Annotated in this window: 109 protein-coding genes and 1 tRNA gene (2 of these 110 only partly in view); 58 read left to right on the top strand and 52 right to left on the bottom strand. The window is 64.6% G+C overall.

All coding sequences use genetic code 11. The features are described 5' to 3' along the window. Together F600_RS29075 and F600_RS0119790 are read left to right on the top strand one after the other, a co-directional pair. On the top strand, window positions 1-1,147 hold the 3' portion of the coding sequence (locus F600_RS29075) for a SulP family inorganic anion transporter (protein WP_018162388.1). Its footprint begins 410 nt before the window's first position; only the last 1,147 of its 1,557 coding nucleotides appear in the window; the start codon falls outside the window, past its left edge; it ends in the stop codon at window positions 1,145-1,147. An 18-nt stretch (window positions 1,148-1,165) separates the two neighbouring features. Continuing rightward, complete coding sequence (locus F600_RS0119790; protein ID WP_018162387.1) at window positions 1,166-2,056, top strand: alpha/beta hydrolase; 891 nt, start codon at window positions 1,166-1,168, stop codon at window positions 2,054-2,056. On the opposite strand, the gene F600_RS0119785 is transcribed toward F600_RS0119790, so the two are convergent. Beyond that, window positions 2,046-3,347 (bottom strand): DUF2254 domain-containing protein, encoded by a 1,302-nt coding sequence (locus tag F600_RS0119785; protein ID WP_026306746.1) that lies wholly within the window; start codon window positions 3,345-3,347, stop codon window positions 2,046-2,048. The genes F600_RS0119790 and F600_RS0119785 overlap by 11 nt on opposite strands. Window positions 3,348-3,447: 100 nt before the next feature. Here F600_RS0119785 and F600_RS0119780 point away from each other — a divergent pair, with 100 nt between their 5' ends. The 3 genes from F600_RS0119780 to F600_RS0119770 are packed head-to-tail and all read left to right on the top strand — an operon-like array spanning window position 3,448 to window position 6,879. Next, entirely contained in the window at window positions 3,448-5,433 is a 1,986-nt protein-coding gene (locus tag F600_RS0119780; protein WP_018162385.1) for an NAD(+) synthase, read from the top strand. Further along, complete coding sequence (locus F600_RS30700; protein ID WP_018162384.1) at window positions 5,430-6,005, top strand: hypothetical protein; 576 nt, start codon at window positions 5,430-5,432, stop codon at window positions 6,003-6,005. The genes F600_RS0119780 and F600_RS30700 overlap by 4 nt, the downstream gene beginning before the upstream one ends. A gap of 19 nt (window positions 6,006-6,024) precedes the next feature. Continuing rightward, window positions 6,025-6,879 carry a serine hydrolase gene (locus F600_RS0119770; protein ID WP_018162383.1) on the top strand — a complete coding sequence of 285 codons (855 nt, stop codon included), beginning with the start codon at window positions 6,025-6,027 and terminating at the stop codon, window positions 6,877-6,879. Window positions 6,880-6,924: 45 nt separating this feature from the next. Here F600_RS0119770 and F600_RS29065 read toward each other — a convergent pair whose 3' ends face one another. Then, window positions 6,925-7,236: a hypothetical protein gene (locus F600_RS29065; RefSeq protein ID WP_051090880.1), complete on the bottom strand. Its 312-nt coding sequence runs from the start codon at window positions 7,234-7,236 to the stop codon at window positions 6,925-6,927. Between the two features lie 173 nt (window positions 7,237-7,409). Between F600_RS29065 and F600_RS0119760 the strand changes: the two genes are divergently transcribed. Genes F600_RS0119760 through F600_RS0119745 form a run of 4 tightly spaced genes read left to right on the top strand, consistent with a single transcriptional unit; the run spans window position 7,410 to window position 11,324 of the window. Further along, a complete protein-coding gene (locus F600_RS0119760; RefSeq protein WP_156024687.1) occupies window positions 7,410-8,582 on the top strand; it encodes a sensor histidine kinase in 1,173 nt (390 codons plus the stop codon). Further along, window positions 8,579-9,271 (top strand): response regulator transcription factor, encoded by a 693-nt coding sequence (locus tag F600_RS0119755; RefSeq protein ID WP_018162380.1) that lies wholly within the window; start codon window positions 8,579-8,581, stop codon window positions 9,269-9,271. The genes F600_RS0119760 and F600_RS0119755 overlap by 4 nt, the downstream gene beginning before the upstream one ends. Continuing rightward, window positions 9,268-10,452, top strand: a complete 1,185-nt coding sequence (locus tag F600_RS0119750) for an RNA polymerase sigma factor (RefSeq protein WP_018162379.1) — start codon at window positions 9,268-9,270, stop codon at window positions 10,450-10,452. Before F600_RS0119755 ends, F600_RS0119750 begins: the two co-directional genes overlap by 4 nt. Before the next feature lie 41 nt (window positions 10,453-10,493). Further along, complete coding sequence (locus tag F600_RS0119745; protein ID WP_156024686.1) at window positions 10,494-11,324, top strand: type IV toxin-antitoxin system AbiEi family antitoxin domain-containing protein; 831 nt, start codon at window positions 10,494-10,496, stop codon at window positions 11,322-11,324. A 22-nt stretch (window positions 11,325-11,346) separates the two neighbouring features. Here the strand turns inward: F600_RS0119745 and F600_RS0119740 are convergent, their stop codons facing one another. From F600_RS0119740 to F600_RS0119730, 3 genes are all read right to left on the bottom strand, one after another. Beyond that, window positions 11,347-12,717 (bottom strand): HNH endonuclease, encoded by a 1,371-nt coding sequence (locus F600_RS0119740; protein WP_018162377.1) that lies wholly within the window; start codon window positions 12,715-12,717, stop codon window positions 11,347-11,349. Window positions 12,718-12,785: 68 nt separating this feature from the next. Continuing rightward, window positions 12,786-13,115, bottom strand: coding sequence for an ArsR/SmtB family transcription factor (locus F600_RS0119735; protein WP_018162376.1), 330 nt, complete (start codon window positions 13,113-13,115; stop codon window positions 12,786-12,788). After that, window positions 13,115-13,741 carry an SRPBCC family protein gene (locus F600_RS0119730; RefSeq protein WP_018162375.1) on the bottom strand — a complete coding sequence of 209 codons (627 nt, stop codon included), beginning with the start codon at window positions 13,739-13,741 and terminating at the stop codon, window positions 13,115-13,117. The genes F600_RS0119735 and F600_RS0119730 overlap by 1 nt, the downstream gene beginning before the upstream one ends. A gap of 65 nt (window positions 13,742-13,806) precedes the next feature. Between F600_RS0119730 and F600_RS0119725 the strand changes: the two genes are divergently transcribed. Genes F600_RS0119725 through F600_RS0119700 form a run of 6 tightly spaced genes read left to right on the top strand, consistent with a single transcriptional unit; the run spans window position 13,807 to window position 17,402 of the window. Then, window positions 13,807-14,319: an O-acetyl-ADP-ribose deacetylase gene (locus F600_RS0119725; protein WP_018162374.1), complete on the top strand. Its 513-nt coding sequence runs from the start codon at window positions 13,807-13,809 to the stop codon at window positions 14,317-14,319. After that, window positions 14,316-15,125 (top strand): sulfurtransferase, encoded by an 810-nt coding sequence (locus tag F600_RS0119720; RefSeq protein WP_018162373.1) that lies wholly within the window; start codon window positions 14,316-14,318, stop codon window positions 15,123-15,125. Before F600_RS0119725 ends, F600_RS0119720 begins: the two co-directional genes overlap by 4 nt. Continuing rightward, window positions 15,122-15,865 carry a pirin family protein gene (locus tag F600_RS0119715; protein WP_018162372.1) on the top strand — a complete coding sequence of 248 codons (744 nt, stop codon included), beginning with the start codon at window positions 15,122-15,124 and terminating at the stop codon, window positions 15,863-15,865. Before F600_RS0119720 ends, F600_RS0119715 begins: the two co-directional genes overlap by 4 nt. Before the next feature lie 34 nt (window positions 15,866-15,899). Beyond that, window positions 15,900-16,112 carry a hypothetical protein gene (locus F600_RS0119710; RefSeq protein WP_018162371.1) on the top strand — a complete coding sequence of 71 codons (213 nt, stop codon included), beginning with the start codon at window positions 15,900-15,902 and terminating at the stop codon, window positions 16,110-16,112. Further along, window positions 16,109-17,185, top strand: coding sequence for a hypothetical protein (locus tag F600_RS30695; RefSeq protein WP_018162370.1), 1,077 nt, complete (start codon window positions 16,109-16,111; stop codon window positions 17,183-17,185). The genes F600_RS0119710 and F600_RS30695 overlap by 4 nt, the downstream gene beginning before the upstream one ends. Next, window positions 17,178-17,402 (top strand): FmdB family zinc ribbon protein, encoded by a 225-nt coding sequence (locus F600_RS0119700; RefSeq protein WP_026306741.1) that lies wholly within the window; start codon window positions 17,178-17,180, stop codon window positions 17,400-17,402. Before F600_RS30695 ends, F600_RS0119700 begins: the two co-directional genes overlap by 8 nt. Before the next feature lie 6 nt (window positions 17,403-17,408). Here the strand turns inward: F600_RS0119700 and F600_RS0119695 are convergent, their stop codons facing one another. After that, on the bottom strand, window positions 17,409-17,993 hold the full coding sequence (locus F600_RS0119695) for a thioredoxin family protein (protein WP_018162368.1): 585 nt from the start codon (window positions 17,991-17,993) through the stop codon (window positions 17,409-17,411). Window positions 17,994-18,055: 62 nt separating this feature from the next. On the opposite strand from F600_RS0119695, the gene F600_RS0119690 reads away from it, so the two are divergent. After that, window positions 18,056-18,517 carry a MarR family winged helix-turn-helix transcriptional regulator gene (locus F600_RS0119690; protein ID WP_018162367.1) on the top strand — a complete coding sequence of 154 codons (462 nt, stop codon included), beginning with the start codon at window positions 18,056-18,058 and terminating at the stop codon, window positions 18,515-18,517. A gap of 357 nt (window positions 18,518-18,874) precedes the next feature. Here the strand turns inward: F600_RS0119690 and nuoN are convergent, their stop codons facing one another. From nuoN to F600_RS0119610, 14 genes are all read right to left on the bottom strand, one after another. Next, complete coding sequence (gene nuoN / locus F600_RS29055; RefSeq protein WP_018162365.1) at window positions 18,875-20,341, bottom strand: NADH-quinone oxidoreductase subunit NuoN; 1,467 nt, start codon at window positions 20,339-20,341, stop codon at window positions 18,875-18,877. Further along, entirely contained in the window at window positions 20,338-21,762 is a 1,425-nt protein-coding gene (locus F600_RS0119675) for an NADH-quinone oxidoreductase subunit M (protein WP_018162364.1), read from the bottom strand. Before F600_RS0119675 ends, nuoN begins: the two co-directional genes overlap by 4 nt. Beyond that, the gene (gene nuoL / locus F600_RS0119670; RefSeq protein WP_018162363.1) at window positions 21,759-23,585 is read right to left on the bottom strand and encodes an NADH-quinone oxidoreductase subunit L; all 1,827 of its coding nucleotides are present in this window, start codon (window positions 23,583-23,585) and stop codon (window positions 21,759-21,761) included. The genes F600_RS0119675 and nuoL overlap by 4 nt, the downstream gene beginning before the upstream one ends. Next, window positions 23,586-23,876 (bottom strand): NADH-quinone oxidoreductase subunit NuoK, encoded by a 291-nt coding sequence (gene nuoK / locus F600_RS0119665; protein WP_018162362.1) that lies wholly within the window; start codon window positions 23,874-23,876, stop codon window positions 23,586-23,588. Beyond that, window positions 23,873-24,544 carry an NADH-quinone oxidoreductase subunit J gene (locus F600_RS0119660; protein WP_018162361.1) on the bottom strand — a complete coding sequence of 224 codons (672 nt, stop codon included), beginning with the start codon at window positions 24,542-24,544 and terminating at the stop codon, window positions 23,873-23,875. Before F600_RS0119660 ends, nuoK begins: the two co-directional genes overlap by 4 nt. Then, window positions 24,534-26,144: an NADH-quinone oxidoreductase subunit NuoH gene (gene nuoH / locus F600_RS29050; protein ID WP_018162360.1), complete on the bottom strand. Its 1,611-nt coding sequence runs from the start codon at window positions 26,142-26,144 to the stop codon at window positions 24,534-24,536. Before nuoH ends, F600_RS0119660 begins: the two co-directional genes overlap by 11 nt. Then, entirely contained in the window at window positions 26,144-28,357 is a 2,214-nt protein-coding gene (locus F600_RS0119650) for an NADH-quinone oxidoreductase subunit G (RefSeq protein WP_018162359.1), read from the bottom strand. The genes nuoH and F600_RS0119650 overlap by 1 nt, the downstream gene beginning before the upstream one ends. After that, window positions 28,350-29,615, bottom strand: coding sequence for an NADH-quinone oxidoreductase subunit NuoF (nuoF, locus tag F600_RS0119645; RefSeq protein ID WP_018162358.1), 1,266 nt, complete (start codon window positions 29,613-29,615; stop codon window positions 28,350-28,352). The genes F600_RS0119650 and nuoF overlap by 8 nt, the downstream gene beginning before the upstream one ends. 46 nt (window positions 29,616-29,661) lie before the next feature. Continuing rightward, entirely contained in the window at window positions 29,662-31,038 is a 1,377-nt protein-coding gene (locus F600_RS29045; RefSeq protein WP_018162357.1) for an FAD-dependent oxidoreductase, read from the bottom strand. A gap of 33 nt (window positions 31,039-31,071) precedes the next feature. Next, window positions 31,072-31,839, bottom strand: a complete 768-nt coding sequence (locus F600_RS0119635) for a potassium channel family protein (RefSeq protein WP_018162356.1) — start codon at window positions 31,837-31,839, stop codon at window positions 31,072-31,074. Window positions 31,840-31,861: 22 nt separating this feature from the next. Further along, complete coding sequence (locus F600_RS0119630) at window positions 31,862-32,644, bottom strand: sporulation protein (protein ID WP_018162355.1); 783 nt, start codon at window positions 32,642-32,644, stop codon at window positions 31,862-31,864. A gap of 498 nt (window positions 32,645-33,142) precedes the next feature. Further along, window positions 33,143-33,709 carry a DUF1697 domain-containing protein gene (locus F600_RS0119620; protein WP_018162353.1) on the bottom strand — a complete coding sequence of 189 codons (567 nt, stop codon included), beginning with the start codon at window positions 33,707-33,709 and terminating at the stop codon, window positions 33,143-33,145. A gap of 4 nt (window positions 33,710-33,713) precedes the next feature. Then, window positions 33,714-34,469, bottom strand: a complete 756-nt coding sequence (locus F600_RS0119615; protein ID WP_018162352.1) for an alpha/beta hydrolase family protein — start codon at window positions 34,467-34,469, stop codon at window positions 33,714-33,716. Beyond that, the gene (locus F600_RS0119610) at window positions 34,466-35,269 is read right to left on the bottom strand and encodes a L,D-transpeptidase (RefSeq protein WP_018162351.1); all 804 of its coding nucleotides are present in this window, start codon (window positions 35,267-35,269) and stop codon (window positions 34,466-34,468) included. Before F600_RS0119610 ends, F600_RS0119615 begins: the two co-directional genes overlap by 4 nt. Window positions 35,270-35,504: 235 nt before the next feature. Between F600_RS0119610 and F600_RS29040 the strand changes: the two genes are divergently transcribed. After that, window positions 35,505-36,167, top strand: coding sequence for a M50 family metallopeptidase (locus F600_RS29040; RefSeq protein WP_018162350.1), 663 nt, complete (start codon window positions 35,505-35,507; stop codon window positions 36,165-36,167). 68 nt (window positions 36,168-36,235) lie between these two features. Here F600_RS29040 and F600_RS29035 read toward each other — a convergent pair whose 3' ends face one another. The 6 genes from F600_RS29035 to urtA all read right to left on the bottom strand — a co-directional run bounded on the left by F600_RS29035 (window position 36,236) and on the right by urtA (window position 42,311). Beyond that, complete coding sequence (locus F600_RS29035) at window positions 36,236-37,282, bottom strand: endonuclease/exonuclease/phosphatase family protein (protein WP_156024681.1); 1,047 nt, start codon at window positions 37,280-37,282, stop codon at window positions 36,236-36,238. Between the two features lie 100 nt (window positions 37,283-37,382). Then, the gene (locus F600_RS0119595; protein ID WP_040631862.1) at window positions 37,383-38,075 is read right to left on the bottom strand and encodes an ATP-binding cassette domain-containing protein; all 693 of its coding nucleotides are present in this window, start codon (window positions 38,073-38,075) and stop codon (window positions 37,383-37,385) included. Continuing rightward, a complete protein-coding gene (urtD, locus tag F600_RS0119590) occupies window positions 38,068-38,835 on the bottom strand; it encodes an urea ABC transporter ATP-binding protein UrtD (protein WP_018162347.1) in 768 nt (255 codons plus the stop codon). The genes F600_RS0119595 and urtD overlap by 8 nt, the downstream gene beginning before the upstream one ends. Continuing rightward, entirely contained in the window at window positions 38,832-40,043 is a 1,212-nt protein-coding gene (gene urtC, locus F600_RS29030) for an urea ABC transporter permease subunit UrtC (RefSeq protein ID WP_018162346.1), read from the bottom strand. Before urtC ends, urtD begins: the two co-directional genes overlap by 4 nt. Beyond that, window positions 40,040-40,924 carry an urea ABC transporter permease subunit UrtB gene (urtB, locus tag F600_RS0119580; RefSeq protein ID WP_018162345.1) on the bottom strand — a complete coding sequence of 295 codons (885 nt, stop codon included), beginning with the start codon at window positions 40,922-40,924 and terminating at the stop codon, window positions 40,040-40,042. The genes urtC and urtB overlap by 4 nt, the downstream gene beginning before the upstream one ends. A 76-nt stretch (window positions 40,925-41,000) precedes the next feature. Continuing rightward, on the bottom strand, window positions 41,001-42,311 hold the full coding sequence (gene urtA / locus F600_RS29025) for an urea ABC transporter substrate-binding protein (RefSeq protein ID WP_245541575.1): 1,311 nt from the start codon (window positions 42,309-42,311) through the stop codon (window positions 41,001-41,003). Between the two features lie 220 nt (window positions 42,312-42,531). Between urtA and F600_RS0119570 the strand changes: the two genes are divergently transcribed. Genes F600_RS0119570 through F600_RS0119540 form a run of 7 tightly spaced genes read left to right on the top strand, consistent with a single transcriptional unit; the run spans window position 42,532 to window position 47,709 of the window. Further along, window positions 42,532-42,837, top strand: a complete 306-nt coding sequence (locus F600_RS0119570) for an urease subunit gamma (RefSeq protein ID WP_018162343.1) — start codon at window positions 42,532-42,534, stop codon at window positions 42,835-42,837. A 2-nt stretch (window positions 42,838-42,839) separates the two neighbouring features. Next, on the top strand, window positions 42,840-43,466 hold the full coding sequence (locus tag F600_RS29020; protein WP_018162342.1) for a sirohydrochlorin chelatase family protein: 627 nt from the start codon (window positions 42,840-42,842) through the stop codon (window positions 43,464-43,466). A gap of 9 nt (window positions 43,467-43,475) precedes the next feature. Further along, entirely contained in the window at window positions 43,476-43,775 is a 300-nt protein-coding gene (locus F600_RS29015) for an urease subunit beta (protein ID WP_018162341.1), read from the top strand. 2 nt (window positions 43,776-43,777) lie between these two features. Next, entirely contained in the window at window positions 43,778-45,502 is a 1,725-nt protein-coding gene (ureC, locus tag F600_RS0119555; protein WP_018162340.1) for an urease subunit alpha, read from the top strand. Next, window positions 45,499-46,161: an urease accessory protein UreF gene (locus F600_RS0119550; RefSeq protein ID WP_018162339.1), complete on the top strand. Its 663-nt coding sequence runs from the start codon at window positions 45,499-45,501 to the stop codon at window positions 46,159-46,161. Before ureC ends, F600_RS0119550 begins: the two co-directional genes overlap by 4 nt. Before the next feature lie 11 nt (window positions 46,162-46,172). Then, the gene (ureG, locus tag F600_RS0119545) at window positions 46,173-46,802 is read left to right on the top strand and encodes an urease accessory protein UreG (protein ID WP_018162338.1); all 630 of its coding nucleotides are present in this window, start codon (window positions 46,173-46,175) and stop codon (window positions 46,800-46,802) included. Continuing rightward, window positions 46,792-47,709: an urease accessory protein UreD gene (locus tag F600_RS0119540; protein ID WP_018162337.1), complete on the top strand. Its 918-nt coding sequence runs from the start codon at window positions 46,792-46,794 to the stop codon at window positions 47,707-47,709. Before ureG ends, F600_RS0119540 begins: the two co-directional genes overlap by 11 nt. 4 nt (window positions 47,710-47,713) lie before the next feature. Here the strand turns inward: F600_RS0119540 and F600_RS29010 are convergent, their stop codons facing one another. From F600_RS29010 to F600_RS0119515, 5 genes are all read right to left on the bottom strand, one after another. Next, window positions 47,714-48,436, bottom strand: a complete 723-nt coding sequence (locus F600_RS29010) for a prolipoprotein diacylglyceryl transferase (RefSeq protein ID WP_018162336.1) — start codon at window positions 48,434-48,436, stop codon at window positions 47,714-47,716. Next, window positions 48,420-48,812, bottom strand: a complete 393-nt coding sequence (locus tag F600_RS30690) for a signal peptidase II (protein WP_018162335.1) — start codon at window positions 48,810-48,812, stop codon at window positions 48,420-48,422. Before F600_RS30690 ends, F600_RS29010 begins: the two co-directional genes overlap by 17 nt. Further along, window positions 48,809-51,421, bottom strand: coding sequence for a peroxiredoxin family protein (locus F600_RS0119525; protein WP_018162334.1), 2,613 nt, complete (start codon window positions 51,419-51,421; stop codon window positions 48,809-48,811). The genes F600_RS30690 and F600_RS0119525 overlap by 4 nt, the downstream gene beginning before the upstream one ends. 34 nt (window positions 51,422-51,455) lie before the next feature. Next, window positions 51,456-52,493, bottom strand: a complete 1,038-nt coding sequence (locus F600_RS0119520; protein WP_018162333.1) for a fibronectin type III domain-containing protein — start codon at window positions 52,491-52,493, stop codon at window positions 51,456-51,458. A 222-nt stretch (window positions 52,494-52,715) separates the two neighbouring features. Further along, the gene (locus tag F600_RS0119515; protein ID WP_018162332.1) at window positions 52,716-52,961 is read right to left on the bottom strand and encodes a hypothetical protein; all 246 of its coding nucleotides are present in this window, start codon (window positions 52,959-52,961) and stop codon (window positions 52,716-52,718) included. Between the two features lie 242 nt (window positions 52,962-53,203). Between F600_RS0119515 and F600_RS0119510 the strand changes: the two genes are divergently transcribed. Further along, on the top strand, window positions 53,204-53,710 hold the full coding sequence (locus tag F600_RS0119510) for a hypothetical protein (RefSeq protein ID WP_018162331.1): 507 nt from the start codon (window positions 53,204-53,206) through the stop codon (window positions 53,708-53,710). Here F600_RS0119510 and nuoE read toward each other — a convergent pair. The 7 genes from nuoE to F600_RS0119475 all read right to left on the bottom strand — a co-directional run bounded on the left by nuoE (window position 53,707) and on the right by F600_RS0119475 (window position 58,524). After that, window positions 53,707-54,315, bottom strand: coding sequence for an NADH-quinone oxidoreductase subunit NuoE (gene nuoE / locus F600_RS0119505; protein WP_018162330.1), 609 nt, complete (start codon window positions 54,313-54,315; stop codon window positions 53,707-53,709). The genes F600_RS0119510 and nuoE overlap by 4 nt on opposite strands. After that, on the bottom strand, window positions 54,312-55,580 hold the full coding sequence (locus F600_RS0119500; RefSeq protein WP_018162329.1) for an NADH-quinone oxidoreductase subunit D: 1,269 nt from the start codon (window positions 55,578-55,580) through the stop codon (window positions 54,312-54,314). The genes nuoE and F600_RS0119500 overlap by 4 nt, the downstream gene beginning before the upstream one ends. Beyond that, window positions 55,580-56,227 carry an NADH-quinone oxidoreductase subunit C gene (locus F600_RS0119495; protein WP_018162328.1) on the bottom strand — a complete coding sequence of 216 codons (648 nt, stop codon included), beginning with the start codon at window positions 56,225-56,227 and terminating at the stop codon, window positions 55,580-55,582. Before F600_RS0119495 ends, F600_RS0119500 begins: the two co-directional genes overlap by 1 nt. Next, window positions 56,224-56,778 (bottom strand): NuoB/complex I 20 kDa subunit family protein, encoded by a 555-nt coding sequence (locus F600_RS0119490; protein WP_018162327.1) that lies wholly within the window; start codon window positions 56,776-56,778, stop codon window positions 56,224-56,226. Before F600_RS0119490 ends, F600_RS0119495 begins: the two co-directional genes overlap by 4 nt. 3 nt (window positions 56,779-56,781) lie before the next feature. Then, window positions 56,782-57,147, bottom strand: a complete 366-nt coding sequence (locus F600_RS0119485) for an NADH-quinone oxidoreductase subunit A (protein WP_018162326.1) — start codon at window positions 57,145-57,147, stop codon at window positions 56,782-56,784. A 203-nt stretch (window positions 57,148-57,350) separates the two neighbouring features. Then, window positions 57,351-57,701: a DNA-binding transcriptional response regulator gene (locus F600_RS0119480; RefSeq protein WP_018162325.1), complete on the bottom strand. Its 351-nt coding sequence runs from the start codon at window positions 57,699-57,701 to the stop codon at window positions 57,351-57,353. A gap of 10 nt (window positions 57,702-57,711) precedes the next feature. Beyond that, on the bottom strand, window positions 57,712-58,524 hold the full coding sequence (locus F600_RS0119475; RefSeq protein WP_018162324.1) for a F510_1955 family glycosylhydrolase: 813 nt from the start codon (window positions 58,522-58,524) through the stop codon (window positions 57,712-57,714). Between the two features lie 62 nt (window positions 58,525-58,586). Here F600_RS0119475 and nhaA point away from each other — a divergent pair, with 62 nt between their 5' ends. The 8 genes from nhaA (at window position 58,587) to F600_RS0119435 (ending at window position 68,234) form a co-directional block, all read left to right on the top strand. Further along, a complete protein-coding gene (nhaA, locus tag F600_RS0119470; protein WP_018162323.1) occupies window positions 58,587-59,936 on the top strand; it encodes a Na+/H+ antiporter NhaA in 1,350 nt (449 codons plus the stop codon). Between the two features lie 64 nt (window positions 59,937-60,000). Beyond that, window positions 60,001-62,685 (top strand): DUF5691 domain-containing protein, encoded by a 2,685-nt coding sequence (locus F600_RS0119465; protein WP_018162322.1) that lies wholly within the window; start codon window positions 60,001-60,003, stop codon window positions 62,683-62,685. Beyond that, entirely contained in the window at window positions 62,682-63,764 is a 1,083-nt protein-coding gene (locus F600_RS0119460; RefSeq protein ID WP_018162321.1) for an ATP-binding protein, read from the top strand. The genes F600_RS0119465 and F600_RS0119460 overlap by 4 nt, the downstream gene beginning before the upstream one ends. After that, a complete protein-coding gene (locus F600_RS0119455; RefSeq protein WP_018162320.1) occupies window positions 63,764-65,908 on the top strand; it encodes a DUF5682 family protein in 2,145 nt (714 codons plus the stop codon). The genes F600_RS0119460 and F600_RS0119455 overlap by 1 nt, the downstream gene beginning before the upstream one ends. Further along, window positions 65,905-67,062, top strand: a complete 1,158-nt coding sequence (locus F600_RS0119450) for a VWA domain-containing protein (protein ID WP_018162319.1) — start codon at window positions 65,905-65,907, stop codon at window positions 67,060-67,062. Before F600_RS0119455 ends, F600_RS0119450 begins: the two co-directional genes overlap by 4 nt. Window positions 67,063-67,121: 59 nt before the next feature. After that, window positions 67,122-67,192, top strand: a tRNA-Cys gene (locus F600_RS0119445). 70 nt (window positions 67,193-67,262) lie between these two features. Beyond that, a complete protein-coding gene (locus tag F600_RS0119440; protein ID WP_018162318.1) occupies window positions 67,263-67,721 on the top strand; it encodes a hypothetical protein in 459 nt (152 codons plus the stop codon). Window positions 67,722-67,763: 42 nt separating this feature from the next. Beyond that, window positions 67,764-68,234: an SRPBCC family protein gene (locus tag F600_RS0119435; protein ID WP_018162317.1), complete on the top strand. Its 471-nt coding sequence runs from the start codon at window positions 67,764-67,766 to the stop codon at window positions 68,232-68,234. Here F600_RS0119435 and F600_RS0119430 read toward each other — a convergent pair. After that, window positions 68,231-69,100: a LysR family transcriptional regulator gene (locus F600_RS0119430; RefSeq protein ID WP_018162316.1), complete on the bottom strand. Its 870-nt coding sequence runs from the start codon at window positions 69,098-69,100 to the stop codon at window positions 68,231-68,233. The genes F600_RS0119435 and F600_RS0119430 overlap by 4 nt on opposite strands. A gap of 118 nt (window positions 69,101-69,218) precedes the next feature. Between F600_RS0119430 and F600_RS0119425 the strand changes: the two genes are divergently transcribed. The 5 genes from F600_RS0119425 to F600_RS0119405 are packed head-to-tail and all read left to right on the top strand — an operon-like array spanning window position 69,219 to window position 74,055. Continuing rightward, window positions 69,219-70,664 carry a form I ribulose bisphosphate carboxylase large subunit gene (locus tag F600_RS0119425; protein ID WP_026306735.1) on the top strand — a complete coding sequence of 482 codons (1,446 nt, stop codon included), beginning with the start codon at window positions 69,219-69,221 and terminating at the stop codon, window positions 70,662-70,664. A 20-nt stretch (window positions 70,665-70,684) separates the two neighbouring features. Further along, window positions 70,685-71,104 (top strand): ribulose bisphosphate carboxylase small subunit, encoded by a 420-nt coding sequence (locus F600_RS0119420; protein ID WP_018162314.1) that lies wholly within the window; start codon window positions 70,685-70,687, stop codon window positions 71,102-71,104. Further along, a complete protein-coding gene (locus F600_RS0119415; RefSeq protein WP_026306734.1) occupies window positions 71,101-72,102 on the top strand; it encodes an AAA family ATPase in 1,002 nt (333 codons plus the stop codon). Before F600_RS0119420 ends, F600_RS0119415 begins: the two co-directional genes overlap by 4 nt. A gap of 7 nt (window positions 72,103-72,109) precedes the next feature. After that, a complete protein-coding gene (locus tag F600_RS0119410; protein ID WP_018162312.1) occupies window positions 72,110-73,153 on the top strand; it encodes a class 1 fructose-bisphosphatase in 1,044 nt (347 codons plus the stop codon). Between the two features lie 20 nt (window positions 73,154-73,173). Further along, a complete protein-coding gene (locus F600_RS0119405; RefSeq protein WP_018162311.1) occupies window positions 73,174-74,055 on the top strand; it encodes a phosphoribulokinase in 882 nt (293 codons plus the stop codon). Between the two features lie 15 nt (window positions 74,056-74,070). Here F600_RS0119405 and F600_RS0119400 read toward each other — a convergent pair whose 3' ends face one another. Continuing rightward, window positions 74,071-74,760, bottom strand: coding sequence for an anti-sigma factor (locus F600_RS0119400; RefSeq protein WP_018162310.1), 690 nt, complete (start codon window positions 74,758-74,760; stop codon window positions 74,071-74,073). After that, complete coding sequence (gene sigK, locus F600_RS0119395) at window positions 74,757-75,365, bottom strand: ECF RNA polymerase sigma factor SigK (RefSeq protein ID WP_081628956.1); 609 nt, start codon at window positions 75,363-75,365, stop codon at window positions 74,757-74,759. The genes F600_RS0119400 and sigK overlap by 4 nt, the downstream gene beginning before the upstream one ends. A 149-nt stretch (window positions 75,366-75,514) precedes the next feature. On the opposite strand from sigK, the gene F600_RS0119390 reads away from it, so the two are divergent. The 4 genes from F600_RS0119390 to F600_RS0119375 all read left to right on the top strand — a co-directional run bounded on the left by F600_RS0119390 (window position 75,515) and on the right by F600_RS0119375 (window position 78,856). Next, a complete protein-coding gene (locus F600_RS0119390) occupies window positions 75,515-77,029 on the top strand; it encodes a molybdopterin-dependent oxidoreductase (RefSeq protein ID WP_026306733.1) in 1,515 nt (504 codons plus the stop codon). 80 nt (window positions 77,030-77,109) lie between these two features. Continuing rightward, the gene (locus tag F600_RS0119385) at window positions 77,110-77,748 is read left to right on the top strand and encodes a fasciclin domain-containing protein (RefSeq protein ID WP_026306732.1); all 639 of its coding nucleotides are present in this window, start codon (window positions 77,110-77,112) and stop codon (window positions 77,746-77,748) included. A 49-nt stretch (window positions 77,749-77,797) separates the two neighbouring features. Then, window positions 77,798-78,481, top strand: coding sequence for a response regulator transcription factor (locus F600_RS0119380; protein WP_018162305.1), 684 nt, complete (start codon window positions 77,798-77,800; stop codon window positions 78,479-78,481). A 66-nt stretch (window positions 78,482-78,547) separates the two neighbouring features. After that, entirely contained in the window at window positions 78,548-78,856 is a 309-nt protein-coding gene (locus tag F600_RS0119375) for a GNAT family N-acetyltransferase (protein ID WP_018162304.1), read from the top strand. A 2-nt stretch (window positions 78,857-78,858) separates the two neighbouring features. On the opposite strand, the gene F600_RS0119370 is transcribed toward F600_RS0119375, so the two are convergent. Together F600_RS0119370 and F600_RS0119365 are read right to left on the bottom strand one after the other, a co-directional pair. Beyond that, the gene (locus F600_RS0119370) at window positions 78,859-80,427 is read right to left on the bottom strand and encodes an ABC transporter permease (protein WP_018162303.1); all 1,569 of its coding nucleotides are present in this window, start codon (window positions 80,425-80,427) and stop codon (window positions 78,859-78,861) included. After that, entirely contained in the window at window positions 80,424-81,314 is an 891-nt protein-coding gene (locus tag F600_RS0119365; protein ID WP_018162302.1) for an ABC transporter ATP-binding protein, read from the bottom strand. The genes F600_RS0119370 and F600_RS0119365 overlap by 4 nt, the downstream gene beginning before the upstream one ends. Window positions 81,315-81,377: 63 nt before the next feature. Between F600_RS0119365 and F600_RS0119360 the strand changes: the two genes are divergently transcribed. The 3 genes from F600_RS0119360 (at window position 81,378) to F600_RS0119350 (ending at window position 85,256) form a co-directional block, all read left to right on the top strand. Further along, window positions 81,378-82,145, top strand: coding sequence for an alpha/beta fold hydrolase (locus tag F600_RS0119360; protein WP_018162301.1), 768 nt, complete (start codon window positions 81,378-81,380; stop codon window positions 82,143-82,145). Between the two features lie 21 nt (window positions 82,146-82,166). Continuing rightward, on the top strand, window positions 82,167-84,170 hold the full coding sequence (locus F600_RS0119355) for an APC family permease (RefSeq protein WP_018162300.1): 2,004 nt from the start codon (window positions 82,167-82,169) through the stop codon (window positions 84,168-84,170). A gap of 165 nt (window positions 84,171-84,335) precedes the next feature. Further along, a complete protein-coding gene (locus F600_RS0119350; protein WP_370670696.1) occupies window positions 84,336-85,256 on the top strand; it encodes a M48 family metallopeptidase in 921 nt (306 codons plus the stop codon). Here the strand turns inward: F600_RS0119350 and F600_RS29000 are convergent. Next, window positions 85,253-87,592, bottom strand: coding sequence for an HAD-IC family P-type ATPase (locus F600_RS29000; protein ID WP_018162298.1), 2,340 nt, complete (start codon window positions 87,590-87,592; stop codon window positions 85,253-85,255). The two genes, F600_RS0119350 and F600_RS29000, sit on opposite strands and share 4 nt — an antisense overlap. A 24-nt stretch (window positions 87,593-87,616) precedes the next feature. Between F600_RS29000 and F600_RS0119340 the strand changes: the two genes are divergently transcribed. The 3 genes from F600_RS0119340 (at window position 87,617) to acpS (ending at window position 97,267) form a co-directional block, all read left to right on the top strand. Next, the gene (locus tag F600_RS0119340; protein WP_018162297.1) at window positions 87,617-87,985 is read left to right on the top strand and encodes an RNA-binding S4 domain-containing protein; all 369 of its coding nucleotides are present in this window, start codon (window positions 87,617-87,619) and stop codon (window positions 87,983-87,985) included. A 196-nt stretch (window positions 87,986-88,181) separates the two neighbouring features. Beyond that, window positions 88,182-96,893 carry a type I polyketide synthase gene (locus F600_RS0119335; protein ID WP_018162296.1) on the top strand — a complete coding sequence of 2,904 codons (8,712 nt, stop codon included), beginning with the start codon at window positions 88,182-88,184 and terminating at the stop codon, window positions 96,891-96,893. Next, window positions 96,884-97,267 carry a holo-ACP synthase AcpS gene (gene acpS, locus F600_RS0119330; protein WP_026306729.1) on the top strand — a complete coding sequence of 128 codons (384 nt, stop codon included), beginning with the start codon at window positions 96,884-96,886 and terminating at the stop codon, window positions 97,265-97,267. The genes F600_RS0119335 and acpS overlap by 10 nt, the downstream gene beginning before the upstream one ends. Before the next feature lie 112 nt (window positions 97,268-97,379). Here acpS and F600_RS0119325 read toward each other — a convergent pair whose 3' ends face one another. The 4 genes from F600_RS0119325 to F600_RS0119310 form a co-directional block, all read right to left on the bottom strand. Continuing rightward, on the bottom strand, window positions 97,380-98,393 hold the full coding sequence (locus F600_RS0119325) for a hypothetical protein (RefSeq protein ID WP_018162294.1): 1,014 nt from the start codon (window positions 98,391-98,393) through the stop codon (window positions 97,380-97,382). Then, window positions 98,390-99,088, bottom strand: a complete 699-nt coding sequence (locus tag F600_RS0119320) for a hypothetical protein (protein ID WP_018162293.1) — start codon at window positions 99,086-99,088, stop codon at window positions 98,390-98,392. Before F600_RS0119320 ends, F600_RS0119325 begins: the two co-directional genes overlap by 4 nt. A 281-nt stretch (window positions 99,089-99,369) precedes the next feature. After that, window positions 99,370-99,759, bottom strand: a complete 390-nt coding sequence (locus tag F600_RS0119315) for a hypothetical protein (protein WP_018162292.1) — start codon at window positions 99,757-99,759, stop codon at window positions 99,370-99,372. A gap of 126 nt (window positions 99,760-99,885) precedes the next feature. Continuing rightward, window positions 99,886-100,572, bottom strand: a complete 687-nt coding sequence (locus F600_RS0119310; RefSeq protein ID WP_018162291.1) for a TetR/AcrR family transcriptional regulator — start codon at window positions 100,570-100,572, stop codon at window positions 99,886-99,888. A 228-nt stretch (window positions 100,573-100,800) separates the two neighbouring features. Between F600_RS0119310 and F600_RS28995 the strand changes: the two genes are divergently transcribed. Beyond that, on the top strand, window positions 100,801-101,829 hold the full coding sequence (locus F600_RS28995) for an acyltransferase family protein (protein ID WP_018162290.1): 1,029 nt from the start codon (window positions 100,801-100,803) through the stop codon (window positions 101,827-101,829). Here the strand turns inward: F600_RS28995 and F600_RS0119300 are convergent. After that, complete coding sequence (locus tag F600_RS0119300) at window positions 101,826-102,473, bottom strand: SIMPL domain-containing protein (protein ID WP_018162289.1); 648 nt, start codon at window positions 102,471-102,473, stop codon at window positions 101,826-101,828. The genes F600_RS28995 and F600_RS0119300 overlap by 4 nt on opposite strands. 126 nt (window positions 102,474-102,599) lie before the next feature. On the opposite strand from F600_RS0119300, the gene F600_RS0119295 reads away from it, so the two are divergent. The 7 genes from F600_RS0119295 (at window position 102,600) to F600_RS0119265 (ending at window position 107,535) form a co-directional block, all read left to right on the top strand. Next, the gene (locus tag F600_RS0119295; protein ID WP_026306727.1) at window positions 102,600-103,172 is read left to right on the top strand and encodes a dihydrofolate reductase family protein; all 573 of its coding nucleotides are present in this window, start codon (window positions 102,600-102,602) and stop codon (window positions 103,170-103,172) included. Window positions 103,173-103,186: 14 nt separating this feature from the next. Next, on the top strand, window positions 103,187-103,540 hold the full coding sequence (locus tag F600_RS0119290; RefSeq protein ID WP_018162287.1) for a YciI family protein: 354 nt from the start codon (window positions 103,187-103,189) through the stop codon (window positions 103,538-103,540). A 41-nt stretch (window positions 103,541-103,581) separates the two neighbouring features. Further along, window positions 103,582-104,580: a zinc-binding alcohol dehydrogenase family protein gene (locus tag F600_RS0119285; protein ID WP_018162286.1), complete on the top strand. Its 999-nt coding sequence runs from the start codon at window positions 103,582-103,584 to the stop codon at window positions 104,578-104,580. A 146-nt stretch (window positions 104,581-104,726) separates the two neighbouring features. Next, complete coding sequence (locus tag F600_RS0119280; protein WP_051090853.1) at window positions 104,727-105,332, top strand: DUF4352 domain-containing protein; 606 nt, start codon at window positions 104,727-104,729, stop codon at window positions 105,330-105,332. A 147-nt stretch (window positions 105,333-105,479) separates the two neighbouring features. Then, complete coding sequence (locus F600_RS0119275; RefSeq protein WP_018162284.1) at window positions 105,480-106,082, top strand: HD domain-containing protein; 603 nt, start codon at window positions 105,480-105,482, stop codon at window positions 106,080-106,082. Window positions 106,083-106,105: 23 nt separating this feature from the next. Continuing rightward, window positions 106,106-106,684 carry a hypothetical protein gene (locus F600_RS0119270; RefSeq protein WP_018162283.1) on the top strand — a complete coding sequence of 193 codons (579 nt, stop codon included), beginning with the start codon at window positions 106,106-106,108 and terminating at the stop codon, window positions 106,682-106,684. Further along, entirely contained in the window at window positions 106,681-107,535 is an 855-nt protein-coding gene (locus tag F600_RS0119265; protein ID WP_018162282.1) for a hypothetical protein, read from the top strand. The genes F600_RS0119270 and F600_RS0119265 overlap by 4 nt, the downstream gene beginning before the upstream one ends. On the opposite strand, the gene F600_RS0119260 is transcribed toward F600_RS0119265, so the two are convergent. The 3 genes from F600_RS0119260 to F600_RS0119250 form a co-directional block, all read right to left on the bottom strand. Next, entirely contained in the window at window positions 107,532-107,777 is a 246-nt protein-coding gene (locus F600_RS0119260; RefSeq protein WP_018162281.1) for a hypothetical protein, read from the bottom strand. The genes F600_RS0119265 and F600_RS0119260 overlap by 4 nt on opposite strands. An 89-nt stretch (window positions 107,778-107,866) precedes the next feature. After that, window positions 107,867-108,739 carry a rhodanese-like domain-containing protein gene (locus F600_RS30685; RefSeq protein ID WP_018162280.1) on the bottom strand — a complete coding sequence of 291 codons (873 nt, stop codon included), beginning with the start codon at window positions 108,737-108,739 and terminating at the stop codon, window positions 107,867-107,869. Then, complete coding sequence (locus F600_RS0119250) at window positions 108,736-111,027, bottom strand: nitrite/sulfite reductase (protein WP_018162279.1); 2,292 nt, start codon at window positions 111,025-111,027, stop codon at window positions 108,736-108,738. Before F600_RS0119250 ends, F600_RS30685 begins: the two co-directional genes overlap by 4 nt. A 181-nt stretch (window positions 111,028-111,208) precedes the next feature. On the opposite strand from F600_RS0119250, the gene recC reads away from it, so the two are divergent. Both recC and F600_RS0119240 read left to right on the top strand, forming a co-directional pair. Beyond that, window positions 111,209-114,385 carry an exodeoxyribonuclease V subunit gamma gene (gene recC, locus F600_RS0119245; protein WP_018162278.1) on the top strand — a complete coding sequence of 1,059 codons (3,177 nt, stop codon included), beginning with the start codon at window positions 111,209-111,211 and terminating at the stop codon, window positions 114,383-114,385. Beyond that, window positions 114,382-114,779: the start of a UvrD-helicase domain-containing protein gene (locus tag F600_RS0119240; RefSeq protein WP_018162277.1), read on the top strand. Its footprint extends 2,833 nt past the window's final position; only the first 398 of its 3,231 coding nucleotides appear in the window; it begins with the start codon at window positions 114,382-114,384; its stop codon lies off the right edge, out of view. The genes recC and F600_RS0119240 overlap by 4 nt, the downstream gene beginning before the upstream one ends.

Here is a 114,779-nt window from a genome sequence, read left to right as displayed (position 1 = left end):
GCCGTACATCCGCAAACTGACACCTCGCGCCGCGATGCTCGGCACGCTCGCCGGTATTTCGATCACGTTCATCTCGATGCGTCCGGCCGCCCAGATGTGGGAAGCCGCGTGGATCGGGCTGCCGGTGCTGGCGATCATCCTCATCGGGTTCTTCACCGACGTGAAGCTGCCGGGCAACATCCCCGTCGGCCTGGCGGCGCTGTTGGTAGGTACCGCCATCGGCTGGGCGGGCGGTTTCATGTCCGCACCCGACGTCGGCGAGGCCGTCAAGCAGGTTGCGATCGGTCTGCCCGACCTGCGCCTGGACATGCTGTTCAACGGGCTCAAAGACCTTGCGCCGCTTCTGGGTACCGCGATTCCGTTGGGTGTCTACAACTTCACGGAAGCGATGAGCAACGTCGAGAGCGCGGCCGCGGCAGGGGACAGCTACAACCTGCGTAGCGTCCTGCTCGCGGACGGCGCGGGAGCGATCATCGGCTCGGCGTTCGGTTCGCCGTTCCCGCCCGCGGTCTACATCGGGCACCCGGGTTGGAAGGACGCGGGCGGTCGCGTCGGATACTCGCTCGCCGCTGGCGCCGCGATCGGCTTGTTGTGTTTCCTCGGGCTGTTCGGGGTGCTCGCAACCCTGCTTCCGATCCCCGCGATCGTGCCGATTCTGCTCTACATCGGTCTACTCATCGGCGCCCAGGCGTTCCAGGCAGTCCCGAAGGCGCACGCGATTGCCGTGGTTGCGGCGCTGCTGCCGAACCTGGCGCAGTGGGCGAGCGGACTCATCGACAACGCGCTCGCAGCGGCGGGGACCAGTGCCGACAAAGTCGGAGCCGCGGCGCTGGGTAATGCCGGCGTGGTGTACGACGGCCTGCTGACGCTCGGCCAAGGCGCGATTCTGGCGGGATTGATCTTGGGGTCGATGACGGTGTTCGTCATCGAGAAGAAGTTCATTCACGCGGCGATCGCGTCGGCAGTCGGTGCGGCGATGAGCTTCATCGGACTCATTCACGCCCCAGCGGTCGCCTGGGCCGCCGAGCCGAAGGTGGCGCTCGGTTACCTGCTGTTCGGGGTGGTTTGTCTGGTCTACGCGTTCTTGCCCAAGCCGAAGACAACGCCGGTGCCGGAACCGGAGGAACTCGAGTCGGTGAACGCATGATCCGGTGATAATCGGAGCATGCCGACCAGGACCGATGTCACGTTCGACTCGCACGGAACCACATGTGCCGCTTGGCTCTACCGCCCGGACGGGTTCGAGGGACCGCGACCGGTCATCGTGCTCGGCCACGGACTCGGCGCGGTCAAGGAAATGGGCCTCGACGCCTATGCGAGTCGATTCACCGCCGCTGGCTTCATCTGCCTTGTGTTCGATTACCGGCACTTCGGTGGCAGCGGCGGTGAGCCTCGGCAGTTGCTCGACATCGATCGTCAGCTCGAGGACTGGTCCGAGGCGATCGACTTTGCGAAGTCGATCGCCGGTGCCGATCCGACGCGCATCGGATTGTTCGGAACGTCGTTCGGCGGTGGCCACGTCATCGTCACCGCCGCCAACCATCCGGAAGTCGGCGCGGTCGTCTCGCAGTGCCCGTTCACGAGCGGAAGCGCGTCGAGTCGGACCCTCGGGATCCTCGGTCTCGCCAAGGTCAGTGCCTTGGCGACGGCCGACCTCGCGGCCGCGGCGGCGCATGCCGACCCGGTCATGGTTCCGCTGGCCGGCAAGCCGGGTTCGGCTGCGCTCATGAACGCAGCGGACGTCATCCCGGGATATCTCGGTCTGGTTCCCGACGGGCTCGACTTCACGAACGCCGTCGCCGCCCGGGTGGGTGCCGCGATCACGCTGCACCATCCGGGGCGTCGGGCGAAGGACGTGAAGTGCCCGATCATGTTCTCGGTGTGCGACAAGGACTCCGTCGCACCTCCGGGACCGACGATGAAGTACGCCGCGTTGGCGCCGAAGGGCGAGATCGTGCGATACCCGTTCGGGCACTTCGAGATCTACACCGGATCAGCGTTCGAGAAGGCGATCGTCGATCAGACGAACTTCTTCGTGCGGGTGCTCAAGCCGTAAAGCCGGAGTCCTCATGGTCGAAGAGCCGCTCGACCTGCTTCTTGTCCGACTTCTCGCTGACCGAGCGCTCGACGGTCGCGACCACGGCTTCGATGTTGGAACCGATCGTTGCCTTGCGTCCGGAGTCGGTCACCACTGCGCCGACCTGGTGCAGCATCGTCAGCACCGCTTTGAGCACGACCGGTTCGCCCGCGCCACGACGACGAATCTGCCCGCACGCGAGGTCGAGATAGTCGGCGAATCGGGGCGCCGGAACGATGAGGCGGGCGATGTTGTTGTCGTCCCGGAACACCTCCGGGCCCAGCGGCAGCTCACCGAGCTTCGACAACAGGATGCCGAGCTCGTTGGCGGCCTGGATCGACGTGTTGTAGTCGAAGTCGTGCATCGACCGAAGTGAGATGTCGACGATCTGAATGAGACCGACGGAAACGTCCTGATGCATCGTGCGCTCGAATCCGATGCGCACGTAGTTCTCCGGTGAGCGGGTCAGGAGGTTCGCCACGGCGCCGCCGGTCTGCTTCGAATCCCACACCCAGCCCAGCGTGGACCCCGAGATCACGTGGTCGCCGATTCCGGCGGCGAGTTCGACGGTCAGGCCGCGCGCCGCGGCAGCGGTGACAATCTGGTCGACATAGACGGCCTGCAGATAGCCGTAATGCGGCGACACCAGCCGCGTCGCGTCGTCCGGTCGCGGAATTGCGATCGTTTCCCGGCCGCTGTTTCGCCCGATCCCCGGCGGATGCCGTTCGATCGTCTTCGCGGTCGCGATGCCGATCTTCGCCAGGACCCGGTCCAATTGAATCGAGTGCATCATGTGGTCCACGTAGTAGACGAGGGCGGCAATGCAGACGAATAGCGAGCCGAGTCCGACGGTGACGGCGAGGCGTGGGTATTCGGCCGAGGTGTCGCCGCCGACGGTGAAAAGTCCGGCGGCGTTGTACGTGAAGGCTCCGACGAAGACCCCGAGCGTGAACTGAGCCGGCCGGTCTCGGAGATAGTTGCGCAGCAGTCGGGGCGAGTAGCGGTTCGCGGCCATCTGCAGGCCGACCATGCTCAAACCGATGACGAGTGCGAGAACCCCGACGATCGACGTGGCGAGCGTGAGCAGGAGACGGCGGGCTTCCTCTGCCGAGCCCTGGTAGATGAACGGCTTGATCCAGCCGGCCTTCGGTTCTTCGACGTACGACAGCGCCCAGCCGCTGATGAGCGCGACGATGGCGAACAGAACGGGGATGACCCAAAGCGCACCTGCGAGCTGCTCGCGCCGGTGGTCCCAGCCGGACCGTGCCATCGCCACCTCCGTGTTCGTTTCGTATTCACCTACTGTTCAGGTTAGGCCGCAGGTTAGTCACACCAGCATCTATGGCGCAGTTACTAGGTAAATTGCTCGTGTGACCTTGCCGTTCAATTCGCTGTACCGCCACGGTTTCGCGCGGGTCGCGGTCGCCGTGCCCCATGTCAAGGTCGCCGACCCCGCCTACAACGCCGAGCAGACGATCGCGCTCGCGCGGGAGGCTGCGGAGGCGGGTGCTGTGCTGACGGTGTTTCCGGAACTCGGCTTGTCGAGCTACACCGCCGACGATCTGTTCCATCAGGATGCGCTGGACGCCGCCGTCGAGCAGGCGGTTCAGGACGTCGTCGAGGCCAGCCGGCACATCGGGACGATGATGCTGGTCGGCGCCCCGATCCGCGTGCACAATCGGCTGTTCAACTGCGCCCTCGTGGTCAACGACGGCATGGTTCTGGGCGCGATTCCGAAGAGCTACCTGCCGAACTATCGCGAGTTCTATGAGAAGCGCCAGTTCGCGGCGGCTCGCGAAGCGATCGTCGACACGATCACGATCGGTGAGCAGACTGTCCCGTTTGGTACGGACATCCTGATCGAGGCGCGCAATCTGCCGGGATTCGTCGTCGGCGTCGAGATCTGCGAAGACGCCTGGGTGCCGTTTCCGCCGTCGGGCTACGCAGCGCTCGCCGGAGCCACTGTGCTGGTGAACCTGTCGGCGAGCAACGCGGTGATCGGCAAGCCGGACTACCGGCGCGAACTGTGCCAGTCGTTGTCGGCCCGGTATCTCGCCGCCTACCTGTATTCGGCTGCCGGACATGGCGAATCGACGACCGACATGGCCTGGGACGGGCAGAGCCTCATCGTCGAGAACGGGACGTTGCTCGCGGAGGGAGCTCGTTTCGAGGACAGCGGACGATTCGTGACCGCCGATCTCGACCTCCAGCGCCTTGCCGCCGACCGACTCGGAATGACGAGTTTCGGAGACAGCATTGCCGACCTTCGCGACCGGCTGACCTACCGGCGCGTGCCCGCCTACGTGCACATTCCGTCGGGTGAAGTGCCGCTGCAACGTCAGTTCGAGCGCTTTCCCTACGTCCCGGCCAACCCGGCGACGCGGCACGCGCGATGCGAGGAAGTGCACCACATCCAGGTTGAAGGGCTGTCGACCCGGTTACGCGTGACGGGGATGCAGCACCTGGTCATCGGCGTCTCGGGCGGGCTCGACTCGACCCAGGCGCTCATCGTCTGTGCCAAGACGATGGACCGGCTCGGGTTGCCGCGCGCGAATGTCCTGGCGTACACGATGCCCGGTTTTGCGACGAGCGACCGGACGCTCAACGATGCCCGTCGCCTCATGACCGAGCTAGGGGTCACTGCGCACGAGATCGACATTCGGCCGTCGTGCATGCAGATGTTGCGCGACCTCGGACATCCCGCCGGAAACGGTGAAGCGGTCTACGACATCACGTTCGAGAACGTCCAGGCTGGGGAGCGGACATCGCACCTTTTCCGGCTGGCGAACGCGCACAACGGACTCGTGGTCGGCACCGGCGACCTGAGCGAACTCGCGCTGGGATGGTGCACGTACGGCGTCGGCGACCACATGTCGCACTACAGCGTGAACGCGTCGGTGCCGAAGACTCTCATCCGTCATCTCATCGAATGGTCTGTCGAGACAGGCGAATTCGGGTCCGGTGCCGACGAGGTCCTGACGTCGATTCTGGGCACGGAGATCTCGCCCGAGTTGGTACCGGGCGCGGACATCCAGAGCTCCGAGGCGACCATCGGACCCTACGAGCTGCAGGACTTTCACCTGTACTACACGCTGCGCTTCGGCTATCGCCCGAGCCGAACGGCCTTCCTCGCGGCGCACGCATGGGGCGATAAATACGACCTGCCGACCATCAAGCGTTGGCTCGGTGTGTTCCTGCGCCGATTCTTCGGGACGAGTCAGTTCAAGCGCAGTGCGATTCCGAACGCGCCCAAGGTCGGAACCGGTGGATCGCTCTCGCCGCGCGGGGACTGGCGGGCGCCGAGCGATTCCAGTGCGAAGCCCTGGCTCGACGAACTGGAGGCCAACGTCCCATGACGAATGACGGGCCGCAATTCGCACCCGAGGGCTGGGAGCAGCAGAGCTTCCAGCCGGACCGGACAAGTGAGATGACGGGTGACTATCTGCTCCCGCCGATGCCCCCGCCGCCGCCACCCAACAACAGTCGGACGCCGCTGATCATCGCCATCGTGGCGGTCATCGTGCTGCTCGCGGTCGCCGGTGCCGGGTGGATCGTCTGGAGTCGCATCTCGGGAGTCGAGGGAAGTCCGACCGCCGGATCGCTGGCAAGCGACATGCCCACGCTGTCGCCGACGAGCGGGGCGCGACCGGTCGATCTGCCCGCCGACGCCGTGCAGTGCGAGGCGGTCACCGGGCCGCAGGGCGAATTCACCAGGTCAGCGCGTGGAAACGAGGCCACCTCGTGCCCGTTCGCCGAGGAAGCCCGCATCGCGTACGCACGCAGCGGCGCCGCCTCCGAGAGTTCTCGAACGGTCACTGTCTACAGTCCGGTCACAAAGAAGCTGTACGACATGTCGTGTCGCCAGACGGCGCCGGGACCGCTGGTAACGTGCACAGGCGGCAATGACGCGGTGGTTTATCTTTACTGACTTCAAGCGGCGGCGGGTGATGGCACCTGCGGTCGCTCTTTTGGCTGCGGCGGCGTCGGCTGGGTGCACGATCGGTCCGACCTCGCCAGACCCCACGCCGCCCCAGGCCGTCGCACCGTTCACGGCGACGCGTAAGGCGCCCGAGAACACCAAGCCCGCGGTGACCGTTGGGCTGGCGGCGAGCTTTGCGGACCTGAAGAAGCAGCTTCCCGGCACCGTCGGAGTCGCGGTCGTGCCCATCGGCGGCGCGGGCGGGCAGGTCTTCGGCGACTGGAACACCGGCGTCTCGTGGTCCACGGCGAAGGTGCCGCTTGCGATCGCCTACGTGCGCGAAACGGGGCAGGTCACCGACCAGGTCCGGGCCTCGATCATCGAATCGGATAATGCTGCGGCCGAACACATCTGGAGCGAGCTGGGGGAGCCGGCGACCGCGGCGGTCAAGGTCGTCGCGGTGCTGCGAGACGGCGGTGACAACGAGACCGTCGTTCAAGATCAGCGCACGCGGTCGGAGTACTCAGCGTTCGGGCAAACCGTGTGGAGTCTGCGCAACCAGGCACTGTTCACCGCGAACCTGCCGTGCATCGCGCGTGGACCAGAGGTTCTCGACCTCATGTCGGACATTCAGCCAGCCCAACGGTGGGGTTTGTCGAACGTCGACGGCGCGCAGTTCAAGGGTGGTTGGGGACCCGGCGTCGACGGCAAGTACCTCGTTCGTCAGCTGGGGATCGTGTCGGTTCCCGGCGGCGGGAAGGTCGCTGTCGCCATGGCGGCGACGCCCAACTCGGGGACCTTCGACGACGGGGTCCAGATGCTGGATCAGGTCGGCGCGTGGATCAAAGACCACATCGCCGACCTGTCCGGAGGAGCCTGCTAGTGGGGCGTGGCTCCTCAGCCCCGACAACCCCTGCCTGCCAGTTCGCTACGCCGCGACCAGTTCGCGAATGACAGTCCGGTCGAGCACGGCCCGCAGATGCGGCTGCTCGGCCTTCAACTGCTGCCAGGCCCACATCGGCTCGATGCCCTTCTCGATCGCATAGTCGAGCTTGGCATTGAGGTGGTTGGTCCACCGTGCCTGCAGCGCCTGCAGGATGCCTTCGGCGCTGCCGAAGAGTCGAGCCGCGTCCGGGTGTCCGGCGAACGCGTCGGCGACCGCCCCTGCCGGATCGATGTCGGCGTGTTCGAGAACGTTGTCAAGGATGTCGTAGCGAGCGTGAACGTCGGCCCAAGTCATCGGGCTCACCTCCAGTGGTGGGGTTCTTCCTTGAGTCCAAAGCTACGAGCCGTTGGTCAGCGAGGAACCGTGCGACGGTAGGGATTTCGCTTCATACCGTGGTAGGAGACGGGTCCCGCCCACAGAACGATCCTCAGGTCTTCCAAACGCTCTAAGTTGGAAATGTGCAACTGGTGGAGCATGTCAAGCACCGGATGGCGGAGCAGGGCTACGACTACCCGGTGTGGATCGCGCTGTTCTGCAACTTCGCGTTGTTCGTCGGCATGGGGGCATCGCTTGCGCAACGCTGGCCGGGTACCGCGGGGACGTGGGCCGGCTTGGCCATCATGCTCGCGACCGAGATCTATTTCTTGGCTGTCGGATGGATTCCGCGCTGGTCCTTCGGGCTCGTGTACATCGTGGGCACCGGACTTCTCCTCACCCAGCCCGAAACGCCGGATTTCGCGCCGTTCACGCTCATCCTCGCGGTGGCGATTTCGGCGGCGACGTCGAACCTGATCGAAAGCCTCATCATCTGGGCGGGGGCAATGGCGCTGGTCGCCGTGCCGACCTTCCAGGGCAATCTCGACAACGGCTTCATGTACCTGCTCGGTATCGAATTCGGTTGGTCGGCGGGCTTCATGCTGCTGTTCCAGCAACGTCAACTGCAGCAGGAGCGCAAGCAGCAGCAGGCTCGGGCGATCGAGGTCGCTACCGACGAGCGTCGCCGGATCGCCCGCGAAGTCCATGATGTGGTCGCACATTCGCTGTCGGTGACGATGCTGCACGTGACCGGCGCGCGCCGGGCGCTCGAAGTCGATCGAGACGTCGACGACGCGGTCGAATCACTGCGCGAGGCCGAGCGCCTAGGTCGTCAAGCGATGTCGGATATTCGGAAAACCGTTGGACTGCTGGACAAGTCCGAGGGTGTCGCACCTCCGGAACCGGGCATCGAGGATGTGCCGACCTTGATGAAGGACTTCGAGCGGGCCGGATTCCCCGTGCGATTCGAGTTGGACGGTTCGACCGAAGGTGTCTCGCCCGCGACCGGGCTGGGCCTGTACCGCATCGCCCAGGAGTCGATGACGAACGTCGCCAAGCACGCCCCCGGCGCGGTGGTCGATGCGCGGGTGCAGGTGTCCGAGGCGGGCGTCGCCCTGTTGGTGCGAAACACGCTGCCGAATGGTTCGCACGTCGCTCCCGACCGCGATGGCGGCACCGGGTTGGCCGGCATGCGCCGCCGCACGCAGGCGCTCGGCGGCGAGTTCGAGGCCGGGCCCGCCGACGAGGGCTGGGTCGTGCGCGCGATCTTCCCGAGTAATGCCGATGAACAGGCGTTGTGCCGTTTGCGCAGGTGGATGCAATGAGCCTTGGCGCCGTCCCCGGGAATGTTGCGGTTCGAGTGCTGCTCGTCGACGACCAGGAACTGGTCCGGTCCGGGCTCAAGCGAATCCTGCGACGCAAGGACGGCTTCGACATCGTGGGGGAGTGCGCCGACGGTTCTGAGGTCGGCGCGGCCGTCGCGGCAGTCGAGCCGGACGTCGTGGTGATGGACCTCCGCATGCGCAACGTCAGCGGCGTGGAAGCGACGCGACAGCTCCAGGCCAATCCGCATCATCCGCCCGTCCTCGTGCTGACGACGTTCGATGACGACGAGACGTTGTCCGCGGCGCTGCGGGCTGGAGCTGCGGGTTTCGTCCTCAAGGACTCACCGGCCGAGGACCTCATTCGCGCGGTGAAGACCATCGCCGACGGCGGCGCGTACGTCGATCCCGGGGTGACAGGCCGGGTGTTGGCCGCCTACCGCGAGTTCGTCGCGGCGCCGAACCGAAACGGTTCTGCGGTTGACGTGCTGACCGCGCGCGAGCAGGAAGTCCTCCGGCTCATCGCGCGGGGCCGCACGAATGCCGAAATCAGCGATGAGTTGTACATTTCCGAGGTGACGGTCAAGAGCCACATCGGTCGGATCTTCCTCAAGTTGGAGCTGCGCGATCGAGCCGCAGCGATCATCTACGCCTTCAACCATGGCCTCGTGCGCCCCGGGGAAAGCCGGTGAGGTTCGACGACATCTACCGCGCCGAATTCGGCCGGGTGGTCGCCGCGCTGACCGGGCGCTTCGGAGACATCACGCTCGCCGAAGAAATGGCACAGGAGGCGTTCACCGAGGCTCTGCAGCGGTGGGCCAAGGACGGCATTCCGCCGAATCCGGGCGCCTGGATCATGACGACGGCCCGCAACCGGGCGATCGATCGGCTTCGCCGCGAATCGCTCCGCGACGACAAGTACCGCGCGGCGGAGATCTTGCACGATCCCGAGCCCGTCGAAATCTCCGTCGTTCCGGACGACCGCCTGCGACTTCTGTTCACGTGTTGTCACCCGGCACTCGCGCCGGAAGTTCAGGTCGCGCTGACTTTGCGACTGCTCGGCGGTCTCACGGTCGCGGAGGTTGCGGAGGCCTTCCTCGTTCCGGAACGGACGATGGCGCAACGCATCACGCGGGCCAAGAAGAAGATCACCGTGGCGCGGATTCCGTATCGCGTGCCCCAGTCCGAGGACCTTCCGGTTCGACTCCGGGGCGTGCTCACGACGGTCTACCTCATTTTCAACGAGGGGTATTTGCCGTCGTCTGGCGCACACGAACTCCGCACCGACCTGTGCGCCGAGGCCATCCGGTTGGGGCGCGTCCTGCGCAGCCTCATGCCAGACGAGCCCGAGGTGATCGGGTTGCTCGCGTTGATGCTGCTCATCGACGCGCGGGCGAAGGCGCGCTTCGCGGACGGCATGCTCGTGCCGTTGGGAGAGCAGGACCGTTTGCAGTGGGATACCGCGATGATCGCCGAGGGACATGACCTCGTGCGCTGGTGTCTTCGGGTCAACCGGCCGGGCATGTATCAGCTGCTCGCGGCGATCAACGCCGTGCACTCCGACGCTGCCCGGGTAGCCGACACCGATTGGCATCAGGTCGTGGCGCTGTACGACCGGTTGCTGGTCGTCACCCCAACGCCGATCGTCGCACTGAACCGCGCGATCGCGGTCGCTGAGGTCGACGGACCTGAGATTGCTCTCGCGATCGTCGATTCGCTCGACCTGGACAGCTACCACCCATTCCACGCGACGCGCGCGGATCTGCTCCGACGGCTCGGTCGCGGCGATGAGGCGCGCGCGGCTTATGACCGTGCAATCGAGCTCGCGGGAAACCCGGCGGAGACGGCCTATTTGAAATCGCGCCGCGATTAGGGAACCAGCGGGGCACCGCGTGCGTCGGCATGGGTGTGGACGTGAATGGGATCTTCGCCGCGCAGGACGGGATCATCACCCGCAGCCAAGCGTTCGCCGCGGGCATGAGCCGGTCGGCGATCAGCCGACGGGTGACCTCGGAGGAGTGGACGCGGGAAGCGCCGTGCATCTATCGACGTGCCGATCGTCGGATGACGCCGCCCGCCGAGCTCCGCGTCGCGGTGTACAGCGCCGGCGATGACGCGGTCGCGTTCGGCCCCAGCGCGGCGTGGTGGCACGGCCTGAGCCCGGCGCCGGAGCAATCGTGGGTCAACATCCCGGTGCGCTGCGCCTTGGAGTATCGGCTGCATCGACGCGTGCGACGTCGCGACCTCCGTCCCGACGATGTCGTCGTGATCAACGGACTGCAGGTCACGAGCCTGCCGCTGACCGTGCTCGATTCCGCCGATCCCTCACTGATCGACCACGCGTTGCGATCGAAGCGGGTGTCGATGCGATCGCTGGTCGACTGCCATCGCCGGAATGCGAGTCGGTCCGGCACCCCGTTGGCGGGCCGATTGCTCGCCGAAGCGGGCGAGCGCTCGCGGGCGGCCGCCCGGCAACGGCTCATCACGATCCTCCGCCGGGCGGGCATCGACGGCTGGGCCGCTCACGTTCGTGTGCTCGGCCATCGGCTCGATGTGGCGTTCGCCGATCAGCGCACCGCGGTCCTCGTCGACGGCTGGGCAGGCTGCCTGCAGTCCCACAGTTCGTTGGTCACCGCCTCGTTGGATACCGCCGGGTGGCAGGTCCTCCAATTCTCGTGGCAGGAGTTGTACGAATCGCCCGCGAAGGTCGTGGCCGAAGTCCGCGCAAGCCTGACTCGACCCTGACCGAACGTTCCGCGGAACGCGGTCAGGCTGCTGCGGGTCGGGTTTGGTGCTCCTCTCGGTAGGTCCAGGTGCGGTAGAGGACTTCGATGGCGTAGTGGAGGCTGAGTTTGCCGCCGTGGACGGGGACGGTGGCGTCGGGCCGGACGCGACGGTTCGGTGACCAGTCGTTGCTGGCGTTCAGCGGGGGTGCGGGTTCCAGTAGCGCGCCGTGGGGATCGTGGAAGGTGAACCGTTCGTTTCCGTGGGCGGTGATGGCGAAGACGCCGCGGTGTAGGGCGCGGTGGTGGGTGGAGCACAGCAGGATGAGGTTGTCGGGGTCGGTTTCTCCGTCTTGTGACCAGGGCTTGACGTGGTGAATGTGCAGGTGGCGGGTCCTGCCGCAGCCGGGGTGCTGGCAGGTGCGGTCGCGTTGGGTGATGTATTGGACGAGGCGCCGGTTGGGGGTGCGGCGTTCGCGGCCCCACCGCAGTCGGATGCCGCCTTTGTCGACTGTTTTGCTGACGGTGGCGCAGCATTCGGCTTCGGCCACCTCGGCGTCGGTGAGCGCGGGACCGTTGTCCAGGTGCGGGTCCGGTACTGGCGCTGATTCAGCGGAGTCCTCGCACGCGACGTGCGTGTGGATGATGACCTCGGCGCCGGGGGCGATGTGGGGCATGTGGATTGTGGTGCGGACGGTGTCGGCCATGGTGAGTACGGCGGGGGCGATGTTGGCGGGGACGTGCCGCCAGAGGTCGCGGTGGGGTTTGGGTGAATCTGGTTCGGGTGAAACGTTCTGCGGAACGTCGGGATCGCCCTCGGTGCGGGTGCGTTCGTATTCGGCGCGGACGGCGCCGGCGAGGAACCGGGCGCCGTCGAGTGTGGACAGGCGCAGGGTGACGGACAGGCTGCCGTCGTCGTGCCATTTCCATCGCCCGGAGGATTCGATCGGGGGTGCTGGGTCGGGCTTGTGGCGTTCGACCTGGCGGATCGCGCGGACGACGCGTTCGACTTGTTCGGCGGTGGCGGAGGTGGCGATGGTGAGGAGTTCGGGTTCACGTTCGGGGGTGGCGACGCGGGTGATGGCGCGGACTTTGGAGTAGGTGAGTTCGCCTTTGGTGAATGCCTTTTGGATGAGGGGGAGTGCGGTGAGCGCGTGGGCGACGCGGACGTGGTCTTGGGCGGTGCGCAGGGTCATGCCGGTGCGCCAGGTCAGCCAGTGTGCGCAGGAGAGGATGCCGACGCCGGACCAGGCGTTGCGGGTGTCGAATTCGGCGAGGAGTTCGAGGAACCGTGCGGTGAGTGCGGCGAGTTGTCCTGCGTATCCGACGAGGCGGTTGCCGAGGTCGTCATCGGAGAGCGCTTTGGCTGGCTGGTCGTCGAACAGGTTGGTGGGGTGGAGAACGGTCACGGTCACGGCGACCTCCTGATTCGAATCGGTGTTCGAATCGAAGCTACTGCGACCCTCTGACAAGTAGCCCGGCCTCAGCGTTCCGCGGAACGCTTCCCCCGCCGCAGCTCCGTCTCCAGCGCGTCCAAACGCTGCTCCCAGAAGATTCGGAACTGCCCGAGCCAGGCGTCGACCTGCGCCAACGGGCCTGCGTCGAGCGCATAGATCCGGCGCGTCCCTTCCGGTCGCACGCTAGCAAACCCGCTGTCGCGCAGGACCTTCAGCTGCATCGACACCGCGGGCTGCGAGATCCCGAACTCGTTCGCGATGACCGCGACAACCTCGCCCGAGGCATGTTCCCCGGACGCGAGGAGCTCGAGGATCCGGCGGCGAACCGGATCCCCGAGAACGTCGAAGGCGTGCATCAGCCGACGTACGCCTTGAGGCAGCGATCCGCTGCCGCGGTGGCCACGGCGGCGTCTTCACCGGCGGTGATCGCGGCGTCCCGCCAGGCGTCGCTGCTGTCGCGCATGTAGCCGGACAGGTCCATCGATGCCACGTCACCCTCGCGAACGACGATGTCGGGGTTGGCGAGATGCTCGCCGAGGCCCATGAGTGACATCTCCCAGCCGATGCCGACGGCGCCGGGGCCGAACTGCTGGTAGTGCGGCGACGTCAGGTCCTCGATGGGCGCGCTGTGTTCGAGACGGAACAGGGTTCCGCCGTCGACGGTCTCGAGGAACACGTCGACCCAGGTGAGTGAGTCGCCGAATTCCCACGTGATGGCCAGATGGCTGGGGGCATCGCACGCGAGTACCTCGCCACCGGCATTTCCGTCGAATTGGAATCGGCCGCCGACGTGCAGATCGCCGTGGATTGTCAGCATCCAGCGGTGGATGCGTTCCTTCGAGGTGAGGGCGTCCCAGACGTCGTCGATCGTGGCGTTGAAAGTGCGGTTCGCGTGCAGTATCCGAACCTGCTTGCCGTCTCGGATTGCGGTGGTCAGGGAGCGGTCAGTGGCACCGAAGTGATCGGCCAACGAGAACTTCATGAGTCAATTATATAAGTAACAACTGATAGATAGGCAAGTGTCGATCTAGTCGGCATGATGGAGATATGACGAGCCTCGAAGTGATCAAGGGAGACATCACGACCGTCTCCGTTGATGCGATCGTCAACGCCGCGAACTCGAGCCTGCTGGGCGGCGGTGGAGTCGATGGAGCGATACATCGGGCCGGCGGGCCATCGATTCTCGCTGCGTGCCGCAAGCTTCGGGCGACGACCCTGCCAGACGGACTGCCCACCGGCCGCGCTGTCGCAACGACCGCCGGCAACCTCGACGCGCGTTGGGTCATCCACACGGTGGGCCCGGTTTACAGCCAATCGCACGATCGGTCGGCTCAGCTTCGCTCGGCGTACACGAGTAGCCTCGCTGTTGCAGACGAGGTCGGTGCGACGAGTGTTGCGTTCCCGTTGATCTCGGCGGGCATCTATGGCTGGCCACTCGAGAATGCGGTCTGGCATGCAATCGATTCCGTACGCACGGCGACCACTGACGTGCGTACCGTTCTATTTGTGGCGTTCAGTGAACCGATCGCCGCGCTGCTACGAGCGGAGCTAGACCGATGACCACCCTCATCACCGCTGCTGAACTCGCCGATCGGCCCGCGCAGGTTGTTCTTGATGTGCGCTGGGCTCTGGGCGATCCCTACGGCCGCAACCACTACGAGAACGGCCACATCCCGGGCGCGATCTTCGTAGACCTCGAATCGGAATTGGCGGCATTGCCGTCGAAGGCAAAGGGCCGGCATCCGCTTCCGCGGATTGCCGATCTGCAGGCAAACGCGCGGAAGTGGGGCATCAGCGACGATTCGTTGGTTGTCGTCTACGACGCCGTTGGCGGAACGTCAGCCGCACGTGCCTGGTGGCTGCTGACCTGGGCGGGCGTCAAGGACGTCCGTATTCTGGACGGCGGTTGGCACGCCTGGCACAACGCGGATCTGCCGGTCGAACGAGGCGCGGGTCAGCCGCATGCTCCAGGCGACGTCACGCTGAGCGAGGGCCACCTCCCGACCATTGACATCGACGACGCCGCGAACTGGTCCGGCACTCTGATCGATTCCCGCGCACACCCACGCTTCCGCGGGGACGTCGAACCGGTTGATCCCAAGGCCGGCCACATCCCGGGTGCGATCAACGCACCGGCGACCGACAACCTCTCCGCCGATGGCCGGTTCCTCACGCCCGAGCAACTGCGCGCGAAGTTCGGCGACCTCACCAAGCCGGTTGCCGTGTACTGCGGCTCCGGGGTCACGGCTTCGCACACCGTCGCGGCGCTGTCGATCATCGGCGTCGACGCGGCGCTGTTCCCGGGGTCCTGGTCACAGTGGTCGAACGACCGCCGACGGCCAGTGGCAACCGGTGATGCTTCGTGACGGATCTCGACGTCCGCCGAGCAGATGATCGACTCCACACCGAGATCGATTGGCTCGATTCGAGGCACTCGTTCTCCTTCGGCCATCACTACGACCCCCACAACACCCATCACGGCGTCCTTCTCGTCAATAACGACGACGTCGTCACGGCAGGTCAGGGCTTTGATACCCACCCACACAGCAATATGGAGATCGTCACGTGGGTGGTGCGCGGGTCGCTCGTCCACCAGGACTCGATGGGGCATTCGGGGGTCATCTACCCGGGGCTCGCACAGCGGATGAGCGCCGGGACAGGCATTCTGCACTCCGAACGAAATGACTCATGGCGACTCGGGGCGGCGACGCACGAGGACCCCGTGCGGTTCATCCAGATGTGGGTCATCCCGGACGAGGCTGACGTCGATCCCGGCTATCAGCAGTTGGAAATCGACTCCCCGTTGAACGCCGGTGACCTCATTCCCGTCGCGACCGGAATGCCGACCTACGACTCCGCCATTCGAATCCGCAACACCAACGCCGCGATGCTCGTGGCCCGCATGCAGCCGGGCCGCCAGGTCGTCCTGCCGGACGCGCCCTATCTGCACGTTTTCGTCGTGCAGGGCGAGGTGTCGATGGAAGGCGTGGGACTGCTTTCCGAGGGAGACGCGGTCCGCGTTTCCGGTGGCGGTGGGCAGGCTCTACTGTCGGAGCAAGGCGCCGAAGTCATCGTCTGGGAGATGCACCAACGACTCGGCGGCTAGCCATGACGGGGCAAGCCCAACGAAGGAGCACACCTTGAGCGGTCATTCCGCGCTCGCGGTCGAACTGCGTACCCAGCCGCCGGCTGAACTGAAGTCGCTTTCGGACGCTGATGCTCAGCACCTGGCGTCCGCGCTGAAGAAGGCCCGCGAGACGCAGTCTGCCGAACTTGACCAGTCGATCACTGAGGCGCTCAAGCACATTCCGTGGCCGCTGCGTGGTGCGGTCAAGAAGGTGGTTGGTCTGTGACGAGCCTTCCCGTGCGCGCGGAGTTGACCAAGCTCGGCGCGCTGCTTTTGCTGGACCCCAAGGACCTCGCTTACCTGTCGCACCTGGACGCGTCAGTCATCCGGAAGTTCCGGGAAGACGCCATGGACATGATGTTCGCGGCGGACCGCAAGCGACTCGAGGGATCGGCTGCGGCTACGCGGATGGTGCCGGCGGCGATCAGCGCAAAAATCGCGACCCTCGTGATCCCGCCGCGTCTCGCCGCCCGAGTCGCCGGGTTGACCGAGTCGGGTAAGGCCGTGGACCTCGCGAGTCGGCTTCCGGTCAAGTACCTCGCGGATGTCGCGCCGTTCCTCGACCCGCGGCGCGTCAGCGCGATTCTCGGCGAGGTCCCGAACGAGCTGGTCTCGGAGGTCGCGAAGATTCTCGGCCGCACCGGCGACTACATCACGATGGGCCGCATGGTCGCCCACATCAAGCACGAGGCGATCTTCCAGACGCTCGCGCACCTTGACGACTACACCCTGCTGCAGGCGGGATTCGTCATCGAGGACACGAGCCGGATGCCGGAGATCATCCACATGCTGCCGGAGCATCGGCTCATCTCGATCACGGAGGTCGCAGACGAGCGCGGTCACTGGCTCGAAGCGATGGGACTGCTCGACAACCTCGATGACAGCCTTCGCCGCCATCTCGTGAACCTCGTCGCGCGCCAGCCTCATTTGATGAACGGGCTGGTCAAGTGTGCGTACGACGAGGACTTGTGGGACGTCGCGCTGCCATTGGCCCCGCTCATGACCGAGGAGTCGTTGCAGACGTTCGTCCATGTCGATGTCCTGCATCAGCGCGAAGTGGTCGAGTCACTCGTCGATGCGGCCGCGCGCCTGGATCTGTGGGAGCACGTGAACCCACTGCTGCCGCTCGTCGACTCCAACCTCGGCGCGCACCTGGCGCACGCCCTGGCCGGCATCAGCGATGAGCATCTCGACCGTCTGGTCGGCGAAGTCACCCGCGCGGGACTAAAAGACGCCCTCGATGCCGTTGCACTGCACGACGAGAAGCTGGCCGAAAGGATCGCCCACCGCAATGCCTAGATACGACTACCGCTGCCGCTCATGCGGAACGCAGTTCGAGGTCGATCGCCCGATGGCGCAGGCCAGCGAGCCGGCGATCTGCCCGGAGGGCCACTCGAACACGGTCAAGCTGATCTCGATGTTCGCGGTGGGAGGCGGTTCTGCTGCGTCGTCGCTGCCGGTGCAGGCGCCACCGTCCGCCGGCGGAGGTTGTTGCGGCGGCGGTGGCTGCTGCTAGTCCGCGTTACTTCAGCAGGCTGAACCAGCCAGGTGCGTTGCCTGGCTTCCACTTGATGTTGCACCCGATGCTCGGGTGCTGCTCACCGCTGATCGGCTCACCCGAGAGGAGTGCTGTGACGGCTGCGGTGAGCTCGTCGCCCGTCGCCGTGAGGCCGTTCCGCGGCGTCGATTCGTCGAAGCGGCCGCGGTAGACAAGTTCCAAATCGCGGTCGAAGAGGTAGAACTCGGGCGTGCACGCGGCCTGATAAGCGATTGCGGCGCTCTGGTCCTCGTCGATCAGATACGGGAAGCGCCAGCCCCACTCGGCCGCCGCGGCCGGCATGTTGATCGGCGCGTCGTCCGGGTAAGCATCGGCGTTGTTGCTGTTGATCGCGACGACGCCGATTCCAGCGGAATGCCACTCGGAGGCGAGACGCCCGAAGTCGTTGCCGATGTGCTTGACGTAGGGGCAGTGATTGCACACGAACGCGACGAGCGTTCCGTTCTCGCCTTGAATGTCCGTCAGTGACCAGGTGTGTCCGGTCGGGTCGGGGAGTGCGAATCCCGGTGCAGTGGTGCCGAGCGGGAGCATCGTGGAGGTGACTGCCATGCGTTCAATATATGTTTGGGGCGTTACGCTGCGGCAATCACGCCACGCCCTATCCTTGACGCATGGTCCGCTGGCTGAGTGAAGAGGAGTTCGAAACCTGGATGGCGTACATCCGGCTTCGGCAGCGCATTGATGCGCAACTGGCGAGTGGTTTCGCCAAGGATGGGTTGTCAGCGGCGGATTACGAGCTGATGGTCGCGTTGTCTGCGGCACCCGACGACAAGCTTCGCGCCCGGGATCTGGGCCGTTCCGTGTGCTGGGACAAGACCCGGTTGTCGAAGCAGTTGTCGCGAATGGACGCTCGCGGTCTGGTCACCAGAGAACCGGCGCCGGAAGATGCGCGGGGCATCGTGGTGACGCTGTCGCCGGAAGGGCGTCGGCTGTTGGAGAAGGCGGCACCGAATCATGTGGACTTGGTTCGGCGATTGTTCGTCGACCGGATCTCCGAAAGTGAAGCCGTCAATCTGCGGAGCCTGTGCGCGAAGGTCGTCGCGATTACCGACGCCGAACCGGAGCCGTGCTGAAATACTTTTGTGCTGGAATTAGGACGGGCCGGAACGTATTCGTTCCGGCCCGTTCCAATTATTGGTTCAGTTAATTGAACGCTGCAATGAAGTCCCCGAGGCCCGAGAAAAGGGCTCCGGTTCCTGCATTGAGGGCTCCAATACCGCCACCCAGGAAGTGCGTCCAGGTCTCCATCATCGCCATCCACATAGGAAAAGGCATTACAACCCCTCACCAGCCGTCGATCAGTCTCCACCGATCGAATTATCAAGAGCACGAATTAGTTTCGTGCATCGGTCGCCGGTCACTACCACTGTCGGCTTGTGACTGCTGGTAACAGTAGAGGGCGCAGTTATACATGGTAAACCGCTGTTTGCTTACAAAATGGACAAGAAAGCATTCTCGGCGAGTTGGAATAGCGGTTGGGGAACGACTCCGAGAAGAATTGTTGCGGCTATTGCAATTGCCGCCGCAGCAATGCTAGGTCGATGCCCCTCAAATACCGTCACCGAATCATCGGATTGCGGCGTGAAGAACATCATCACGACGACCCGCAAATAGAAGAATGCGGCGATCGCGCTGCTGATGACGCCGACCACCACGAGCGGCCATTCGCCCGCGTTGAACGCGGCGACGAACACCCCCAGCTTTCCGATGAAGCCACTTGTCAAGGGCAAGCCGGCAAGGGCGAGCATGACGATCGTGAAGACGCCCGCGAAGAGCGGGTGACGGCGGCCGAGCCCCGCCCACTCGCGGAGTTGGCCGGTTTCGCCATCGCGATCGTGGACCATTCCCGTGAGTGTGAAGGCGGCAACCGTGGCGAGTCCGTAGACGGCCGCGTAGAACAGCGTCGCCGCCGGGCTGAACGCCACGACACCGACCAGGATGTAGCCGGCGTGGGCGATCGACGAATACGCGAGCATGCGTTTCACGTCGGTCTGGGTGACCGCCATCAGAACGCCGATGATCATGGTCGCGGCGGCCACGCCGTAGAGGATCGGCTTCCAGTCGTCGAAGGCGGTCATCGACACCCGAAGTAGTGCACCGAATGCGGCGACCTTCGTCGCCGAGGCCATGAAGGCCGTCACCGGCGTTGGTGCCCCTTGATAGACGTCCGGGACCCAGGAGTGGAACGGGACGAGTCCGACCTTGAACAGCAAACCGACCGCGACGAGCGCGATCCCGATGAGAAGCAGTCCGCGCGGGCCGTGCGCATTCGCGATGTCGTACAGCCGCACCCCGCCCGCATAGCCGTACAACATCGCCACACCGAACAGGAAGAACGCGGACGAGAACGCGCCCATGAGGAAGTACTTGAGTGCGGATTCTTGGCTGAGGAGTCGGCGATACCGCGCGAGTCCGCACAGTAGGTACAGCGGCAGCGAGAAGACCTCGAGCGCGATGAACATCGTCAACAGGTCGCCGGCGGCCGGGAACAGAAGCATGCCACCGGTCGCGAACAGCATCAGCGGATAGATCTCGGTGTGCTGGACACCGGCGGCCTCAGCCTCGGCCTCTGATGTCCCGCCGGGAACGGCGGCGGCCTGGGCGGTGAATACGGAACTGTCCGATATGAGAAGCAGCGCCAACAGGGCGAGAACGAGGATCGTGCCCTGTAGGAACAGTGCCGCGCCGTCGATGATGACCGCTCCCGCCATGGCGGTGGCCGTCGTCCGCCACAGGTGCGCGACCGCGACGAATGCGGTGACCAGGCCGAATGCGGCGATGACGATCTGGGCATGCCGACGCCAGGTGCGCGGTGCGAAGGCCTCCACGAGCACGCCGACGACGGCTGAGCCGAAGACAAGCAGGATCGGCGCAATCAGGTGGTATTCGATGCTCATCGCGGCGTGCTCGCTTCCGCCGAATGCTGCGGCACTGCGGGCGTGATGACGTCGAGGGCGGGCTTCGGGTAGACGCCGAGCACGACCAATGCGGCGATGAGCGGGGCGAGGAAGGCCACCTCGCGCAGGTGCAGATCCTTCACCTCGGGTCCGGTCGGCGGTCCGCCGAAAACCCGCTGGTAGAGCCAGAGAATGTAGATCGCCGACAAGACGAGCGCGGCGGTGGCGGCGATCGCCGGCAGCGGATGTGTGCGGTACGTGCCCACCAGGACGAGGAACTCACTGATGAAGGGCGCGAGGCCAGGGAGTGCCAACGTCGCGAGGCCGGCGATCAGGAAGACACCAGCAAGTTTCGGTGCAACTTTCGCGACGCCGCCGAAGTCGGGGATCGTGCGTCGCCCCGTGCGGCGGACCAGGACCGCCGCGACAAGGAACAATGCGGCGGTCGAGACCCCGTGGTTGACCATGTAGAGCGTCGCGCCGGCCTGCGACTGGGGGCTCATCGCGAAGATGCCCAACACGATGAACCCGAAGTGCGAGATCGAGGTGTACGCGATGAGCCGCAGGATGTCGGTTTGGCCGATCGCCACGAGAGCGCCGTAGACGATGCTGATAACCGCAAGCGTCATGATGAGCGGCGCGAACGTGTTCGCGGCGTCGCCAAAAAGCGTGAGGCAGTACCGGATCATGCCGAAGGTGCCGACCTTGTCGACGATTGCCATCATGAGGACCGCGGCCGGTGGTGGTGCGGCCACCGCCGCATCGGGCAGCCACGTGTGGACCGGCCACAGGGGTGCCTTGACCGCGAACGCAAACATGAAGCCGGCGAACAGTGCCCGCAACAGGTCGGGACTGGTGCCGGCGAGGTCGATCGCGCGAACGTCGAACGTGCCAGCCTGGGAGTAGACGCCAACCAGTGCCGCCAACATGATGAGGCCGCCGAACAGGTTGTAGAGCAGGAATTTCATCGCGGCGTACGACCGCTGGGCGCCGGGTCCGCCGATGAGGAAATAGAGCGGGATCAGCATCGCTTCGAACAGGACGTAGAACAGCAGCACGTCGAGCGCGATGAAGCTGAGGATGACCATCGCTTCGGTGAGCACGATGAGCGCCGGATAGATCTTGCAATCCCACTCGTTGTACGTCGCCAGCAGCAGGACTGGCACCAGAGCCGCTGTGAGCAGCACGAGCGTCAGTGCGATTCCATCGATACCGACGATGTATTGGGCATTGATCGCCGATATCCACGAATGTTCGGTGACCAGCTGGAACTTCGCGCCGCCGGAATCGAACTGGAACGCAACGAGAATGGCGATGACCAGGGTGCCGAGCGCGGCGGCCAGCGCGACGTACCGGTGAAGCACGGTCGCGAGCGCGCCGATCAGCGGAAGCAGCCAGAGTGCGGTGAGAAGCCAGTTCATTTCGAACCCACCCACAACATCGCCGCCGCGACAATCAACGCGCCCGTCACCATCTGCAGGGCGTACGAGCGCACGAATCCGGTCTGGACTCGGCGCATACGTGCAGACAATCCGCCCAGCGTCGCGCCGATCGTATTGACGATCCCGTCGATGGCCCGATTGTCGAGAAAGACGAGAATGCGAGTCACGTGCTGACCGGGTCGCATGAACACGGCTTCATTGACTGCGTCGCCGTAGAGGTCACGACGTGCGGCGACCGTCACGAACGACCCTTGCGGAGCGTTCCGCGGAACGCTCGCGGCTTGCCGGACCGCGAACAGGATGCCGGTGGCGACGAAGGCGAGCGTCAGGGCGGTTGTCACCCAGACCGGCATCGAATGGGCCGCCTCGGCGTGCCCGACGACCGGTGCGAGGTAGTCCGGCAGGACCCAGACGAGGGCACCGGCGCCGACCGATCCGATCGCGAGGATAGCCATGGGCAAGGTCATGACCTTGGGGGACTCGTGAGGGTGGACGTCTGGATCCCACCGCTTCTCGCCGAAGAACGTCATGATCATGACGCGGGTCATGTAGAACGCCGTCAGTCCCGCGCCGAGCAAGGCCGCGAACCCGAACACCGGATTCTCGGCGAACGCGATCTCAATGATCTTGTCCTTCGAGAAGAACCCGGCGAACGGTGGAACGCCGATGATCGCGAGGTAGCCGAGCCCGAAGGTCGCGAATGTGACGGGCAGGACTTTGCGGAGCCCGCCGTAGTGCCGCATGTTCACTTCGTCGTCCATCGCGTGCATGACCGAACCTGCACCGAGGAACAGTCCGGCTTTGAAGAAGCCGTGCGTGAGCAGATGCAGGATCGCGAACGCATACCCGACGGGACCGAGTCCCGCGGCGAGCATCATGTAGCCGATCTGGCTCATGGTCGACGCGGCGAGAGCCTTCTTGATGTCGTCCTTGGCGCAACCGATGATCGCACCGAACAGCAGCGTGACCGTTCCGACGACGGCAACCGCGGTCTGTGCGATGGGTGAGGCGTTGAAAATGGGGCCGGACCTGGTCACGAGGTAGACGCCCGCGGTCACCATCGTCGCGGCGTGAATGAGTGCCGAAACGGGTGTCGGACCTTCCATAGCGTCGCCCAGCCACGACTGCAGCGGGACCTGCGCAGACTTGCCGCAGGCGGCGAGAAGAAGCATCAATCCCAGCCAGGTCTGCTCACCCGGTGCCTTGAGGACGTCCGCGAAGCTCAACGACCCGAAGGTGGCGAACATGATCATCATCGCGATCGCCAGGCCGATGTCACCGACGCGGTTCACGACGAAGGCCTTTTTCGCCGCGGTTGCCGCGCTGGGCTTGTGCTGCCAGAACCCGATGAGCAGGTACGACGCGAGCCCGACGCCCTCCCAGCCGACGTACAGACCGAGGAAATTGTCGGCGAGAACGAGCAGCAGCATCGCCGCGACGAACAGGTTCAGGTAGGCGAAGAACTTTCGACGCGCTGGGTCGTGGGCCATGTAGCCGACCGAATAAATGTGGATCAGCAAGCCGACGAACGTGATGAGCAGGATGAAGCATGCGGTGAGACGGTCGAGTTGCAGCCCGAAATCGACCTCCAGGTCGGCGACGGGGACCCAACTGAACAACCGGGCGTGCGCATTTTCCGAGCCCACCACGAAGACCGCGACGATGCTCAGTGCGCATGACAAGAAAACGGTCACGCACCCGAGCACGTGACCGAGTCGATCAGTCCGCTTACCGCCGAGCAGCAGGATCACCGCGCCGGCGAGAGGGAGCGCGGGAATGAGCGTGAGCAGCAGGCGCGTCATCTACAGCCTCAGCTCACTGGCTTCGTCGACCGACGCTGATCGACGGCTGCGGAACAGCGTCATGATGATCGCGAGCCCGACCACGACCTCTGCTGCGGCGACCACCATCGTGAAGAACGCGTAGACCTGACCGTCGAAGTTGGCGTGCAGTCGGGAGAACGACACGAACGCCAGGTTCGTCGCGTTGAGCATGAGTTCGATGCACATGAACACGACGATCGCGTTGCGCCGCAACAGAACTCCGGTCGCGCCGATGGTGAAGAGTACCGCCGAGAGGTAGATGTAGTTCATCGCTTGTCCCGCAACGACGTGGCGACGGATTCCTCGGCGGGCGAACCGTCCGGCAGGCGAGCAGCTTGGTTGACGGCGTTGTGCCGGGCGTAGACACCGGGGTTCGGCCGCGGTGTGATGCGTGCACCGGTGCGAAGACGTTCCTCGGTCATCTCGCGTTGCGTCGGCCTCGGCGTGTACCGCTCACGATGGGCGAGAACCATGGCACCGATCGTCGCGATGATGAGCAGAGCGCCGGTGAGTTCGAACGCCCACAGGTACTTGATGAAGATGAGGTCGGCGAGGTCGGCGACGGTGCTGTCTCGCGGGTGCGGAGCGGCCTTCACGCCCGCCGCACCGAGTCCACCGATCGCGATGACGCCGAACCCGAGACCGGCGACGATCGCCCCGAATCGCTGGCCCCGGATCGTCTCGGTCAACGAGTCCGACGAGTCGACGCCGACGAGCATGAGAACGAACAGGAACAGCATCATGACCGCGCCGGTGTAGACGACGATCTGCACGACGCCGAGGAACAATGCGCCCTGCATGATGTACAGAATCGCGAGCACGATCATCGTCATCGCGAGCATGATCGCCGAGTGCACGGCCTTGCGCATGGTGACCGTGCCGAGAGCGCCGATCACCGCGACCGTGGCGAATATGTAGAACGGGATCTCACTGACCATGGATCCGCCCGAAGTAGTAGTCCTCATCCGTGCTTCCGGGCTGCATCGCATGCGGCGGCGCCTGCATGCCGGGGTCGAGCGGCGCCAGAAGGTTGATCTTCTCGTAGATGAGGCCGGTGCGGTTGTCGTCGGCCATTTCGTACTCGTTGGTCATCGTGAGCGCCCGTGTCGGGCACGCTTCGACGCACAATCCGCAACCGATGCACCGCAAGTAATTGATCTGGTACACCCGGCCATAACGTTCGCCGGGTGAGTAGCGCTCTTCTTCAGTGTTCTGTGCGCCCTCGACGTAGATCGCGTCGGCCGGGCACGCCCAGGCACACAACTCGCAGCCGATGCACTTCTCGAGGCCGTCTTCGTACCGATTGAGCTGGTGGCGGCCGTGGTAGCGGGGCGCGGTCGGGCGCTTGTCCTCGGGATAGAACTCGGTGACTCGCTTGCGGAACATGTTCCGGAAGGTGATCCAGAATCCCGCGATCGGGTCGAACAGGCCCTTCCGCTCCGGCCGGCCGATCAGCAAGAGGGACAGCATCGCCAGGCCGACCACGGTGCTCGCGATGACCAGCCCAGTCGTGCGGAACGATTCCGGTACGACGATGCGGATGGTCGCCACGATCATGACCCAGGCGAGCGAGATCGGAATGAGGACTTGCCAGCCGAGGCGCATGAACTGGTCGTAGCGGAGGCGGGGAAGCGTGCCGCGGAGCCAGATGAAGATGAACATGAAGACGCTCATCTTGGCCAGGAACCACAGCGGTCCGAACCATCCGTGGGTCAGCGGGTCCCACAGGCTGAAGGGCCACGGAGCGTGCCAGCCCCCGAGGAAGAGCGTCGTCGCCAGGCACGAAACGGTGCCCATGTTGACGTATTCGGCGAGGTAGAACATCGCGAACTTCAGCGACGAATACTCCGTATGGAAGCCGCCGACGAGCTCACCTTCGGCCTCGGGCAGGTCGAACGGGGCGCGGTTGGTCTCACCGACCATTGACGTCGCGTAGATGAGGAACGACGGCAACAGCAGGAACGCGTACCACGTGTTCGTCTGCGCCTCAACGATTCCCGACGTCGACATCGTGCCGGCCGTGAGGAATACCGCAGCGAACGACAACGCCATCGCGATTTCGTACGAAATCACCTGGGCGCTCGAGCGGAGACCGCCGAGCAGCGGATACGTCGAACCCGAGGCCCAGCCCGCGAGCACGATGCCATACACGCCGATCGACGTCGCAGCCAGGATGTACAGAACGCCGACGGGCAATTCGGCAAGTTGCAGGGTGGTGCGGTGGCCGAGGATCGAGACCTCACCGCCGAAGGGGATGACCGCGAACGACATCACCGCCGCAGTCACCGCGATGACCGGGGCCAGCAGGTAAACCGGCTTGTCGACGCCCTTCGGGATGATGCCTTCCTTGAGGAACAGCTTCAGACCGTCGGCGATGCTCTGCAGGGTGCCCCACGGGCCGACGCGGTTCGGCCCGACGCGCGTCTGCATCCACGCGACGGCCTTGCGCTCGATGAGGACGGTGATCATCGGGGTCAGGAGGGCGAAACCGAAGATGATGAGCGCTTTCGCACCAATCAACCAGATGGGATCGGACATCAGATCACCTCGATCCGGAGGTTCTCGATCGGGCCGAGCTGGTATCGGACCGCGCAGCCTGCGGAGTTCTCGGGTATCCACACGACGTCGTCGGGCATGTCGGTGACGGCGAGTTTCAGAGTGATCCGACCGCTGTCGGTGCCGATCGAAATCGGATCACCGTGCTCTGCGCCGATCGACGCGGCGGTGTGCGCGGAGAGCCGCGCCACGGCTTTGCGGGCCGTCTCGGCGAGATTCGGTTCGCCGTCCTGGAGCCGGCCCTTGTCGAGCAACAGGCGCCACGTCGACAGGCGTAGTCCGTCCGTGGACGCGATGGGAACAGTTGGCGGAGAAGCGAAGTCGCCGTCCCACAGACCGAGCTGGCCGAGTTCGGCGCGCGCGGAGTCGACCGAGGTGAGCCCGAGTTCCGGAGCGAGGGCGTTGAGAACGCGCAGGTCGGTCAGACCGGTGCTGTGCAGCACTGTCCCGAACTCGCGACGCCGACCCTCCCAATTGAGGAATGTGCCCGACTTCTCGGCGACCGGAACGATCGGGAAGACGACATCTGCGATCTCGGTGATCGCGCTATGCCGCATCTCGACGCTCACGACGAACGGAGCCGCTTGGAGTGCGCGATAGGTGCCCTTCGGGTCCGCGAGATCGCCGAGTTCGACGCCGGCGCACAGGACTGAGGTGGCCTTTCCGAGGTCGACGCTGCCGGGCTCCGCGGGAATGTCGACGCCCCAAAGGTCCTCGACCTGGCGACGAGCCCACGGATTGGCGAGCGGACGTCCGCCGGGCAGCAGGTTCGGGAGGCAGCCGGCCTCGAGGGCGCCACGTTCGCCCGCGCGCCGGGGTATCCAGGCGGTGCGCCGACCCACCAGCGCAGACAGCGCACCAGGCGACTGGGCGAGGCGCTCGCCAGCGAGAACGATCGAACCGTCCGTGCCGCGGACCGCACCGAGTTTGCGGGCGCCTTCAGACAGGAACGGTGCGTTCGTGACGACCTTCAGTCCATGCTGGCGAACCGCCTTCCGCAGGCGAAGGAACACGATCGGTGACTCTTCTTCCGGCTCGAAGTCGGCGAGGAAGGCGCTGTCGGCTCGCTCGAGGTCGGCGTACGTGAGATCGAATCGACCGGCCACCTGCGCGGCGAGGAAGTCGGCTTCCTCGTCCGAGGATGGCCGAGCGCGGAAGTCGATGTTGTTGGTGCCGAGCACAACTCGGGCGAACTTCGAGTACGCGTAGGAGTCTTCGAGGGTCAGGCGGCCGCCCGTGAGAACGGCCGGGTTCGATGTCTTGAGGCCCTCGGCCGCGACCCGCAATGCCTCCGCCCACGACGCGGGTTTGCCCTTGATGAGCGGTGTGGTGATGCGGTCACCGACGTCGGCGTACTGGAACGCCCAGCGACCCTTGTCGCAGTTCCATTCCTCATTGACCTCGGGGTCGTCACCAGCAAGCCGACGCATGAGCTTGCCACGGCGATGGTCGGTGCGCTGCGCACAGCCGCTCGCGCAGTGCTCGCACACGGTCGGCGTCGAGACCAGGTCGAACGGACGCGCGCGGAAGCGGTACTGGGCGCCGGTCAACGCTCCGACGGGACAGATCTGGACGGTGTTGCCGGAGAAGTAGGAATTGAACGGTTCTTCGCTGTAGATGCCGACCTGCTGCAGGGCCCCGCGTTCGAGCAGTTCGATGAACGGATCGCCGGCGATCTGGTTCGAGAACCGGGTGCAGCGGGCGCACAGGACGCACCGTTCACGGTCGAGCAGGATCTGCGACGAGATCGGGATCGGCTTCGGGAAGGTGCGCTTCGTGTCGGTGAAGCGGGTGTCTGCCTGACCGTTCGACATCGCCTGGTTCTGCAGCGGGCACTCGCCGCCTTTGTCGCAGACGGGGCAGTCGAGTGGGTGGTTGATGAGCAGGAGCTCCATCACGCCCTTTTGTGCCTTCTCCGCGGCGGCCGAGCTGAACTGCGTGTGGACGACCATCCCGGGAATGACCGGGATCGTGCAGGACGCGACGGGCTTTCGCTGGCCCTCGACCTCGACGAGGCACTGTCGGCAGGCACCCACCGGGTCGAGCAACGGGTGATCGCAGAACCTTGGGATCTGCGTGCCCATGAGTTCGGCCGCCCGGATCACCAAAGTGCCTTTGGGCACGCTGATCTCGTGACCGTCAATGGTGAGAGTGACGAGCTCGGTTTCAGTTTTCTCCCGTGCGGAACTAGTCACGCGTCACCACGCTCCGCGCGGGATCGAACGGGCAGCGGCCGTGGGTGAGGTGGGCGACGTATTCGTCGCGGAAGTACTTGATCGACGAGAAGATCGGGCTCGCGGCGCCGTCACCCAACGCACAGAACGACTTGCCGTTGATGTTGTCTGCGATGTCGAGCAGTTTGTCTAGGTCCTCTTCCGTCGCGCCACCCCGTTCGATACGGTGCAGGATCTGCTTGAGCCAGTACGTGCCTTCCCGGCATGGCGTGCACTTGCCGCACGACTCATGCGCGTAGAAGTCCGTCCACCTGCTGACCGCCCGCACGACACAGGTCGTGTCGTCGAAGATCTGCAGTGCCTTCGTCCCGAGCATCGATCCCGCGGCGCCGACGCTCTCGTAATCGAGCGGAACGTCGAGGTGTTCGGCGGTCAGGATCGGCGTCGACGACCCGCCCGGGGTCCAGAACTTCAGCGTGTGTCCATCGCGGACGCCGCCCGCGTATTCGAGCAGTTCGCGCAGCGTGATGCCGAGTCCGGCCTCGTACTGGCCGGGCCGCGTGACGTGCCCGGAGAGCGAGTAGAGCGTGAAGCCGGGCGACTTCTCGGTGCCCATCGTGCGGAACCAGTCGGCGCCGTTGCGCAGGATCGACGGGACCGAGGCGATCGATTCGACGTTGTTCACGACGGTCGGGCAGCCGTACAAGCCCGCGACCGCGGGGAACGGGGGACGAAGGCGAGGCTGTCCGCGGCGGCCTTCGAGCGAGTCCAGGAGTGCGGTCTCTTCACCGCAGATATACGCACCGGCGCCGGCATGGACGACGAGGTCGATGCCGGCGCGGGCGAGGTAGTCCGACGCTTCCGCGACGGCCCGTTGCAGTCGCCGGAGTACCGGCACGACCTCCCCACGGAGGTAGATGAACGCGACCTTCGCACCGATCGCATAGGCCGCGATGATCGTGCCCTCGACCAACACGTGTGGCGTCGCGAGCATGAGCGGCATGTCTTTGCACGTGCCCGGCTCGGACTCGTCCGCGTTGACGACGAGGTACTTCGGCTTCGGGTTGTCCTTCGGTATGAAACTCCACTTGGTCCCGGTCGGGAAGCCGGCGCCGCCGCGTCCGCGGAGGCCGGAATCCTTCACGATCGAGATGACCTCGGCGGGGGAGAGTTCGAGCGCTTTCTCCAGCCCGCGGTAGCCGTCATTGCGCAGGTAAGTGGCCAGCGACCAGGACTCTTGCACGTCCCAGTAGCTGGTCAATACGGGCGCCAGCGGCATGATCAGAACTGTACGCCGATGTGTCCTGTGTCACAGGGGAAGTCAGTTAGCTATTGGCACCGTTGTGTCGCGCGTTGCCGCGGCTCGCACGCTTCAGCGCGCCGGGCCGATTCGCCCAGATGACACGTGCGATCAGACCCGGACGCATGAGGCTCGGCGGCTCGGCGATGTAGTTCGCCACCTTCTGGAAAGCGCCGACGACCTTGCCGTCCGTAGCCATCGCAAGGGAGATTCGACGCACGACGGCCTCTTGCACAGACCCGCGCTTCTTGTCGTTCGGATCGGCGGTCAGGGCGAGATCGCGTGCCGCGGACGAGTTCCAGATCTTCCCGACGAACTTGTCCGCTCCGTTGAGGAAGCGCCGCTGCAGGTCGTCCTTCCCGTGCGCGAGACAGTCGGCGAGAATGACTGCTTCTTCGGCCGCGACCGTCATTCCCTGCGCGTAGATCGGGTTGAACGCGGCGATGGCGTCTCCGAACGGTAGGTAGTTCGCGGGCAGCTTCGCACCCTTGTAGTCGCGCCAGACGACGTGCGGCACCTTGAACTGGTGGCCCTCTCCAACGGTCTCCATCGACGAGATGGCGTCGGCCATGTCCGGCGCCGCGAACGAACGCGCGTAGGCGATGAATCCCTCTTCGTCGACCGCCGGAATATCTTTTCCGTAGCCGGACAACGTGACGATCCAGGTGTCGTCCTCCTGGGCGTGCATCACCCCGCCGCGGTTGATCTGCGGCGTCGCGCCGCAGCCCAGCATGACGGCACCATCGAAATGCCACGGGGCCCGCTTGTAGTGGCGGGTGCCATACGTCAGGTTGACGCGAATGCGCTTCTCCGCGGGGCGCTCGTAGCCGATGGCACCAAGCCAGGCGAGGCCTTGTGCACCGCGACCTGAACTGTCGATGACGAGGTCGGCGTCGATCGTGCGATGAGTGCCGTGCTCATCGACGGTGACGCCGACGACGGCGTCCTTCGCATCGTTCGTGACGAGTGCGAGTGCGGACGTTTCCTGCAGGATCGTGACGTTGGGCAGCTTCCGCGCACATTGCCGCAGCGCCCATTCGGTCAGTTCGCGGCTAGCGAAGAAGTTCTGCACGCCGACCTCGACCTGCTTGCGCAGGTACTTCCCGTCGATGACCGAACGGACGTCGAGCCCGATGTCGCCGGAGACGGCGCCGCGAGAGGACATGACCTTGCCCCACTCCGGGTAGATCTTTTCCATCGAATACTTCCCGCGCACGAGGATCGTGTGCAGGTGTTTGCTCTGTGGAATGTAGCGCCGGGACGCCGGCTCGTCGGGAAGCTTGTCTCGCTCGATGACGACGACTTCGTCGAAATGTGGACTCAAGGCGCCGGCGGCGAGCAGGCCGCCGATTCCGGCGCCGATCACCACGGCACGACTGTCACGGGGCACTGCATCTCCCATCGCCGCAGAATATCGCGAGCCAACTTCTCTCACTTACGGAACTGAACTAGATCGATTATCGCTGCTGGCACGCAGTTCGGCGATCTCGCTTCGCAGAGCCTCGATTTGGACCGTGAGCTCACCGACCTCGGCTTGAGTCGCAGCTTCGAAGCGCTCCTCGCGCGCGGTGACCTGTTCCAGGAGCCACGAGGCGACGGTCGCGGTGACCACACCGAGGAGGGCGATGCCGGCAACCATAAGGCCGACCGCGACCAGTCGTCCCTGCGCGGTGACGGGGGAGAAGTCGCCGTAGCCGACGGTCGTGACCGTCGCGGTCGCCCACCACAGCGCGTCCGCGAACGTCGTGATGTGTGCATCGGCCGAATGTCGTTCGGCGTCGAGAACCGCGACTGCCGAGACGAAGACCAGGAACGCGGTCCCGCCCGCGGCGTACCAGACGACGCGTCCACGCATGGCGGAGCCGAGCGTCCGCTGTACCGCGACGACGATCGCGGCGATTCGGAGCAGTTTCAGCGGTCGCAGCAGCGGCAGCGCGACGATGAGGAAGTCGATGATGTGGACGAAGAACCAGTGCACTCGGTTCTTTGCCGTCGCGAGGCGCATCAGATAGTCGATCGCGAAATAAGCCCAGGTCGTCCACATCACGAGATCCGCGGCGAGCTGCCAGAACGGTCCCGGCCGCGCCAGCACCGACCACGCGTAGGCGATGAGGAACATCGTCGAGCTGACCGTCAACGGCCAATCCATGCGCTGATGCCACCGCTCGGTGGCGGCTGCCGCTCGGGGTTCGGTGCTGGTCACGCCAGCTATTGTCGCAGCCGGGTCAGAAGAAGCTGCGACGCTGCCCGACGCTGCTGAGCCAGTTGTGCAAGACACCCGCCCAATCGGTGCTCGACGCGGACGCGTAGTCGACCGTGAAGCCGTGGAAGGTGTCGTGTCCTTCGGTGAACATTCCGCCGCGCTTGTCCGCTTCGAGGACCACGTACATCGAGGTCGGACCCGCGACGAAGGTGACTTCGAGTTCGTTGATACCCGGGTAGTTCCGTCCCGGGGCGAACTCGATCTCCTGATAGAACGGCAGTTCCTGCCGAACTCCGCGGATGTGGCCCTTTTCGACGTCAGCGCGCCGGAATCCGAACCCGAGGCGCACCAGCGCGTCCAGGATCAGGTTCTGGGCCGGCAACGGGTGAACCGCGATGGGGTCGAGGTCGCCCTTGTCGATCGACCGCGCGATCTCCAGTTCGGTTCGCACTCCGACGCTCGAGCCTGCCACTGCGCGGCCACCGAGCACCGTGATCGGAGTTTCCCAGGGCAGCACGAGCTCGAACGGGATGGCGAAGCGCTGGCCCGGCTGAACCTGGAAAGAACCCCATACCACCTGGCGACTGAACTCCACGTTCGACAGGTATTCGTTGTCGCCCGACTCGACCTCCACCCGGGTCGCCAGCGAAACCGCGACGCGTTCGATGACCTGGTCGACCGTTCCGCCGATCACGTGAATGTCACCCGCGATCGTTCCGCCCGGAGCGACATGTGCGCTGCGCAGAATCGTCTCCACGGACGCTCCACCTGCGCCGACACCCGCCAACAGCCGCTTGAAACCCATCGGACCTCCACATTCGTGTCATCGCAGGCACGCGGTAGGGCGGCCCGTCGTTTCACCCAAAACTAGCCACCACGATGCCGAGCGGCCGTTTTGTGTGACGTTCGTCGTATCCGGCCAGAAATGGACTTAAGTCTCTTTTCGGGTCGTTTCTGGCGCTGGCATCGTGAATTAAACGACCGGAGCAGTCGACGAGGACGCTCCGGATGACGAGGAGGAATCCGATGGCACGAAGTGCCAATCGATTGCCTGCGGTGTCGGTCGATCCCCGAACGGCGCCGAAAGGCATTTACCGTGCGGGTTATGCCGGACGGGTCATCACGGCCGCTGGGCCTGAGCGGGTGTACCCATCGGGTGTTTTGTACTACCGAACCGAAGGCGAATATGTGCCGGCCGGAAGCCTTGACTGGGTCAAGCCGGCGACTGCCCGGCGATTCAGGTGTCTTCAGCGCGTCGCAGGATTTGCGCGCAACCACTAGGTGGGGGCGGTGCCGTTGCGTACTAGTCCAGGCCGTTCTTCTTTAGCCCGTCCACCAACTCGACCAGCTTGGTTGCGGTATTCCAGTTCCGGATCGTCATGTTCGCGTAGATCGGCGTTCCGACGACGCGGCCCAACCGGCTCTTCGTCGCGAGCGCGGAGAGACGCCGGTAGTAGAGCGCGCCCGGGCCGGCCCACGCGGTGTCGACCTCGGGGTTGGTCGGCGTCTTCTCGAGTGCCTCTTCGGAGCTGATGTCGAGCAGGTAGACGACGTCGAAGCGATACTTCTCGCGGTCCTTCCCGAACCCCGTCGGTGCCTGGTCGACGACCGCGCGCACCTGATCGGCGGTGAGAACCAGCACGCGAATGAGAGAACTGTCGAGAGCGAACTTCGCCGGCAGGGTCGCCTCGATCCGCTCGGCGATGTCCAAAGCGTCGTCATCGGATTCGAAAACCGCATTGCCGCTCGCGATGTACGTCCCGACGGACTCGAGTCCGAGATCGGTGAGGACGTCACGCAGCTCAGCCATCGGAAGTTTGTTGCGCCCACCGACATTGATGCCGCGGAACAACGCTACGTAAACCGTCACCACCTCAACTTAGATACTGGTCGGCCCACGCGCTGATGATGTGTGCGGCGCGCGCCGCCTGACCGGGGCGGGTGAGCAGGTGATCCGACCCTTCGAGCGATATGAAGTTCCGCGGGTGCCGGGTCGCGTTGAACAGGTCGGCAGCGTTGTCGATCGAGACGGTGTCGTCCGTGGGCGAGTGCATGACGAGGAACGGAAGCCGAAGACTGGCAAGTTGTTCGGTGATCGCCGCCCGCCGGACGTCCTCGATGAATGCCTTCTTGATCGTCAGCGCCCGACCACCGACGAGCCATTGCGCGTGGCCCTTCTCGAGCGCCCGCTCGACGACGGCGTCGTACTGGTGCTCGACGTGGCGGGGGTCGCTGGGTGCGCCGATCGTGACGAGCGCCTTTAACCCGGACACCTTGCACGCCGCAGCGATCGCGGCGGCGCCGCCCCAGGAGTGGCCCACCAACAAATCGACCGGCGTACCCCGCGCAGTCATGAACTCGCAGGCACGGGCAATGTCATCGACCTTGACCGTGAACGATCCGTCGCCCCAAGCGCCTTCCGAGTCCTTCAGACCCAAGGCGTCGAAGCGGAGCATTCCGATGCCTTCTTTGGACAGTTGCTTGCAGATCCGAGCCGCTGCGGGGGAGTCCTTCCCCAGCGTGAAACCGTGCGCGAACACACCCCAACCGCGCACATAGCCCTGCGGTTCGTCGATGAGTCCTGCGAGGTCCGGTCCGGTTGAACTAGGAAATGCGACCTTCTGCGTCACTGCAAAGTGACGGAGTCGCCGACCCGCACGATGTCGTAGAACCAGGCGGCGTTGTCAGGCGACAGGTTGACACAGCCATGGCTGACGTTCGAGTTGCCCTGGCTGTCGACCGACCACGGTGCCGAGTGCACGTAGATGCCGCTCCAGGTCAGCCGGACGGCGTCGTCGACCGTGAGCTTGTAGCCCTCGGGGGAATCGACCGGAACCCCGTAGGTCGAGGAATCCATCACGACGGAACTCTGCTTCTCGAGCACCTTGAACGTGCCGCGCGGGGTTTCGTGGCCCGGCTTGCCGAACGATGCCGGCATCGAGCGCACGACGTCGCCGCCGATCGAGACCGTGAACGTGTAGTTGTCGATGTCGCCGACGGCCTGGATCTGGTCGCTGACCTTGAACCGCGAGGTCGTGCCCTTGACGTTGACCGTGACGGTCTCACCGCGTGCCCAGTGGTCGTCCGGGACCCACTGCGCGTTTTGGCTGTCGACCCACTCGACGTGTCCCGTCGTTCCGGCGCTGGAAGACACGTTGATCGAGGCGGCCGCGGAGTCCTGGTCGACGACCGGCAGGCCGAAGTGGACATCGATCGCGCGCTTGCCGCCGACGACTTGTCCGGAGCCGGGGGAGATGGAGGCCGACGCGGGATTGGTGAAAATGGCCTGTCCGCCGGGAGGGCTGAAGGGTGCCTCAGGCCCGCCTGGCCACAGCGGTGCCGCAACCGCGGGTGCAGCGATCATGAGACCGGTGGCGGCGCAGCTCAGGGCGGCGAGCGTGGCACGGATGGCGAGACGCTGAACGCGCATGGTCGATCCCCTCGACTGTGGCGGGTGGTCACAGAAACATAACAAGTGAAGGATGTGACTGGTGGGGAATCTGTGAAGGTCGGGGGAGGCTTCCCGGATCCCTAGTTCCAGGATCCTCTGTTGGCGTCTTAAATCCAGTGCTAGCGGGAATGTTGCGGCAGTCCGGCACACCGTGTGATGTGACCTCGGTCGCCACCCGGACGTTCCCCGCCGCTGCACCCGGATACTCGATGGCGTGGATCAGATTCTCGACACGTTGGGTGACTACACGGCGCTCGTCGCCGCGCTCGCTCTTGTCGTCCTGTTGTGGACGGTTGTCCGGCACGTTGTGACGATCGTCCACGAAGGCGGTCACGCGCTCGCCGCCCTCGCCACGGGACGTCAACTCGTCGGCATTCGGCTCCACTCGGACACCTCAGGACTGACGTTGTCGCGCGGCAAACCGTATGGCGCAGGCATGGTCGTCACTGCCGCGGCGGGCTACCTCGCGCCGCCGTTGGCCGCGATGTTCGTGGCATTCCTCATGTCCGAGGGGCACCTTCGGTTCCTCGGTTTGGTGACTTTGGCAGCCGTCGCGATCATGCTCATCTTCATCCGGAACGTGTTTGGCGCCTTGCTTCTCGTCGGCGCGATCGTCGGCCTGATCTGGCTCGATGGACACAGCACAGTCGATCTTCAAGGCCAACTGTTCTTCGTGCTGGCCTGGCTCCTGGTTCTGGGCAATCTCCGCACCATCTCCGAGACGACTCGAAACCGAACGGGTCGCACCGACGTCGACGGGCTCTGGCGGCTGACCCACATTCCGCGTGGGCTGTGGATCGCAGTGCTGTACACCGTGACCGTCGGCGCCGGCGCTGTCGTCTGGAATCTTCAGGGCCTGCAGATCCCGGTTATCTAGACTCGTTCGCCCGAGCGCTCGGGCTCGGTCCACGACCTCGGCCGACGGGGCAATCCGCCCAGCGGCTGCTACAGACGGAATGTCGCGACGACTCCGGCGTGATCGGACGGCCACTCACCCGCTGGGGTCCGCTCGCTGGGATCGATTCCCGTTCGATACGTGTTGGTGGCCGGCAGCGCGGGTCGGCTCAACACGTGATCGATCCGTTGGGTGAAGGTGTTCGGACCCATCAGATCGCTCGCGTTGCAGCAGGTGAAGCCCGGTTCGGTGCCGTGCGTCGCAGTCCACGCGTCGCGGAACCCGGCACCGATGAGCACCTTGTACGCCGGGAAGAGGATTTCGTTCGGAGTGGCGTTCAGATCTCCGACCAGGACAACGCGTTGCCAGGTGGCCGCAGGTCCGGTCGTGAGTTCGGTCGCCTGACTGACCCGGATCGGGCCGAGCGTCGAGTCGAGGTGCGTGTTGATGAACCGGAACATGCGGCCGTTCTTGGTGGCGTCGACCGCGGTCCAGCCCCGGCGGTCGAGCATGGGTCCGCTCACCGTGGGAATCGTGAGGAAGGTTTTGAACAGTCCCTTTGATCGCTTGTTGATCGTGACGCTGCCCCGCTTCACGAGGATTGCGTCACCGGTGGTGAAGCGAACGTCGTAGCCGAGCGCCGTCGAGACCTCCGCGTCGAAACCCTGTTCGGTGACGGCGACCTCGTAGTTCTGACTCAGCGCCGCGAGTTCGGTTTGTAAGAGGCCGAGGAAGTCGTAGGCGACATGGGTGGCCGGAGTGCGGGTGCCATCGAGAACTCCGACATCACCGGTGCGCCACAGCGCGACTTCCTGCAGACCAACCAGGTCCGGTCCGGCCGCGGCGATCTCCGCGGCCAGCAGTTTCGCGCGTGCACCGAAGTCGGTTGCCTGAACCTGCCGGAATACGTCCGCCGCCCGTTGGGCCTGATCGGCGGTGGTGAGTGCGGTGGCCAGGGGCGTGAGGTCGGCGCCGAGGTACAGATTTCGAGTCATCACGGTGATGCTCGGTGGCGTCGGCGCCGCCTGTGCCGTAACGGTCGCGCAGACCGCCGCCGTCATCCCCGCCACGACCGCGCAGTGAAGTACCCGATGCACCGCCCACTCCTGACACCTAGGTGACTGATGTGACCAGTGTGAAGCTAGTGACTAATGCGAGGCAAGCGACGATTCGGCGACGAAATGGTGAGCGCTATTCCTACACGGCCATCGCGGCGCGGACATCCCCGAGGGCGCCCTCGCCACCTGTGCCAGACGACGTGACCCGGCCGGACTCGAGCACGTAATAGGAGCCCGTCGAGCGCAGTGCGAATCCCACATGTTGTTCGACGAGCAGGACCGAGAGGTCGCCGCGCTGGGTCAGCTCGACGATCACCCGCTCGATCTCGGCCACTACGTTGGGTTGGATGCCCTCCGTCGGCTCGTCGAGGATCAACATCTTTGGCTTGGTCAGGAGCGTGCGGGCAATCGAGAGTTGCTGTCGTTGTCCACCGGAGAGCAGGCCTGCGCGCCGCGAGAGCAGACCGGTCAGGGCCGGGAAGAGATCCAGCATCTCGTCGATCTCGGACTGCCGCGTCGTGACCAGCTGCAGGTTCTCCAACGTGGTCATCTGCGGGAAGCTCAGCTGGCCCTGCGGGACATAGCCGAGTCCTCGTTTCACCCGTGCGTTGGGGCGCTGCTTGGTGACGTCCTCGCCGTTGAGCAGGACCTGCCCCGACCGGACACCGAGCAGCCCGACGGCGACGCGCAAGAGGGTGGTCTTGCCCGCTCCGTTGTGCCCCATCAGGGAGACCGCACCGCCGCCTGGCACGGTCAGGCTGACGTCGTGCAGCACCATGCTGCGGCCGTAGCCGGCGGTCACTCCGACGAGTTCCAAAGCGCTCTCAGTCATTCAGTGCTCCTTCTACGCTCCGGCCCAGGTAAACCTCTTGGACCTGGGGGTTGGCCTGGATCTCGGCTACGCTGCCTTCGGTCAGTACCTTCCCGGCGTGCATGACGGTGACGATGTCGGCGAAGTTCCGGACGAACTCCATGTCGTGCTCGATCACGACGATGGTGCGCGACGGCGCGAGGCGCTTGAGCAGTTCGCCGGTCTCGTCACGCTCTTCGGCGCTCATCCCCGCGACGGTCTCGTCGAGGAACATCACCTTGGCGTCCTGCACCAGCAGCATGCCGATCTCCAGCCACTGCTTCTGGCCGTGCGCGAGTATCCCGGCGGGGCGGTCCTTGTGCCGGGTCAGCCCGATCGTTTCCAGGGCCTCCTCGACATACGTTGGTATGCCTCGACGCGTCCTTAGCATTTGCCGCGACTTGCGGTGAATACCCCCGGCGATGTCGAGGTTCTGCACGACGGTGAGTTCTTCAAAGACGGTCGCGGTCTGGAACGTCCGTCCCACGCCGGCCCGCACAATCTGGTGTGACTTCATCGAGAGCAGGTCATAGTTTCCGTACGCCGCGTAGCCGGTGCCTTTCACCAGACCGGTGAGCGCGTCGACCAGGGTGGTTTTGCCCGCACCGTTCGGCCCGATCAGGAAGTGCAGACGGCCCTGGAGGAAAGTGACGTCAACCCCGTTGATTGCTTTGAAGCCGTCGAAGTCGACCGTCAGGCCCCGCGTCTCGAGATAGTCGAGCTCGTCATCGTTCATGCTCATTTGGTGTCCGTACTCATGTTGGTCGATTCCTTCGTCCGGATGAGGCCGCTCAGCTGCTTGGGGATCGAGGCGATACCGCCCGGGATCAGCAGGATGACGACGATGAACACCAATCCGAGCAGGTAGATCCAGAAGTTGGGCCATTGCTCGGAGAGCGTGGACTGGCCGTATCCGATCGCCAATGCACCGAGCACCGGCCCGAAGAGCGCCGCCCGCCCGCCGAGCGCCACACCGGCGATCATGAAGATCGAGGCGGCCGCGCCGATGTCCTTGGGGGAGATGATGCCGACGATCGGCACGAACATGGCTCCACCCATACTCGCCATCACCGCCGCGACGACGAAGGCCACCAATTTGATGTTGGCCGGATCGTGGCCGAGGAAGCGGACGCGCTCCTCGGCGTCGCGGGTGGCAATCAGGAGCTCCCCGAAGCGACTGCGATACAACTGCCAGGCCACCACCATGCAGACGACGAGCAGGGCTGCGGTGATGAAGTAGATCATCCGTTTGTTGATCGGGTCGTTGAGGTCGTAGCCGAAGAACGACCGGAAGCCGGAGAGTCCGGTGTCGCCGCCGGTCCACTTGATTGTGGAGGTGATCAGCGTAGCCAGGGCGACGGCCAGGGCCTGAGTGAGGATCGCGAAGTATGCGCCTTTCACCCGGCGCTTGAAGATCGCAAAGCCCAGGATCGAGGACACGATGATCGGGGCGACCACGATCGCGATGATCGTGAAGGTTCCGCTGCGGAACGGCTCCCACCACGAGGGCAGCGGTGCCAGCGGGTCGTAGAGAATCATGAAGGTCGGGATCCCGCCGTCCCCGACGGTTTCGAGCTGCATATGCATGCCCATCGCGTAGGCGCCGAGGCCGAAAAAGACGCCCTGACCCAGCACGAGCATGCCGCCGCGCCCCCAGGTCAGTCCGATGCCGACGGCGACCATCGCCCAGGCGCAGTACTTCGCGAGGTTGTTGAGTCGGAAGTCGGTGAGCAGAGCCGGCGCCACCGCGAGCAGCAGCAGGGCCAGGAGCCCGATGCCGAGCAGTGAGCCCCACGGCCCGCGCAGGAAGGACAGCATCTTGGTGCCGTTGATTGATGCAGCGCCGTTGATCGGCGCAGTGCCGTTGGTCGGCGCACTCATGTCAGCTTCGACTGAGTGCGCGACCGGTGTCTCGGGAGGCATCGTGGTGTCGCTGATCGGCGTACTCATGCCAGTCCTCTCGTTCGGACGGTGAAGAGTCCCTGCGGCTTGATCTGGAGGAAGACCACGATCAAGACGAAGGCGATGACTTGCGCCATGCTGCCCGTCGTCCAGTCGGCGAGGTAGGCCATGGAGATACCGACGGCGAAGGCCGCGATGATGGTGCCTTTGAGCTGGCCGAGGCCGCCGACGACAACAACGAGGAACGCGGGGATGATGTACTTCGCGCCCATCGAGGCGTTTGTCCCGCCCGCGAGCGAGACGGCGACACCGCCGACACCCGCGAGCCCGGAGCCGATGAAGAAGGTGAGCCGGTCCACGGACCGGGTGGAAACTCCCAGGGTTTCGGCGAGCGCCCGGTTCTGTACGGTGGCCCGGATTTGGCGGCCGAATGCGCTGTACTTCAGCAGCGCGGCCAGTCCGCCGAGACAGATCAGTGCGAGCACGATGGTGAAGACCTGGCGAAGCGGCCATTCGTAGCCGAGAACGGGAAGCTGGCCGTCGAGCCAGTGCGGCTTCACCACCGGAACGCCCTGCGCAGGGAAGATCTGCAGCGCGGCCTGCTTGAGAATGAGGCTGACACCGACGGTCACCAGGAGGGTGTCGAGTGGGCGGTCATACATCCACTGGATGATCCCCATCTCGAGGATCAGGCCGAGTAGACCGGCGACCACAAAGGCGACGGGGATGGCGATCACGATGGAGATTTTGGTGCTGGAAACGACCTGCTGGGTGAGGTAGGCGCAGAACGCCCCGGCCATCACGAATTCGCCGTGCGCCATGTTGATGACGCCCATCTGCCCGAAGGTCAATGCGAGCCCCATAGCCACCAACAGAAGGAGCGCGCCATCCGCACTGCCGTTCAGAAGCGGGGCGATGAATGAAGACAAAGGATGGCCCTCTCGTCGGTGGAGTGGTGGGGTCTCGTACTTCGGAGCACAAGACCCCACCACAGGGTTGGCTAGATCAGCCGGCGGCCTTCACGAGCCGCACGCGCACGTCCGCGGGGAACCAGTCGTAACCCTCGAGGTACGGGTCCGGCTCGATGGGTCCGGGCGACGCCCAAACGATGTCGAACTGGTTGTCGGCGTTGATTCGTCCGATGTGCGCCGCCTTGCTGATGTGGTGGTTGTTGCCGTTGAGCGTGACCAGGCCCTCCGGGGCTTCGAAGGTGATCTTCTTTTCCTTCGAAACCTTGTTGATGGCGTCCACGTCGAACGAGCCGGCGGCCTCGACCTGTGCCTTGTAGAGATACAGCGAAATGTAGGCCGCCTCCATCGGGTCGGAGGTGACGCCGGAGCTGCCCGGGTAGGCCTTCCAGCTTTCAATGAACTTCGGGTTGTTCGGTGTCTGGAGAGACTCGAAGTAGTTCCATGACGCGTAGTTGCCGGTGACTGGGTGGCCCATGGCTGGGGCTTCTTCCTCGGCAATGGAGACCGAAATGATCGGCGTGGTCTCCGGCTTCAGCCCGGCGTCGTAGTAGGCCTTGACGAAGCCCACATTGGAGGAGCCGTTGATCGTGTTGAAGACGTAGTCCGGCTTGGCTGCGACGATCTTGGCGACCTGAGTGGTCCAGTCGTCCTTGTCGAGCGGGACGTACTCCTCGCCGACGATCTGGATGCCGAGCTTGGCAGCGTAGAGCTTGATGATCGCGTTGGCGGTACGCGGGAAGACGTAGTCCGATCCGGCCAGGAAGAGCGTCTTGACGCCTTGGGACTTGAGGTAGTCCAGAGCCGGGATGATCTGCTGATTGGTCGTTGCGCCGGTGTAGTAGATGTTCTTTGAGGACTCCAGGCCCTCGTACTGCACCGGGTAGTAGAACAGTCCGTTGAGCCGCTCGACGACCGGCTTCACGGCCTTGCGCGACGACGACGTCCAACCGCCGAAGACCGCGGCGACGCAGTCCTTGGTGATGAGCTTCTCGGTCTTCTCCGCGAAGGTCGGCCAGTCGGTGGCGCCGTCTTCCTGGATGTAGTCGATCTTCTTGCCCAGGATGCCGCCGGATGCGTTGATCTCATCGGCCGCCATGTGCAGCACGTTCGAGACGGTCTTTTCCGAAATAGCCATACCACCGGTAAGCGAGTTCAGGAAGCCGAGCTTGATGGTGTCACCCGAGGTGTTGACGCAGCTCGGGGGAGCGGCAGCAGTCTCGGAGCCGGAGTCGCCTGCCTTGGAGCCACAAGACGCGAGAGTGGCGGCGAGAGCGAGGACCGTCGGAGCGGCGAACATTCGCTTCCAATTGCGGGCCCAGAAGGAATTACTGGTGGTATCAGCCATGTGTTTCGCCTTTCGGAAATGTGGGTAGGCCCCATGGGTAAAACACCGAACACGTGCTCACAGAGATCGAAAAGTGCTCGTGAACCCGGACGCTATGGACCAGATGTTTCCACCGCATTACGGGCGCATTGTGTGGTGTGTGTCACTGTGTTAAGGACGTGTTAAGCCTTTTCTCAGGTCGCCGCGCCGTCCGTTGTGAGGCCCGCTAGGGTCTGACGATATGAATCTCACGCCGCGCGAAATCGACAAGCTGTATGTCTACGTCGTGGCCGATTTGGCGCGGAAACGCCAGGCCAGGGGCTTGAAGCTCAACTACAGCGAGGCGGTGGCGCTCATCAGCGAGGCCGTGCTCGAAGGCGCTCGCGACGGCCGGACCGTCGCCGAGTGCATGGAATTGAGCAAGGGCGTTCTCTCCGAAGACGACGTCATGGCCGGTGTTCGGGACATGGCGGGCTTGATTCAGGTGGAGGCGACGTTCACCGACGGCACGAAACTCGTGTCGTGCCATGACCCGATCGGCGGCTGACCTTGAAGGTTGTTCTGGTCTGCGGCTACGAATCACGCGGATTCGATGATCCGCGCGCGGTTTCGGTCGGCCGCGCACTGGCCGCGGAGATCGGCGAGGGGTTGACCTGCATCGTGCCCATGACTCTCGGCCGCGATCCGAAGTTGGTCGCCGAATGTGGTCGGGCCGCGCGATCGTCGGGATCGGACACGGTGATCGTGAGCGAGCCGTTCGGGACGGCGACACATCTCATCGCCTGGCTGCGCGCGGCGGCGCCGGAGTCCGATCTGCTCATCACGTCACCGGCTGACGATCCGTACAACGACGCCGAACTGTTCCGCATCGCACGACTGGTGAAGCAATTCAGCGGACGTCAGTTCGTCGAGGTGGCGTTCGATGGCGGCGACCCGTCGGTCGAACAAGGCAAGGACCGTTGCCATCGACTTGGCGTCAGTCATGTCGAGCATGTGCCGGCCACGTTCGAGCTGCTGTCCCGCGCTGCGATCGACGCGGTCATCAGCCAGCGGGTGCATGCCGCGAAGCATCGTTTCGAGCACGGCGACAACGGAATTCATGCCGCACTGCACGCGGAGGACCAGCACGGCCATGCCCATTCGCATGGGCCGGGCGAGCACCATCACCACCACTAGGAGGCTTTGATGCAATCGGGCGGGCACTACCTCTACGCGGACGATCCCATCGAGATCAACGCGGGCCGTCGCACGGTGACGATGCGAGTGAGCAACACCGGTGACCGCGCGGTCCAGGTGGGGTCGCACTATCACTTTGCCGAGGTCAATCCGGCTTTGTCGTTCGACCGGGACGCCGCGAAGGGGATGCATCTCGACATCCCGTCCGGGACCGCGGTTCGCTTCGAACCGGGTGACACCCGTGAGGTGACGCTGTGCGAATACGGCGGGACGAAGACGATCAGCGGCTTCCGCACGAAGGGGGCTTAACGGTGGCGATCATTTCGCGACGTCAGTACGTCGACCTCTACGGACCGACGGTCGGTGACAAGGTGCGTCTCGCGGACACGAACCTGGTCATCGAGATCGAGACGGACCACAACGCCGGCAGTTACGGCGACGAGTCGGTCATCGGCGGCGGTAAGTCGATCCGCGACGGCATGGCGCAGGACCCGAACACCACGCGTGCCATGGGCGCGCTTGATCTCGTCATCACGAACGCGATTATTCTCGACGCGAAGGTCGGAGTCGTGAAGGGCGACATCGGGATTCGTGACGGTCGCATCGTCGGCATCGGCAAGTCGGGCAACCCGAACACCCAGGATGGCGTGCACCCGGATCTGGTGATTGGCCCGAGTACCGAGGTCATCGCGGGCGAACACAAGATCGTGACGGCCGGCGGGGTGGACACCCACATCCACTACATCGCGCCTCAGCAGGTTCCGGACGCGCTGTCGAACGGCGTCACCACGTTGATCGGTGGCGGTACCGGACCGACCGAAGGCACAAAGGGCACGACCTGTACGCCCGGTGCATGGAACATCGGACGGATGCTGCAGGCATGCGATGAACTCCCCGTAAATATCGGCGTCCTCGGCAAAGGCAACGGTTCTCAATTCGAGGCGCTCGCCGAGCAGATCGAAGCCGGCGCGTGTGGTCTCAAGGTTCACGAGGACTGGGGTTCGACGCCCGCCGCGATCGACGCCGCGCTGCGGATCGCGGACCAGTACGACATTCAGATGGCGATCCACACGGACACGCTGAACGAGTCCGGGTTCTACGAAGACACGCGCGATGCCATCGCCGGTCGCACAATCCACACGTTCCACACCGAGGGTGCGGGCGGTGGGCACGCGCCGGACATCATGCGGATCGCGGGAGAGCCGTACGTGCTGCCGTCGTCGACGAACCCGACACTGCCGTACACGATCAACTCGGTCGACGAACTGCTCGACATGGTGATGGTGTGCCACCACCTCCGGCACGACATCCCGGAGGACGTGTCCTTCGCGGACTCCCGGGTTCGTGCGGAAACGATTGCAGCGGAGACGGTTCTGCATGACGAGGGGGTCATCTCGATCTTCTCGTCCGACTCGCAGGCGATGGGCCGGATTGGGGAGTCGTGGCTGCGGGCGATCCAGACCGCTCACCATTGCAAGGACAAGCGCGGGCCGCTTGCGGAAGACAAGCCGGGCAACGACAACTTCCGCGTCCTGCGCTACGTCGCGAAGATGACGATCAATCCGGCGATCGCTGCCGGAATCGCCGATCACGTCGGTTCGATCGAGGCGGGCAAGCTCGCGGACCTCGTGCTGTGGCCGATCAACGCGTTCGCGGCGAAGCCGTCGGTCGTGGTCAAGGGCGGCATGATCGCCTGGGCGCAGATGGGTGACACGAACTCGTCGCTGCCGACGCCGCAGCCCGTCATCTACCGGCCGATGTTCGGGGCATTCGGGAAGGCGGCGTCCGCGACGCGGCTGACGTTCCTGTCGCAGGCCGCGCTCGACAACGGCGTTGCCGCGCAGTTGGGTCTCGCGAGTCCCGTTGTAGCCGTTCGGAACTGCCGGAACATCGGCAAGAAGGACATGGTCCTCAACGATGCGCTGCCGGTGATCGAGGTGGACCCGGAGACGTTCAAGGTGACGCTCGACGGTCAGCCCGCGACCATCGAACCGGCGACCCATCTGCCGTTGACGCAGCTGTACTTCCTCGCATGAACTCTCTGCTGACCGCGATGCAGCTCGCGGACTCGGCGTTTCCGAGCGGCATGTACACGTTGTCGCACGGACTCGAGGGGTTCACACAAGCGAAGGCTGTCGACGCTCGGACGTTGCCCCGACTGCTCGATGACCTGCTGGTTCACTCGGTCGGACCGGGTGATCTGACGGCGTTCGCGCTCGCGCATCGTGGCGAAGATCTCATCGAAATCGAAAGTGCTTTGCATGCAACAGTTCTGGTAGCCGAAGTGCGGGCTGCATCGATCCGGACGGGGCGCCAACTGCTCGATACTGCGGTGCACTCGTTTGGCGGACCGACGATCAAGGAACTCCAAGAGTTGGTTGTCGGAAAGCGGCTGCGCGGGATGCAACCGATCGTGTCGGGGGTCGTGCATCGCGCGCTCGGTGTCGATGTGCGGGAAGCGGCGACGGGTGCGGCCTTCGGATTCGCGTCCTCGTTCGTGGGCGCGGCGCTGCGTCTCCGGGTGGTCGATCATCGGGTCGCCCAGACTGTGCTCAACGGCGCGTTTCCGACGATCGAACGGGTCGTCGACGAGGCGCTGGCCAGGCCGATCGAGGACATCGGCGGATGTGTGCCAATGGCGGAAATGATGTCGAGCAACCATGAACGCGCGCAGGCGCGGTTGTTCGCGACGTAGGGAGTGCACTGATGAATGACGTGTTGCGAATCGGGATCGGCGGGCCCGTCGGCTCAGGGAAGACCGCGCTCATCGAAGCGCTGGTCCCGGAGTTGATCGAGCGTGGCTACTCGCCCGCGGTGATCACCAACGACATCTACACGCAGGAAGATGCCGACCACGTACGGCGGACGCTGTCCGGGCTCCTCGACCCGGGCAAGGTTGTCGGCGTTGAGACGGGGTCATGCCCGCACACCGCGGTCCGCGATGACCCCACGATGAACCTCGCCGCGGCTGCGGAGATGCTCGAGAAGTACCCCGAGGTCGACACTCTGCTGTTCGAGTCCGGAGGAGACAACCTCACGCTGACCTTCAGTCCGGTTCTCGTCGACGTCTTCGTCTTCGTTCTCGACACCGCTGAGGGCGACAAGATGCCCCGCAAGCGCGGGCCGGGCGTCACGGAGTCGGACCTGCTGATCATCAACAAGGTCGACATCGCCAAGTACGTTCGCTGCGACATCACGGTCATGGAATCGGACGCTCACCGGGTTCGCGAGGGGCGCCCGGTCGTGCTGACGGACTGCCTCACCGGGTTGGGCATCGACTACTTCGCCGACTTCCTCGACGGATGCCGCAGTTCGGAAACGGCCAGTGCCAGCTGATCGGCTTGCGCCGGAGCACTACACGCCAGCGCGCATCCCGTCGTCGGTGAGTGCTCGGTCCGGCATTCCGGACACTCTCGCCGCGGGGAGTCCGGGCAAAGTCGGGTTGCTCGAGCTGACCTTCGAACGGGTTGGGGAGCGGACGGATCTGGTGTCGCACTACCAGCGGTCGCCGCTACAGGTGATGCGGCCGCTGTACGTCGATCCCGCGCGTCCTGGTCTCCCGATCGTCTATGTCATGTCGACGGGCGGCGGCGTGCTCCAGTCCGACCGGCTGCGAATGGATGTCGTCGCACGTGAGGGTGCTTCGGTGTTCGTCACGACGCAAGCCGCGACGAAGGTGCACCGCATGGACACCGACTACGCGACGCATATCGTCAATATCTCCGCTGGCGCGGATTCGGTTGTCGAGTACCTGCCCGAGCCGACGATCGTCTTCTCGGGTGCGGCGTTCTACCAGCGGATGGTCGTCACGGCGGACCCGTCCGCCACGGTCTTGGTGGCCGATAGTTTCGTCGCCGGCCGGCTCGCCCGCGATGAGCGCCACGCGTACGACGTCTACGCCACCGATTTCGAGGTGCGTCGGCCGGACGGGTCACTCGCGGTTGCCGATCGAATTCGGTTGGACCGGGATTCGGTGACCGGTCCCGGCCGGTTCGGCACCGAGACGCTCATGGCGTCGTTGTTCGTCGTGCATGCGGGCTTCGACGTGGCCGAACTCGTCGATGAGCTGAGTCAACACAGCGACGTGCGCTGGGGAGCGAGCACGCTGCCCGACGGCGTGGGTGCCTGGGTGCGGATTCTCGGGGACGACTCGCCGTCAGTGCGCGCTGCGTGGTTGGCGGTGTACGACCGCGCGCGGCGGGTGGCGATCGGTGCGCCCTTGCCGGATTTGCGGAAGGGGTAGGCGTCTACGTCTGGAGCGCGACCAGTCCGACGCCTGCGCTGATGGCGAGCAGTGCCGCGATCAATTGGTTGAGTCGTACGCGATCGAAGATGACATCGGAGTCTTCGCGCAGCGGCTCCAGAAAGAAGCGCCCGACGCCGTAGAAGCTCAGGACGGCGAGCGCGACACTGCCGGCAGGTTGTCCGTCGGGCCAGGCGACCGCATAGGCGACTAATCCAAGGAGCCACCAAGCCTGCTCAACGAACTGCACGGGAATTCGACGCCGCACGACCCCGCGTGTGTCGTGCAGTCGGAGGCCGAATCTCGTCGGACGGCCTACGCAGCAGCCGTTGAAAACGCACCCGAGACGAATCCAGAAGCCGCCGGCGAGCACGCCAACGGCCATCTGGTCCCACAGTGCGGCGACCGGAGTGCCGATCCACTGGGCACCAAGGATGGAAGCCGGGACAAACGTGAGCAGCGAGCCGAACAGGCTGAGTCCGCCCGTGGTGAATTGTTCACCGCGGTGCACCACGACGTGAAGGAGCCGGGAGCCAACGACACCGGCGAGTCCGCACACCATCGCGGTGACACCGGTGCGTAAGGGTGAGTAGCCGTCGACCTCGGCGACTCGGGCGGCAGTCATCGTGCCGATCCAGATTCCCAGGATGAGAAAGACCTGGTAGGTGCTGACCTGGTATCCGCGCAGGGTGAAGAACCGCGGCAAGATGTTAGAGCCTGCCGTCACCGATCGCCCTCACCAACTCGATCGCCATTCCGGCTGCACCAACGGTGAGCGCAACGTCGGCCAGGTTGAACGCCGGCCAGAACCCGAGTCGCACGAAGTCGGTGACGGATCCGCGCACCGACGCTTCCGCGGTGTTGCTCAGCGAGCCACCGAGCAACAAGCCGACGAAGACCTGCGCGCCGGAAAGCCACAGGCTTGCCGATAGCAGCAACCCAGCCGCCACTGTCCAGAGCCACAGTGTTGGTGCCCTGCTCGGTCGGATGCGATGAACCCACAACTGCCCCTCGGCGGGCTGCAGGGTTCCGACATTGCGCACGAGCACCTTCAATGCTTGGTCGGCGACGACTACTGAGGCGATCGTGAGAGGGAGAATCATGTCGCCTTCGGATCGGATCGCCCGTGGTCATGTGTCGAGCCCAGTTGGATGTGCTCGACGCGACCGTCGGACCCGATTCTGATCGTCGTGGGCCAGCACCGAATTCCGAACTGACGGGCCAGGCGCTGTTGGGGATCGTGCACAAGCGGAAACGACAGCCCGAGCCGCTTGCGGACCTCTTCGATCGGTTCGGCTGATGTGCCGCCATGGAACGCCGCGACGAACGGACCCGTCCGACCCTCGCACAGACTCTGCAGATGCTGGAGTTCCGCCAGACAGGGCGCGGACCACGACTGCCAGAAGGCGAGCACGACGTCCCGGCCACGCAGGTGGTGAAGGGCGTACTGGTCTTCCTGATCGGCGAAGGTGAAGTTCCGCGGCGAATCGCCGGTTGCCAGATTCGTCGTGAGCGGGCGGAACGACGGGGGTTCCTCGCCGACGGTGAGTTTGTCCAGGGCGGAGGCCAGTTCCTTGGGATCGAGTGCGCCATCGCTGTGCCAGACGAGTTCGCGACGGGTGTTCATGAGGAACGCCGATGGGGTCTTCGATACGTCGAAAGCCGTGGTCCAGGCCTTTTCATCGTCTTCGGTGATGACGACCCTCGGCCCATCCGTCAGGGCCAGCTGACTCTCGACGTCCGTGCGGGACTTGTCGAACGTTCCCGCCGGTACGACCACCGTCGTGGAGACAGAACCTGCGTGCTTGGACAGCCGAAGCGCCTGGAACAGCGACGTGAGGGGTTGGTCGCCGGCGAAGAACACGAGGGCGTTGCGCTGGGGCTTTCCGTCATGCGGGGCCGTGGCGGCGACGCTCAGGTGCCCGCTGATCGCCTGCCGTAGCGGACCTCGATCGCCCGCCACCGGACGCCACAGGGGGACGGTCAACGGTCCCCACCACGATGGCACATCGAGCGCCACGACCGGTTCTGGAACGAGGCACGTCGATCCGCCGACGACACTCGCAAGTGCGCCGGACGGGAGCACCTGGGTGCCTTCGAGCGACAGGCAGATCTGGCCGATATCGGTGATGCCCGCGGGTGTGGGAACGATGAAGCCATGCTCGTCGATCCGCGAGCGGGCGACTCCGTTCCAGATGCTCGCGGTCGGTGGGTACTCCACCCATGACCAGATGAAACGGTCGATTCGACCGCCGGGAACCCAGCTCTTCAGTGCGGTGAACGCCGTACCGCCGTGCGTCTCCGCGATATCGACGACAGGCGCATTGCGGGCACCGCCGGTCAGCTCACCGCGGATGACGATTCCGGACGATGTGACGTCCAAGGCGGCGAACGATGCGTCCAGGCCGGGAACCAACTCGTTCAGGGAGTTGACCAGCTTGGTTCGGTTACTCCTGATCATGGTGGTGATTGGTCCGCCGGCGCTGGGAAGCTGGGTGTCGAACTGTTGCCGGACTCTGGTCACAACCGGACCGTGAGGTAACCAGACTGACTCGTCGACTTCGGGGTCGCCCGCTCGTTCGACGGTGACTTTTACGGCGGCCGCGTCCAGCACGAGCCGGATCGACTGCGTGAAGGTGATCCAAGCGTCGGGTGCGCCCGAGGCGACGGCGTCGATCCGACCGGAGACTTTGAGGACGCCGTCGTGGAACGTGAGCTCGAAGTCCGAAACCTGAAAGTGGTACGTCGCCGAGTACGAGAACCAGCCGTATCCGATCTTTGCGGTTACCGTCTGCCGCTCGATCGCTTGGACAATGCTGTCGAGGTTGAAGAAGGACAGGATGTGCTCTTTGCTGACGGCAAGGGCAAATCCGTTCGAGCCTGCGAAGGATTGCGTGAGGCTCGAAATCCGGTTCGGGGGTGGGGCGCCTCCGGAAAGTTGCATCGGTAGCGCAATGACCTGGCTGGTGCCCGATCCGAGGCCTTTGAACTCGGTGAACGGGAAGCCGGCCGGGACATCGATCGGCTGTTGGACGATGGAATGCCGGACGAACGTGCGCACGTGTGTCGAAATTCGATTCTGGTCGAATGTGCTGATTCCGCTTCCCGGCGCCGCGACGAACTGGATCTTGCTGTCGTCGGCGGTTGGGCTGATGAGCAGGCGAAGTCCGCCCGGACGGGCTGTCGGCCGGACGTTGTAGGTGGCGGTCAGCTCGCCGTGAATCGGTTCGGGCAGGGTGTTGGTTTCGGGGTCCGGGTAGAACTTCGCCCGGATGTGTGCGTGGACTGTCACCTCTGATGATGAACCAGGGGAAACCGTGATCGTCACCGTCGACACCTGCACTTTCGCGATGCCGCGCACGACATCGGGAGGCGTCGGCGGCAGTTCGATGCCCCAGTCCCCGGTGAAGCGGTCGAGGGTTTCGGTGAACTTCTTGGCGATTCCCGGTGGCGCCGTCGCAGTGATGTGTGCGTGCAGATCTTCCAGCCCGCCGCCGGACAATTCCTTTTGGAAGCCGACGACCCAGTCGGCGAAGTCGACGAAGTCTGGTGGTCTCCTCCCGGGATCGCCGATACGCGTCACGACGTGCCGAACGAGTTGAATGCGGGCGTCGTGATCACTGTTGTTGTGAAGCGTCGCCAATAGTCCGTTGATCTGCCGAGTCGCGATCTGGACCACTGCTTCGTAATCACCAGTCAGTGGATTGGTCATAACTCTCCCTCAACCGGGTCGACTCGCGTGAAGGTCATGGTCCCGGGGTCAATCGGACCGCCAAGCCGGCAAACGCGGCGCCATCGATTCGGGTCGCGACGAACTGAACGGAATTTCCACCGTTGGCGTCGCCGATGACGAAGTTCCGGACTGTGCCTTGATGCCGAGACGTCTGGCTGTAACTCCCGACGGCACCGGGATTCGTTCCGAACATTTGAACCACGGTTGCGTTGTCCGCAGAGCTGATTCCTTGCATCAGAGACGTTCCCGGTCCGCCGCCGGCGATGGGAGTGACGGGGTCGAAAGCGGCGGCCTGTAAGTAGGAAATCGAACATCCCTCGATCGATATCGACGGATTGAGTCCATTGCGGTTGACGGTGATTCGCACCTGGCTGGGACCCGCAGGCACGCTGGGCAGGATGAACAGCTCCGCGTATTCGCCCGATGTGGCGTTGAGCGCGGCATCGTTGAGACCGATGACGCCGCTCGACGTCATGGCGGCACCACCGTAGGTCGCCGTGCGTGCGGCGGTCGCCGGCCCTGCTCCGCTGTGTTGCCACCGAAGAGCAACGACGACGGCGACCTGCCCAGTGCCGGCTGTGTGTATCCAACTGGTTGTGGCACTGGTGTTTCCGGTCGCCGGAGCCCCGACGCCGACGGAGTCGAACGTGGGCCGAACAACCAGGATGTCGGTCTTTACGGTGAGGCGGGTGGTCTGCGAGTATTCGCCGTCCTGGTTCTTGAATCGCGCCTTGTACTCGTACTCGGTATCGGGATCGAGCGGGCCAGGGTCGAGCAGGGAGGTGCCTGGCCGGGGCACGACAAAGGATTGTTGCTGCTGTGTGGGGTCTGACTTCAGCGAGCGATCCAACTCGACTTGAATTGCCCTCGTGTCGGGGTCCCAGTTCACGGTTATGGAGTTGGCCGTCACCGGGCCCTTGCTCAAGTTCGGGCCTGCAGGCGGAATGTAGTGGAGGCCGAAGACGACGTCGCACCCGGCAAAGCCGAACAGAAGCACAAATGTGGCGACGACCGCGAGTACGACGACCGCCAAGGCCAACCAATCGGTCATGGCCCCAATCGTTCGGCTGCACGCACCCAAAGTCGTTGAGAATTCACATTCTTCGCACTTTTGGGAAATATGTGGTGCGGAGGGCTCCGCTTACCTCCGGCGGTCAACCGTCCAGCGACGATTGAAGCCCTGGAGCTCGGCTGCTCCAGGGCTTCAAAGGCTGCGTACTCTTCGGGCTCTGCTATCTCGTAAGTGGATGTTGGGTTAGCTATTCGGGCCCAGCTACTGCGGCGTTTTGACCGGTGTTTTCGACATCGTGATCGGGAACGTAAATCGAGCGAGTAGTCCCTCGCCGTCGATAATCGGCGCCGATACGCGGCGTCCAAGTCGGTATCCGCGCGAGGTGGCGATCGCGGTTGCGTAAGAGCGAGCCTGGCGCGCAAGCTGGTCACCCACGGTATCTCCGTAATCGAAGATGTGAATGTGGAGCGCGCGGGGGCTGAATCGGGTCGCCATCATCGTGAGCACGTGAATAGATTGCTGTGTCCCGCGACACACTCCGCTCAAGGTGCGCGTGCCGTTTTCAATCGTTAACTGGGAGTGAGCATTCCGTGGTTATTCGGGCGTAAGGCGTCACGCTCACAACACGATTTGACCGCGGTCAGCGTGGCGATGGGCAAAGGTTCAATTCGTTACTGGTGTTGTCTAAGAAACCAGTGAGTCATTCGTGATTGGTGTGAGATCCGCCCAGAGCGGACATACCATGAGGCATGGCGACGCACGGTACTCATCGGCCGGAAGTCGGCGGGGAAGAATCCGCGCCGATTCGGCGGTTCGTCGTTCTCTTTGTCCTGCTGGCCGTCTTCGGCGTAGCGATCGTGATTCAAGCGTCTGGTCGCGACAACGTCTCGGCCGGGCCGAGTGCCGACAGCGCGGCCTTCATCACGACACCAGCCCTGACGACTCCCGCGCCGCCGACGCCGACCGTGACATCTGCCGTGCCGAAACCAGCCGCCCCGAAGTCAACCGAGCCGGCGCCGACGTTGCTCCCGGCCGCCGCCGCACCGACGGTCAATGCCGCGGTGGTGAAAGCGGCTCCTCCGGCGGTCACGGCGTCGACCACCGTCGCCCCGACGGCCGAGCCCACGTATTCCGTGCCGTCCGCAGAACCGCCGGTGAACCCCATGCCGAACCCGATGCCGAACGTGAACCCCATGCCGACGTTCGACCTGCTGCCGAACGTCAATCCGATGCCGAACGTGAACCCACTGCCCTAGCGATCTGGACGGGCCGCCTCGAGACCGGCGAGGGTCGGGGCTCCCGGGTCGCCGGAGGGCTTTCCATCCGGAAAGCCGGCCAGCAGTCGCGAGGTCTCCTGGAATGTCCCGATATCGGCACCACGCGTGGCGGTCACGCGCTTTCCCTTGCGCAGTGCGTCAACGACTCCGGTGATCGACTCGGGCGTTTGATTGTCGAAGAACTCCCAGTTGACCATCACGACGGGCGCGTAGTCGCACGCCGCGTTGCACTCGACGCGCTCCAGCGTGATCTTCTGGTCGCTCGTGGTCTCGCCGACGTCGATGCCGAGGTGGTTCGACAGATGTTCGACGATGGCATCACCGCCCAGCACGGCACACAACGTGTTCGTGCAGACGCCGACGAGGTAGTCGCCGCACGGCTTCCGCCGGTACATCGAGTAGAACGTGGCCACCGCGGTGACCTCGGCACCCGTCAGTTCGAGCATCGACGCGCAGAATTCGATCCCGGCCGGCGTGATGCACCCGTCGACCGACTGCACGAGATGAAGCAAGGGGAGTAGCGCAGACCGCGGTACCGGGTACCTGGAGATGATCTCCTTGGCATCGACCTCGCTATAGGTCATCTGTCTACCCCTCCCATCACCGGGTCGATGCTGGCGACCGCGGCGATGACGTCGGCGAGCATGCCCCCCTCACACATCACGGCCGTGGCTTGCAGGTTCGTGAACGAAGGATCCCGGAAGTGGACGCGATACGGGCGTGTTCCGCCGTCGCTCACCATGTGGACTCCGAGTTCTCCGCGGGGCGACTCGACGGCGATATACACCTGACCGGCCGGGACGCGAATGCCCTCGGTGACGATCTTGAAGTGGTGGATCAGCGCTTCCATCGACGAGCCCATGATCTTGCCGACGTGCTCCTTCGACTGGCCGAGCCCGTCCTTGCCGATGGTGAGGTCCGCGGGCCACGCCAGCTTCGGATCGTCGACGACCACGGGACCAGGACGCAGCCGATCGAGGCATTGCTCGACGATCTTCAGCGACTCCTTCATCTCCTCGACCCGGATGAGGTACCGGCCGTAGCAGTCTGCCGACTGGGTGATGGGAACGTCGAACTCGTAGTTCTCGTAGCCGCAGTACGGCTGGGCTTTGCGAAGGTCATGGGCGACTCCGGCGGACCGCAGGACCGGTCCGGTGATCCCCAGTGCGAGACAGCCCTCGCGATCGAGGTGACCGATGTCGACCGTTCGTGCGCGCCAGATGGCGTTGTCGCTCAACAGGAGTTCGAGTTCGTGCAGGCGCTTCGGCATGAGCTTGAGCAGCCGTTTGACGCGATCCTCGGCAAGCTGGGGGAAGTCCTGCGCGAGTCCGCCAGGCCGCACGTAGGCATGGTTCATCCGCAGACCCGTTGCGGCTTCGAACACGTCGAGGATTAGTTCGCGCTCGCGGAAACCGAACAGCATCGCCGTGACCGCGCCGAGTTCCATACCGCCGGTCGCCAGCGCGACGAGGTGGGAGGAGATCCGGTTGAGCTCCATCAACAGCACCCGGATGACGGTCGCACGCTCGGGAACTTCGATCCCCAGCAATTTCTCCACGCCGAGGCAGTAGGCCGTCTCGTTGAAGAACGGCGAGAGGTAATCCATCCGGGTCACGAAGGTGACCCCCTGGGTCCAGTTGCGGAACTCGAGGTTCTTCTCGATGCCGGTGTGCAGATAGCCGATGCCGCAGCGTGCTTCGGTGACCGTCTCACCCTCGATCTCGAGGATCAGCCGCAGGACACCGTGGGTCGACGGGTGCTGGGGACCCATGTTGACGACGATGCGCGAGGAATCGTCCGGCTTGATGTCGGCCCAGTCAGAGCCGGCGACGGTGAACTCGGCAGGCATCAGTTGTACGACCTCCGCTCGTCCGGTGGAGCGATCGTCGCGCCCTTGTACTGCACCGGGATCCCGCCGAGCGGATAGTCCTTCCGTTGCGGGTGTCCCTCCCAGTCGTCGGGCATTTCGATGCGTGTCAGTCCGGGATGTCCGTCGAAGACGATCCCAAAGAAGTCGTAGGTCTCTCGTTCGTGCCAATCGCATGTTGGGTAGACGCTCACGAGCGACGGAATGTGAGGTTCGGCGTCGGGGGCGGTGACTTCAATGCGCAATCTCTGACCCGACTCGACGCCGGTGAAGTGATATACCGCGTGCAGTTCCCGATCGCGATCATCGGGGTAGTGCACGCCGCTTACGCCGAGGCAGAGGTTGAATCCGAGTGTGTTCTTCAGGGTCAATGCGATCTGCGGCAGCCGCAAGCGGTGGATGAAAACGGTTAGTTCGCCGCGGTCGACAACCACCTTCTCCACGGCGTCATCGTCGAGCGCATCGACAATGTCGTCGAAGTAGCCGCCGTAGGGCCGCGGACTGCTGCCGGGCATCTTGACCGGCCGGACGAGCCGACCGTAGCCCGAGGTGTCACCGCTGCCGGAGATTCCGAACATGCCTCGGCGAGTGCCGATGGCCTCGTCCTTTGCGGAGCCCTCGCCACTCATCGCAGCAGCCCTCGCATCTGGAACGTCGGGGTCGATGCGAGTGCCGCTTCTTCGGCGGCTTTGATCGCCTCAACGCGGTTCACGCCGAGTGGAGATTCCTGAATCTTCTCGTGCAGCTTGATGATTGCGTTGAGCAGCATTTCCGGACGCGGGGGACAGCCGGGGAGGTAGATGTCGACCGGGACGACGTGGTCGACGCCCTGGACGATGGCGTAGTTGTTGAACATTCCGCCCGAGGATGCGCACACACCCATCGACAGCACCCATTTGGGCTCGACCATCTGGTCATAGATCTGTCGGAGAACAGGTGCCATCTTCTGGCTCACGCGACCAGCGACGATCATCAGGTCCGCCTGGCGGGGCGATGCGCGGAACGCCTCCATGCCGAACCGGGCGATGTCGAAGCGGCCACCGCCCGTCGCCATCATCTCGATGGCGCAGCACGCCAGGCCGAACGTCGCGGGCCACAGCGAACCTTTTCGCACATAACCTGCGAGTCCCTCGACCGTGCTCAGCAAGAAGCCGCTCGGGAGTTTCTCTTCGAGTCCCATTCGTCAGTCCCAGCTCAAGCCGCCGCGACGCCACTCATAGGCGTATGCGACCGACACGTTGAAGATGAACAAAGCCATTGCCGCGAGACCGAATCCGCCCAGGGCGTCGAAGTGAACCGCCCATGGGTAGAGGAAGACGATCTCGATGTCGAAGATGATGAAGAGCATCGCGGTGAGGTAGTACTTGACCGGAAAGCGTTGGCCGCCACCGTGTGCCGGCTTCTCCATCGGCTCGATGCCACATTCGTAGGCCTCGAGTTTCGCGCGGTTGTAGCGACGTGGACCGATGAGCGTCGCGAGGCAGACAGACACCACCGCGAAACCGGCTGCGATCGCGCCGAGTACCAAGATCGGCACGTAGACGTCCACTAAGCACCCCCAGGTGATTTAGGGTGTGGCTCCTAACTACAGACCTACTGCGCGGCGCCAAGCACACGGCCTGCTGCGTTGTCCTCGTCGCACATAGCTCCGCTATGGGCTCCTCGTCCGCCTTGCATACCGCGCACTTGATCACCGCTCGCTACGGCCTGGAGTTAGTACCCACACCCTCACCACAGGGTACGTCCAAGGTGCTAGTGATGCAGGAGCTTCGAAACTGCCGCGCCGAGGCCGATGGGATCGATCGGATGCGACACGCTCGCATCGGCATTCGACCATTTCGCGAGCCAACGATCGTCGGGCCGCCCGGTGATGATCAGCAGCGGCGGGCAAGCGCGGAGCTCGTCCTTCAGTTGCTTGGCCAAACCCATCCCGCCGGCGGGGGCCGCCTCCCCGTCGAGGATTGCGAGGTCGATCCCGCCCGCATCCATCAGGGTGATGACCATGTCCGGCGTGGCGACCTCGTCGTAGACATACTCCGGGCCGAGAGCGCTCACCACAGACTCCCGGGTGGAGGAGTTGTCGCTGTAGACCAGCACGCGCATAGGGCCGATGCTAGTAGAGCGTGTACATCTTCGACGGAGTGACGGCGTACGCGAGATCGAAACTGACACCGACGATTCCGTCGACCGAGCCGACCAGCGCGCTCTTTTCCCAGTTCTGTCCGTCTTGCGTGCGCCAGGCGTAGCCCTCGACGTCGACGCCCCACACCGATCCGTCGGTGGCCGCCGACAGAAGCCGCATCTTCGGTGCACCCTCGATTGCGTCGAAGGTCTTGCCGTTGTCGCTGCTGACTTTGACGCCGTCCCCGGTCGCCGCGAAGATCGACGGCTCGAACACCGCAAGTGACGTCACGTCGAGCTTCGCGCCGGTCGTCCACGTTGCCCCGCTGTCGTCTGAGACGAGGATGTTGGTGCCGTCGAAACCGAGGACCAGCGTTCCAGCTGCGCCGAGCGCGTGGAAATCGGATTGCCCCTCGCGAGACTTCGGCGCCCAGGTCTGCCCGCCATCAGTGCTCACGATGAGTCCGAGTGGGTCGGCCCCGGGATTCGCGCTGCCGGGATGCCCCGAAGCGTAGAGCGTCTTGGTCCCGGAGATCCCGGCCAGCCCCATGAGATCGTCGTTCGACCTGCCCACGTGCGACGACCGGCCCGTGGCATTGATGGCGAACAATCCCTCGTGGGTGCCGGCGAGCAGCTCACCGTCGGTGTTGATCGTGAGGGCATGAATGTGGGTCAGCGCTGGGTTAATCGCCACTCCGGCCAGCGCCGGGTCCGCGGCAATGGTCTGGCTTGGCGTGCCGGACGAACATGCCGAAACAAAGGCCAGCAGTGTCGCGGCGATGGCGAAGCGAGGGCTCAGACGCATGTCGCCATTGTGACAGCGCTCGGTCCGCCCATGTCGCAGCGTCGAGCGAATACGCTCGCAGCATGGCAGGACGCTTCCTCTCGGCGCCGAATTGGCGCGATCGCGGATTTCTGCTGTACCTCTTACGAACTGAGACTGTCGGTGGCGCCTTGATGCTCGGCGCAGCGGTGGTTGCGCTGATCTTGGCGAACACGCCCATGGTCGACGTCTACAACGCGGTGCGCGATTTCCACCTCGGCCCCGAGTCGCTCCACCTGCATCTGAGCCTCGCCGACTGGGTGCAAGACGGATTGCTCGCGATCTTCTTCTTCGTGGCCGGGATGGAACTCAAGCGGGAGTTCGTGGTCGGCGACCTGCGAGATCCGCGTGCCGCAGCCTTGCCCATTGTTGCCGCGTTCTGCGGCATGGCTGTGCCGGCTTCGATCTACGTGATCACGTCCTCGGCGGGCGGCGGTTCGCTCGGCGGCTGGGCCATCCCGATGGCGACGGACATCGCGTTCGCGCTGGCCGTTCTGGCCGTGATCGGGACCGCGTTGCCGTCGGCGTTGCGTGCATTTCTGCTCACTCTTGCGATCGTCGACGACCTCGGCGCGATCGTTGTCATCGCGTTGTTCTACTCATCGACGCTGAACTTGTGGGCACTCGCGGGCGCGATCGCCGGGCTCGTGGTTTTCGCCGTCTTGCATCGACGCGGTGTTCATGGCTGGTACGTCTACATACCGCTCGCGGTGATCATCTGGGCGCTTACGCACGCCAGCGGAATCCACGCGACCGTGTCCGGTGTCGTGATGGGGCTGCTGCTGCGAACCCACAAACGCGACGACGAGCAATATTCGCCCGCCCAGCGGGTCGAGCATGCCGTGTCTCCCATATCTGCGGGATTCGTGGTCCCGGTGTTCGCGCTGTTCGCGGCGGGCGTGACGATCAATGGTGACGGAATCGCGTCGATCTTCCGACAACCGGAGACACTTGGCGTCGTCCTCGGACTGGTGCTCGGCAAGCCCATCGGCGTCTTCTGTGGGTCGTGGTTGGCCGCGCGCTTCACGCGCGCCGAACTCAATCCAGACCTAAAGTGGGCCGATGTCTTCGCGGTGTCGATTCTCGCGGGGATCGGGTTCACCGTCTCCCTTCTCATCGCTGAGTTGTCTTTCGTTGGAACGGCATTGGGTGAACCGGCGAAAGCGGCCGTGTTGATCGGCACCGCGCTGGCAACGGTCCTCGCGGCGGTCGCGTTGAAGGTTCGCAATCGCCACTACCGGCTCGCGGTTGAGGCCGAAGAGCGAGATGAAGACGACAACGGTGTTCCGGACATCTACGAAGACGCCACGCCCGAATTTCACGCGCGCCTCGCCGAGAGGTATCAACGCGAGGCGGATAAGCACCGGGATGCGGCACGGCATCTGGAGGAGTGAGTTACTCCGTGACAGGCGCGCGTGACGCCGAAAAATTGTCAGGGGGTCCGCGTACGGTCGTGGCATGACGGCGCCCTGGACCGAGGAGCAGGTCCGTGCTCTCGCGCCGGATTCGAGCTCGTTCAGCGCCGCGCGCCCGCTCGCCAGTCGATGGAGGGAGACGGGGTCGCACGACTTGGCGGTGTGGGGCTTCTGCCAGGGGAGCGGCGCAAAGCCGTATCAAACGATCGTCGACGTGTCCGGTAGGGCGTACAAGTGCTCGTGCCCGAGCCGGAAGTTTCCGTGTAAGCACGCGTTGTCCTTGCTGCTGCTGTGGAGCTCGGGGCAGGTGCCGCCGGCCAGTGCGATCCCGGCGTTCGCTGGGGAGTGGGTGGAAGGCCGCCGCGCGAAGGCAGACCGCGAGGCCGTGCCCAAGACGTCCAACCCGGCGACCGTGGATCAACGCAAGGCACGCGTCGCTGCTGGTCTTGCGGAACTCGACACCTGGCTGACGGACCAAGTCCGGGCCGGGCTCGCGCAGAGCGACCGTTCGTTTGCCGCGTTCGAGGCGATCGCGGCCCGCATGGTCGACGCCCAAGCGCCCGGCGTCGCCGCGACGTTGCGTTCGCTGTTCAACGCCGTGGTGACGAAATCGCATTGGCCCGAAATTCTGCTGCGCGAGTACGGACGCCTTCACCTGCTGGTTCGCGCTCATCGCCAGCTCGATGATCTGCCCGCGGCGACTCAATCGGCCGTGCGCGCGCATGTTGGATACCCGATGCAGGCGGAAACCGTGCGCACGGAGCCGAAGGTCCGCGATCGCTGGATGTCGCTCGGCCGCAAGACAACCGAAGAGAATCGGCTGCACACCCGGCGGACGTGGCTGTTCGGTCGCCACACCAAACGCTGGGCGATGCTCGTCGAGCACTCGTTCGGCACCGCGACCTTCTCTCCCGAGGTTCCACCGCCGGGCACCAGTGTCGATGCGGACGTCCACTTCTACCCGGGCTCGGCTGGCCTGCGGGTGCAGTGGGGCGAACGTCACTCGAGGCCGGAGCCGTTTACGACGATCCCCGCAGCCGGCACGATCGATGAAGCGCTCACCGCGCACGCGACGGCGCTCGGTGCAGACCCGTGGATCAGGTCATGGCCGGCCCTCATCGCGGACGTGGTGCCCGTCGTGCGAGATCCCGCTTGGCAGCTCGTCGCGCGAGACGGAAACGCGCTGTCCCTGACGTCGGGCGCGCAAGCTTGGCAGTTGCTCGCGATCTCCGCCGGCCACCCCGTGACGGTGATCGGGGACTGGACGGCGGACGGCTTCGAACCCGTGTCCGCGTTTTCATCCGGACAGGTTTTCAATGTGAATCCCGAGCGGATCGCCACCGAAGCCCCCGCACGATCACAGTTCGCCGAGCTCGTTTCCGTCGCATTGGTGGGGACAGCACGGCGTTCGCCCGAACATGCTCATCTGGACGCGCCGGTCCGCGAAGTTCTCCTCGGCGCTGGCGAACCCGCGACCCGTCTTCTCGAAGCGGCGGCCTTGCAGTATGTGTTCCTCCGTGGCGGCGACGTGCCGGGTGTCGGTTCGTGCCCGGTCCCGGCTCCGGATGACGAGCGGATACCGCTTCCCCAGACTCCCGCCCGGAGGCTGGCGTGGATGCTGGCCACGAAGTCGGCATTCCTGCCTGAATGGTTCTCTGCAGCTGCGCCTTTCGACTATCGGCTGCCGGCGGAGCTGTGCGTTCAGGCACTCTGGGTGGCGGCCTCGGACGGGAAGCTGCGCGAACCGCTGCTCCGCCTGGCCGGCCCCCTCGGTCGGTGGCTGGCGGCCCAGAATCCGGAATGGTCGAGCCTGACGGAGTCGGGCGCCACCGAGGATGTGTGGCTCTTCGGCAGTCCACCCGAGCGCCGCGGCTGGTTTGCGGCGTTGCGAGGCCGCGAACCCGAGTTGGCGCGCGAAACGCTCGTGGCAAGTTGGGCGAAAGAGTCGGGACCGCTGAAGGCTGAACTGCTCGACGTGCTGGCTGACGGACTGTCGCTCGCGGACGAGTCCCTTCTCGAATCGGCGCTTGACGACCGTCGCGCCGATGTTCGAGCCTCGGCGTCACGGCTACTTTCTCGACTGCCCGGCTCGGCATTCGCGGATCGGATGGCGATCCGGTTGCATCGGTGGGTTCACGTCGACACCGCGGGTGTTCTCACCGTCGACCTGCCTGCCATGGTCGACGACGCGGACCGCCGCGACGGGCTCGGTGACGACCGACTCCGGCAGGTCATCGCGGCGTCACCGCTGTCGGTGTGGCCGCAGGTCCGCGAACTGCCCGATCGCTATCGGCAGTCGATTCTCGACGGCTGGATCGATGCGACCATTGCACAACGTGACTCGCGATGGGGGACGGCATTGTTCGGCTCGCACCGGCCGAGTGAGTTGTTTGGGCTGTTACCGCCAGACGAACAGATCAGACGGGTACAGGCCGCGGACCCCAAGAACCTGCCCCTGCTGCTTCCGGCGCTGCCGCATCCGTGGCCGGACCCCGTCGCGGACCACGTCCTCGGCCTGTTCGCCCGCCGAGCCCGCTCGACGGTCAGATTCTTCGAAGCGCCCGAGCGAGGCCTCGTGTCCGCCACAAGCGTCCATGCTCCCGTGTCCTTCGCACCGCATTTTGCGGCGCTCGCCCAAACACTTTCCGAACCGATCTGGCGACAGAACATTCAACGCATCGCCGATAACCTCGCCGAACGCGCATCCATGCTCGAGGAGTTGAAGTGACCACAGCCCTGCTGCGCCCACACGCCGAACAGGCCTATGCCGACGAACTGGCGGCGCTCGCCCAGGCCGACACCCGGCTGCGGCCCCCGTCGTGGAATCTCTCACCGTGGGCGGTCGTGACGTACCTGCTCGGCGGCACGCTCGACGACGGAACGGTCATCACGCCGAAGTACGTCGGTCCGCGACGGCTCATCGAAGTCGCGGTGGCGACGTTGGCAACCGATCGTGCGTTGCTTCTGCTCGGCGTCCCGGGTACCGCCAAAACCTGGGTTTCTGAACATCTTTCGGCGGCGATCAGCGGACGCTCGACGCTTCTGGTGCAAGGCACGTCAGGCACGGCCGAAGAATCCATCCGGTATGGATGGAACTATGCGCGGCTTCTTGCGGAAGGCCCCACTGCGGGTGCGCTCGTCGCGTCTCCGGTCATGACCGCGATGGAACTCGGCGCTATCGCCCGGATCGAAGAACTCACTCGTATCCCGTCGGATGTTCAAGACGCGCTCATCACGATCCTGTCCGAGAAGACCCTGCCCATTCCGGAACTCGCGAGTGAAGTGCAGGCGGCGAAGGGCTTCAACGTCATTGCCACGGCGAACGATCGCGACCGAGGGGTCAACGACCTGTCCTCGGCATTGCGTCGTCGTTTCAACACCGTCGTGCTGCCGTTGCCCGCCGACGAGGACTCCGAAGTCGCGATCGTTTCTCGTCGAGTCGAGCAGTTGGGTGCCGCACTGGAACTGCCGCAGGTTCCGGCGACCGCTGAGGAAGTTCGGCGCGTGGTGCGGGTATTCCGGGAGTTGCGGTCGGGCCTCACCGCGGATGGCCGGACGAAACTCAAATCGCCGTCGGGCACGCTGTCGACGGCGGAGGCGATCTCGGTGATCACCAACGGACTCGCGCTGTCTGCGCATTTCGGCGACGGCGTACTTCGCGCTTCGGACATTGCGGGGGCGGTGCTCGGCTCGGTCATCAAAGACCCGGTCGCCGACGCGGTGGTCTGGACTGAGTACCTCGAGGCCGTCGTGCGGGAACGTCCCGACTGGGCAGACTTCTACCGCGCCTGCCGCGAGATCGGCTGATGGCCACCACCCGCGTCTTCGGGATTCGGCACCACGGCCCCGGCTCGGCGCGATCGTTGCGCCAGGGGATCGAGGAGTTCGAACCCGACACGATTCTCATCGAGGGGCCGGCCGATGCCGATCCGCTGACCGGTCTCGTCACGGCCGAGGGGATGCACCCGCCGGTGGCCTTGCTCGCCTACGTGCCGGACACTCCGGCGCGTGCCGCGTTCTGGCCGTTCGCGGTGTTCTCACCCGAATGGCAGGCGTTGACGTACGCCGCCGAACACGACGTTCCCGTTCGATTCTGCGATCTGCCGTCGACGAATGTGCTTGTTTCGCATAGCAAGTCGACGAGTGGTGACCCGCTGGCACAGCTCGCCGCCGCAGCGGGATACGACGATCCTGAGCGCTGGTGGGACGCGGTGATCGAGTCGGTTCCGGACCGCGAAGCGTTCGACGCGATCACCGAGGCGATGGCCGAACTCCGTGAGGACGTCGATGAGCACACGCTGATCCGTGAGGCCTACATGCGGCAGACAATGCGCAAGGCCTTGAAGGAGGGAGCGGAACGGCTCGCGGTCGTGTGCGGAGCCTGGCATGCGCCTGCTCTGTCGGGAACGCTCGGTCCGGCTGTCGCCGATGCCCGACTGTTGAAAGGCCTCCCGAAGACAAAGGCATCAGTCACCTGGGTGCCCTGGACGCACTCCCGGTTGGCGGCGGTGTCTGGTTATGGCGCCGGTGTCACCTCGCCCGGCTGGTACCACCACCTGTTCGTCGAGACCGAGAAGCCGATCGCACGCTGGCTGACCAAGGTCGCGGGCGTGCTACGCGGCCACGATCTGCCGGTATCGAGCGCGCACATCATCGAATCGGTCCGGCTCGCCAACACCCTCGCAGCGTTGCGGGACCGACCGCTTGCCGGACTGTCCGAGGTGACCGAATCCGTGCGATCGGTGATGTGTGGTGGTGACGAGACGCTGGTCCGCTTTGTCATCAACGAACTTGTTGTCGGTGAGACGCTGGGCCAGGTTCCCGAGGAGACTCCGACGGTTCCGCTCGAAGCCGACCTGCGGGCGCGCATCCGCAGTCTTCGGCTCAAACAGGAGCCGCTGTCGCGGCAGGTCGATCTCGACCTTCGTAAAGACAATGACGTGCAGAAATCGCACCTCTTGCACCGCTTGCGACTGCTCGGGATCGAGTGGGGAGTGCCGACCGTCGGCGACGTCCGCAACACCGGCACCTTCCGGGAGACGTGGACGCTCCGTTGGGAGCCCGAGTTCGCGGTGCGCATCATCGAAGCGTCGCTGTGGGGGACCACGGTCGAGGCGGCGGCCGAGGCCAAAATCCTTGACACCGAGAAGAGTTCGGTCGGGGAGTTGGCCGAACTGCTCGAAATCGCCCTTCTCGCCGATCTCGGTGGTGCGACCGACGGCTTGATCACGCGACTCGAATCTGCGGCCGCTCTGGACCACGACGTGACACACCTGCTCAGCGCACTACCCGGGCTGATTCGCACGTTGCGCTACGGCGATGTGCGCGGCACCGATGTCAACGCTTTGGTCCACGTCGTCGACGGAATTCTGCTCCGAATCTGTGCCGGTCTCCCGAGTGCGGTCACCGGTCTCGACAGCGATGCGGCCGAGTCTCTCCGTGCGCTGATTGACGCGGCGCACATCGCGATCGCCACCCGCGACGATCCGCATGCGACGGATGAATGGCTGTCGACGATGCGCAAGATCGCCGATCGCGAGGATGTGCACGGCGCGATCGTGGGGCGCGCGGTCCGTCTTCTTGCCGACGCCGAACGCATCGACGACGCCTCGACCAGGTTCTCCGCAGCGTTGTCGGTGGGTAGCGCGCCGGCGGTCAAGGCCGCGTGGATCGACGGATTCCTCGGTGGTCGCGGACTGCTTCTCGTCCATGACCGAGAGTTGCTGAGTCTCATCGACAACTGGATGGGGACTCTTCCGGAAGAGCAATTCGTCGAGACCCTGCCCCTGCTGCGGCGGACGTTCGGGACCTTCGAGTCCGGCGAACGGCGTGCGATCGGCGAGACCTTGCGGGAAGGTCCGACTACCAGCAAAGCGGTCGCGAGCATCGACGTCGAACGGGGGCGCATCGCGATGCGAACCGCCGTGCAGATCCTCGGAGCGACGGGATGAGCACCGAGGAACGGCGGTGGCGGCTCGTTCTCGGAGGCCCGGCCGAAGAGTCGCTGGGCGGACTGGGGTCGGGCGAGGACCGCGCGATGGACCAGGCGCTGTCCGCTCTCTACAACACCGGAGACAGTGCCGATTCGTCGAAACGCTCTGGAGGACTGGGTAGTTCGGCGCCGCGGGTCGCGCGATGGCTCGGTGACATCCGGACGTACTTCCCGTCGACGGTCGTCGAGGTGATGCAACGTGACGCGGTCGAACGACTGAACCTCACGCAGTTGCTACTCGAACCCGAGTTGCTCGAATCGATCGAGCCCGACGTCCACATGGTCGGCACGCTGCTTGTCCTGAATCGCGTCATGCCGGAGACGACGAAGGCGACCGCGCGGACCGTCGTGGAGAAGGTCGTGCGCCAGATCGAAGAACGCATCGCTGCCAAAACGAAGTCAGCGGTGCAGGGGGCGCTGAACAGGTCGGCCCGGACAAGTCGGCCGAAGCTGCGCGACCTCGACCTCGACCGCACGATTCGGAAGAATCTCGCCCACTACCTACCGGAATACAAAACGATCGTGCCGGAGCGACTCGTCGGCTATGGCCGGCGCGCGCAGATGGTTCAGCGCGATGTCGTGCTCGCCATCGACCAGTCGGGGTCGATGGCCGCGAGCGTCGTGTTCGCGTCGGTGTTCGGTGCGGTGCTGGCGTCGATGCGTTCGCTCAAGACGTCGCTCGTCGTTTTCGACACCGAGATCGTCGATCTCACCGATCATCTCGACGACCCGGTTGATGTTCTGTTCGGCACGCAACTCGGTGGCGGGACAGACATCAATCGCGCCATCGCGTACTGCCAAGGCCTCATCACGCGCCCGGCGGAGAGCCTCTTCGTGCTCGTTTCCGACCTTTACGAGGGTGGCATTCGGCAGGAGATGCTCCGACGGATGAACCAGATGAAGGAATCTGGTGTGCAGATCGTCGTGTTGCTCGCGCTCTCCGACGAGGGTGCGCCTGCATTCGACCACGAGAACGCGACTGCCCTTGCCGCACTGGGTATTCCGGCCTTTGCTTGCACGCCGGACAAGTTCCCGGAGCTGTTGGCCTGTGCCCTCGATCGCGGGGACGTCGCGCGGTGGGCCTCGACCGCGAATCCGGCCGCGGGAGTTTGAATCTCGCGGATTTCAATCCTCGTCACAACGTCCTGGTTCGGCCACTATAGGTACGGTCTGCGGGTGTGGCCGAGTGGTTAGGTACCGGCCTGCAAAGCCGTTTACATGGGTTCGACTCCCATCACTCGCTCTAGTCGGCGGCACCGTAGGGTGCCGCCGACTCGGGCTTACTTGTCAGACCCCCGTGCTTGTCTTTTCTCATGGTCGCCACTCCACGTACCGCACACGAAGTCATCAGCACACTCACCGATTCTGACTGGGTCGAACTGGACCGGATCGTCCACCGACTCAACGCTCATGCCTGGAACCTCGTCGACTGGGTTTCCCCCGAGGAATTCTTCGAAGACGAATGGCCGCAGGAGGTTCCCCTCTTCGATCCCATCGCTGAGGAGGCAATCGAGTTCATCTACCGATGCCTCACCTTCCGCGATGGCCGTCGCCTGGCGCTGAGCGAGCTTCGCGGCTATGCCGATGGTGTTGTCGCTTTGCTGCGCAAGCCGCTCGGTGAGCTGTCGATAGTCGAGGCCGTCACCCGGATCTCGGTCATCGCCGAGAACGACCACCGCGTCGGGGATGCGTTCGCCTACGCCTTCGACACGGGCGAGATCGTCGACCTCCTCGAGCGGCTACTCGATTTCCGTCAGCGTAAAGCGGCATAGCAGGCAGACTCATACTCACCGTGATCGGCGAGGAGAGTCCCGATGTTCAAACTGCAGCCGTGCGACGCATCGTTCTTCGAGACCGCGCCACAGAAGCACCGGTACACGCTCGACCTGCCGGTTCCCCCAGAGCAGGTCTGGTTTGACCTGACCAGCGACGATCCGCTGGGCTGGTGCCGCTTGCTGAGTGGTCGGTGGACGTCGAAGCGGCCGTATGGCGTGGGCACGACGCGAAACATGGCCGTCGGCAAACTTCTTCGCTTGGAGGAGGAGTTCATCGTCTGGGAGGAAGGCAAGCGGTATTCGTTCATGGTGAAGGAAGCGAATCTGCCGGTCTTCCGTCGGTTCGCCGAGGACTACCGGATCGAACCGACGATCCTCGGTTCGCAGTTTGTCTGGACGTTCGCCTACGAACCTGCCCCGCAGGTCCGGCCCGCGATCGCGATGCGGCTACCGAACGAGGCGCTGTTCCGGACCTTCATCTCGGACACCAAGCGGCACTTTCGCCGCTAGGCGAACGCCTCGGCACCGAACTGCTCGACGTCGGTGATGTGCTCGATGAACAGTTGGGCTGCGGGCATGAAGGTGTCCGTCGTGATGACGTGCCACGGTCGATCGAGAGGTGTGCCCTCGACCGGGAGAATCTCGAGCCGACCGGCGTCGATGTCTGATTGAACGGCGTCGGAGTGCACCAATGCGACGCCGAGTCCGGCGCGGGCGCCGGCGACGACCGCACCGTGTGTTCCGAGGGTCATCGTGGGTGGCGTGATGGACAGCTCTTCGAGAAGCCGGAGTGTCGAGGCGCGCGTACCCGACCGCTCGCTGCGCAACAGCCAGGTCGCGGTGTCCGGGTCCAATCGGTGCGCGGGGTCGCCCACGACGATGAGAGTGGCGGGTCGGCGGGCTCGGGTCACGAAGCCCATGCCGTGCGGGGGGCGGCCCGCGATGACGACATCTGACTCGTGGTGGGCGAGGTCGGCGAACAGGTCATCGCGGGAGCGGATCGACAGGTTGAGCTCGATGCTGGGGTATCGATCGCGGAAGGCAGCCAAGAGGGGGAGAAGTACGTACTCGCCCACGGTGGCGACGACTCCGATACGCAGGCGACCCTCCTCGGCGTTTCGGACCGCAGCGCGAGCCTCCTTCATGAGCCCCAGGATCGTGCGGCAATAGTCGGCGTAGACGGTGCCCGCGTGGGTGAGTTCGATACCCCGGCCCGACCTGGCGAGAAGCTTTGCACCCAGACCTTTTTCGGTTTGGGACACCGCGGTGGACACCGCGGCCTCCGTGACGTGCAGGTGTTCGGCGGCGGCGCGAATGCTTCCGTGGCGGGCGACCGCGAGGAAGGTGCTCATGCGGGCGGCGCTCACTTCGGTCACCGCAAAAGCTTAACTGATTGATTAAGTAAGAGTCAGAAAAGTTTGAATTGTGGTTAGAGGATGTGTGCGTAATCCTTGCTGTGAAGCAGTTCACAGTCACATGCACCAGGAGGCATTCATGGCGGACGAGACCGCGAAGGACCGGTGGGATCCGGGTGTTCAGTCGTACGCAGGTATGGGGTACTGGAACCCCGACTACCAGCCGAAGGACACTGACGTCCTCGCCGTCTTCCGTGTGACCCCGCAGGACGGCGTCGACCCGATCGAGGCTGCTGCTGCTGTCGCCGGTGAGTCCTCGACCGCGACGTGGACCGTTGTGTGGACCGACCGCCTGACCGCGAACGACCACTACCAGGCCAAGGCCTACCGCGTCGACGCTGTGCCGGGCCGCCCGGGCGAGTACTTCGCCTACATCGCTTACGACATCGACCTCTTCGAAGAGGGTTCGATCGCGAACCTGACCTCGTCGATCATCGGCAACGTCTTCGGCTTCAAGCCGCTCAAGGCGCTCCGCCTCGAGGATCTCCGCATCCCGGTCGCCTACGTCAAGACCTTCCAGGGTCCGGCGCACGGCATCGTCATGGAGCGCGAGATGCTCAACAAGTACGGCCGTCCGCTCCTCGGCGCGACGATCAAGCCGAAGCTCGGCCTCTCGGCCCGCAACTACGGCCGCGTTGTGTACGAGGCGAACCGTGGTGGTCTCGACTTCACCAAGGACGACGAGAACATCAACAGCCAGCCGTTCATGCGCTGGCGTGACCGCTTCCTCTACTGCATGGAGGGCGTCAACAAGGCCACGGCCGCGACCGGTGAGATCAAGGGTCACTACCTCAACATCACCGCCGCCACCATGGAAGACATGTACGAGCGCGCCGAATTCGCCAAGGAAATCGGCTCCGTCGTCGTCATGATCGACCTCACCATCGGTTACACCGCGATGCAGTCGATGGCGAACTGGGCGCGCAAGAACGGTGTGCTCCTGCACCTGCACCGCGCCGGCCACTCGACCTTCACGCGTCAGAAGACGCACGGTGTCAGCTTCCGTGTTCTCGCCAAGTGGGCTCGCCTCATCGGTGTCGACCACGTGCACGCCGGAACCGTCGTCGGCAAGCTCGAGGGCGACCCGGCCACGACCGCGGGTTACTACGACACCCTGCGTGACGACTTCATCCCGACCAACTTGGGCAACGGCATCTTCTTCGACCAGAACTGGGCGTCGATGCCAGGAGTCATGCCGGTCGCGTCCGGTGGTATCCACGCCGGCCAGATGCACCAGCTCGTCACGCTGTTCGGTGACGACGTCATCCTGCAGTTCGGTGGTGGAACGATCGGTCACCCGATGGGTATCGCCGCTGGTGCCGAGGCCAACCGCGTTGCGCTCGAAGCCACCATCAAGGCTCGCAACGAGGGTCGCGACCTGATGATCGAGGGCCCGGACATCCTCCGCAAGGCCGCGGAGAACAACCGTCCGCTGCAGGCTGCACTCCAGACCTGGGGTGACGTGACCTTCGACTACACCTCGACCGACGCGCCGGACGCCGTTCCGACGCCGACCAGCGTCTGATCCAGAAGGAGACCAGAACAATGACTCTCCGCCACGGAGCCTTCTCGTACCTGCCGGACCTCACCGACTCCGAGATCGCCGCACAGGTGCGCTACGCACTGCTCAACGGCTGGCCGGTGTCGATCGAGTACACCGACGACCCGCACCCGCGCAACGTCTACTGGGAGATGTGGGGCCTGCCCCTGTTCGACCTCGACGAGCCGGACGGCGTTGTCGCTGAGATCAACGAGTGCCGTAAGACGTTCCCGAACCACTACATTCGGGTCCTCGCTTACGACGCCAACCTCGGTCGCCAGACCACCGCGCTGAGCTTCCTGGTTCAGCGTCCGGCGCACGAGCCGGGCTTCCTGCTCACCCGTACCGAGGGTGCGGACCGCCGCCAGTCGTACTCGATCCAGTCGTACGCGACCACCAAGCCGGAAGGCGAGAGGTACGCGTGAGCAATCCCCACTCGGGGTTCACCATGTACCGGCCGGGCGCTGCGAACCAGCGCCCGGCCTCACCAATTAACAGCCAGCCTGCTCCGGAGCCCGAGCCGGTCGAAAAGGCAGTGCTGGCAGACGACGCGCAGCTCGACCTCGCCCATGATGAGGCGCGTGCCGCCGTCGACGAGACGCTGACCAAACTCGACGCGGAGCTTGTCGGCCTGGCGAACGTCAAGCGGCGCGTCCGCGAGATCGCCGCACTGCTGCTCGTCGATCGCGCTCGTGAGCAGTTCGGCCTCACGTCGAGCCGTCCGACAATGCACATGAGTTTCACGGGCGGTCCGGGCACCGGCAAGACGACCGTCGCCCTACGTATGGCCGAAATGCTGCATGCTCTCGGCTACATCCGGAAGCCCAAGGTCCACGTCGTGACCCGCGACGACCTGGTCGGCCAGTTCATCGGTCACACTGCACCGAAGACCAAGGAAGCCATCGCCAAAAGCGCTGGCGGCGTGCTGTTCATCGACGAGGCGTACTACCTGTACCGCCCGGAGAATGAGCGTGACTACGGTCAGGAAGCGATCGAGATCCTGCTCCAGGAGATGGAGAACGACCGCGGGAACCTCGTGGTCATCTTCGCCGGCTACCCGGACCGGATGAACACCTTCTTCACGTCGAACCCCGGCTTGTCCTCGCGCGTGGCACACCACATCGAGTTCGAGGACTACAAGCACGACGAACTGTTGCAAATCAGTGAAATCATGCTGGACCGAGAGAATTTCCAGTTCGACTCACAAGCCAGAGTTGCCTTCGGTGAGTACCTGACGCTTAGGATGACGCAACCGCGATTCTCCAATGCGCGAAGCGTGCGCAATGCGATCGACCGTTGTCGGCTCCGGCAGGCCAAACGCCTTGTTGAGCTACAGCGTCCCTTGACCAAAGACGACCTGATCACGCTCACCGAGAATGACATTCGGGGTAGCAGCGTCTTCAGTGTCGCCACGGCCGACTGAAGGTCACATGCCAAACCGACACAAGACGCTCACGCGCTACACGATCGAAGAACAACACCGATACCCGCGGGCGTCCGGTGAGTTCTCGGCGTTGTTGAACGTGATTGCCACGGCCGCGAAGATCATGACGAACCATGTGACGCGCGGGCCCATCATGGGATCGACCGGGCAGAGCGTCTACCGTCAGCTCGACGCGCTGTGTCACGACATCCTCGTCAACGAGACACAGTGGGCGGGACAGCTTTCCGGGATCTTGTCGGAGGGGTCCCGGGAAGTCATCAACATCCCGAGCGGTTATCGGCGCGGCAAATACCTTCTGGTGCTCGATCCGCTCGACGGTTCGAGCAACATCGACGTCAACATGCCGGTGGGCAGCATCTTCAGCGTGCTGCGCGCGCCGGTCGGGGTCGAGGACCCGCGGGATGTCGACTTCCTCCAGCCGGGAACCGAGCAGGTGGCGGCTGGATTCACGCTTTTCGGTCCGGCCACGATGCTGGTGCTGACAACCGGAAACGGGGTGGACGGTTTCACCCTCGACCGCGAGATCGGCGCGTTCGTCCTGACGCATCCGAAGATGCACATTCCGGGTGACTGCACCGGCTTCTCGATCAACGCCGCGAAGGGGCGGTTCTGGGAGCCGCCGGTTCGCCGGTATGTCGACGAGTGTCTGCAGGGTTCGGCCGGTCCGCGTGGGCGGGACTTCAACATGCGATGGGCAGCGTCGCTCGTCGCGGACACGTTCCAGATCCTGACGCGCGGCGGCATCTACCTGTTTCCGGCGGACACGCGTGACACTGAGCCCGGTCGGGTGGCGTTGCTCTACGGCGGCAACCCGATTGCCTTCCTCATCGAGCAGGCGGGCGGCCGGGCCAGCACGGGCCATGAACGGGTGCTCGAACTGCAGCCCACCAGGCTTCACCAACGGATTCCGCTCATCTTCGGCTCGCGCAATGAAGTCGAGCGGATCGAGACGTATCACCTGGCCCCCGAGGTGCACTCCGCCGGTTTCGACACCTCGCTGTTCGCAACCCGCTCCCTGTTCAAGTACTAGCCACCCGAGTAGGAGATCCAATGTCGGTCAAGCACCCAGTTGTTGCGATCACCGGTTCGTCGGGCGCCGGCACTACGTCCGTGACGAAGACTTTCCAGGAGATTTTCCGGCGTGAAGGCATCAAGCCAGCGCTGGTTGAAGGCGACTCGTTCCATCGGTACAACCGCGAAGAGATGAAGCTCGCGATGGCCGACCACGAGAAGGAGCACAACAACCACTTCTCGCACTTCGGCCCGGAGGCGAACCTCCTCAAGGAACTCGAGACGCTGTTCAAGGAGTATGGGCAGACCGGCGTCGGAACCGTCCGGAAGTACCTCCACAACGAAGATGAGGCGAAGCCGTACGGCCTGCCGCCGGGAACCTTCACCCCGTGGGAAGACATCAATCCCGGTACCGACCTGCTGTTCTACGAGGGCCTGCACGGAGCGGTGGTCACCGAGAACGTCAACATCGCGAAGTACGCTGACCTGCTCGTTGGCGTCGTGCCGATCATGAACCTGGAGTGGATTCAGAAGGTTCACCGGGACAAGCACTCTCGCGGATACTCCGACGAGGCGATCATCGACACGATCCTGCGCCGGATGCCGGACTACGTGAACTACATAACTCCGCAGTTCTCGCGTACCTACATCAACTTCCAGCGCGTGCCGACCGTCGACACGTCGAACCCGTTCACGGCCCGCACGATCCCGACCGCCGATGAAAGCTTCGTCATCATCCGGTTCTCGGACCCCAAGGGCATCGACTTCCCGTACCTGCTGTCGATGCTGCATGACTCGTTCATGTCGCGCGCGAACAGCATCGTCGTGCCGGGCGGCAAGATGGAACTGGCGATGCAGTTGATCTTCACGCCGCTCATCCTCCGTCTCATGGATAAGCGGCCCAGGCGCGCTCAGCAGTAGCGCACCTACTTCGGTCTACAGGTTCGCGACCGCGATCGGGGTCATGGTCGGCTGCTTTGAACCCGCTGCCGGCTCGATGGTCAGGGCCAATGCGGTCGACGTTCCGAGCTTGGCGACGGTGATCTCCTTGCCCGGGTCGCCGACGACTCCGGCCGACTTGGGGGAGCCGTCGATGTACCACAGCTGGTACGCCTTGCCGGACGCCACTGACACTGCGGACTTGAAACGCACGACTGCGGCATCGAGGTGGCGTGAGAACGTCACCTCGAGCACGCCGCCGCCGGTGATCGGCACTTCCCGGACCTGACGGTCGGGTGCGGACGTCACCGATTGAGCCAGCGTGATTTCGGTCGGTTGGTTCATCCGGTTGACGACCACGAGCGAACCGCCGAAGAGCGCCAGCGCGGCGGCGAGTCCGGCCACAGCGAGGGTCCATCGGTGGCGCAGCGGAACAACATTCGACCGCGCCGGCTTATCAATCGAGTCGAGAACCTTCCTCCGCAGCGACGCCGGGGGATCGACCGCAGTCGAGTCCGACAGATCCGCCATGGTCTCGCGAATCTCGGCGACCTTCCGGTCAAACGCCGCGCGAGTCGCGGGGGATGCATGCGCGAGTCGATCTTCGATTTCGGCGAATTCGTCGGGAGCGAGTGCCTCGAGAGCGTACGGATACGCGAGGTCGAGAAGTTCGTCGTTGTCGTTCATCGGGTCACCCCCAAACATTTTCCGAGGCTGATGAGGCCGTCTCTGATACGCGATTTCACTGTGGGCAATGCGGCCCCGACGTGCTCTGCGACCTCTGGATAGGTGAGGCCGCGGTAGTAGGCGAGGTCGATCGCCTCTCGCTGCTTGTCGGTGAGGGACTGCAGGCAGCCACGAACTTCCGCGGATTCCAGCCGAGCAGTCACGGTTTCCGACACCTCGTCGTGTGGCGTCGTCCCCGAGGACGCGAGGAAGGCAGTGTCCCGCACGCGGCCGGATTGTTCGGATCGCACGCGATCGATTGCCCGACGGTGCGCCATCGTGATGATCCACGAGAGGGCTGAACCTCGCGCCGCGTCGAAATCGCGTGCGGTTCGCCAAATCTGCAGGTAGACATCCTGTGCGGTTTCCTCGCTGTACGCCGGGTTGCGAAGCGTCCGCACGATCACGCCGTAAACGCGCGCACTCGTGGCGTCGTAGAGCGCCGCGAATGCTTGCCGATCAGCGCCCGCGACGCGGACGAGCAAGTCATCGAGGTGCTGGGACTCGAATGCGAGTCTGCCGCGATCGCTCATCGGCGGTGCCTGCAACAAGGCGATGCCGGACATGCGCACCGCCTCCTTCTGGTTGAAATGGAACAACCAGTATTCGACGCCGCGCCGACATCAGATGGGTGACCTGCACCACCAATCCGCGTCACCGTCCGCACCGAACTTCGCAGTAGATGCGCATTTTCACGCTCACCGGGGAGTTCGTCATGTCACAGAAATCTAGTCCACCATTCGCCCGTATGGCGGCAGGTGTCGTGGCGGGCGCGCTCGTTCTTGCCGTAGGGCATCTGTTCGCTGCCGTGATCAACCCAGCCGCCTCACCGTTCTTCGCGGTCGGTTCCACGATTATCGACCTCACGCCGAAGCCGGTGAAGGACGCGATCATCGAGCGGTTCGGAACGAACGACAAGCTCGTACTGTTCATTTCGCTCGCACTCGGCGTGGCTGCCATGGGCGCGCTTGCCGGTGTCTTGGAACGCCGAAAGTACTGGGGGAGTGCGGTATTCATCGTCGGTGGCGCCGTCGTCGCGAGTGCGGCGCTCACTCGGCCCAACGCGCAGTGGTGGTTCGCCATCCCCGCCATCGCAGGCGTTGCAGCGGGCATCGCTGCCTTGCGTGTGCTGACACGAACCCATGATCGAACGCCGGAGACGACGGATCGTCGACGATTTCTCGCTCTCCTCGGTGGATTGACTGCCGTCGCCGGCGGAATTTTCGTTGGTGCGCAGTATCTGGCGCAACGCCTGCGCGATGTCGCTGCCGACCGAGGCAAGTTCCTCCTGCCCGCTGTCGGATCGAAGGGCCGCCCGATCACGGCGGCGGTGTCGCTTCCCGAGTCGGGCATCACGCCCTTCGTCACGAAGAATGGCGACTTCTATCGCATCGACACCGCCCTTCAAATCCCGTCGATGCCGCAAGCAGAGTGGCAACTGCGTATCCACGGAATGGTCGAGCAGGAACTGGTTCTGACCTTCGACGATCTGCGCCGTCGCGCAGCCGTCGAACGAACGATCACGCTGACCTGCGTCTCCAACTTCGTCGGTGGAAATCTCGCCGGGAACGCCACGTGGACCGGCTACCTGCTCAAGGACCTGCTAGCCGAGGCTCGGCCATTGCGTGACGCCGACATGGTCTTGTCGCGCAGCGCCGACGGGTGGACCGCGGGAACTCCGATTGGCGCGCTGACCGATGGCCGGGACTCGCTGCTCGCCGTGGGGATGAACGGCGAACCGCTGCCGCTCGAGCACGGCTATCCGGCGCGGCTGATCGTGCCGGGACTCTATGGCTACGTCTCGGCCACCAAGTGGGTCGTCGATCTCGAGGTCACGCGATTCGATCGTGCGAGCGGTTACTGGACGGACCGAGGTTGGTCGGAGAACGGGCCGATCAAGACGGCCTCGCGCATTGACGTCCCGGCGCCATTCGCGGTTCTCGAGCCCGGCGAGGTGGTCGTCGCGGGTGTGGCCTGGGCGCAACACCGCGGGGTGGCGCGCGTTGAGGTTCAGGTCGACGACGGGCCGTGGCGCGACGCCGAACTCGCCGAGGCGTATTCGAACGACACGTGGCGGCAGTGGCGAACGGTCTGGGCCGCGACACCGGGAAACCACACGCTGCGCGTTCGTGCCGTTGATTCGGCCGGCGAGACCCAGACGGGTGACCGCGCTGAGCCCTTCCCAAACGGTGCGACCGGTTGGCATTCGAAGGTCGTCACGATCCGCTGAGAAGTTTTTCGATCCCTACCCATCCGGCCGCTGATCCGGTCCGAACCACCTATGACTCACCACTCATCAAGGAGCATTCAATGCGCATCCCCACCAAGACGGTCGCCCTCGCCGCCAGCTTCGCCGCAGTGGCAACCCTCGGGCTGTCGGCTTGTTCGAAATCGGACACGTCCAGCACCTCGGCCATGACCACCACCGCCTCGGCGTCGATGGACGACCCTGCCTCCGACCTCGTCGGCCCAGGTTGCGGCGACTACGCGAAGCTGGTGCCGTCGGGCGCTGGTTCGGTTGCCGGCATGGCCAAGGACCCGGTCACCGTCGCCGCGTCGAACAACCCGATGCTTTCGACGCTCGTCTCGGCGCTCTCGGGCAAGCTGAACCCGAACGTCAACCTCATCGACACCCTCAACAGCGGCGAGTTCACCGTCTTCGCTCCGACTAACGACGCCTTCGCCAAGCTGCCCGCGGAGACGATCGAGAAGCTCAAGACGGACTCGGACCTGCTCACCAAGATCCTCACCTACCACGTGGTTTCCGGCCAGAACAAGCCGGCCAACATCATCGGTGAGTTCAAGACCGTCGAGGGCGGCACGGTCAAGGTGACCGGACCGGTCGAGACGCTCAAGGTCAACACCTCGGGTCTCGTCTGTGGTGGAGTCAAGACCGCCAACGCGACGGTCTACATGATCGACACCGTTCTGACGCCTCCCGCTGCATAACCCCCGACCAGCGGGTTTGAGGCTCACCACGGGCGGGTAACACCGTCCCGTGGTGAGCCTTTTGATCGTTGAAGAGGACATCGGAGTTCGGAAGGCATTACGACAAGCCCTCGAAGGTGGGGGCTTCGACATCGAAGAAGCGCTGGATCCGGAAACGGCGCTGCGTGCCGTCAGCGGCGGCAGCGGACCGGACCTTTTGCTCATCGATCTGCCCCACGGTTCCGGGAGTTCGTACCTCCGCAGGATTCGACGCGAGTGCACGGTGCCGATCATCGTGACGAGCGACGGTGACAATACCGATGAAGTGGTCGATGTCTTCGAGGCCGGAGCCGACGATTTCGTCGCAAAGCCGTTCGAAGTCAAGGAAGTTGCCGCGCGAGTGCGGGCGCTGCGCAGGCGCGCCTACCCGCTCGAGCCACAGGCCCGTCTGCTGCTCGACCGCTCCGGCCCGTTGATCCTCGCCCCAAGGGCCGGGAAACTCGTGCGGGGAGAGCGCGACGTGCACCTCACGGTCACCGAATTTCGACTGCTGTGCGAACTGGCCGAGGCGCAAGGACAGGTTCTCAGCAGGCACGTCCTGCTGAACCGGGTCTGGGATCGCGGGTACTTCGGCGATGACCGGATCGTCGACGTTCACGTGCGACGGCTGCGGGTGAAGATTGAGCAGGACCCGTCGGATCCGCACATCGTGGTGACCGTGCGCGGGTTGGGTTACCGACTCGACGTCGCATAGCCAGCTGTAAACCAATCGCAAAGTTAAAGATGATTACTGTGAGGCACGATCGGGAATCCGTTACTCGTGGGAGCACTGGCAGTCTCGATCACACCGGCTACGCGAACCGATCACGAAGCCGTGTGGGAGCTTGCCCAGGAAACGGATACCGACTGGGCCTACCTGTTGTGGTGTGCCGACTATCGCCGGAACGCGGTGGTCGTCACGGTCAACGGGCATGCTGCCGGTTTCGCGATCGCCAACCCGACGAAGCGGGGAGCACCGGAACTCGTGGCGGTCGGCATTGCACCGAAGTACCGCCGGTTCGGCCTTCGTGAGTCGCTACTGAAAGCACTCGGGGCGCAGCCGGACGCGCGTCCCACCGGAGCCGCCTGAGCTCAACCGGTTGCGAGGTCTCGTCGGCGCAGGCCGGCGAGGCCGACAACCAGCAACACGAGCACGATCGCACTCAGCACCGGGACAGCGCTCGGGTGCTGGAACGGGGACACGTTCATGACCCACGCGGGGAGTTGGAGCAGCGGGCCCATCCACGCGATCACCGCACACCCGGCCAACACGCCCCAGCCGAGCATCACTGCCGACGGCAACCAGCCGAAGATCGCGAACGTCACGCCCCCGACGAGAAGGCTCGCGGGCAAATAGCGAATGGATTGTCGGAGCAGGTCAGCGATCCAATCGCGGTCTCCCGACGTGATCGACTGGGCGACACCCATCCCGAGTCCGTAGACAGTCAGCAAAAGCACCGACCCGGCGACCGTGACCGCCAACGACGTCAGGGCCCAGCGCAGCCGTGGAACTGAGGCGGCGAGCAATGGTTCGGCGCGGAGAGCAGTCTCGTCAGTGCGCAGGCGAAGCACCGACGACACCACGAATCCGGTGAGAATCAATGCACCGACCACGGTGACCGTGTTGAAGTAGGCGTCGGTGATGTTGCCGCCCTGGTTGGCGAAGAACTTTTCCATCTGCTCGTTGCCATCGACGAGTTTCTGGACCTCGCGTCCGAGGGAGCCATACGCGATGCCGAGCGCGAGCGCCGCGATCATCCAGCCGACCAGCACACCGCGTTGTAGTCGTGCGGCCAGTCCGAACGTGCCCGACAGGCGCGGCGAAGCGTAGGCCCGACCAGGCTTCGGTGCGATCAGGCCGGCCGCGAAATCGCGTCGAAACGCGAGGAAACGGGCGAGCCCCAGGCAGCCGAGTGTGAACGCGCCGGAAATGAGCAAGGGCCACGGTCGAGCGGGTCCGAACGCGCCGACCTGCTGTGACCACCCGATCGGGGACAGCCATGACAGCCAGTTTCCGAATGCGTCACCCATCGCGCGAAGCAGGAACGAAATCGCGAGGACCGCCAGCGCGATGCCGGTCGCCCCGCGGCCGTGCACGGTCAACTGCGCGCTGACCAGCGCGATCGCGGTGAACGCCAAGCCGTTCATCGCCACCGCCGCACCGAACAGGGCAGCGCGGCCGAGATCGAGACCGGCGGACGCCATCGCTACGGTGATGCCGATCCCGACGATGGCGCATGCCACACCGACCACGATTCCTGCCGCCACGACGGGCGATTTGCGGTTCACTACCGCGGCGAGGACCAATTCGGTGCGGCCGGACTCTTCGTCGGCACGGGTGTGACGGATCGTCAGGAAGATCGCCATGAGCGCGGTCCCGATGAAGGCCGTGGTTCCGACCTCGAATGCAGTGATCCCGCCGACGGTGTCGAGCCCAAGGGGCGGACCGTTCATCGCGATCGATGCCGTGCTCTTGCCGATCGTGTTCTTGTACAGCGCGATTTCCGCTGGGCTGCCATAGAAGTCCTGTACCGCGAACGCGGACGCCGACACGAGTCCGATGAGCGCCCCAAGCCAGATCGGCAGGCGGAACCGGTCGAGACGGAGGTTGAGCCGAATCAGGCTCGCGGTGCCGTGAGTGGGACGACGACGGTGTTTCACGACTGGACCTCATCGCCGTACTGCCGCAGGAACAGCTCTTCGAGCGTCGGCGGATGGCACGTCAGCCCACGGAGGCCGAGCGTGGTGAGGTAGGCGATCGCCGACTCGAGGTGATCGGAGTCGACGTCGAATCGGGTACGGCCATCGGTCATGTCGATGTTGGCGATGCCTGGCATCGACGCGAGTTTGGTTGCATGGTGGGCGGTCTCGGCGACCACGGTGGATCGAGTCAGGTGCCGCAGTTCGTTCAACGTTCCGCTTTGCACCGTTTTACCTGAGCGAATGATGCTGACGCGATCGCACAGTGCTTCGACCTCCGCGAGGATGTGGCTCGAGAGCAGAACGGTCCGTCCGTCGGCCCGGGCCTCCCGGATGCAGGACTGGAAGACCTCTTCCATGAGCGGGTCGAGGCCGGACGTCGGTTCGTCGAGAATGAGCAATTCGGTGCGTGCGGAGAGCGCCGCGACGAGCGCGACCTTCTGCCGGTTGCCCTTTGAATACGTTCGGGTGCGCTTGGTCGGATCGAGTTCGAATCGCTCGAGCAAATCGTCCCGGCGTTGCTTGTCGACGTCTCCGCGCAGCCGGCTGAGCAGGTCGATTACTTCGCCGCCGGTGAGTTGCGGCCACAGACTGACCTCGCCGGGAACGTAGGCGAGACGGCGGTGCAGTTGCGCGGCCTGCTTCCACGGGTTGCCACCGAACAGTTCCGCGGAGCCCGATGTTGGCCGCAACAGACCCAGCAGAATGCGGATCGTGGTGGATTTTCCCGCGCCGTTCGGCCCGAGGAATCCATGGACTTCGCCGGGGGAGACGTCGAGGTCGAGGCCGTCGAGAGCGCGAGTCGAGCCAAAGTTCTTCACGAGATTCGAGCAGCGGATGACCGACATCCCGCCTCCTGTTTCGGCGCCCCGACTCGACCATACGTCTGCCCCGAGATGCAGAATCGGTGAATGCATCTCAGCTACGACCGTTTTGGTTCGGGAGAGCCGCTTCTCCTCATTCAGGGCATGTCCGGCCATCGGCGGATGTGGGGGCCGGAGTTTCTCGGCGAGCTCGCCGAGGACTTCGATGTCGTCGCGTACGACCACCGCGGTGTCGGTGAGAGTGATCGGGCGGAGTCGTTCACCATCGCCGATCTGGCTGACGATGCGGCCGAACTGATGACGCGTCTCGGTTTGGACAGCGCGCACATCGTCGGGATTTCGATGGGCGGAATGGTCGCGCAAGAACTCGCTCTGAATCATCCGGAGCGCGTTCGCACGTTGACCCTCGGCTGTACGTCCGCGGGTGGATTCACTGCCGGGCACCTCGGTGCGGGTCTGATCCGGGTCATCGAAGCGGTCCAGGCCGGCGACCGGGACGAGATTCGACTCGCCGGCTACGAGGCGAACTTGTCGCCGGCATTCCGCGCCGACCCCGCGAACCTCGAGCCATACGCCGAGACCGCGTTGTCCGTGAAGGTACCCGGACCCGTGATCCAGCTACAGATCATGGCGGCCGGTGCGTTCGACGTGACGGACCGGGTCGCCGCCCTGACGATGCCGGTGTTGGTTGTCCACGGCACCGCGGACGACATGATCCCGGTGTCCAACGGCATCGCCCTCGGCGAACGGATTCCGGGCTCGAAGGTCGAACTCTTCGACGGCGTCGGCCACCTGTTCTGGTGGGAGGAGCCGGGCAAATCGGCCAATTTGATACGCGCTCACGCGCTCGGATGACGCTCAGCGTATTTTCAAACCGTGGCTGATCTTGACGGCGGTGCGGGTACTGACGACGACACCTACGCGATCCCGGCTGTCGTCAAAGGGCCTGGTAAGCCCGCGATTCTGCAGACGCCGCTCGTCAAGTGGCTCATGGAACTGCGCGTCGCACCGGTCGGGCCGGAGGCCGAGGAAGACCATGCCACGCCGAACGCGTGGTGGAAGGTCGTCTGTCTGACGGGCGTCGACTATTTCTCGACGCTGTCCTACCTGCCGGGCATCGCGGCGCTCGCCGCAGGTGCGTTGTCTCCGTTGGCAACGCTGCTGATCGTGGCCTTGACGCTGTTCGGCATGCTCCCGATGTACTGCCGGGTCGCCAAGGAGAGCCCGCACGGCCAGGGGTCGGTAGCGATGCTCGAGCGGTTGCTGCCGTTCTGGCGCGGAAAGTTCTTCGTGCTCGGTCTCCTCGGGTTCGTCGCGACGTCGTGGATCATCACGATCACCCTGTCCGCGGCTGACGCGTCGGTGCACATCAACGAGAACCCGGCCTTCCCGGGCTTCCTGCACGGCCATCAGATCCTCATGACGGTCGTTCTGCTGCTCGTGCTCGGAGGCGTCTTCCTCCTGGGATTCAGCGAAGCGGTCGGTGTGGCGGTGCCGCTGGTCGTGCTGTTCCTCGCGGTCAATGCCGTCGTCGTCGTGGCGGGCGTCCAGAAGATCCTCGCCAACCCGGATCTGCTGTCCAACTGGCAGCACGCGCTGACCCAGGGCCACACCCCCGGACTGATGGGTCTGCTCATTCCTGCGTTCATCGCGTTCCCGCTGCTCGTGCTGGGATTGTCCGGCTTCGAAACCGGGGTGAGCATGATGCCGCTCATCGCCGCGAAGGGGTCGACGCCGGAGGAACAACTCGCGTCCCGCATCCGCAATGCGCGGAAACTGCTGGTGACGGCAGCAGCCGTCATGTCGGTGTACCTGATCGCCACGAGCTTCATCACCACGATCGTGATTCCGGCCCAGGAATTCGAGGAGGGCGGAAAAGCAAACGGCCGCGCCCTCGCCTACCTCGCCCACGAACTTCTCGGAAATACGTTCGGCACGGTCTACGACATCAGCTCGGTGCTGATTCTGTGGTTCGCGGGCGCGTCGGCCATGGCGGGACTGATCAACATCGTTCCCCGGTACCTCCCGGGCTACGGCATGGCTCCCGAGTGGACGCGATGGGTGCGACCGGTCGTCTTCGTCTACACCGCGATCAGCATTCTCATCACGCTGATCTTCCAGGCGGATGTGAACGCGCAGGCCGGCGCTTACGCGACCGGTGTTCTCGCGATGATGGTGTCGGCGACGTTCGCGGTGAGTGCGTCGGCATATCGCATGAAACAGAAGTCAGTGGTGTTCTACGGCTTCCTGACGGTGATCATGGCGTACGCGCTCATCGAGAACATTCGGGAGAAGCCCGATGGCATCACGATCTCGGTGGCATTCATCGGGGGCATCATCGTGATCTCCCTGGTGTCGCGCATCAGCCGCACCACCGAACTACGGGCGGACGCCATCGAGTTCGACGATCAAGCGCGACAGTTCATCACCGACACCATCAAGTTCGACAACCGGATCACGATCATCGCGAACAAGCAGCAATCCGGCGACGAGAACGAGTACCTGGCCAAGGAGATGGAGCAACGCCTGGTCAACCCGGTCCCTGGGCAGGCGGACATCATGTTCCTCGAGATCGAGGTGACGGACCCGTCCGACTTCGGTGGCGTTCTGCAGGTACGGGGAGTGGAGGTCGGGGCGTTCCGCATCCTGCACGCGCAGAGTCCCGCGGTCCCGAACGCGATCGCCGCGATTCTCATGGCCCTGCGCAACGAGACCGGCATCCTCCCGCAGTGCCATTTGGCGTGGTCCGAAGGCAGTCCGCTCAAGCACATGCTGCGGGTCATCGTGCTCGGTCAAGGCGACACCGCGCCGGTCGTGCGCGAGATCATCCGCAAGGCCGAGGCGGACCCGGGCATGCGACCGGGTATTCACGTCGGGTAACGGGAACCTTTCGCGGTCGGGCAGCTTCTAACTGCCGTTCGAACCGCTTCCAAGGTGGGCTTTTCGCACCCCTCGGGGCGGTATTCGCTGCGCGGTTCGAAGCAAAAACTTGAAACAGAGCAGCTCACGCATCATCGAGCTGCCAAGTTTGACAGGAGTACTGCTTTGACCAGCGTAGACAACCCGGAACTTCGGCCGGAAGGCACATACCCGGGCCAGCCCCATATTCCCGGCGTTCCACCACAACTCCAGCGCGGGCTGTCGCCCTACGGTATGCCCGCTCGCCACCGTGCCGAGATTCCACTTCTCATCGTCGCGATCGTTTGCATGGCGGTTGCCTACCCGTATGCGATCTGGAAAGTCGTGACGGACGACAGTGCGAGCAGCAACCTGGCGCTGTTCGTTTTCGTCCCGCTGATCATCTTCGTCCTGCGTGGCCTCACCGCAGGTGCACCACGGGCAAACGGCGTCAAGCTGAGCCCGACGCAGTTTCCGGAGGCACATCAGATGGTCGTGCAAGCAGCGGCGAGATTCGGAATGTCCAAGGTTCCGGACGCCTATGTCGTACTCGGTAACGGCGTCATCAACGCGATGTCCGTCGGGCATGGCTTCCGCCGCTACGTCGTGATCAACAGCGACCTGTTCGAAATCGGCGGCGAAGCGCGTGATCCCGATGCGCTCGCTTTCGTGATCGGGCACGAAGTCGGTCACATCGCCGCTGGCCACACGTCGTATTGGCGAATGGTCGGCATGGCCGCCGTCACCTACGTTCCGTTCCTCGGGTCGGCATTGTCCCGGGCGCAGGAATACACCGCCGACAACCACGGATTCTGCTTCCGGCCCGAAGGTTCGGCCGGCGCGATCCGACTGCTGACGGCTGGAAAGTACCTGAACAGACTCGTCGACGCCGACGTTGTCGCGGACCGTGCCAGCACCGAGAACGGTTTCTTCGTGTGGCTCTTCAACGCGCTCGCCGACCATCCGGTCAACACGTTCCGCGGTGCTGCCCTGCGTAACCGCATGGAGCACGGACGGTTGATATTCCGGCCGCGGCCGGTATTCATCCAGTTGGCGCCCGCCGCCTAGGCCGACCTGCGGTTCACCCACCACACGCCCTCGACGAGGGCAATTCCAGCCACGCCGCAAGCGATCCCGATCGGTGCCTGTGCCAGATCGAGCATGAAGAACTTGCGCGTGGCTGGAAGCGCGAACAGAACGATATAGAAGGTCGCCGAGAAGGTGATGAGGCCGACCTTCCACCACTCGTACGGTCGCGCGACGAGGCCGAGGACCCACAGCGCCACCATGATGAGGGTGATGAGGGCGGCCGACCCGGACTCGACCCGGGAATCCGGGCCATCGAAGGCCAGCAGGTACGCGACGAACGTCAACGAACCGATGACCACGCCATACGGCAGCGCCTGCCGCATCACGCGCGAGACGAAGTGGGGCCGGGCCCGTTCGTTGTTGGGCGCGAGGGACAGCAGGAACGCCGGGATTCCGATCGTGAACCAACCCGCGATCGTGACGTGGCGGGGGAGGAACGGATACGGCAGCGGGTCGTGCCCGAACAGCGGGAGAACGGCCCCGCCGATTCCCACGCAAAGGGCGAGAAGAACCGAGTAGACGGTCTTGGTGAGGAACAGGTTCGAAACCCGTTCGATGTTGCCGATGACCCGGCGCCCCTCGGCAACGACGTGGGGGAGCGTCGCGAAACTGTTGTCCAGCAAGACAATCTGCGCGACCGCGCGGGTGGCGGAACTACCCGCGCCCATCGCGACACCGATATCGGCATCCTTGAGAGCCAGCACGTCGTTGACGCCGTCACCGGTCATCGCGACGGTGTGGCCCATGGATTGCAGAGCACCCACCATGTCGCGCTTCTGGTCAGGACGCACCCGCCCGAAGGTGGTTGCGGATTCGAGGGTCGCCGCGAGTTCGTCTCGACCAGACGGCAATGTGCGCGCGTCGACTGCGGTGCCGTCCAGACCCAGACTCGCCGCCACGGCGCCGACCGACTTCGCATTGTCACCCGAGATGACCTTGATCTCGACGTTCTGGCTGGCGAAGTAGTCGAGTGTGCTCTTCGCATCCGGGCGGACGCGCTGCTCGAGTACGACGAGGGCACACGGAGTCGCACAGGCCTGGGCGTCGGGGTGGTCGACGGGGACGGTCGTCGAGGCGAGAAGCAGAACGCGAAGTCCCTGCTCGCCGACTGTCTCGGCATGAATGGCGGCGACGTGTTCGGGGTCCAGCAGGACGTCCGGCGCGCCGATGAGCCAGTTGCCCTGGCCGTCGAACGAGACACCGCTCCACTTCCGAGCCGAGGAGAAGGGGAGAACCGCCGTTGTCGTCCAGCCGGGGTTCTCGCAGTAGGTTTCGGCGATGGCCAGGATGCTGGCATTCGGGCGCGGGTCGGCGGCGGCGAGTGCGGCGAGCGCATCCGCAGTCTCGATCCCCGCGAGGTCGTGCACTTGCGCGACGCGCATACCGTTTTCGGTGAGGGTTCCAGTCTTGTCCGCGCAGACGACGTCGACGCGAGCAAGTCCTTCGATCGCCGGGAGTTCTTGAACCAGGCACTGCCGCTTGCCCAGACGCACGACACCCACCGCGAACGCGATGGACGTCATCAGCACGAGTCCTTCGGGAACCATCGGGACGAGGGCGGCGACCATCCCGGCGATCGCCGGTCGAAGCGGCTCGCCACTGGACACGAGCTGGTTGTAGATGATGAGCAGCCCAGCCGGGATCAGCAGGTAGGTGATGAACTTCAGGATCTTGTTGATGCCGTTCCGCAGCTCGGAATGAACGAGCGTGAAACGGCTCGCCTCTTCGGCGATCTTCGCTGCGTAGGCGTCCTTGCCGACCTTCGTCGCCCGGTAGGCGCCGCTGCCGCTCACCACGAAACTGCCGGACAGAATCTGGTCGCCGAGCTTCTTGGCGACGGGATCGGCCTCACCGGTGAGCAGTGACTCGTCGACTTCGAGGCTGGCCGATTCGAGCGTCTCGCCGTCGACGACGATCTGATCGCCCGGGCCGAGTTCGACGATGTCGTCCAGCACGACCTCGCCACGCCCGACCTCGAACGCCCGCCCGTCCCGACGGACCGTCGGGCGAGCCTGCCCGACGATCGCGAGGCGGTCGAGCGTCTGCTTGGCCCGAATCTCCTGGATCATGCCGACCGCGCTGTTCGCGATGATGAGGAGCCCGAACATGCCGTCGATCGGCGATCCGGTCGCGAGGATGAGCACGAGCAGTACCCCGAGGATCGCGTTGATCCGGGTGAAGACGTTTGCGCGGATAATGTCCGAGACGCTGCGGCTCGCCCGATCCGGGACGTCGTTGGTCTCCCCGCGTGCGACTCGCTCGGCGACTTCGGCGGCGGTCAGGCCGGGATTCTGCACGGCAGCGGTGGAGCTCACGAGAACCGAGGATATTCTGCGGTCATGTCGGGCGACCCCTCGAATGCGCGTGTCGACAGCTGGATCTGGGCGGTCCGGCTGTTCAAGACACGCTCGCAGGCGGCTGCGGCCTGCCGTGCTGGGCACGTTCGGGTGAACGGAACCGTGGCCAAGCCGGCGACGACGGTCGGGCCGGGCGACGAGGTTGTCGTGCGCGGTGGGGATCGTCTGCGGATTGTCGAGGTGACACGCCCGATCTCGAAGCGCGTCGGCCCGCCCGTCGTGGCGCAGTGCCTCATCGACAAATCGCCGCCCCCTCCTCCGAAAGCAGAGGCCATCGCTGTTCGGGAGCGCGGTGCAGGGCGCCCGACGAAGCGCGATCGGCGCGAGATCGACCGGCTTCGCGGTGCGTGAAACCGGCGTTCTGTGACCGGCGTCTCCGACCTATAACCGCAGGCAGCTGACCGCAAATTCGTGTCGGTAACGAATTTATAACGAAAAAACGCGAGGTAGCCTCGTGTTCCTCCAGAATACTCGTGAGTAAATCAGACGGTCGTACCAAAATAATGTGAGCGTGTCTCATGTTTGGAAACAAACGTGAGCTAGCCTCATGTTCGTGACTCTCGACGAATCCCTCACCCGTTCTGCCTTCCGTGCGCCTATGCCGCGCGGTAAGGCTCTTATTGACCGCCTGCGCGACGGCGAGCCGTACGCCCTTGCCTTCGGTGGCCAGGGTGGCACGTGGCACGACGTACTCACTGACCTCGCCCGCGAGCACAGCCTGACGGCAGAGCTCAAGGCGCTCGTCGCCAAGGCCGCCGAGATGATCGCGCCGGTCGCCGACGAACTTCTGGTGATCCGCCCGGGCGGCTTCGAGCCGTTCGGCGAAACCCTCGGCGATGGCGTCGAGGTGGCGATCCCAGGTGTGTTCCTGACCCAGCTCGCGGCTGTCCGCGCGCTCAAGCACTACGGTCTCGACCCGAAGCGCGTCGCGCCGGTGGCGATGATCGGCCACAGCCAGGGCATCGTTGCCGTCGAGGCCATGCGCGGTGTTGACGAGGCCACGCTACTCGCGATCACCGAGCTAGCCGGTGCCGCCGGACGCCTCATGGCCCGCCGCCACGGCATCGACAGCATGCTCGCGATCTCCAATGCCACCACGGACGAGGTGCGCGAAGTCGTCGCTCGCACTGCACCGGACGCTTTCGTGGGCATGGTCAATGGTCGTCGCCGCACGGTCGTCAGCGGTACGCGCGCCGACCTCGAAGATGTCAAGTTCGAACTGGAAAACGGCGCTGCGCCTGATGGTCGCTCCGCAGGCTCCGCTCCGGTCGCTGACTTCCTGCCAATCAACGGTGGCTTCCACCACCCGATCATGTTCGAGGCCGCCGACCTCGCTGCGAGCTGGGCTCGCGAGTGCGGCATGGACCCGGAACTCACCCGTGACATCGCGGCCCGCGGACTCGCGGATCGCGTCGAATGGGTCGCAGACGTCGAGGACACAATTCGCGCCGGCGCCAAGTGGATCATCGACATGGGAACCGGCGACCAGCTGACCCGGATGACCTCAGGACTCCTCAAGGGTCGCGGCGTCGGCGTTGTCCCCGTCTCGACGCAGGAGGGTCAGCGCACCCTCATCACCGTCGGCGCCGAGCCGACGATCGAGCGCGCGTGGACCGAATTCGCACCCAAGCCGGTCAAGCTCGCCGACGGCCGCGTCGTCGTGGAGACCGCATTCACCAAGCTCACTGGTCGTTCGCCGATTCTGCTCGCCGGAATGACCCCGACGACCGTCGACGCTCGCATCGTCGCAGCCGCTGCGAACGCCGGCTTCTGGGCCGAGCTCGCCGGTGGCGGTCAGGTCACCGAGCCGATCTTCGCCAAGCGTGTCGAGGACCTCAAGGACCAGCTCGACCCGGGCCGCGCTGTGCAGTTCAACGCGCTGTTCCTGGATCCGTACCTGTGGAAGCTTCAGGTCGGCGGCAAGCGTCTGCTGCAGAAGGCCCGCGCAGCCGGAGCTCCGTTCGACGGTGTGATCATCACCGCCGGTATCCCCGAGCTCGACGAAGCCGTCGCCCTCATCCACGAACTCCGTGACGCCGGCATCAGCCACGTGGCGTTCAAGCCCGGCACGGTGGCACAGATCCGCTCGGTCATCAAGATCGCCAAGGAGGTGCCCGAGGTCCCGATCATCGTGCACATCGAAGGCGGCAAGGCCGGCGGGCACCACTCGTGGGAGGACCTCGACGACCTCCTGATGCAGACCTACCCGGAGCTGCGTTCGCGGGCGAACCTCGTCGTCTGCGTCGGTGGCGGCATCGGAACTCCGGAGCGCGCTGCCGAGTACCTGACCGGTCGTTGGGCCCACCGCCACGACTACCCGACGATGCCGATCGACGGCATCCTCATCGGAACCGCGGCGATGGCCGCCCTCGAGGCGACCACGTCGCCGCAGGTCAAGCAGCTGCTCGTCGAGACCGGCAGCGACAACGTCGTGTCGGGCAAGAGCCAGCTCGGTGCCTCGATCCACGAGATCGACAACTCGGCGGCCCGTTGCGGACGACTTCTCGATGAGGTCGCCGGTGACGGCGAGGCCGTGAAGGCTCGCCGCGAGGAGATCATCGAGGCGCTGTCGAAGACGGCGAAGCCGTACTTCGGCGACCTCGCCACGATGACCTACGCACAGTGGATCGAACGCTACCTGCAGCTGACCGTGGGTCCCGAGGGCCACGAATTCGGTTTCGGTGCAGACCTTTCCGACACCGGAATCGAGTCGCTGTGGGCCGATATCACGTGGCGTGATCGCTTCCAGAAGATGTTGCAGCGTGCCGAGGCTCGCCTGCATCCGTTCGACCGCGGCCAGGTGCCGACGCAGTTCGCCGGTGAACGGATCCTCGAGCAGCCCCATGCGGCTCTCGTCACCCTGGTGAGCACGTTCCCGGATGCGGAGCACGCCACCCTGCACCCGGCCGACATCGCCTACTTCGTCGAGCTGTGCCGGCTTCCCGGCAAGCCCGTCAACTTCGTGCCGGTCGTCGATCGTGACGTCCGCCGCTGGTGGCGTTCGGACTCGCTGTGGCAGGCGCACGACCCGCGCTACAGCGCCGACCAGGTGTGCATCATCCCGGGTACGGAGGCCGTCGCCGGCATCACTGCGGTCGACGAGCCGATCGGTGAACTGCTGGCTCGCTTCGAGGACGCCACGGTCAAGGCCGTTCGCGTCAAGCCCGTCCCGGTGGCCGCCCGCCGCCGTGCCGAGGTCGCCGACGGCATTGTCGACGTCGTCCTTGCTGCTCCCGATGTGCTGTGGGCCGGTCGCCTCACGACCAACCCGGTCGCCCGTTTCACCGGCTGGTCGCTGTCCGGAAACGGTGCGGTGTCGTTGAACGGCGCTGCGCTGCATGCCGTCGACAAGGAAACTGTCGAACTGACCGTCCCGCTGGGACGTTCGTCGCTGACGATGCGCATCCTCGTGCCGGCCACCTGCGCCGACGGTGGCGCTCCGATCATCTCGGCCGACAGTGCCAACAAGTCGATGCGCGCGCTGCTCGGAATCGCTGCCGGCACCGGAAAGGGCTGGTCCGAAAACCGCGCCCTGGACCACGCCATGGTGACCGGTGGAAGCTCGATCGTCCCGGACTCGGTCGTCGGAGCCTGCTGGCCGGCGATCTTCGGTGCGCTGGGTGACCTCGACGCGATCGAAGGACTGCTCCAGCTCGTTCACCTCGACCACCACATCGAGGTCGCCGGGTCACTGGCTGACGGGCCGGTCGAAGCTGAGGTCGTGTCGGTCACCGACACTGCCGCCGGCCGCGTCATCGAGGTTCGGGTCCGCGTTGGCGAGGTCGCCACGATGGTCGAGCGTTTCGCGATTCTCGGACGCAACGGCGCCGAGGACCTCACCGATCCGCAGTCGATCGAGTCGACCGCGACGCCGCGTCGTCGTCGTTCGAGCCTGACTGTCACGGCACCGGACGACATGCGTCCGTTCGCCCAGGTCTCCGGTGACCACAACCCGATCCACACGTCGGTCAACGCCGCGAAGCTTGCCGGTCTCGGCGAGCCGATCGTGCACGGCATGTGGCTGTCGGCAGCCGCTCAGCACGCCGTCAAGGGTCGTATCACCGCCTGGACCACCCGGTTCCTCGGCATGGTCCGGCTCGGCGACGAGGTCGCCATCCGCGTCGACCGCGTCGGTGTGCACGAAGGTTCCGAGGTCGTCGAGGTTGTGTGCCACGCCAGCAATGCACAAAATCCGGATGGCGATCTCGTCATGACCGCAACCGCTCGCGTTGCTCCGCCGAAGACCGCCTACGCGATGCCCGGCCAGGGTATCCAGCGTCAGGGGATGGGCCTCGCCGCGCGCGGACGCTCCGCTGAGGCGAAGAAGATCTGGGACCGCGCCGACAAGCACACGCGGGACGCACTCGGCTTCTCGATTCTCGCCGTGGTCCGCGACAACCCGAAGATCCTCCGGGCCCGCGGTACCGAGTACCGGCACCCGGACGGCGTTCTGCACCTGACTCAGTTCACGCAGGTCGCGATGGCTGTTCTCGCTGTCGCTCAGGTCGCTGAGCTGCGCGAAGCCGGCGTCTTCGTCGAAGACTCGTACTTCGCCGGCCACTCGGTCGGTGAGTACACGGCCCTCGCGGCGATTGCCGGTGTGCTTCCGCTCGAAGCCGTGCTCGAGGTCGTGTTCCAGCGCGGAACCACGATGCACCAGTTGGTCCCGCGTGACTCGAAGGGACGCAGCAACTACCGCATGGCCGCGATCCGGCCGTCGAAGTTCGGCCTCGCCGACGACGACGTCGTCGGGTTCGTCAACGAGGTCGCACAGGACTCGGACGAGTTCCTCGAGGTCGTGAACCTCAACCTGCGTGGCGCGCAGTATGCGATCGCCGGCACGGTGGCGGGCATCGAGGCGCTCGAGCGTCGAATCAACGACCCGAAGGCGTTCATCGTCGTTCCGGGTATCGACGTGCCGTTCCACTCGACAGTCCTGCGGGACGGTGTTCCGGACTTCCGCCACAAGCTCGATGAGCTGCTGCCGGAGGAGATCGACTACAGCGTTCTGCTCGGTCGCTACATTCCGAACCTCGTGCCGAAGCCGTTCTCGCTCGACCGTGAGTTCGTGCAGGAAATCGCTGATCTCGTTCCGTCGGAGCCGCTGAACGAGGTTCTCGCGAACTTCGACTCGGTGACTCCCGCGAAGCTCGCCCGTACGACGGTCATCGAGCTCCTGGCCTGGCAGTTCGCCAGCCCGGTGCGCTGGATCGAGACGCAGGACCTGCTGTTCGGCGAGCTCGGAGTCGAGCGCTTCATCGAGGTCGGAATCGGCACTGCGCCGACCGTCGCGAACCTCGCGTCGAAGACGATTCAGATTCTCGGGGTCAAGGCGCAGGTCTTGAACGTCGAGCGCGACGCGGCCATCGTGACCGCGACCGACACCGACCCGGTCGAAATCGACGACGAGCCCGTCGTCGCCGCAGTCGAGGCCGCTCCGGCGGTTGCGGCAGCTGCGCCGGCACCCGTCGCATCGTCGGGCCCCCGTCCGGACGACATCGCCTTCACCGCGGCGGACGCCACGAAGGTGCTCATCGCGCAGTGGACGAAGGTCCGTCTGGACCAGCTGACCGCAACGGACTCGATCGAGGGTCTCACCGACGGTGTCTCTTCGCGTCGTAACCAGCTGCTCATGGACCTCGGCGCCGAGCTGAACCTCGGACAGATCGATGGTGCGGCTGAGGCTGCACTGCCGGCGCTCGAAGGAACTGTCCTACAGCTGGCCCGCGGCTACAAGCCGCTTGGCCCGGTGCTGGGTGAGTCGATCGGCGAGCAGCTGCGCAAGGTGTTCGGACCGACGGGCAAGAAGCCGTCGGCGATCGGTGACCGCGTCAGCAGCTACTGGGGTCTCAGCGCGGGCTGGGTTCAGCACGTGACCGTCGAACTCGCTTTGTCGACTCGGGACGGATCGAGCGTCCGCGGTGGCGATCTCGGTGGCCTCAAGGTCACCGACGCCGAGTCCGCGATCGACGCTGCCGTGACTTCGCTGGCTGCCCGCCGCGGCGTTCAGGTGTCGCCGGTGGCAACGGAAAGCGGCGCCGCTACGGTCGTCGATTCCGGTGCCGTGCTCGAACTCTCCGGAGTCCTCGAGGACGCCGCCCGCATGATCCTCAAGCGCCTGTCGCCGGAGGTTGCCGCCGCCGAAGCCGAGGCAACGAGCAGCGAGCTCGCTGACCTCGTCGCCGCGGAACTCGGAACGGACTGGGTCAAGGCCGTGTCGCCGGTGTTCGACGACCGTCGTGCCCTCCTGCTCGACGACCGTTGGGCAAGTGCGCGAGAGGACCTCGCTCGCATGTGGCTCGGCGACAAGCGCAACGCCGCGGGCTTCCGTGGTGCCGGGTCGACCGTCGCTCGCCAGGCCGCGTGGTGGGCCGAGAAGGCAGCCTCGGAGAAGCGCTCGCTGCTGGCGAAGGCCTACCGTCAGATCGCGGAAGCTGCTCTCCACGAGACCAAGGGCGACTGGGCCGACGACGTCGCCGTCGTCACCGGTGCGAGCAAGGGCTCGATCGCTGCCGCCGTCACCGCACAGCTCCTCGCGGGCGGTGCGACGGTTGTCGCGACCACGTCGCGCCTCGACGATCAGCGCCTGGCCTTCTTCAAGGAGCTGTACGCGTCGAACGCACGCAGCGGTGCCAAGCTGTGGGTCGTTCCGGCGAACATGGCGTCGTACACCGACGTCGACTCGCTGGTCGAATGGCTTCCGGCCACGCCGACGATGCTGTTCCCGTTCGCCGCTCCTCGTGTGATGGGTGACCTCACCGACGCCGGCGGTCGTGCGGAGACCGAGATGCGCGTCCTGCTGTGGTCGGTCGAACGACTCATCGGTGGCTTGTCCCGCAAGGACGCGGACCACGACCTCGACGCTCGACTGCACGTCGTGCTGCCGGGTTCGCCGAACCGAGGGATGTTCGGTGGCGATGGTGCGTATGGCGAGTCGAAGGCCGCGCTCGATGCGGTCGTCGCGAAGTGGAGCGCCGAGCGTAGCTGGGCTTCGCGGGTGACGATTGCACATGCGTTGATCGGTTGGGTTCGCGGAACCGGCCTCATGGGCCACAACGACCCGATGGTCGAGGCCGTCGAGAAGGCTGGCGTCCGTACCTGGTCGACCGACGAAATGGCTGCCGAACTGCTCGGACTGTGCACCGCCTCGGAGCGGGACAAGGCCGCCGGCAAGCCGCTGGTTGCCGACTTCACCGGTGGACTGTCCGAGGCCGAACTCGATCTGCCCGAACTTGCTCGCGCAGCGGCCGAACCTGCCGCTGCCGAGATCGTAGAAGAGGAGCCGACTGTCGCGGCACTCCCAGCGCCGCCCTCGCTGCTTCCGGAGACCCCGGATGTGGCGTGGGGCCAGGTGCTGGCCGATCCTTCGGACCTTGTGGTCATCGTGGGAATGGGTGAGCTGGGACCGCTCGGTAGCGCGCGGACCCGGTTCGAGATGGAGGTCGAAGACCGGCTGTCGACTGCTGGCGTGATCGAGCTCGCGTGGTCCACGGGGCTCATCACCTGGGACTCCACCGGACCGAATGGTGGAGGCTGGCTCGACGCGGACGGTCAACCCGTCGCCGAATCGGAGATTGCGGACCGCTTCCACGACGAAGTGGTGTCGCGCATCGGTATTCGTTCCTACGTGGACGACTTCGGCATGGTCGATCACCAGGTGCCGTTGCTTGCGTCAGTGTTCCTCGACAAGGACCTGACCTTTACCGTTGCCTCCGAGGCGGAGGCCAAGGCGTTCGTCTCGGCTGACCCGGAGCACACCACGTTCGCGTTCAACGGCTCGGAGTGGCAGGTCACTCGCCACGCCGGAACCGAGATTCGCGTGCCCCGGAAGATGACGCTGACGCGTACTGTCGGCGGCCAGATTCCGACCGGCTTCGATCCCGCGAAGTGGGGCCTGAGCGCGGAGATGACGAGTTCGCTCGACCGCGTCTCACAGTGGAACCTCGTCTCGACCGTGGATGCGTTCCTGAGCAGCGGCTTCACGCCGGCTGAGCTCATGCGTTGGGTCCACCCCTCGCTGGTGGCCAACACGCAGGGTAGTGGTCTGGGTGGAATGACCTCCCTTCGCTCGCTCATGGTGGATCAGCTGCTCGGCGAGCCTCGTCCGAACGACATCCTGCAAGAGGCGCTGGGCAACGTCATCGCGGCCCACACCGTGCAGTCGTACGTCGGTAGCTATGGCGCGATGGTTCACCCGGTCGCGGCATGTGCCACGGCTGCGGTGTCGGTCGAAGAAGGCGTCGACAAGATCCGTCTCGGGAAGGCGGAGTTCGTGGTGGCCGGTGGCTTCGACGACATCTCGGCGGAGGCCATCCAGGGCTTCTCCGAAATGTCGGCAACGGCGGACTCGGCAGCGATGGCCGCCAAGGGCATCAACCCACGCCGCTTCTCGCGGGCGAACGACCGCCGTCGTGGCGGATTCGTCGAATCCTCGGGTGGTGGAACGGTCCTCCTGGCTCGCGGTGACGTGGCGATGGCGATGGGCCTGCCGGTTCACGGTGTCGTCGCCTGGGCGCAGTCCTTCGCGGACGGTGTGCACACGTCGATTCCGGCACCGGGCCTCGGTGCGGTCGGTGCGGCTCGTGGACGGCAGGGCTCCGGCCTGGCGCGTTCGCTCGCGCAGATCGGCCTCACCGCCGACGACATCACCGTGGTCTCGAAGCACGACACGTCGACTGCGGCGAACGACCCGAACGAGGCCGAGGTGCATGAGCGCCTCGCGGAGGCTCTCGGCCGGACGCCGGGTAACCCGCTCTTCGTCATCTCGCAGAAGTCGTTGACCGGTCACGCCAAGGGTGGTGCCGCAGCGTTCCAGATCATCGGACTCTGCCAGGCGCTGCGGTCGGGAATCGTCCCGCCGAACCGGAGCCTGGACTGCGTCGACGACGAGATGGCGAAGTTCGAGCACCTCGTGTGGGCACGCAAGTCGCTCGTGTTCGAGAACGGTCTGAAGGCCGGTCTCGTCACCAGCCTGGGATTCGGTCACGTGTCGGGTCTCGTGTGTGTTGCTCACCCGCAGGCATTCATCGAGTCGATCCCCGAGGGCAAGCGTGCGGAGTACCTGGCCGCCGCGCAGGCTCGCGAGATCGCTGGTCGGGTCCGGATCTCGTCCGCCATGCACGGTGGGGACGCGCTCTACGAGCGTCCCGCGGACCGTCGCGTGGCATCGCGTGACGACGAGGGTGCGCTGTTGCTCTCGAACGACGCGCGACTCGGCGAGGATGGGGTGTATCTCGTACCTGGTGCCGGATGCCGGTAATCGGAATTGGCATGGACATCGTGTCGGTGCCGGAGTTCAGCGAACAGCTGACCCGGCCCGGCTCGGTGTTCGCCGCCCGGGTGTTCACTCCTGCTGAATCGGCTTACTGCGGTTCCGATTCTTCGCGGTTCGCGGCGCGGTGGGCGGCCAAGGAAGCGGTTCTGAAGGCCTGGTCGTCATCGCGTTTCGGGCAGGCGCCTGAGGCACCGGAACAGCTTTACCAGGAGATCGAGGTCGTCAAGGACGCTTGGGGGCGGCCTGCTGTTGAGCTTCACGGGCGGGTTGCGGAGTGTCTGGAGGGGGTTCGGGTGCACGTGACGTTGACTCACGACGGACCGATGGCCGGCGCGATGGTGGTGCTGGAACGGGATTGACAGCCCTAGCGATTGGGCAGGGTATGGATCGCTGACCGATCTAATTCCTGCCCAATCGCGAACCCCGCCGACCAAACACTTTCGCGGAACCCAGAGCGCTGCGCGGTCGTCGTCAGATTCCTTCAAGAAATACCTTTGCGCCCGCATGAGCCGCCTTCTCAGCTCCATCGCAGGTCTTCGCTCTCGCAATGACGGTGCTCACCATTTCCGTTGAGTCGAGACCGACCACGCGGTCGTAGTGCCGCCCGTCGCGCGGATCGCCGGTGTCGATAGTGATCTCGCAGAAGTCGTTGAGCGTGAGCCGCGTTGCGGCCATGCCATCGACGGCGAACTTGGCATCGTCCGGATATCCACCGGCACCCTTGAGCGTGTAGCCCAACTGCACTGTCGTCCACGGGCGACCCGCGATGTGAAACCTGCATCGGTCGAAGCCGGAGTTCTCGACGTCGATGTCGAAGTCCTCACCATCGGCCAGCGCGGCGGCGGCCAGACAGGGATCGCTCACGGTGGCGGCGTGGAACGCGTGGAATTCGGACTTCCCGCGCAGCGGCTTGTCACTGAAGTGTTTGAGCGATGCCCGAGTGATCGACCTCAACGTGTCACACAACGGGACCTCTCCATGTTTGAAGATCGAGATGCGGAGGTCGTACCCCGCGGCGAACGGAACGAAGTGGTCGCAGGTGCTGTAACTCTCGAGGTTCTCGAATCGCGGTTCTTGCCGAGAGCGTTCGTAGACAGCGTTGCCATCCAAGTCGATCGGTTTGGCGTCCCACTTTCCGCGGAGCACTGAGGGGACCAAGTCCGTGTCGAGCTCGATCAGTTGGCCCGGGGCCTTGGCGTTGACACCGACAACGCAGCCACTCGATGCACGGGTCGCATCGGGTTGTTCAACCGGGCCGAGCTTGCTCAAGGTCTTAATGTCGAAGTAACCACAGAGGTCAAGCATTCGAAGCCCGGCCATCTGAGCGACGAACGTCCTGTCTTCGTTGTCAAGAGCATCGACATACGAAGGTGATCCCGCGACGGGCAACGCAGAAGGATTGGGCAGACCGGACACGTTTGCCGTGCATCCCGATGCCACCACGATTGCGCCGACTGCCATCAGCGCCTTGACTGACCGTCTCATTTGCTTGCCTCCAGGAACTTCTGTGCGAAGGCCTTGATGGCCTCGGTGAGCTGTGTGCGACCGATGTGCACGGTGATGTCGATGCCGCGGTGGTCGACGATTCCGTCGACATGGATGTTTTCGCCGACCGTGGCCTTCAGCCGGGCGTCGGGCTTGTCGAGAATGTCCACCCCGGTTAGAACGGTGTGTTCGGCCAGGACGTGGGGTCGGCTCTGCGCGGCGATGCTGCCGTCGGGACCGATGAAATCGCAGGTCAAGACGCCGGGATTGACCGAGCCGCGGGCGCTCGTGATCGTGCCGACGACCGCTTCCGCCTCGGACCTCAGTGCTGCGCATTCGGCGGGCAGGTCGACTGGTGCGATTTGATAGTCGTCACGGACCGGGTCGACCGACGCCTGGACTCGATCCGCCACCTTGGGGTCGACCATCACGTGGATATTGCCGGCGGGGTGCGCGATGGGCGCGCTCAGCGTGACGAAGTGCTGGGTCATCGTGCCGTAGAGGCAGTAAGCCCACGGCGAGGACGGTCCTTCGAGGAGTCGCTTCGTGACCGTGATCGGCTCGTCGAGTTGGCGGGCCAGGTCGCGCGCCGAAATCAGGTCACAGAAGTCTGGCGTCTGCGTCGTTGCTTGTGACGGCGCGGCGCAGGCAGACAAGGCAAACGCAGCGAGTGCCACGACGAGTTGCTTGATCACGCTCGATTGGACGCAGCTGCGGTCCAATCGGTTCCGTCAGAATAGTTAGTGGGACGGTCCGAACACCCGGGCCCGGGCGTTGCTGGCATCGACGTGGTCGCCCCCGACGGTGACGCCCACTATGACTGCGTTGTCATGACCGGTTGCACTGGCGAAGTTGTTGTTTGCGGTGCTGTAAGTGCTCTCTACGTTGTTGCCTGCGACAGCGATGTTGCGATTTCCGACTGACGTTGCGGTGTTCTTGTTGGCGGCGCTGCCGGGGCTGTCGATGTTGGCCCCCGCTACGACGAGGTTTCCCGAGCCGATCGCCCGGGCCGTGTTGTTGTCAGCGGTCGCGCCGCTACTGCCGGTGTTGCTGCCGGCGGTGGTTGGTTGTTGGTGCCTACCGCGATCGCGGTGTTGTTGTTCGCCGTCGCATCGGGGGAGTCGACGTTGGTCCCGGCGGCCGCGGTGTTACCGCTGCCGACAGCGAGCGCTCGGTTATTGGTGCCGTCGCCGACGGCGCAGGTGTTGCTGGTACCTACGCTGACGTTGCGCGGTCCGACGAAGTTGTTGCCACTCGACGCGTAGCAGAAATCTGCGGACGCGGTGCCGGGGAGGAGTGCGAGCCCGCCCGTGGCAAGGGCGAGGGTGAGGAGAGTCTTGGCTGTGTGGCGTGCGGTGATGTGCATGTGAACGTGCCTTCGGTCGGCAATGCTCGATAGGTGCCCGGTAGTGCCTCACTGAACCGCCGTTCGGGCAGTATGTTCCGGTTTTGTCGATAAATCGGACAAATGTGCCCGACCCGAGCGGTTAAGTCAGAATTCCGCGCGCGAATCGGTCTCGATGACCAGCAGGTAGGCCTTCATCAGTCGCTTCAGTTCGGTGACCGCGGCTTGCTGGTCTTGGCCGTCCTGAATCGAGAAGTTGAGAATCGCGAAGACCGACTTCACGAGGACCTGTGCCATCAGCATTCGCTTGGCCTCGGGTGTGCGCGGAACCAGTGGTCGGATCATGCCGGCGACGATTGCGGCGAACTCGTTCTGGTGAATCTGCCCGGTCAGACGCGTGGACGGGGTTGACTCCATCGCCATCCACACTTCTTTGCGCGAACGGTCGTTCACCCAGAATTCGGAGAGGTGATCGACGAACGTGTTCATGAACTGCAGCCACTCGATCGACGGCACCTCGCCGTTGAACTCCTTGAGCTTTTCACCGACGGCCGCGAGGTCCTGGCGGTTGAGTTCGGACACGATCACATACTTGTTCGCGAAGTACCGGTACAGCGACCCGATCGGTACTTGCGCACGGGACGCGACTTCCTCACACGTGAATGCCTCGAACCCGACCTCGGTCAGGAGTTGACGCGAGACACTCAGCATCGCGTCGAATTTCTGCTGGCTTCGTTCCTGCGTCGGACGGCGGCGAGGCAGAAGTTCGACGGGCACATCGAGGACAGAGGTGTGGACTCGAACGTCGGAAGTCGTCGGCGAATCCACGATCACAAGGTTACCGCCGCGTAGCTTGGGGAGTGCGCATTAGGTAGGCGGGCATCGTGTCCAGGGTTTCCCGCGTGCGCTCCGAATGAGGGCGCAGCGATTGCCGTATTCGTGCTATTTGCGCAGGTAGTAGCGCGTGTTGTGGTCGCCGTGAGCCGAATATCGCGATTTTCAAACCTGTGGCATTGGCCGCACAATAATTGAGTCGGATAGATCACGCGGAGGTGGTGCTCAATGATCGAGCTTCCGCGCCCGAACCGGGTCCCGGCGGTTGGTGCAGCCTCGGGCAACCGCGTCGATTGGGTCGACATCGCCAAGGGCTTGGCGATGGTCCTCGTCGTTCTGTACCACGTCTGTCTGTTCATGGTGGCGAGGCATTTGACGCCCGCCGACTGGAACCGCGTCAACGGATTCCTGCAGCCGGTTCGCATGCCGCTCTTCATGCTGACGTCCGGATTGTTCGCCCAGAAGATGATCAAGATGGCGTGGCTGCCGGTGCTTCGCACGCGGGTCGCGCTGATGATCTACCTGTACGTCGTGTGGCTGTTCATGTTCTTCGTGGTGCACAACCTGCTGCCCGACGCGGTACGACACCGCGGCTACGCCAAGGCATCGAATCTCATCACCGGGTTGTACTGGCCGACGAACGCCCTCTGGTACCTCTATGCGATCGCGATCTTCATCGTTCTGGCCAAGCTTCTGAGTCGCGTGCCGATCCCGGTTCAACTGGGGCTCGCACTGGCCAGCGCAGTGTGGATTCAGTACGACAACTACGTGCGCTTCCCGTACACGAACTTCTTCGAGTACTTCCTCTACTTCCTCATCGGTCTGCACCTCAAGGATGTGGTGATCGAAATCGGACGGCGTGCGTCGTGGGCTCTCCTCGCCGGCGGCCTTGCGAGTTACGCCGCGTTCGATCTGCTGAAGAACGTGCTGCATTTCCCGGCGTTCAAGGTCGGGATAAGCATCGCCGGTGTCGCGACCGCGGTCGTGATCTCGTCGATGTTGGTCGGCACCCACGTTGGTGCTGTCCTCAACAAGATCGGTCAGAACACGTTGCCCATATTCCTCATGTTCGACATGTGGATCGCACTGTGGACGTGGGTGCTGATGCAGGGGCACAAGTTCCCCGGTTCGCCGCTGGTGGTAACCGCGCTGGTCGTCATTTCGGGGCTGGTGATGCACCGACTCCTCATGTGGGCACACTGCCGCTGGCTGTTCGAGTTGCCCAGCCTGCCGGTGAAGAAGAAGGTCGCAGCTTAGGTGACGAACTGTGCCTCGACCTCGGCGTGGATGTCGATGTCCTGCGGTTCGAGGTCGAGTTCCGGGAGAGCGTCAGAGGCGGCGGCGAGTCGCATCATCGGCGCGTGCATCGGCTGCGCCAGAACACCTGGATCGCTGATCCGCCGCGGTGCGACGGGTCCGAGTTCGAGCGCGTCGGCGTAGTCCTGCGCACGGGCTTTGGCTTGCCGGACCGCTTCTTGACGCGCTTTGCGTTCGGTTTCCGACCGGTTTGACTCGGTGAGGTCCCAGCCGATCCCGTGGATCGTCAGACCCTCGACCTGACTCATCGCGGTGATCCATCTGCCAAGTTCGGCGAACTCGACGAACTCGGCCGTGACGGTGACGCGCGCGGCGTGAATGAAGGGGAGTTGCTTGCCCTTCTCGTGCCACGGCCGCCGGGCGCTCGTGACGACCTGATCGAACGCGAATTTCCTGACGGGACCGCGGGTGACGTCGTGGATCGCTTCCAACGACGCCCGTACCTGGGCGAGGGACCGCAGGACCGCTTCGAACACGGGAGCGGCCGACGACCCCTCCCGCGACAGCGTCGCGCTGACGGTCGCGCGCTCGGGCGGAAGCTTGATCGAATGGGAACCGCGAACGTTGATCGAGATCTTGGCCATGAACGCGAGGCTAGCCCTCAAACTGCCTCGAAAAAATAGTTCGAGAGTTAGTCGAATCGGGCATCGCATGTTCGACGGGGTAGTGAGGTGGCTGAAGGGCAGCCCCCAAACGGAAGGATCATCGCCATGCGCAAGCTAGTGGCGTTCGAGCAGCTCACGTTGGATGGCTACGCCGCTTCCGCGGAGGGAATGGGGCTCGAGTGGACGTTCCGGGCGTACTCCGAGGAGTTGGCGGCCTACGTCGACGACCACGTGCGAGCGGACTTCGATACCGCCGTCTACGGCCGGCGTACGTATCTGTTGATGTCCGAATACTGGAGCACGCAGCCGACACCGGAGAGCACAGAGCACGATCGGGCTCATGCCGAGTGGGTCAACAAGGTCGACAAGATCGTGTGCTCGACGACGCTGGAAACGGCCGACTGGAACAACACGCGGCTGGTGTCGGGGGACCTGGCCCAGGAGTTCACTCGCCTCAAGGAGGAGTCCGGCGAGACGATCGCGATCTTCGGAAGCCCGAAGCTCGTCCACTCGTGCATCGAACTCGGACTCATCGATGAGTTCCGCGTCATCGTGCACCCGGTCACTGTCGGTGCCGGAACGCGTCTGTTCCCGGACAACTTTGCCACCGATCTCGATCTGCTCGAGTCGACCTCGTTTGCCACCGGCGCGGTTTACCTGCGCTACCAGGTTCGTTGAGAAAGGCTGAAGCCATGCAGTATTTGATGTTGATTCGTCTCGATCCCAGTCTCGCGCCCACCGATGGGCCCGACGACAAGCTCATGGAAGAAATGGGCGTTCTGATGGACGAGATGACGAAAGCTGGTGTCCTCGTGAACACCGCCGGATTGCGCCCGATCGAGGAAGCGACCCGCGTTCGCCAACGGCGCGGGCGGCAGAAGATCGTCGACGGTCCGTTCGCCGAATCCAAGGAGGTCATCGGCGGATTCTGTCTGCTCGAGACCGCTTCGAAGGAAGAAGCGGTGGAGTGGACCTCGCGCTTCCTCGCAATCCACGGCCCCGAGTGGGATGTCGAGGTCGAGGTTCGACAGCTCGATCAAGGCTAGAAGTTCGTTCGCCGGCCCGCAGCGTGCAGCACACTGGACGTATGCGGGCATGGCGGGTTCTTCGGCCCGGTCCAATCGGGTCGGTTCCTCTCGAATTCACCGATGTGCCGGTGCCGGAACCGGAATCGGGGGAGTTGCTGGTTCGCGTCGTGTCGTGCGGCGTCTGCCGAACTGATCTCCACGTGGCCGAGGGCGACCTGCCGGTTCACCGGGCGGGGGTCGTCCCCGGGCATGAGATCGTCGGCGAGATCGTTGGTATGGGACCAGCAGTCAGTGGATTCGCCGTCGGGGAACGCGTGGGAATCGCGTGGCTGCGGTCGACGTGCGGCACGTGTCGCTACTGTCAGCGCGGGAGTGAAAATCTGTGCCCGAACTCGCGCTACACCGGTTGGGATGCGGACGGTGGCTATGCCGAATACGCCGTCGTGCCAGCTGAATTCGCACTGTCGCTGCCGGATGGCTATTCCGACGCCGAACTTGCTCCGCTGCTCTGCGCGGGCATCATCGGTTACCGCGCCCTCATGCGCGCCGAAGTACCGTCCGGCGGACGGCTGGGCATCTACGGTTTCGGCGGCAGTGCCCACCTGACCGCGCAGGTCGCGCTGCATATGGGTGCGGAAGTCCACGTGATGACGCGTGGCGAGAACGCGCAGAAGTTGGCCCTCACCCTGGGCGCAACCTCGGCGCAAGGCCCGGCGGACCCACCGCCCGTGCTGCTCGACTCGGCAATCATGTTCGCGCCAGTCGGCGACCTGTGTCTGCCGGCGCTCGCGGCGCTCGACCGCGGCGGAACCCTGTCGGTCGCCGGAATCCATCTGAGCGATATCCCGGCCTTGAACTATCAGCGCCATCTCTTCCAAGAACGGCAGATCCGGTCGGTGGCATCGAATACGCGACAGGATTCGCGCAGTTTCCTGGAATTTGCGGGCCGCCATCATCTGGAAGTGAGTGCGACGCCGTACCGTCTCGACCGCGCGCAATCGGCGCTCGCCGACCTGTCTGAGGGGCGAATCACGGGCGCTGCGGTGCTCTTTCCGTAGCGGGCGAAACTCTTCAAAAGCTCTGTAGCTGAACAATCTTCGCTGTTCAGGCAGTGTCGCGCGCCGAAAACTTGTCAGAGGTCAGCCGCATAGTACTGATGCGCACCGAGCAAGCGGTGCAACGACACGCCCGAAATGGAGAAAAAATGTTCAGTACGGAAAGTTCGCCGGAGGGTTACCCGCCCCCGGTTCAGGGCCAGCCGCAGTACGCGCCGCAGGGCTACTACGTCCCGCAGCCGCCGAAGAAGTCGCACAAGGTGCGGAACATCATCATCGGGGTGCTGGTGTTTTTCGTGATCGCGGCGATGGCCGCCAACATGGGTGGTGGGTCGACGAAGCAGACCGCTGCGGCCGACGCGGGCCTGAACACCCCGGTTCGGGACGGATCGTTCGAGTTCGTCGTGACGAACGTTGAGCGCGGGATCGGCACTGTCGGCGACAATCCCTATCTGCAGAAGAACGCGCAGGGCGCCTTCACGATCGTCCACCTGACGGTCAAGAACATCGGCGACAAGCCGGAGAGCTTCGTCCCCGGCAGCCAGAAGGTCTTCGACGCCGCCGGCCGCGAGTTCACCAACGACGCTGCAGCCGCGCTCAACCTCGAGGCGGAAACCAGCCTTCTCGCCGAGATCAATCCCGGCAACACGGTCACCGCCGCCGTGGTCTTCGACCTCCCGGCCGGCTCGGATGCGAAAACCATCGAGCTGCACGACTCGCTGTTCTCCGGCGGAGTCGTCGTCAAGCTCGATTAGTTGCCCGGCGGGGTGTCTGCAATTGCCCCGCCGACCTCGCGGAACGCCACTTGTCGTACCCGCGTGTTTACCTGAAATCCGGCCGGTCGCGACCCACAAGGTCGCGCTCGTGCCGCCAATCGTTCTTGCTAGAGAGGAGAACGAAACATGATCAATCCAGAGTCCTTGGGCCGCGCGGTCACCTTCGCCGCCGCGGCGCACGCTGATCAGACCCGGAAACGTGCGGAGGGTGACCTCCGTCCGCGCATTCCGTACATCAGTCACCTGCTGGCAGTGGCGTCGATCGTGATCGAAGACGGTGGTGACACCGAGGAGGCGATCGCCGCCCTGCTGCACGACTACATCGAGGATGTCGAACCCCACGGGGCCGACAAGATCGCGGCCGAGTTCGGAACACGTGTTCAGGACATCGTCGTCGGCTGCACCGGTGCCAAGAAAGCGGAGATCCCGGACTTCCGCACCCGAAAGCAGCATTACATCGACCACCTGTGGTCGGAGCGGTCCACTGGCGTGATTCGGGTGTCGCTCGCCGACAAGGTCCACAACGCCCGGTCGACCGTGAACGACCTCGTGGTCGACGGTCCGGCCATGTGGGACCGCTTCAATGCCGGGGCCGCGGATCAGCTCTGGTGGTACGGCGAACTGTCGGCGGCGTTCGTGGGGCACTCGTCGCGCGGACGGGCCGATGCCGCACGGGCTGCGGAATTCGCGGGTCTGGTGTCGCGCATGCGTGAGCTCTCGACCAACTGACCCGACCGGAGAAGGACATAGTCATGGGGTACTACGTGGAGATTCCGGCGGACAACATCGGGCGGATTCTCGCCCACTTCCGTCCGCCGGAACACCAGTTGATCGACGTTCGCCTTGATCCGAAGGGTGCTGAGGGAACAGCGTCCTTCGCGGACACCATGCGGACCGTTCTGCATGCGATCGTCACGGACTGGCCGGCCGGCACCGTGTTCGTCGCCGCCTTCGACGACGACATGCGATACGTGCAGGGCATGCACTATCCGACCTCATGGCTCATCGAATTCGGTCGTCAGGATGCGGAGACCATGCGCCGGGCGACCGCGGACGGTTGGATCAATCCCGAGGACATTCCAGCTGGTCACGCCGATTTCGACAGCCAGATCGAATGGCAGAACAACCTTGTTCAGGAGCTTGACTGGCAGGTCGATGGCTTGCCGAAGATCGCGGCGGAGCTCGAGAAGGCGGCGTTCGACTATCTCGGCGCAGGCCCGGAGGACGTCTTCGGGTTGCAGATCTTCTATCACGACGAGGCTGGCGACCCAGACGAGGACGTCGTCGTCGTGCCGACGGACGAATTCGAGGAAAGCGTGGTGGCGCAGTGATCGACGAAGTGAGGGAGTGCTTCGATCGGCTCCGAGCGGAGTTCGGCGTCGTCGTGAAGCCGCTCGACGGACCGGCGTGGACACGTGCGAGATTCGCGCTCGGGCCGTTCCCGGCTCTGCTCGAACTGGATGAAGAGTCGGGATTCGCCAGCGCGTTCGTCGCGCTGCGCGGGTTCCCCGAGAAGGAGACGACGGAAGTTCTCGCTCGGGTGGACCTTCCACGGCCACTCGTGCACAGCCCGCGTTTCCACGTCGACCCAATGCTCGTCGAATATGTGCTCGAGTTCAGTGATTTCACCGTCGAGCGTGCACTTCAGATCGTGGCAACGGCGTCGATGATGGCGGTCGAACTGACGGAGAAGGCGTGGGACGAGATCGGCGATGGCTGGCAGCAGCACTACGGTGATGCGGGGCTCGCGCCCGGTGACGCGAATACTGCGGAACCATGGCGACTCCTTCGGACCGATCTGGTGCCGTTCTATCCGTGGGACGACCTCGATCCGGAGGCCGAGCGGCGGACGCCGCGAACGGTGATCGAGAACCTCACCCCCGGCGACTGGACCGATCTGCAGGACATGCTCTTGTTCGCGCGTGAAGCTCAACCGCCACTGCATTACGAGGCGGCGGAGGCACGGCAGTTCATCGCGCGATGTCTTCTGCTGAACAACGAGGACTTCCTCGACCCCGCCGAGAATTCTCGTGCGATCGAGGAATGGTCGATCGAGCACACGCTCGCGACGCTCACCCGCATGCTCGTGTTCGACGCGACACCGTTCACGAGGTGGCTACACCTGTTCGAGGAGGGAACCACTTCGAGGTTGTTGCAGCGCGTGCAGACCTTCAGCAGCTAATCAGGTGCGTCGAACGGCCGCGGGTCGTTATGCAGGTGCTGGATATGTCGGATCCGACGGCCGAAGCCGGCGAGGACGAACAACGTGCCGGTACACAGCAGTCCGAGCAGCAAGACGGTTCGTTCGTGACCGGCGTAGTTGGTGATCGCGGACGGAACGAAAACGAGAGTTCCGATTCCTAAGAACAACCAGACGACGGCCGGCAGATCCCAGCCGTTCCAGATATGAAGTCGTGGGTCCATAGAGCACACCCCACCTCTAGTGTCCTCTTTGACCTGCGCAAACGAAACAGCACCGACCGCAGTGGGTCGGTGCTGTTCGCAGGGAAAGGCTAGTACCGCGGCAGTGACGGGTCGATGTAGTCGACCCAGGCCATAATGCCGCCGTTGAGGTTCCAGGCATTCTCGAAGCCCGCAGCGCGGAGCTTCTCGACGGCCTCGGCACCACGGAAACCGGCGCGGCAGTGCGCGACGATGTGTGCACCCTTGTCGAGTTCGTCGAGGTGGGCGTCGAGTTCGCCGAGTGGGATGAGCCTTCCGCCGATGTTGACGGTCTCGAATTCGCTCTCCTCACGAACGTCGAGGAGCGTGAAGTCCTCGCCGGACTCGCGCAGCTTCTTCAGATCACGTGCAGAGATGTCCCACTTGCTTTGGCGCGCAGCCTGATTGCCGCCGAGCTTGCCGAGGACACCCTCGGCGCCCGGGACGCCCACAGCCACCTGCGGAAGCGTCCGGGGGTCGCTGTTCTCGACCGCCGAGACTTCGGCCTTGCCGAACATGTCCTCGGCAACCGGGGAGACGGCAGACACGGTCGCGGCGAGGATCTCGTCACGGGACCCCAGCTTGCGGTCGGCCACCGTGACGGTCCACGACGAGAAGTCGAAAGTCGTCGGCAGACCGCCGTCTTCGGTGATCTGGTCGGCAGCACCGAGCAGGATGCGAACAGCCTCGCGGTACTGCTCCTCGATCGACGTGCCGCGACGTTTGAGCGTCACCGAGAACGACGACGGCGTGAGGTTGTAGTCGAGGTCCTGACCCACGAGCATGACGCCCGGACCGTCCGGCACGTGCCGGTAGTCGGCGACGTCGAGGATGAAGCCCTCGACCAGGCTGCGCTGGATGAACCGGTGGAACACACCCGCAGCGTTCGAGAGGTCGGCGCCTGGCGTCGCCGGAACGGCGACCGTCAGCTTGAGGGGGTTCACTTGGCTCCTGCCGGGGTGCGCGGGGTGCGGGTCGGGATCGTCCGAGTCGGCTTGATGACGGTCTTCGCCGCTTCGATCTTGGCCTCGCATGCGTGCGCCGCCTCGATGAACAACTGAGCCTCCTCGACGCGCTGTGCAGCGATCGTGAGGTTGTCCGTCGGTGCCGGGTCAGCGTGGAAGTCGAGCAGGTAGGCGCCGAACTTTCCACCGGCGAAGCGGTCGAAGAACAGTTCGGTGTCGAAGAAACGCTTCTTCCACTCGGCGACGACCTGCTCCGGGTCCTCGGTCACGTCCGGGAACTCGGAACGCACGAGAGCGCGCGCAGCGAGAACCATCGCGTTGTAGGCAAGCTGCTCGGCCTTGGTCGCGTCGTGGTCTTCCTCGAGCGCGAGCTGTGCGTCCCACGACGCCGACTCGGCCTTGAGGACCTCGAGCCCGAACAGCGACACGACCTCACCGGCGCACTCACCGACACCGTGGTCACCCATGGTGAACAGGCGCGCGTCGGCGAAGTCGGTGTAGAACTCCGGACCCTCGGCGTAGACCGGGATGTCGGAGAACGGGTCGACGATGGCCTTGAGGCCCCGCTTTCCAAGACGCAGCGACCAGTCCTGGAAGGTCTCGCCATCTTCGCGTCCGGCGAGGTACTCCTCGATCAGTGCGTCGACGACCTTCGGTGCGTTCTTCGAGGGAACGGCACCGACGGCCATGCCGTACTTGCCCGCATTCTCCTTGCGCTGGCCACCGAGGATGACCTGGAAGTGCGGCACCCGACGGCCGTCCATACCGCGCGAGTTTCCGTAGAAACCGATGTCGGCGAGGTGGTGCTGACCGCACGAGTTGAAGCAGCCCGATGCCTTGATCGACATCGCCTTGACCTGCTCGTCCTGCTCTTCTGCACGCGGGATCATCTGGTCGCGCAGAACGCCGGCGAGGCCACGCGAGGAGGCGATGCCGAGCTTGCAGGTGTCGGTGCCGGGGCACGCGGTGACGTCGGCGATGGTGTTCGCGCCGGCGGCGGCCAGGCCAATGGCCTTGAGCTCGGAGTAGACGGCCGGAAGGTCGGCGTCGGAGATGAAGCGCAGAACCATGTTCTGGTCGACTGTCGTGCGCATCTGGTCGCCCGAGTACTTCCGGGCGATGTCCGCGAGGCCACGAGCCTGCGTCGACGTCAGGTCACCGATGGGGAGGTGAATCGTGACGACGCGGTAGCCCTTCTGGCGTTGCGACATGACGTTGGTGACGTTCCACGTGTCGAAGCCCTCCGGACGCGGTGCGCCGTTGAGGGGGAGTGCTTCGCGAACGGGCTCGCCCTGAGTGACCGGCAGGTTCTGGATGTAGTCCAGGTGACGCGGGTCAGCCGGGATCGTCTTGAGCTCTTCCTCGACGAGCCGACGGAACTCTTCGATGCCGAGCTTGGCGACGAGGAACTTGATGCGGGCGCGGTTGCGGTTCTTGCGCTCTCCGAGCTTGGCGAAGATGCGGGCGATCGCCTGCATCGTGGTGAGCAGGTCCTCGACCGGAACGAACTCGCTCAGGGTCTCGGCCTGGTACGGAACCGTGCCGAGTCCGCCGCCGACGACGACCTTGAAGCCGCGCTTGCCATCGACGACGCGCCCGATGAAGCCGCCGTCGTGCATCTGGACGAGACCGCAGGCCTCGTGCTCGCAACCGGAGAAGGCCGGCTTGAACTTACGACCGAAGTCCTGGACGTCCGGGTGGCCGAGGAGGAACTCCATCATGGCGCGGGCGTACGGCGCGACGTCGAACGCCTCGGTGTGGCAGACGCCGGCGAGAGGGCACGCGGTGATGTTGCGGATCGAGTTACCGCACGCTTCCTGCGTGGTGATGCCCTCCGACGCGAGGCGGCGCATCATGTCCGGGGTGTCCTCGATGTGCACGTAGTGCAGCTGGAAGTCCTGGCGCGTGGTGACGTGCAGAATCGCGTCCGAATACTCCTCGGCACAATCGGCGATGACCTCGAGCTGTTCCGGCGTCAGACCACCGAACGGAAGCTTGATGCGCTGCATACCCGGCGCGTCCCACGCGGTGTCGGGACCCTTGGTGGGCTTGTCAGCGAATTCGAGCTGGCGGGTGGCGTAGCCATCGAAGCGCTCGCCATTGTCGTAGCGCTGGCCGTACGCGCCGCGACGAAGGCGCGTTTCGGCGAATACCTTCTCGTCGAGCTTGCCTTGGAGGCGAAGGCCGATCTGACCTTCGAAACGGTCGATCTCTTGGGCCCACTTCTCCGGCATCTTGCCGTCGAGCAGGTTGCTCCAGGTCGTCATCTAGTTAGAACTCTCGCTGGTTGTCAACAGGGCAGGGGCTAGCTGCTTGTGAATCAAGCTGCAATCATATCGGGAATCCGACACCGCTTATTCCCGCGGTCTCCTCAGTGCTTCGTCCACCGTTCGGCGGACGCGCAGCGACGCGAGCGAATTTGTCAGACCCATCGGTAAGAATCGAGCGGTGCTGAGGATCTACCGTGCTGACCGTTCCGAGGACCTGGCTGGCGGGCTTGCCCGCCTGCTGATGGCTCCATTACCGGATCCGTTTGCACGGGAAGTCATAGCGGTCCCCGCGAAGGGGGTTGAGCGGTGGATCAATCAGCAACTCGCGACGGTACTCGGGGCCCAGTCGGGCGACGGCATCGCCGCGAACATCGACTACGCGCCGCTCGCCCGGATCTGCGGGGACGCCATCGCGATCGCTTCGCACATCGACCCGAAAACTGATCCCTGGCATCCCGACAACCTGGTGTGGTCGGTTCTGGACGCGATCGACGACGTCATCGACGAGCAGTGGGCGCGGGTTCTCAAGCGCCACCTCGGCGCTGGCCAGATCAGCCACCGCAACGGTCGCCGCTATGCGACCGCATCGATGCTTGCCGGCTTGTTCTCGAGCTATGCCGCTCAGCGGCCAGGGCTGTTGGTTGACTGGGCGGCGGGGCACAACGCGCCCGATGCAGATCTCGCATGGCAGTCCGAGTTGTTTCGCCGCGTGCGCGAGCAGATCGGGCCGAGTCCGGCCGAACGCCTTGCGACGTCGTGTGCCGTGATCCGCCGGCAACCGGAGCTGCTTGATCTTCCGGAGCGAATTTCGGTCTTCGGGCCGACGCGGTTCACGTTCGAGCAGATATCGGTCTTTGCGGCGATTAGCGCCCACCGGGACGTTCACCTCTGGTTGCCGCACCCGAGCCCGACGATGTGGGACTCGCTCGCCGGCCTGGACGTACCCGTCACCCGCGCGGCCGATGCGAGTGCACAGCAGTTGCACCATCCTTTGCTCCGCACGCTTGCGCACAGCGTCCGGGAGATGCAGATGACGTTGGCGAACGTCGAGTCCGAATGCCTGTCAACGGAGTCGCCGGCGTCCACGCTGCTGCAGCAACTACAGGACGACATCCGCAACGACCGCACGCCGACGCCGATCACACGGGATTCCTCGCTCCAGGTACACAGTGGGCACGGACCGGCACGACAGGTCGAGATCCTGCGCGAATGTCTGCTCGGTGCGTTCGAGGACGATCCCACGCTGCAGCCGCGGGATGTGCTCGTGATGTGCCCGGATGTTGAAACCTACGCACCCCTCATCCGTGCGGCATTCGGACAGGGGATCGACGGGCACCCGGCTCATCAGTTGCGCGTGCGACTCGCCGACCGTGCGTTGAACCAGACGAACGACGTGCTCATTGCCTTGGACGCGATCCTTGCGCTCGGCGGCAGCCGGGTCACCGCAAGCGAATTCGTGGATCTGTGCGCGATGCCCGCCGTGGCAAACCGGTTCGCGTTCGGCGATTCCGAAGTCACCAGAATTCGGGAGTGGATTGCCCACTCCGGTGCGCGTTGGGGGCTGGGTGATCACCAGCGGGAGACGTTCGGCCTCGGCTCGCTGAAGAACGGCACGATCGGGCTCGGACTCGACCGTGTGGTCCTCGGTGTTGCCGCCGACGAGGGTTCGGGGCAGTGGCTCGGCATGGCGCTACCCCTTGACGTCGAGTCGAACGACATCCTGCTCGCCGGTCGGGTTGCGGAGCTTGCCGATGCCCTCGATGACGTGATCGTGGCATTCGAGGAGCCGCGTAGCGCAGCGGACTGGTTGACGCTGCTTGGCAGCCTGGTAGACACCTTCACGGGGGTCGGCCGCGATGACGAATGGCAGCTCGTCCAGGCACGGCGTGAGCTCACGTCCGCGCTCGGCCAGGGCGACGACAAAGTGTTGCGCCTGGCGGATGTGCGCGCGATGTTGGCCCGCGTCTTCGAAGGTCGTGCGTCGCGGTCGAACTTCCGCAATGGCGACCTGACCGTGTGCACGATGGTTCCGATGCGGTCGGTTCCACATCGCGTCATCGCCCTGCTCGGCGTGGACGACGCCACGTTCCCCCGCAAAGCGAACCCCGACGGCGACGACGTTTTGCAACGGTCGCCGCTCGTGGGTGAACGCGACGCCCGCATGGAGGATCGCCAACTACTGTTGGACGCGATCATGGCGTGCCGGCAAGCGCTTATGGTGTTCTACACGGGCGCGGACCCGGTGACCGGAAAGAGTTGGCCGCCAGCGATTCCCGTCGCCGAGTTGCTGGATGTGGTGCGCCGGATGACGGGTGCGGACATCACCCGGGAACATCCCCTTCAGCCGTTTGACGTGCGCAACTTCATCAGCCCGTTCAGCTTCGACCCGGTCGCGCTCGCGGGTGCGAAGGCCCGTCTCGAACCGGTCGTCGTGCCCGCGCAACCGTGGGCAATCGAGCTGCCCGCGGTACCCGCTGGTGATGTCGCGCTGGAGAACCTCAAACGGTTTGCCGTGCATCCGGCGCAGGCGTTCCTCCGCCAGCGCTTCGGAATCAACTTGGGTGACTTCGACGTCGTCATTCGTGACGAACTTCCGATCGATATCAACGGGCTCGAGGAATGGGCTATCGGCTCGCGCATGCTGGCAGCGGCCCTTGCCGGACACGACCGCGAATCGCTCAAGCAGGCCGAATGGCGACGAAATGCTCTCCCGCCGAAGCGCATGGGGATGGCGAAGTATCGGGAGATCGAGGCTGCCGTCGGAGCCCTGAAAGCCGGCGCGGACCGATACCGGATCGGTGAGCCCGCGGTTCGCGACATCGATCTGGATATCGGTGACGGTCGTCGCCTCCTCGGCACTGTCCCGCAGATCTTCGAGCGCACGATCGTCGCGGTGTCCTATTCGTCGCTCAAGCCGAAGGACCGGATGGCGATGTGGGTGCAGCTTCTCGCCTTGGCATCGCAATATCCGGGGGATTGGCGCGCCGTCGTGGTGGGCAAGGCGAAGTCCGGCGGCAAGGTCTCCGCCGGCGTGAAGGTGTTGACCGCTCCGGACAAACCTCGGGACGTACTTCGAGACCTGGTTCGAATTCGAGATGAAGGGCTGCGCAAACCGTTGCAGGTCGGTCAGAAAGCCAGCGAAGACTATGCCCGCTGGATTTTGCGGAAAGCGAGCGTTCCCGACGCCCTGCGTCGGTCCGAGCAGTCTTTTACGTCGAAATTCGGGGATCGCAGTACCGACGACGTCATCAAGTACGTATGGGGCGCAGACGTGTCGTGGAGCGATTTCGCGAGTGCGGAATTCCAGCGCTATTCGTGCGAACTGTGGCATCCGCTTCTGGAGTGTGAGAAGTGAGCGACACTCTCTCCTTTGATCTGCTCGCCGACCTTCCGACGGGTACCTCGATTCTCGAAGCCAGCGCGGGGACCGGAAAGACGTATGCGATCACGGCACTTGCGGTGCGGTGCATTGCCGAGGGCAAAGCAACGATCGACCAGCTGCTCGTCATCACGTTCACCAACGCGGCGACGAGTGAGGTGCGCGAACGTGTCCGGCACCGATTCGTCGAGGTCAGCGAAGCCTTGAACAATCCTGGTGCGGCCGAAGACTCGGACGACCTGGTGCGATTCCTGGCGGCCGAGGATGTCGAAGCGCGACGCGATCGGCTCGCCCTAGCAGTGTCCAACTTCGACCAGGCGACCATCGTGACCACGCTGAGCTTCTGTCAGCGAATGTTGGAAAGCCTCGG

The sequence above is a fragment of the Smaragdicoccus niigatensis DSM 44881 = NBRC 103563 genome, from assembly GCF_000380645.1.
GTDB lineage: Bacteria > Actinomycetota > Actinomycetes > Mycobacteriales > Mycobacteriaceae > Smaragdicoccus > Smaragdicoccus niigatensis.
Note: the sequence above shows the minus strand (reverse complement) of the source record. Positions and strands in the feature narration are given on the sequence as shown.

Coding starts and splice junctions, on each gene's coding strand:
- F600_RS0119300 (WP_018162289.1), bottom strand. CDS start 102,473: ATGGCCAAGATCTCGATCAACGTTCGCGGTTCCCATTCGATCAAGCTT.
- F600_RS0119260 (WP_018162281.1), bottom strand. CDS start 107,777: ATGGACCCACGACTTCATATCTGGAACGGCTGGGATCTGCCGGCCGTC.
- F600_RS0119700 (WP_026306741.1), top strand. CDS start 17,178: ATGCCTAGATACGACTACCGCTGCCGCTCATGCGGAACGCAGTTCGAG.
- F600_RS0119405 (WP_018162311.1), top strand. CDS start 73,174: ATGTCGGTCAAGCACCCAGTTGTTGCGATCACCGGTTCGTCGGGCGCC.
- F600_RS0119400 (WP_018162310.1), bottom strand. CDS start 74,760: ATGAACGACAACGACGAACTTCTCGACCTCGCGTATCCGTACGCTCTC.
- F600_RS0119675 (WP_018162364.1), bottom strand. CDS start 21,762: ATGAACTGGCTTCTCACCGCACTCTGGCTGCTTCCGCTGATCGGCGCG.
- F600_RS30690 (WP_018162335.1), bottom strand. CDS start 48,812: ATGATTCTCCCTCTCACGATCGCCTCAGTAGTCGTCGCCGACCAAGCA.
- sigK (WP_081628956.1), bottom strand. CDS start 75,365: ATGTCCGGCATCGCCTTGTTGCAGGCACCGCCGATGAGCGATCGCGGC.
- F600_RS0119695 (WP_018162368.1), bottom strand. CDS start 17,993: ATGGCAGTCACCTCCACGATGCTCCCGCTCGGCACCACTGCACCGGGA.
- F600_RS0119280 (WP_051090853.1), top strand. CDS start 104,727: ATGTTCAGTACGGAAAGTTCGCCGGAGGGTTACCCGCCCCCGGTTCAG.
- F600_RS0119360 (WP_018162301.1), top strand. CDS start 81,378: ATGCATCTCAGCTACGACCGTTTTGGTTCGGGAGAGCCGCTTCTCCTC.
- F600_RS0119525 (WP_018162334.1), bottom strand. CDS start 51,421: ATGACCAATCCACTGACTGGTGATTACGAAGCAGTGGTCCAGATCGCG.
- F600_RS0119475 (WP_018162324.1), bottom strand. CDS start 58,524: ATGCGTCTGAGCCCTCGCTTCGCCATCGCCGCGACACTGCTGGCCTTT.
- F600_RS0119440 (WP_018162318.1), top strand. CDS start 67,263: ATGGTCGCCACTCCACGTACCGCACACGAAGTCATCAGCACACTCACC.
- F600_RS0119270 (WP_018162283.1), top strand. CDS start 106,106: ATGGGGTACTACGTGGAGATTCCGGCGGACAACATCGGGCGGATTCTC.
- nuoK (WP_018162362.1), bottom strand. CDS start 23,876: ATGAACTACATCTACCTCTCGGCGGTACTCTTCACCATCGGCGCGACC.
- F600_RS0119725 (WP_018162374.1), top strand. CDS start 13,807: ATGACGAGCCTCGAAGTGATCAAGGGAGACATCACGACCGTCTCCGTT.
- F600_RS0119495 (WP_018162328.1), bottom strand. CDS start 56,227: ATGAGTGGCGAGGGCTCCGCAAAGGACGAGGCCATCGGCACTCGCCGA.
- F600_RS0119660 (WP_018162361.1), bottom strand. CDS start 24,544: ATGGTCAGTGAGATCCCGTTCTACATATTCGCCACGGTCGCGGTGATC.
- F600_RS0119315 (WP_018162292.1), bottom strand. CDS start 99,759: ATGCACATCACCGCACGCCACACAGCCAAGACTCTCCTCACCCTCGCC.
- F600_RS0119295 (WP_026306727.1), top strand. CDS start 102,600: ATGCGCAAGCTAGTGGCGTTCGAGCAGCTCACGTTGGATGGCTACGCC.
- F600_RS0119365 (WP_018162302.1), bottom strand. CDS start 81,314: ATGTCGGTCATCCGCTGCTCGAATCTCGTGAAGAACTTTGGCTCGACT.
- F600_RS0119720 (WP_018162373.1), top strand. CDS start 14,316: ATGACCACCCTCATCACCGCTGCTGAACTCGCCGATCGGCCCGCGCAG.
- F600_RS0119290 (WP_018162287.1), top strand. CDS start 103,187: ATGCAGTATTTGATGTTGATTCGTCTCGATCCCAGTCTCGCGCCCACC.
- F600_RS0119770 (WP_018162383.1), top strand. CDS start 6,025: ATGGCACCTGCGGTCGCTCTTTTGGCTGCGGCGGCGTCGGCTGGGTGC.
- nuoH (WP_018162360.1), bottom strand. CDS start 26,144: ATGTCCGATCCCATCTGGTTGATTGGTGCGAAAGCGCTCATCATCTTC.
- urtD (WP_018162347.1), bottom strand. CDS start 38,835: ATGAGCATGAACGATGACGAGCTCGACTATCTCGAGACGCGGGGCCTG.
- F600_RS0119570 (WP_018162343.1), top strand. CDS start 42,532: ATGAATCTCACGCCGCGCGAAATCGACAAGCTGTATGTCTACGTCGTG.
- F600_RS0119425 (WP_026306735.1), top strand. CDS start 69,219: ATGGCGGACGAGACCGCGAAGGACCGGTGGGATCCGGGTGTTCAGTCG.
- F600_RS0119450 (WP_018162319.1), top strand. CDS start 65,905: ATGAGCACCGAGGAACGGCGGTGGCGGCTCGTTCTCGGAGGCCCGGCC.
- F600_RS0119285 (WP_018162286.1), top strand. CDS start 103,582: ATGCGGGCATGGCGGGTTCTTCGGCCCGGTCCAATCGGGTCGGTTCCT.
- acpS (WP_026306729.1), top strand. CDS start 96,884: ATGCCGGTAATCGGAATTGGCATGGACATCGTGTCGGTGCCGGAGTTC.
- F600_RS0119390 (WP_026306733.1), top strand. CDS start 75,515: ATGTCACAGAAATCTAGTCCACCATTCGCCCGTATGGCGGCAGGTGTC.
- urtA (WP_245541575.1), bottom strand. CDS start 42,311: ATGGCTGATACCACCAGTAATTCCTTCTGGGCCCGCAATTGGAAGCGA.
- F600_RS29015 (WP_018162341.1), top strand. CDS start 43,476: ATGCAATCGGGCGGGCACTACCTCTACGCGGACGATCCCATCGAGATC.
- F600_RS29045 (WP_018162357.1), bottom strand. CDS start 31,038: ATGGGAGATGCAGTGCCCCGTGACAGTCGTGCCGTGGTGATCGGCGCC.
- F600_RS0119275 (WP_018162284.1), top strand. CDS start 105,480: ATGATCAATCCAGAGTCCTTGGGCCGCGCGGTCACCTTCGCCGCCGCG.
- F600_RS0119595 (WP_040631862.1), bottom strand. CDS start 38,075: ATGACTGAGAGCGCTTTGGAACTCGTCGGAGTGACCGCCGGCTACGGC.
- F600_RS0119335 (WP_018162296.1), top strand. CDS start 88,182: ATGTTCGTGACTCTCGACGAATCCCTCACCCGTTCTGCCTTCCGTGCG.
- F600_RS0119410 (WP_018162312.1), top strand. CDS start 72,110: ATGCCAAACCGACACAAGACGCTCACGCGCTACACGATCGAAGAACAA.
- F600_RS0119785 (WP_026306746.1), bottom strand. CDS start 3,347: ATGGCACGGTCCGGCTGGGACCACCGGCGCGAGCAGCTCGCAGGTGCG.
- F600_RS0119735 (WP_018162376.1), bottom strand. CDS start 13,115: ATGCACGCCTTCGACGTTCTCGGGGATCCGGTTCGCCGCCGGATCCTC.
- nuoL (WP_018162363.1), bottom strand. CDS start 23,585: ATGACGCGCCTGCTGCTCACGCTCATTCCCGCGCTCCCTCTCGCCGGC.
- nuoN (WP_018162365.1), bottom strand. CDS start 20,341: ATGAGCATCGAATACCACCTGATTGCGCCGATCCTGCTTGTCTTCGGC.
- F600_RS0119435 (WP_018162317.1), top strand. CDS start 67,764: ATGTTCAAACTGCAGCCGTGCGACGCATCGTTCTTCGAGACCGCGCCA.
- nuoF (WP_018162358.1), bottom strand. CDS start 29,615: ATGCCGCTGGCGCCCGTATTGACCAGCTACTGGGACGTGCAAGAGTCC.
- F600_RS0119480 (WP_018162325.1), bottom strand. CDS start 57,701: ATGCGCGTGCTGGTCTACAGCGACAACTCCTCCACCCGGGAGTCTGTG.
- F600_RS29065 (WP_051090880.1), bottom strand. CDS start 7,236: ATGACTTGGGCCGACGTTCACGCTCGCTACGACATCCTTGACAACGTT.
- ureG (WP_018162338.1), top strand. CDS start 46,173: ATGAATGACGTGTTGCGAATCGGGATCGGCGGGCCCGTCGGCTCAGGG.
- F600_RS30700 (WP_018162384.1), top strand. CDS start 5,430: ATGACGAATGACGGGCCGCAATTCGCACCCGAGGGCTGGGAGCAGCAG.
- F600_RS0119465 (WP_018162322.1), top strand. CDS start 60,001: ATGACGGCGCCCTGGACCGAGGAGCAGGTCCGTGCTCTCGCGCCGGAT.
- F600_RS0119730 (WP_018162375.1), bottom strand. CDS start 13,741: ATGAAGTTCTCGTTGGCCGATCACTTCGGTGCCACTGACCGCTCCCTG.
- F600_RS0119325 (WP_018162294.1), bottom strand. CDS start 98,393: ATGAGACGGTCAGTCAAGGCGCTGATGGCAGTCGGCGCAATCGTGGTG.
- F600_RS0119630 (WP_018162355.1), bottom strand. CDS start 32,644: ATGGGTTTCAAGCGGCTGTTGGCGGGTGTCGGCGCAGGTGGAGCGTCC.
- F600_RS0119510 (WP_018162331.1), top strand. CDS start 53,204: ATGGCGACGCACGGTACTCATCGGCCGGAAGTCGGCGGGGAAGAATCC.
- F600_RS0119420 (WP_018162314.1), top strand. CDS start 70,685: ATGACTCTCCGCCACGGAGCCTTCTCGTACCTGCCGGACCTCACCGAC.
- F600_RS0119755 (WP_018162380.1), top strand. CDS start 8,579: ATGAGCCTTGGCGCCGTCCCCGGGAATGTTGCGGTTCGAGTGCTGCTC.
- urtC (WP_018162346.1), bottom strand. CDS start 40,043: ATGAGTACGCCGATCAGCGACACCACGATGCCTCCCGAGACACCGGTC.
- F600_RS0119790 (WP_018162387.1), top strand. CDS start 1,166: ATGCCGACCAGGACCGATGTCACGTTCGACTCGCACGGAACCACATGT.
- F600_RS28995 (WP_018162290.1), top strand. CDS start 100,801: ATGATCGAGCTTCCGCGCCCGAACCGGGTCCCGGCGGTTGGTGCAGCC.
- F600_RS0119385 (WP_026306732.1), top strand. CDS start 77,110: ATGCGCATCCCCACCAAGACGGTCGCCCTCGCCGCCAGCTTCGCCGCA.
- F600_RS0119250 (WP_018162279.1), bottom strand. CDS start 111,027: ATGACGACCTGGAGCAACCTGCTCGACGGCAAGATGCCGGAGAAGTGG.
- nuoE (WP_018162330.1), bottom strand. CDS start 54,315: ATGACCTATAGCGAGGTCGATGCCAAGGAGATCATCTCCAGGTACCCG.
- F600_RS0119340 (WP_018162297.1), top strand. CDS start 87,617: ATGTCGGGCGACCCCTCGAATGCGCGTGTCGACAGCTGGATCTGGGCG.
- F600_RS0119520 (WP_018162333.1), bottom strand. CDS start 52,493: ATGACCGATTGGTTGGCCTTGGCGGTCGTCGTACTCGCGGTCGTCGCC.
- F600_RS0119500 (WP_018162329.1), bottom strand. CDS start 55,580: ATGCCTGCCGAGTTCACCGTCGCCGGCTCTGACTGGGCCGACATCAAG.
- F600_RS0119490 (WP_018162327.1), bottom strand. CDS start 56,778: ATGGGACTCGAAGAGAAACTCCCGAGCGGCTTCTTGCTGAGCACGGTC.
- F600_RS0119550 (WP_018162339.1), top strand. CDS start 45,499: ATGAACTCTCTGCTGACCGCGATGCAGCTCGCGGACTCGGCGTTTCCG.
- F600_RS0119455 (WP_018162320.1), top strand. CDS start 63,764: ATGGCCACCACCCGCGTCTTCGGGATTCGGCACCACGGCCCCGGCTCG.
- nhaA (WP_018162323.1), top strand. CDS start 58,587: ATGGCAGGACGCTTCCTCTCGGCGCCGAATTGGCGCGATCGCGGATTT.
- F600_RS0119610 (WP_018162351.1), bottom strand. CDS start 35,269: ATGCGCGTTCAGCGTCTCGCCATCCGTGCCACGCTCGCCGCCCTGAGC.
- F600_RS0119690 (WP_018162367.1), top strand. CDS start 18,056: ATGGTCCGCTGGCTGAGTGAAGAGGAGTTCGAAACCTGGATGGCGTAC.